The 82,415-nt window shown below is 47.7% G+C and carries 87 protein-coding genes, 8 tRNA genes, 1 riboswitch and 1 other annotated feature; of the genes, 11 read left to right on the top strand and 84 right to left on the bottom strand.

From position 1 onward, the window contains the following. Positions 1-139: 139 nt before the first annotated feature. Positions 140-1,204 (bottom strand): LCP family protein, encoded by a 1,065-nt coding sequence (locus EKM73_RS08750; protein WP_125701548.1) that lies wholly within the window; start codon positions 1,202-1,204, stop codon positions 140-142. Positions 1,205-1,404: 200 nt separating this feature from the next. After that, complete coding sequence (locus tag EKM73_RS08745) at positions 1,405-2,823, bottom strand: amino acid permease (protein ID WP_125701544.1); 1,419 nt, start codon at positions 2,821-2,823, stop codon at positions 1,405-1,407. Between the two features lie 656 nt (positions 2,824-3,479). Further along, positions 3,480-3,730: a binding site (T-box leader), on the top strand. A 64-nt stretch (positions 3,731-3,794) separates the two neighbouring features. Between EKM73_RS08745 and asnA the strand changes: the two genes are divergently transcribed. Further along, a complete protein-coding gene (gene asnA, locus EKM73_RS08740) occupies positions 3,795-4,802 on the top strand; it encodes an aspartate--ammonia ligase (protein WP_125701543.1) in 1,008 nt (335 codons plus the stop codon). Positions 4,803-4,891: 89 nt separating this feature from the next. Here asnA and EKM73_RS08735 read toward each other — a convergent pair whose 3' ends face one another. The 45 genes from EKM73_RS08735 to rpsL all read right to left on the bottom strand — a co-directional run bounded on the left by EKM73_RS08735 (position 4,892) and on the right by rpsL (position 35,158). After that, a complete protein-coding gene (locus EKM73_RS08735) occupies positions 4,892-5,371 on the bottom strand; it encodes a type II toxin-antitoxin system antitoxin SocA domain-containing protein (protein ID WP_125701542.1) in 480 nt (159 codons plus the stop codon). 584 nt (positions 5,372-5,955) lie between these two features. Beyond that, a complete protein-coding gene (locus EKM73_RS08730) occupies positions 5,956-6,414 on the bottom strand; it encodes a Panacea domain-containing protein (protein WP_125701541.1) in 459 nt (152 codons plus the stop codon). Positions 6,415-6,563: 149 nt separating this feature from the next. Beyond that, on the bottom strand, positions 6,564-7,082 hold the full coding sequence (locus EKM73_RS08725; RefSeq protein WP_125701540.1) for a Panacea domain-containing protein: 519 nt from the start codon (positions 7,080-7,082) through the stop codon (positions 6,564-6,566). Between the two features lie 253 nt (positions 7,083-7,335). Further along, entirely contained in the window at positions 7,336-7,998 is a 663-nt protein-coding gene (locus EKM73_RS08720; RefSeq protein WP_020090115.1) for a potassium channel family protein, read from the bottom strand. 12 nt (positions 7,999-8,010) lie between these two features. Beyond that, a complete protein-coding gene (locus EKM73_RS08715) occupies positions 8,011-9,372 on the bottom strand; it encodes a TrkH family potassium uptake protein (RefSeq protein WP_125701539.1) in 1,362 nt (453 codons plus the stop codon). Positions 9,373-10,061: 689 nt separating this feature from the next. Beyond that, the gene (locus EKM73_RS08710; protein ID WP_125701538.1) at positions 10,062-11,072 is read right to left on the bottom strand and encodes an acyltransferase family protein; all 1,011 of its coding nucleotides are present in this window, start codon (positions 11,070-11,072) and stop codon (positions 10,062-10,064) included. Between the two features lie 177 nt (positions 11,073-11,249). After that, positions 11,250-11,642 (bottom strand): 30S ribosomal protein S9, encoded by a 393-nt coding sequence (gene rpsI, locus EKM73_RS08705; protein WP_011668466.1) that lies wholly within the window; start codon positions 11,640-11,642, stop codon positions 11,250-11,252. Positions 11,643-11,655: 13 nt separating this feature from the next. Beyond that, positions 11,656-12,099 (bottom strand): 50S ribosomal protein L13, encoded by a 444-nt coding sequence (rplM, locus tag EKM73_RS08700; protein ID WP_125701537.1) that lies wholly within the window; start codon positions 12,097-12,099, stop codon positions 11,656-11,658. A 140-nt stretch (positions 12,100-12,239) separates the two neighbouring features. Beyond that, positions 12,240-13,037 carry a tRNA pseudouridine(38-40) synthase TruA gene (truA, locus tag EKM73_RS08695; RefSeq protein ID WP_125701536.1) on the bottom strand — a complete coding sequence of 266 codons (798 nt, stop codon included), beginning with the start codon at positions 13,035-13,037 and terminating at the stop codon, positions 12,240-12,242. A gap of 8 nt (positions 13,038-13,045) precedes the next feature. Further along, on the bottom strand, positions 13,046-13,846 hold the full coding sequence (locus EKM73_RS08690) for an energy-coupling factor transporter transmembrane component T family protein (RefSeq protein ID WP_125701535.1): 801 nt from the start codon (positions 13,844-13,846) through the stop codon (positions 13,046-13,048). Continuing rightward, positions 13,839-14,711, bottom strand: coding sequence for an energy-coupling factor ABC transporter ATP-binding protein (locus EKM73_RS08685; RefSeq protein ID WP_125701534.1), 873 nt, complete (start codon positions 14,709-14,711; stop codon positions 13,839-13,841). Before EKM73_RS08685 ends, EKM73_RS08690 begins: the two co-directional genes overlap by 8 nt. Continuing rightward, the gene (locus tag EKM73_RS08680; protein ID WP_125701533.1) at positions 14,687-15,526 is read right to left on the bottom strand and encodes an energy-coupling factor ABC transporter ATP-binding protein; all 840 of its coding nucleotides are present in this window, start codon (positions 15,524-15,526) and stop codon (positions 14,687-14,689) included. Before EKM73_RS08680 ends, EKM73_RS08685 begins: the two co-directional genes overlap by 25 nt. Positions 15,527-15,884: 358 nt before the next feature. Then, positions 15,885-16,268: a 50S ribosomal protein L17 gene (rplQ, locus tag EKM73_RS08675; RefSeq protein WP_020090123.1), complete on the bottom strand. Its 384-nt coding sequence runs from the start codon at positions 16,266-16,268 to the stop codon at positions 15,885-15,887. A gap of 30 nt (positions 16,269-16,298) precedes the next feature. Continuing rightward, the gene (locus EKM73_RS08670) at positions 16,299-17,249 is read right to left on the bottom strand and encodes a DNA-directed RNA polymerase subunit alpha (protein ID WP_020090124.1); all 951 of its coding nucleotides are present in this window, start codon (positions 17,247-17,249) and stop codon (positions 16,299-16,301) included. Between the two features lie 87 nt (positions 17,250-17,336). Next, positions 17,337-17,726, bottom strand: a complete 390-nt coding sequence (gene rpsK / locus EKM73_RS08665; RefSeq protein ID WP_020090125.1) for a 30S ribosomal protein S11 — start codon at positions 17,724-17,726, stop codon at positions 17,337-17,339. A 17-nt stretch (positions 17,727-17,743) separates the two neighbouring features. Then, positions 17,744-18,109, bottom strand: a complete 366-nt coding sequence (gene rpsM / locus EKM73_RS08660) for a 30S ribosomal protein S13 (protein WP_020090126.1) — start codon at positions 18,107-18,109, stop codon at positions 17,744-17,746. A gap of 26 nt (positions 18,110-18,135) precedes the next feature. Next, positions 18,136-18,255, bottom strand: coding sequence for a 50S ribosomal protein L36 (gene rpmJ, locus EKM73_RS08655; RefSeq protein WP_011668476.1), 120 nt, complete (start codon positions 18,253-18,255; stop codon positions 18,136-18,138). A gap of 29 nt (positions 18,256-18,284) precedes the next feature. Beyond that, positions 18,285-18,503, bottom strand: coding sequence for a translation initiation factor IF-1 (gene infA / locus EKM73_RS08650; RefSeq protein ID WP_011668477.1), 219 nt, complete (start codon positions 18,501-18,503; stop codon positions 18,285-18,287). A gap of 163 nt (positions 18,504-18,666) precedes the next feature. Beyond that, the gene (locus EKM73_RS08645) at positions 18,667-19,317 is read right to left on the bottom strand and encodes an adenylate kinase (RefSeq protein WP_318531133.1); all 651 of its coding nucleotides are present in this window, start codon (positions 19,315-19,317) and stop codon (positions 18,667-18,669) included. 93 nt (positions 19,318-19,410) lie between these two features. Continuing rightward, a complete protein-coding gene (gene secY / locus EKM73_RS08640; RefSeq protein WP_020090128.1) occupies positions 19,411-20,742 on the bottom strand; it encodes a preprotein translocase subunit SecY in 1,332 nt (443 codons plus the stop codon). After that, the gene (rplO, locus tag EKM73_RS08635) at positions 20,742-21,176 is read right to left on the bottom strand and encodes a 50S ribosomal protein L15 (RefSeq protein WP_020090129.1); all 435 of its coding nucleotides are present in this window, start codon (positions 21,174-21,176) and stop codon (positions 20,742-20,744) included. The genes secY and rplO overlap by 1 nt, the downstream gene beginning before the upstream one ends. Before the next feature lie 35 nt (positions 21,177-21,211). Further along, positions 21,212-21,394, bottom strand: coding sequence for a 50S ribosomal protein L30 (gene rpmD / locus EKM73_RS08630; protein WP_125701531.1), 183 nt, complete (start codon positions 21,392-21,394; stop codon positions 21,212-21,214). A gap of 14 nt (positions 21,395-21,408) precedes the next feature. Next, positions 21,409-21,912: a 30S ribosomal protein S5 gene (rpsE, locus tag EKM73_RS08625; RefSeq protein ID WP_020090131.1), complete on the bottom strand. Its 504-nt coding sequence runs from the start codon at positions 21,910-21,912 to the stop codon at positions 21,409-21,411. 22 nt (positions 21,913-21,934) lie between these two features. Next, positions 21,935-22,300 (bottom strand): 50S ribosomal protein L18, encoded by a 366-nt coding sequence (rplR, locus tag EKM73_RS08620; protein ID WP_027826031.1) that lies wholly within the window; start codon positions 22,298-22,300, stop codon positions 21,935-21,937. Between the two features lie 38 nt (positions 22,301-22,338). Next, positions 22,339-22,875 (bottom strand): 50S ribosomal protein L6, encoded by a 537-nt coding sequence (rplF, locus tag EKM73_RS08615; RefSeq protein WP_020090133.1) that lies wholly within the window; start codon positions 22,873-22,875, stop codon positions 22,339-22,341. A gap of 30 nt (positions 22,876-22,905) precedes the next feature. Continuing rightward, on the bottom strand, positions 22,906-23,304 hold the full coding sequence (gene rpsH, locus EKM73_RS08610; protein ID WP_020090134.1) for a 30S ribosomal protein S8: 399 nt from the start codon (positions 23,302-23,304) through the stop codon (positions 22,906-22,908). Positions 23,305-23,337: 33 nt separating this feature from the next. Beyond that, positions 23,338-23,523, bottom strand: coding sequence for a type Z 30S ribosomal protein S14 (locus EKM73_RS08605; protein ID WP_081624603.1), 186 nt, complete (start codon positions 23,521-23,523; stop codon positions 23,338-23,340). Between the two features lie 18 nt (positions 23,524-23,541). Further along, positions 23,542-24,084, bottom strand: a complete 543-nt coding sequence (gene rplE / locus EKM73_RS08600) for a 50S ribosomal protein L5 (RefSeq protein WP_020090135.1) — start codon at positions 24,082-24,084, stop codon at positions 23,542-23,544. Between the two features lie 25 nt (positions 24,085-24,109). After that, on the bottom strand, positions 24,110-24,421 hold the full coding sequence (gene rplX, locus EKM73_RS08595; RefSeq protein WP_125701530.1) for a 50S ribosomal protein L24: 312 nt from the start codon (positions 24,419-24,421) through the stop codon (positions 24,110-24,112). A 36-nt stretch (positions 24,422-24,457) separates the two neighbouring features. Further along, positions 24,458-24,826: a 50S ribosomal protein L14 gene (gene rplN, locus EKM73_RS08590; RefSeq protein ID WP_020090137.1), complete on the bottom strand. Its 369-nt coding sequence runs from the start codon at positions 24,824-24,826 to the stop codon at positions 24,458-24,460. 50 nt (positions 24,827-24,876) lie between these two features. Next, the gene (gene rpsQ, locus EKM73_RS08585; protein ID WP_020090138.1) at positions 24,877-25,143 is read right to left on the bottom strand and encodes a 30S ribosomal protein S17; all 267 of its coding nucleotides are present in this window, start codon (positions 25,141-25,143) and stop codon (positions 24,877-24,879) included. Between the two features lie 28 nt (positions 25,144-25,171). Next, positions 25,172-25,366, bottom strand: a complete 195-nt coding sequence (rpmC, locus tag EKM73_RS08580; protein WP_020090139.1) for a 50S ribosomal protein L29 — start codon at positions 25,364-25,366, stop codon at positions 25,172-25,174. Then, complete coding sequence (rplP, locus tag EKM73_RS08575) at positions 25,356-25,790, bottom strand: 50S ribosomal protein L16 (protein ID WP_125701529.1); 435 nt, start codon at positions 25,788-25,790, stop codon at positions 25,356-25,358. The genes rpmC and rplP overlap by 11 nt, the downstream gene beginning before the upstream one ends. 1 nt (position 25,791) lies before the next feature. After that, positions 25,792-26,451, bottom strand: coding sequence for a 30S ribosomal protein S3 (gene rpsC / locus EKM73_RS08570; RefSeq protein WP_125701528.1), 660 nt, complete (start codon positions 26,449-26,451; stop codon positions 25,792-25,794). A 3-nt stretch (positions 26,452-26,454) separates the two neighbouring features. Continuing rightward, positions 26,455-26,811 (bottom strand): 50S ribosomal protein L22, encoded by a 357-nt coding sequence (rplV, locus tag EKM73_RS08565; RefSeq protein ID WP_020090142.1) that lies wholly within the window; start codon positions 26,809-26,811, stop codon positions 26,455-26,457. 16 nt (positions 26,812-26,827) lie between these two features. Then, positions 26,828-27,103 carry a 30S ribosomal protein S19 gene (rpsS, locus tag EKM73_RS08560; RefSeq protein ID WP_020090143.1) on the bottom strand — a complete coding sequence of 92 codons (276 nt, stop codon included), beginning with the start codon at positions 27,101-27,103 and terminating at the stop codon, positions 26,828-26,830. 78 nt (positions 27,104-27,181) lie between these two features. Further along, a complete protein-coding gene (gene rplB, locus EKM73_RS08555; RefSeq protein WP_020090144.1) occupies positions 27,182-28,030 on the bottom strand; it encodes a 50S ribosomal protein L2 in 849 nt (282 codons plus the stop codon). Between the two features lie 26 nt (positions 28,031-28,056). Continuing rightward, positions 28,057-28,344 carry a 50S ribosomal protein L23 gene (gene rplW / locus EKM73_RS08550; protein ID WP_020090145.1) on the bottom strand — a complete coding sequence of 96 codons (288 nt, stop codon included), beginning with the start codon at positions 28,342-28,344 and terminating at the stop codon, positions 28,057-28,059. Further along, complete coding sequence (gene rplD / locus EKM73_RS08545; protein WP_020090146.1) at positions 28,344-28,967, bottom strand: 50S ribosomal protein L4; 624 nt, start codon at positions 28,965-28,967, stop codon at positions 28,344-28,346. The genes rplW and rplD overlap by 1 nt, the downstream gene beginning before the upstream one ends. 21 nt (positions 28,968-28,988) lie before the next feature. Further along, the gene (gene rplC / locus EKM73_RS08540) at positions 28,989-29,639 is read right to left on the bottom strand and encodes a 50S ribosomal protein L3 (RefSeq protein WP_020090147.1); all 651 of its coding nucleotides are present in this window, start codon (positions 29,637-29,639) and stop codon (positions 28,989-28,991) included. A gap of 38 nt (positions 29,640-29,677) precedes the next feature. Then, positions 29,678-29,986, bottom strand: a complete 309-nt coding sequence (rpsJ, locus tag EKM73_RS08535; RefSeq protein WP_003638059.1) for a 30S ribosomal protein S10 — start codon at positions 29,984-29,986, stop codon at positions 29,678-29,680. Between the two features lie 398 nt (positions 29,987-30,384). Further along, entirely contained in the window at positions 30,385-31,713 is a 1,329-nt protein-coding gene (locus tag EKM73_RS08530; protein WP_125701527.1) for an MATE family efflux transporter, read from the bottom strand. Between the two features lie 198 nt (positions 31,714-31,911). Then, complete coding sequence (fusA, locus tag EKM73_RS08525) at positions 31,912-34,011, bottom strand: elongation factor G (protein ID WP_125701526.1); 2,100 nt, start codon at positions 34,009-34,011, stop codon at positions 31,912-31,914. Between the two features lie 190 nt (positions 34,012-34,201). Beyond that, positions 34,202-34,672, bottom strand: coding sequence for a 30S ribosomal protein S7 (gene rpsG, locus EKM73_RS08520; protein WP_020090150.1), 471 nt, complete (start codon positions 34,670-34,672; stop codon positions 34,202-34,204). 72 nt (positions 34,673-34,744) lie between these two features. After that, on the bottom strand, positions 34,745-35,158 hold the full coding sequence (gene rpsL, locus EKM73_RS08515; protein WP_020090151.1) for a 30S ribosomal protein S12: 414 nt from the start codon (positions 35,156-35,158) through the stop codon (positions 34,745-34,747). 274 nt (positions 35,159-35,432) lie between these two features. Between rpsL and EKM73_RS08510 the strand changes: the two genes are divergently transcribed. The 3 genes from EKM73_RS08510 to EKM73_RS08500 are packed head-to-tail and all read left to right on the top strand — an operon-like array spanning position 35,433 to position 36,857. Further along, on the top strand, positions 35,433-36,083 hold the full coding sequence (locus tag EKM73_RS08510) for a prepilin peptidase (RefSeq protein WP_125701525.1): 651 nt from the start codon (positions 35,433-35,435) through the stop codon (positions 36,081-36,083). Then, a complete protein-coding gene (locus EKM73_RS08505; protein WP_125701524.1) occupies positions 36,080-36,685 on the top strand; it encodes an MPN domain-containing protein in 606 nt (201 codons plus the stop codon). Before EKM73_RS08510 ends, EKM73_RS08505 begins: the two co-directional genes overlap by 4 nt. Beyond that, positions 36,672-36,857 carry a hypothetical protein gene (locus EKM73_RS08500; RefSeq protein WP_125701523.1) on the top strand — a complete coding sequence of 62 codons (186 nt, stop codon included), beginning with the start codon at positions 36,672-36,674 and terminating at the stop codon, positions 36,855-36,857. The genes EKM73_RS08505 and EKM73_RS08500 overlap by 14 nt, the downstream gene beginning before the upstream one ends. Positions 36,858-37,490: 633 nt before the next feature. Here EKM73_RS08500 and rpoC read toward each other — a convergent pair. From rpoC to EKM73_RS08410, 17 genes are all read right to left on the bottom strand, one after another. Then, positions 37,491-41,138, bottom strand: coding sequence for a DNA-directed RNA polymerase subunit beta' (rpoC, locus tag EKM73_RS08495; RefSeq protein WP_125701522.1), 3,648 nt, complete (start codon positions 41,136-41,138; stop codon positions 37,491-37,493). Between the two features lie 21 nt (positions 41,139-41,159). Next, positions 41,160-44,774 carry a DNA-directed RNA polymerase subunit beta gene (gene rpoB / locus EKM73_RS08490; RefSeq protein WP_125701521.1) on the bottom strand — a complete coding sequence of 1,205 codons (3,615 nt, stop codon included), beginning with the start codon at positions 44,772-44,774 and terminating at the stop codon, positions 41,160-41,162. 240 nt (positions 44,775-45,014) lie between these two features. Next, positions 45,015-45,614: a TetR/AcrR family transcriptional regulator gene (locus EKM73_RS08485; RefSeq protein ID WP_125701520.1), complete on the bottom strand. Its 600-nt coding sequence runs from the start codon at positions 45,612-45,614 to the stop codon at positions 45,015-45,017. A gap of 333 nt (positions 45,615-45,947) precedes the next feature. Then, entirely contained in the window at positions 45,948-48,437 is a 2,490-nt protein-coding gene (locus tag EKM73_RS08480; RefSeq protein ID WP_125701519.1) for an ATP-dependent Clp protease ATP-binding subunit, read from the bottom strand. A gap of 17 nt (positions 48,438-48,454) precedes the next feature. After that, entirely contained in the window at positions 48,455-48,922 is a 468-nt protein-coding gene (locus EKM73_RS08475; RefSeq protein ID WP_125701518.1) for a CtsR family transcriptional regulator, read from the bottom strand. 337 nt (positions 48,923-49,259) lie between these two features. Next, positions 49,260-49,333, bottom strand: a tRNA-Pro gene (locus tag EKM73_RS08470). 38 nt (positions 49,334-49,371) lie between these two features. Beyond that, positions 49,372-49,445: transfer RNA gene (locus EKM73_RS08465), tRNA-Pro, on the bottom strand. A 34-nt stretch (positions 49,446-49,479) separates the two neighbouring features. Further along, positions 49,480-49,553, bottom strand: a tRNA-Arg gene (locus EKM73_RS08460). Between the two features lie 20 nt (positions 49,554-49,573). Then, a tRNA-Leu gene (locus EKM73_RS08455) sits at positions 49,574-49,659 on the bottom strand. Positions 49,660-49,670: 11 nt separating this feature from the next. Then, positions 49,671-49,742, bottom strand: a tRNA-Gly gene (locus EKM73_RS08450). A 27-nt stretch (positions 49,743-49,769) separates the two neighbouring features. After that, a tRNA-Thr gene (locus EKM73_RS08445) sits at positions 49,770-49,842 on the bottom strand. Between the two features lie 37 nt (positions 49,843-49,879). After that, positions 49,880-49,961: transfer RNA gene (locus EKM73_RS08440), tRNA-Leu, on the bottom strand. Positions 49,962-50,000: 39 nt separating this feature from the next. Next, a tRNA-Val gene (locus EKM73_RS08435) sits at positions 50,001-50,073 on the bottom strand. 560 nt (positions 50,074-50,633) lie between these two features. Then, positions 50,634-51,905, bottom strand: coding sequence for a serine--tRNA ligase (serS, locus tag EKM73_RS08430; RefSeq protein ID WP_125701517.1), 1,272 nt, complete (start codon positions 51,903-51,905; stop codon positions 50,634-50,636). 1,081 nt (positions 51,906-52,986) lie between these two features. Next, entirely contained in the window at positions 52,987-53,619 is a 633-nt protein-coding gene (locus EKM73_RS08420) for a deoxynucleoside kinase (RefSeq protein WP_125701516.1), read from the bottom strand. Between the two features lie 240 nt (positions 53,620-53,859). Next, a complete protein-coding gene (locus tag EKM73_RS08415) occupies positions 53,860-55,374 on the bottom strand; it encodes an amino acid permease (protein ID WP_191988626.1) in 1,515 nt (504 codons plus the stop codon). 118 nt (positions 55,375-55,492) lie between these two features. Continuing rightward, a riboswitch (Lysine riboswitch) is annotated at positions 55,493-55,675 on the bottom strand. Positions 55,676-55,731: 56 nt separating this feature from the next. Next, positions 55,732-56,280: a GNAT family N-acetyltransferase gene (locus EKM73_RS08410; protein ID WP_164508902.1), complete on the bottom strand. Its 549-nt coding sequence runs from the start codon at positions 56,278-56,280 to the stop codon at positions 55,732-55,734. A 125-nt stretch (positions 56,281-56,405) separates the two neighbouring features. Here EKM73_RS08410 and EKM73_RS08405 point away from each other — a divergent pair, with 125 nt between their 5' ends. Beyond that, positions 56,406-57,194: an alpha/beta hydrolase gene (locus tag EKM73_RS08405; RefSeq protein WP_125701514.1), complete on the top strand. Its 789-nt coding sequence runs from the start codon at positions 56,406-56,408 to the stop codon at positions 57,192-57,194. A 119-nt stretch (positions 57,195-57,313) separates the two neighbouring features. Here EKM73_RS08405 and EKM73_RS08400 read toward each other — a convergent pair whose 3' ends face one another. From EKM73_RS08400 to EKM73_RS08370, 6 genes are all read right to left on the bottom strand, one after another. Then, a complete protein-coding gene (locus EKM73_RS08400) occupies positions 57,314-57,982 on the bottom strand; it encodes a phosphatase PAP2 family protein (protein ID WP_125701546.1) in 669 nt (222 codons plus the stop codon). 109 nt (positions 57,983-58,091) lie between these two features. Further along, positions 58,092-58,541: a threonine/serine exporter family protein gene (locus tag EKM73_RS08395; RefSeq protein ID WP_125701513.1), complete on the bottom strand. Its 450-nt coding sequence runs from the start codon at positions 58,539-58,541 to the stop codon at positions 58,092-58,094. Between the two features lie 12 nt (positions 58,542-58,553). Then, positions 58,554-59,309: a threonine/serine exporter family protein gene (locus tag EKM73_RS08390; RefSeq protein ID WP_125701512.1), complete on the bottom strand. Its 756-nt coding sequence runs from the start codon at positions 59,307-59,309 to the stop codon at positions 58,554-58,556. 674 nt (positions 59,310-59,983) lie between these two features. After that, a complete protein-coding gene (locus EKM73_RS08380; protein ID WP_125701511.1) occupies positions 59,984-60,631 on the bottom strand; it encodes a metal-dependent transcriptional regulator in 648 nt (215 codons plus the stop codon). A 54-nt stretch (positions 60,632-60,685) separates the two neighbouring features. Continuing rightward, positions 60,686-61,585 carry a cation diffusion facilitator family transporter gene (locus EKM73_RS08375; RefSeq protein ID WP_125701510.1) on the bottom strand — a complete coding sequence of 300 codons (900 nt, stop codon included), beginning with the start codon at positions 61,583-61,585 and terminating at the stop codon, positions 60,686-60,688. 174 nt (positions 61,586-61,759) lie between these two features. Continuing rightward, complete coding sequence (locus EKM73_RS08370; protein WP_125701509.1) at positions 61,760-62,323, bottom strand: GNAT family N-acetyltransferase; 564 nt, start codon at positions 62,321-62,323, stop codon at positions 61,760-61,762. Positions 62,324-62,997: 674 nt separating this feature from the next. On the opposite strand from EKM73_RS08370, the gene EKM73_RS12780 reads away from it, so the two are divergent. Then, entirely contained in the window at positions 62,998-63,165 is a 168-nt protein-coding gene (locus tag EKM73_RS12780) for a hypothetical protein (RefSeq protein WP_164508901.1), read from the top strand. 194 nt (positions 63,166-63,359) lie between these two features. Here the strand turns inward: EKM73_RS12780 and EKM73_RS08365 are convergent, their stop codons facing one another. Beyond that, the gene (locus EKM73_RS08365; protein ID WP_125701508.1) at positions 63,360-63,803 is read right to left on the bottom strand and encodes a MerR family transcriptional regulator; all 444 of its coding nucleotides are present in this window, start codon (positions 63,801-63,803) and stop codon (positions 63,360-63,362) included. A gap of 220 nt (positions 63,804-64,023) precedes the next feature. On the opposite strand from EKM73_RS08365, the gene EKM73_RS08360 reads away from it, so the two are divergent. Then, complete coding sequence (locus EKM73_RS08360; protein ID WP_125701507.1) at positions 64,024-65,514, top strand: MDR family MFS transporter; 1,491 nt, start codon at positions 64,024-64,026, stop codon at positions 65,512-65,514. Continuing rightward, positions 65,511-66,236, top strand: coding sequence for a DUF4811 domain-containing protein (locus EKM73_RS08355; RefSeq protein ID WP_125701506.1), 726 nt, complete (start codon positions 65,511-65,513; stop codon positions 66,234-66,236). The genes EKM73_RS08360 and EKM73_RS08355 overlap by 4 nt, the downstream gene beginning before the upstream one ends. Before the next feature lie 133 nt (positions 66,237-66,369). On the opposite strand, the gene EKM73_RS08350 is transcribed toward EKM73_RS08355, so the two are convergent. After that, on the bottom strand, positions 66,370-66,636 hold the full coding sequence (locus EKM73_RS08350; protein WP_225421356.1) for a MerR family transcriptional regulator: 267 nt from the start codon (positions 66,634-66,636) through the stop codon (positions 66,370-66,372). Positions 66,637-67,000: 364 nt separating this feature from the next. Here EKM73_RS08350 and EKM73_RS08345 point away from each other — a divergent pair, with 364 nt between their 5' ends. Continuing rightward, positions 67,001-67,705: an AzlC family ABC transporter permease gene (locus EKM73_RS08345; RefSeq protein ID WP_125701505.1), complete on the top strand. Its 705-nt coding sequence runs from the start codon at positions 67,001-67,003 to the stop codon at positions 67,703-67,705. Beyond that, positions 67,696-68,031 (top strand): AzlD domain-containing protein, encoded by a 336-nt coding sequence (locus EKM73_RS08340; protein WP_125701504.1) that lies wholly within the window; start codon positions 67,696-67,698, stop codon positions 68,029-68,031. Before EKM73_RS08345 ends, EKM73_RS08340 begins: the two co-directional genes overlap by 10 nt. 83 nt (positions 68,032-68,114) lie before the next feature. On the opposite strand, the gene EKM73_RS08335 is transcribed toward EKM73_RS08340, so the two are convergent. From EKM73_RS08335 to EKM73_RS08305, 6 genes are all read right to left on the bottom strand, one after another. Further along, a complete protein-coding gene (locus EKM73_RS08335) occupies positions 68,115-69,386 on the bottom strand; it encodes a uracil-xanthine permease family protein (protein WP_125701503.1) in 1,272 nt (423 codons plus the stop codon). 221 nt (positions 69,387-69,607) lie between these two features. Then, positions 69,608-70,018, bottom strand: coding sequence for a hypothetical protein (locus EKM73_RS08330; RefSeq protein WP_125701502.1), 411 nt, complete (start codon positions 70,016-70,018; stop codon positions 69,608-69,610). A 483-nt stretch (positions 70,019-70,501) separates the two neighbouring features. Continuing rightward, on the bottom strand, positions 70,502-71,089 hold the full coding sequence (locus EKM73_RS08320; RefSeq protein WP_125701501.1) for a GNAT family N-acetyltransferase: 588 nt from the start codon (positions 71,087-71,089) through the stop codon (positions 70,502-70,504). Between the two features lie 260 nt (positions 71,090-71,349). Next, a complete protein-coding gene (locus tag EKM73_RS08315) occupies positions 71,350-72,126 on the bottom strand; it encodes a DUF1003 domain-containing protein (RefSeq protein ID WP_125701500.1) in 777 nt (258 codons plus the stop codon). Then, a complete protein-coding gene (locus tag EKM73_RS08310; RefSeq protein WP_125701499.1) occupies positions 72,116-73,015 on the bottom strand; it encodes an RluA family pseudouridine synthase in 900 nt (299 codons plus the stop codon). The genes EKM73_RS08315 and EKM73_RS08310 overlap by 11 nt, the downstream gene beginning before the upstream one ends. 15 nt (positions 73,016-73,030) lie before the next feature. Then, the gene (locus EKM73_RS08305) at positions 73,031-73,348 is read right to left on the bottom strand and encodes a glycine cleavage system H protein (lipoate-binding) (RefSeq protein ID WP_125701498.1); all 318 of its coding nucleotides are present in this window, start codon (positions 73,346-73,348) and stop codon (positions 73,031-73,033) included. Positions 73,349-73,567: 219 nt separating this feature from the next. Between EKM73_RS08305 and EKM73_RS08300 the strand changes: the two genes are divergently transcribed. Then, positions 73,568-73,762 (top strand): hypothetical protein, encoded by a 195-nt coding sequence (locus EKM73_RS08300; protein ID WP_125701497.1) that lies wholly within the window; start codon positions 73,568-73,570, stop codon positions 73,760-73,762. 83 nt (positions 73,763-73,845) lie between these two features. Here EKM73_RS08300 and EKM73_RS08295 read toward each other — a convergent pair whose 3' ends face one another. The 6 genes from EKM73_RS08295 to EKM73_RS08270 all read right to left on the bottom strand — a co-directional run bounded on the left by EKM73_RS08295 (position 73,846) and on the right by EKM73_RS08270 (position 81,804). Beyond that, on the bottom strand, positions 73,846-75,255 hold the full coding sequence (locus EKM73_RS08295) for a sugar porter family MFS transporter (RefSeq protein ID WP_125701496.1): 1,410 nt from the start codon (positions 75,253-75,255) through the stop codon (positions 73,846-73,848). A 412-nt stretch (positions 75,256-75,667) separates the two neighbouring features. Further along, positions 75,668-76,231: a sugar O-acetyltransferase gene (locus EKM73_RS08290; RefSeq protein ID WP_125701495.1), complete on the bottom strand. Its 564-nt coding sequence runs from the start codon at positions 76,229-76,231 to the stop codon at positions 75,668-75,670. 303 nt (positions 76,232-76,534) lie between these two features. Then, a complete protein-coding gene (araA, locus tag EKM73_RS08285; protein WP_125701494.1) occupies positions 76,535-77,959 on the bottom strand; it encodes an L-arabinose isomerase in 1,425 nt (474 codons plus the stop codon). 57 nt (positions 77,960-78,016) lie between these two features. Further along, on the bottom strand, positions 78,017-78,745 hold the full coding sequence (locus EKM73_RS08280; protein ID WP_125701493.1) for an L-ribulose-5-phosphate 4-epimerase: 729 nt from the start codon (positions 78,743-78,745) through the stop codon (positions 78,017-78,019). A gap of 17 nt (positions 78,746-78,762) precedes the next feature. Further along, entirely contained in the window at positions 78,763-80,364 is a 1,602-nt protein-coding gene (locus EKM73_RS08275) for a xylulokinase (protein ID WP_125701492.1), read from the bottom strand. A gap of 36 nt (positions 80,365-80,400) precedes the next feature. After that, complete coding sequence (locus EKM73_RS08270) at positions 80,401-81,804, bottom strand: sugar porter family MFS transporter (RefSeq protein ID WP_125701491.1); 1,404 nt, start codon at positions 81,802-81,804, stop codon at positions 80,401-80,403. Positions 81,805-82,415: the final 611 nt, after the last annotated feature.

The following is an 82,415-nucleotide window of genomic DNA, read 5'->3' as shown; positions in this document are numbered from 1 at the left end:
ACTCAAAAAAATTGCCTAATCTCAATGGATTAGACAACTTTATAAATAGAATTACCAACAACAGTTGACATAGAACCAAAAAGACACCGCCCACAACCTGCTGCTGTGAAAAGTGCCTTCCTTGTCTCGTGATAGCTCTTTAATAGCCACTACCGGGTCCACCATTAGAACCACTGGCATCCCCATTACTTCCAGTCGTATCTGTGCTGGTTGTCGTGGTCGTTGCCGCGTCCATGTTGGCAATCGTCCCAGTCTTCTTATATTCAAGACTCAGCCCGTTGCGAATGTAATTTGTCACCCGTTGAAGTTCGGTTTTTGAGGCCACTTCCATACTCTGGCTGTTAATGGTCTCACTCGTCCCTTGCAGGTGGGTCGTCTTGATGTGCTTGGTCGCTGACAGATAGTTCGTGGCTAAGGCGGTCAAATCGTTAAACGTCAGATCCGTCTGGGTTTGCTTCGTCAGTGAACTAATAAACTTCTCGTTAAGCAAGGTGCTAACGGAGCCAGACTTCTTCAGCAAGGCCATGATGACCTTCCGCTGCCGCGTCTGCCGACCGTAGTCCCCCTTCGGATCGTCATCACGCATCCGCGAGTAAGCCAAGGCTTTCTTCCCGTTCATATGGGTCTTGACGCCCTTCTTGAAGGTATACCCGCCATAACTAAAGCTCAGCGTTGACGTCAATGTCACCCCGCCGACCTCGTTGATGATCTTTTCCATCCCGCCCATGTTGATGATGGCATAGAAGTCAATTGGGATATTCAGCATCTGTTGCACGGTCGTGATGGCCGTCTTGGACTTGCCATAGGCGTACGCCGCATTAATCTTAGACACGCCGTAGTCCTCGTAACCGGGAATATTCACGGCTGTGTCCCGCGGGATACTGGTAATCGTCGTCTTATCCGTCTTAGGATTGATGGTCACGACCATCATGCTATCCGTCCGCCCGGCAAACGTCCGCCCCAAAGCCCCCGTATCGGTCCCCATCAGGAGAATCGAAATTGGCTTCTTCGCGGATAGTTGCGCATCGACATTCCGTAGCTTCTTCACCCCAGACGCCTTGTAGGAGCTCTTCACGGTGTTCTTTAAACTTTCATACTTATGCATCCCGTAGGCTGTTCCACCTGCTAATAACGCTAGAAGCAGGATAATAATGATGTTGCGAATGGGATGACGCTTTCTTCTTGGTCTCAGTCGCGGTTCCATGGTTGTGTTGACCACCCTTCCATCCACCCGTTAGCTTACCGGATGGGGTTAAATTATTCTCGTATTAACTGACCTGTCCATTATAGGGGCCTTTCCTTAACACTTCCTGAGTTCATAACATTCTTAATAAAAAACAAAGCCTTGCCGTCTCTGCAGCAAAGCTTCGATGTTTGAACTCAATTTTTGTTAGATTTACCCACTTAATCCGCAGACGTTTCACGCCGAACACGACTGTGATGGTAGCCGTAGCTCACGTAGACGATGAGACCGATCACGACCCAGATTCCAAAGGCTTCCCAGGTAAATGGTTGTAACTGCGTCATCAGATAGACGCAGGCCAAGAAGGAGGCAATCGGTAACACGGGATACCAGGGCACTTTAAACGACGTGTCCATATCCTTGAAGCGCTCGTCGTGTCGCAGAAAGACAATCCCGAGTGAGACCATCGCAAACGCCGACAACGTTCCAATGTTAACCAATTCAGCAATCTTATCAATGGGAATAAATGCCGCAAAAATGCTGGCAACGATCCCGAAAATCCAGGTATTGGCCACGGGAACGTGCGTCTTCGGATGTAATTTCTTCAGTGACGCTGGCAGTAAGCCATCGCGACTGATGGCAAACAACAGTCGTGTTCCCCCATAAGACATGACAATCAACACGGTCGTCATCCCCACGATGGCCCCAAAGGAAATCACCCCGGCCGCCCAGTCCTGATGAATCAGGTTGAGGGCAAAGGCCACAGGATCGGCCACGCCGAGCTTGGTGTAATGGACAACCCCCACTAGGACGGCAGACAGGCTGATGTAGAGCACCGCAGCAACCAGTAGTGACGAGATGATTCCGATAGGCATGTTGCGTTTAGGATTCTTAACTTCCTCACTGGCGGTCGACACGGCATCGAACCCGATGTAGGCGTAGAAGGCCACCGCGGCCCCCTTGAAGACCCCGTGCGTACCGAATGGTAAGAATGGTCGATAGTTTGAAGGCTTGACATAAAAAATAGCAATTGCAATAAATAAAAGAATAACCAAAATTTTAACGATAACCATGATGTTGTTGATACGAGCGGACTCTCGAATTCCCTTTGAGAGCAGTCCGGCTACCAGCATGGTAATCAGTAAGGCCACAATATCGATACCGCCACCTTTGACGCCAGCGGTCCCCGCTGCGGCTTGGAGGAACGCCGGTAATTTAATCCCGAAGCCCCCCATCAAGTTCTGGAAGTACGATGACCAACTGACAGCCACCGACGAGACAGCGAAGAGATACTCGGAGATCAACGCCCATCCCAGAATCCAGGCAACGAATTCACCAAACACGGCATAAACATAGGTGTAGGCACTCCCGGCTAAGGGAATCGTGGAGGAGAATTCGGAATAACACAGCGCAGCCATCGCACAGACGACCACGGCGATCACGTACGACAACATGACACTCGGCCCCGTGTAGTTGGCCGCAATCAGGCCGGGCGTGATGAAAATCCCGGAACCCACGATTGCACCGATGCCCATGGTGGTCAGACTAAAAGCCGTTAAGGTCTTCTCCAACCCCGTTTTCTTGTATAAGTCAGTCTGCACCTGCTTCTTGATAAATAGTTGTAGTGGCTGCTTTGCCATTGCGACTCCTCCTTCCACCCATATAATGAGAATTTAATAAGACTAATTATTATATTCTAATTTTGATTGGGTGGAATGTCAAGGTAAAACCGGCGTGAAAGCGTATTCTGGCGGGATTTATTTGATTTGTCACTGGCTAATTGGAAATAAGGAATGACTATTGTGGGTAACCAGGAGATTGGGTGAACGTTACTTGGCCTAGCTTGATTCAGTATTCCTAACTTGAGATTCGTTGTCTACAAGACTGAAGACGGCAAAGTTTTGATGATTGGCGTAATCTACTTGAATTGAGATTGCCAAGATTAGAGGTCAGCTATACCACAGTAATGCTTTCTCTGCCTTTCATAAGCAGTCTCGACAATTTTCATGTTTTCTTTTGTGGGCTTCACTCAGCCATCTTATGAAGGAACAGCTGACAATCGTCACGCAGGGAGACCGCCTACAGGGTTATAGGCCGCGGATTGGCATCACTCCCACTATAAGTCTTTCATCCCCCACGGCTACCGGTCAACTCACAAATTTCAAAAAAATTTCAGTCGCCAGGAATGCCGATTCTACCGCGGGTTTATCGGCCTCTTTCTGGCAAAGATTCTCGTCATATTTTAATTTTCTTGTTTACAAATCAAAAAAAGGTGCTAGGATTAATCCCATAAGATAAAAAGACGGAGGAAAGACGAGTACGTTTAGTCAGCCTGTCAGTGAGTTGGGACTTAGTGAAAACCCAATCAGTGCCTGATTACTCGGAATAACACTTTCTTAGTTGCTACCTGAATGACACAGTCACAGTAGGGTTAGCCGTTAACCGGTACGTTACCATCGGTAGAGTATGTTTGTACTCTAATTGAGCTGGCCCATTTCTAGAGTGGGCAACTTGGGTGGTACCGCGAAAAGTCTTTTCGTCCCTTGATTACACAAGGGATGGAAAAACTTTTTTTATTTTATCTCAACACAAACCCAAAGGAGAATCGCTTATGCATTTAATTATTCCAAAATCATACGATCCAAAATTATCCATCAAAGAAACTCAAGAGGCTATTCGCTACATCCGTGAAACTTTCCAAGATGAATTCGGGAAGCAACTCAACCTCTCTCGGCTGACGGCTCCAATGTTCGTTGAAAAATCCACTGGGTTGAACGATAACTTAAACGGTGTAGAAAAGCCGGTTTCCTTCACGATGGCTGACATGGGCGATTCTCAAATGGAAATTGTCCACTCCCTCGCCAAGTGGAAGCGGGTTGCCTTAAAGAAGAACAGCTTCCAAATGCATGAAGGCCTGTACACCAACATGAACGCCATCCGGAAAGACGAAGACTTGGATAACTTCCACTCCGCTTACGTCGACCAATGGGACTGGGAAAAGATTATCGCCAAGGACGAACGGACGATTGATACCTTGAAGTCCACGGTTCGTACCATCTTCAAAGTGATTAAGCACATGGAACACGAAGTTTGGTACAAGTTCCCACAAGCCGTTCACCACTTACCAGACGAAATCCACTTCATTACCACCCAAGAATTGGAAGATATGTACCCTGAAATGACCCCACGTGAACGTGAGAACGCCATCAGTAAGAAATGGGGCTGTGTCTTCTTAATGAAGATCGGTGGTGCCTTGAAGAGCGGCAAGCGTCACGACGGTCGGGCCCCTGACTACGACGACTGGGAATTAAACGGTGACATCATGTTCTGGTACGAACCTCTACAACAAGCCATTGAAATCTCCAGTATGGGTGTCCGGGTCGACGCTGCCTCCATGCAAAAGCAATTAAAGATTGCCCATGCAGAAGACCGTCTGAGCCTGCCATACCACAAGATGATCATGAACGAAGAACTCCCCTACACCATTGGTGGTGGGATCGGCCAATCCCGGTTATGCATGTTATTACTGGGTAAGGCGCACGTTGGTGAAGTTCAAACGTCCATCTGGCCACAAGCCATGATCGACCAGTGTGAAGCTGCCAACATTCATTTGTTATAAAACTAGATTAATATAGTAGGAAAGCGTCATTCGTTAGCCTGGGGGAAATCCTCGGTGCTAACGAATGACGCTTTTTTGTTACGGACTGTTTAATTGTCCGTTTTGATTTTAGCAATAACCTTATCTTTGAAGTAATCTTCCATCAGTTCTGTGGAAATGGCCTCCCCCGGAAGCGTTTCAGCCCACGGTTGCTCGTACTGCACCATTTCCATTAGGTCGATAGCTGACAGGTGCCCAAAGGTCTGCCAGACGCACTCTAAGATGGCCTGAAACTGTTGAATGGACGCTAAGTAGTCATAGTCGGCCTGATCCTCAGACGAAATGTAACCAACAATGCCAGTCTCACCAGCATATTGGCGTTCCACCGCGGGAATCATAACCCCGCGTTCGCCCGCAACCAGATCATCGGTAAACGCATTGATGCCGTAGACAACCACGCAGATGCCCTGTACGTAATACAGCAACTGTGAAACCTTCGCTCGACTCAATTCATCGGCATCCAATTCCTGCATCTGTTGGTTGCTCTTGACCCGAAACCAATTGACCATTTGATCGATATCGTTGTTCACTTCGGACCCTCCTTGGAAAGCCTTCCTGTCAACTCCGTCTACTCAATTCTGCCTTAGACTCATGATAACAAGGTCAGCCGCCAGACACAACCCCAATCGTACGTACCCTATGAGCTATATCACGGCTGGACAAACGATTGGGCAACTATTTATGTTCAATGTTGGTACGTACTAAAGCTTAGATCAAATGCCAGAATATAGAATGTCTCATTCAGAATCATACCGATAACCCGCCCCTTTGTATTTAGACGAAAATCCATAATCCCGTCAAACAAGCCTCAAACCTACCCGATTTGATAAAGTCCTGACTCATTGCAAAGTTAACCTGCGCTTGCGGTAATCGTTCCAATCCATGACGTTTATCCAGTAATAGAATCTGTTCAAATGGTGCTTGCGATAGCCGGGATAGATTCGTCAAAAAAGTGCTTTTGATATCTTTGCTAAATTGTCGAGATTCGAGCCCATATTTTCGATCATGTGTCAAAAAAGAAAAATTAAAAACAAGGCGTCGGTCCGACCTTCTAACTACGCTGATTCGAGATTCCTTGCGTGGTGGATTTTTTATCGTTATTTTCTTACTCACCTTAGCTGACAACCACTGTTTTAAAAAAGGCGCGCATCTTCTCGTTTGAGATTACTTGACCTATCTCAGTTTCCCGCCAAGGATTTTCTGCCTTGCTTTGGGCAACTAACTCTAGTGCAGATAGCGTCCCATATGCGTCCCAAACGGCGTGTAAAACATCAGCCAGGTTGTGATGATTCACTTCAATTTCTTCAAAATCGGCCGCAGCTTTTTTAGATATCTGACCAACAATACTAATCTTCCCAGCATACTTACCTTCAACCGACGCAATTGCCGGCCCCGATTGCCAAGCTAGAATCTGGTCATCAAAAGCACATTCTCCATACACTGCTAAATTTGTTCCTTGCACGTAATAAAGTAACTTCATCACTCGCATCAAGCTCAGTTCATCAGCGTCGTATAAGCGCATCTGCGCATGACTCTCCACTCGGAACCAGTTTACAATTTTAAAAACATCCATGAATCATCGCCTCTTTTCGTCTTATAATTGCTGTGTCCTAACTATAGCAAGCCACCCATTCAAACGCAATCGTAAACGTATTGACTAGCTAAAAAAGCGAGCCTGACCCTACGATCAAGCCCCGCTATCAAGTTATTTACTGGTGGTGCCTATGACACCGTCTCCATATGTACCGCATCCACTGCTGGATCATCCTGAATCTCCTCAGGAAGCGCCACAATATCCGTCTGAAAGTAGGCTGTCAGGGTATCTAGGTCAATGACCTGCCCCACCTGTGTCTCCTGGCAGGGACGCTCCTGTAGCATCTGCTGACGGAGCTCAATGGTCGACATGTCGCCATACGCCATCCAGACGGCGTGCAACACATCTAATAATTGCGGATGATGGTCCTCAATGTGATAATCATCCGCCCACGCCTTCTTTTTCAATTTGCCAACAATCCGAATCCGGTCTCCATACTTGTGACGTACAGCAGCAATGACCGGCCCATTCTTCTCAATCACAATGTCGTCTTTGAATGCCGGTACACCATAGAGCGCCAAATACGTCCCCTGAATATAATACAGTAGCGCCATCGCCTTCCATTGCGTCAGCTCTTCGGCACCGTACATCCCCATCTGCGTCTCACTCTGTACCCGCAACCAATTGACCATCCGTCTAACTTTCATGAGCTACCCCGTCCTCTTTTGTCAGTTAACTTCTAGTGATCTAACCATACCAAGCGCCCGGCAGAAATTCAATCACAATCGTACCCACCCTTTTAGTGGTCCAGCCACTGCACAAATAAGGCACCCATCAGTCCGATAGGTGCCCACTCTTAGGTTATTTTCATTTACAAATCCCGTCCTAATGGGATTTCAAAAACAAGCCGACTTAATCCTTGTGCATCCCCAAAACTCTGTTATAGTCAGGAGCTAACCCCTACTTCTTCAGTGCCTCGTCCAACGCCTCAACGTGTTCAATCGGACCGACCACCGTTAACACGTCATGCAGCATCACCATATCGGTCGGCTGCGGCGAAATGTTAATCTTCTGGTCGTGTTGAATTGCGATGATCGTCAGGTCAAAGCGCTTCCTCAAATTCAATTGAATCAAGTTCTGGTTCACAAATGTCGGATCGGTAATAACCACTTCTGCCAACGTATACTTATCACTCAGGTCAATAAAATTCAGGATGTGATTAGAGAGCAACTTACGCACAATACTGTGCCCCATATCGCGTTCAGGGAAGATTACCTGGTCGGCCCCAACACGCTTCAGGACTCGACCATGGTCGCTGGTTTCAGCCTTGGCAATCACCTTCTCGGCCCCCAACTCCTTTGCCAGCATGGTCGTTAGAATACTAGCTTCCATGTTGTTCCCGATACCCACAATCACGTAGTCGAAGGTATCGATGTTAAGCTCCCGCAGGACCTCTTCATCGCGGGTATCAGCCACCAACGTTTGCGTGGCAATTTCCGTCATTTCATTAACCGGTTGTTCCTGAACGTCGACTGCCAAGACGTCTTGATGGGTCTCCGCCAACGTTTCCACAACACTTTGTCCAAATCGGCCGAGGCCTAACACTGCAAAACTTTTTTTCATCGTTCAGACTCCTTAACCAATTAAAATATTTTCTTCAGGGTAACGAATCAGGTTCTTCTTGACCTGACGACGTGATAGCGTGTAGAGCGTCGTGAAGATACCGACCCGCCCGATAAACATCAATAACATGATCACGCATTTGCCGATCACCGTCAGATGCGGTGTCAGGCCCAAACTCAGCCCAACGGTCCCGAACGCCGACAAAACTTCAAACACGATGTATTCCAAGCCAAAGTTATGCGGAATCTTTTCCGTCTGTGTCAGTACCAGCGTGGCTAAAACAATCACTACGCTAGCCATAAAGATCAGGAGCAAGGCGCGACTCACGTTAGCTTGACTGAATCGCCGATGTGCGAACTCAGCATCGCGCTTCCCCCGCAACTGCGAGATACTCTGGATCATCAGGACCCCAAACGTCGTCGTCTTGATCCCACCGGCAGTTGACCCAGGCGTCCCACCAATAAACATTAGAATCATGATCAGAAAAATACTACCGGGATGTAAGTCAGCCGTCGGTAAGGACACCAGACCAGCCGTCCGTGGCGTCACACTCAAAAATAGTGTGTTCACCGTACGATTGAACCATGACGTTCCCTTGGGCAGCCAGCTCAAATCACGTTCAGTGACCAATAACATCAAGAATCCAATCACAAACAGTGATACGGTTGTGACCAGCGTCAGCTTCGAATTTAACGTCAGCCGCTTTCGCTCGTGGTAGAGCAAGAGATCGCGCCAGACCAGAAAGCCGAGGCCTCCAGCAACGATCAAGATCGTCGTCACTAGCAACATGTAAGAGTCGTTACGAAAACCCATCAGACTGTTCCCAAAGACATCGAACCCGGCGTTACAGAACGACATGACCGAATGAAATAATGATATGTAAATCCCCTGCGACCACCCAAAACGTGGCACAAAGTCAAAGGCGAAGAGAATCATGCCCACAAGCTGAAATAATGCGGACAAGCCAATGACGTAGCGGGTCACGCTCTTGGTGTCATGCAGGTGCTCCAGGTTCAGTGATTCCTTCACCATTAGTTGCGTCGATAGGTTTAGATGACGCCGCATGATGTTGAATAACAGGACGGTGAACGTCATGTAGCCCAACGCTCCAATTTCGGTCATCACCATGATAGCGACCTGACCAAACGGCGTCCACGTCTCAGCCGTGTTGACCACAGTCAGCCCGGTAATACAGGTTGCCGAGGTCGCTGTAAATAGTGCATTAATAAATGACACGGTGTGCCCATAAGTCGCCACCGGCAAACTCAACAAGAGCGTCCCCATCGCGATGATCAAGATAAACCCCATGACCATTTTCTTAGATAATGTATTTAAAAATAAATCATAAAATTTAGAATGTCGAATTTTTTCCATGTTTGTCCTGCCTCGTATCAGTATCCATTCCCCCAGTCTAAGACAACCACTGCGGGAAAACAACACCTAAATTACTGGTTGTTGAATCCTTTTTTCGTACATGTCAATCCCGTTCGCCCAGCGTGATTCAAGGTGGATTATGATAGAACTCGGGTAACACCTAACAACTGACCGTATTAAAATTCAAACTAAAAAGAAGACGACATTCTGGCTTTTTGAGGACACTATCTTCTTTCCATATCCTAAGCAAGCTTCATACTTAACGCGTCACGAACAATCGGTCGCTGTTTAAAATCCCATGATAAATAAGCTACCAAGTTTGACTCTTTTGCGAATGCTAGCAGTTGAGAAATATTTTCTAAAAGACAAATAATGTAGTCTCACGAATTGATACCATTTGCTTTAATCAACTCAATCATGGTCATTCAACTGTCTGTAGTTTTCGCCTCGACTGGGAACAACTGGTGTTGCTTCCAAGCCTCACATGGTATTCCAAAGTGAACGATGTTCTGTTTTTTGATAATAAAAACCTCACCAATTTTCTTGATGAGGTTCTCATATCGCGGATTGGCCGCCAATCATAGGCAATCAGTTATTAGTGCTTACTTTTATCTCAAAAGAGAGTCTATTTGATTAAGAGTCGAGCTATTTTTGACAAGTCGCCACTATATAAAAAATTATACTGAAACTTACCTTCCAAACATAATATTAGTCAATCTCATTTTTCGTAAAATGAAATATCCTATGTAACAACTTAATAACGAAATAAGTGTAATTACTACGATAATTCCCCACAAATTCGTCATGTGCATCAACTTTACAGCAAGTATTCGAGAACCGGCCAACGGTAATAAATGCATGACATATATTGCCATTGATTTCATTCCATTCCAATTAAGGAACAAAGTAATTTCATTATCTCGTCTGTCTATAACATGCGATATAATCATCACGAAACTAATTCCCAAGATAGACATCAATAACACATAGACATTCATAATTGCTGAATCTACACCATTCTTAATTAAGTACACATACAAGATGATAGCTACCAAAAACATGGCTGTAATTCCAAAAGATTTTTTCATTGTAAAAATAGTATTGTAATTAGATAATAAATATTTTGAAATCATACTTCCTAACATGAAAAATATCAAAAATTTTTGAAGCTTGGCGACTATCCAAAAGTTAAAGCCTAGTGGAACCAAGACATACATTAATACGGATAGAACAAGAAGGATTTTCTCCCCATTCTTGATAAAATGCACAAAAACATAATAGATCATATAAACAATAAATAAAACGTACAAAAACCAATATTCCGAAAAGGGTACCCACCAGGCTAATAAAACTTGTCGGAGTCCTAATCCATTATTCGTATATTTCTGAGCAAGTTGCATAAAGCTACCCACAATAACAGTCCAAATTATATATGGTACTACGAGTAGCTTTATCTTTTGCCATATAGCTTTTCCAGCGGGTCTCCGGCTCCAACTATGCACGAATAATCCGCTCACAAAGAAAAATAACGGCATATGAAACGTATATATGATCGAGCAAATTATGTATATAGAACTGTGAAGAGAATTCACAGTTATTCCCTCACTATCCCTCATGCCTTGTAATGCATGTCCAAACACAACTAAAAGTATTGCAATCCCCTTTGCAATATCAAATGTTCTAATCCTTTTCTTTCCCATAATCTAGCACCTTTCAACGCATATTAGGTAGGTGATGGTCATTTATTTTTACTAGCAATCCCTGACAATGCTTTACTTACAACTCCACAGTAGTTTTCCAACGTCACCCGGAGGGAACTCCTTAAAAAAACGCCCACCCAGCAAGCTGGATAGACGTTCGAACGTAATATCGAAATATTAACGCTTGGAGAATTGTGAAGCCTTACGTGCCTTCTTGAGACCTGGCTTCTTCCGTTCCTTCATACGAGCGTCACGAGTCAAAAGACCCGCACGCTTCAATGGACCACGGAAATCTGGATCTACTTCGAGCAATGCCCGAGCGATCCCGTGACGAGTTGCGCCGGCTTGACCGGAGAAACCACCACCGCGAACAGTAACTAATGCATCATAGTTACCGAGAGTTTCCGTAACGTTGAATGGTTGTAAAACAACTTCACGAATACTTGCGAATGGAATGTAATCTTCGATTGCCTTGTTGTTCATAACAATCTTACCTGAGCCGGGTACTAAACGTACACGTGCAGAGGAGTTTTTACGACGGCCAGTGCCGCGATATTGAACTTGTGCCAATTTGGTTTCCTCCTTAGATTAGGTTAGTAATGTCTAATACTTCTGGCTTTTGTGCTTCGTGCTTGTGGTCTTCACCAGCGTACACGTGAAGCTTCAATGCCATGTGGTGACCTAAGGAGTTCTTAGGGAGCATACCTTGAACAGAAGTTTCGATCAGTTTTTCTGGGTTTTGATCCCGGAAGTTACCAGCAGTCCGTGACTTCAAGCCACCAGCGAAACCAGTATGGTGGTAGTAAATCTTGTTGGTTGCCTTACGGCCGGTTAAAGCGACTTTTTCAGCGTTGATGACGATTACGTTATCACCAGTGTCCACGTTAGGGGTGAACGTTGGCTTGTTCTTACCACGTAATACAGAAGCAACGACTGAAGCAAGACGACCTAAGCTAACATCAGTTGCGTCAACGATGTACCATTTACGGTCAACATCGTTGGGTTTTGCCATATAAGTTGTACGCACGTTAAATTCCTCCATAAATCTGTGTTTGTCTGACACCAAGTAAACTTTCCGGGGCTTATCGTGGGGCAAACAATACCAACAACCATAATACAAAGTTTTCACCATAAAGTCAATGATTGTTTAGCCCCTTCGCCGAAATTTCACCGCTGATGTTGCGGTAATTTCGTCGGATGCGCCGGATCCTCTCCCTGATAGTAGACATGTTTCAAGTATAAACCCGCGGCTGGCACCGTTCTACGCGCCTGTCGACGGTCTTTAACTTCATAAAGTCGCAAAATATCGTGAACCGGTCGGGTGCCAGCACCAATTTCAATCAGTACCCCGACCATGATTCGAACCTGGTTATACATGAAGCCATTGCCATAGAATTCAAAGACCAATTCATCATTCGCCTCATCGATATGGCACGTGGCCTCGTAGATGGTCCGCACAAACGTCCGGGTCTGTGCCCCAGACGCCACGAAGCTGGTAAAATCGTGTTCTCCGACCAAGTCGCCTAGGGCCTGGTCAATCTTACCCAAATCCACTGGAAACTTCCAGTGGCCCGTATAATTGCGTTTAAATGGATTCCGGAATTCACCTAGATCCATTCGATACAAGTAGCGTTTCCCAGACACATCATACCGCGCATGGAAAGTTTCCGCCACCTCTTCGACCTTTAAAACCTCCATATCCATCGGTAACATGCTGTTTAAGCCCTTGCGCATGTTTTCCGCAGGAATGATGAAGGGAAAGTCGAAATGGGCTACTTGGGCCAATGCGTGGACCCCTGCATCGGTCCGTCCAGAGCCATAGATCACAATTGCTGGCGTCGGATTCTTAGCCATCTTATTGACGACCTTAGTCAGGACGCTTTCAACTGTTCGTTTGTGAGGCTGCCGCTGAAAACCAGCGAAATCAGTCCCGTCATACATAAAAGTTACCTTGTAACGTTGCATGTTTCCTCCTACCAACGACGAGTAGCTAGAATGGCGGCAAATGCCACCACAAAAATAATCCACGTAATCGTATCTCGTCGTTGCCAAGTTAAAATACGATACTGACTGCGATGCTCACTGTCCTGATACCCGCGGGCCTCCATGGCCGTCGATAAGTCTTCGGCTCGGTTAAAGGCACTCATGAATAGTGGCACCATCAAGGGAATCAGGGATTTGGCCTGCTTCAACAAGCCCCCCTCACCAAAATCCACGCCACGGGCGCGCTGGGCATTCATGATTTTATTAGCCTCATCCATCAGCGTGGGCACGAAACGCAGCGCAATCGACAACATCATCGCTAACGTGTCGACCGGAACGCGCACCCAACGTAAGGGCTTCATCAGCGAGGCCAGGCCAGTCGCAATGTCCAATGGTTGCGTCGACAGCGTCAACAGTGTAGACATCATGATGATCAACAAAAACCGGATGAAAATATACCCGGAATTGACGAGTCCAAACTGCGTGATATTGATGAACGCCCAGTGAAAATAAACGTGACCGCCGGCGGGACTGAATAAGAGCTGCAGGACTACCGTGAAGACAATCAACCAGATCAGTGGCCGAATTCCTTTCAGAAAGAAGCCCAGGCTAATCTTCGAGGCCAGAATTGACCCCAAGGTGAACGCGATGATAATCAGGTAACTCACGGGATTGTTGGCCATAAAGACCAGCACGATGTAGCAGAAGCTCAGCAGGAGCTTTGCCCGGGGGTCCAGACGATGGACTACCGAGTTGAGCGGCAGATAACGCCCAAAAATAAAGTTAGACATGCGCGCCCCCCTCTCGTGGCCACCGCGCGGCGAGTTGATCCGCCAATTGGTCAGCCGTTAAGGGTAGCGAGTCCCACGTCAGGCCGCGATTGGCTAACCGTTGGGCAACCTGGGCCGCTTGGGGCATATCCAATTGATTCTCTCGTAACCAAGATTCACTGCTGAAGACCTCCGCGGGCGTGCCAAATTTGACCAGCTTCCCATCACGCATCACAGCGACTTGCTCGGCATACTGCACCACGTCTTCCATCTGATGGGTCACGAGGACGATCGCCAAGCCCTGTTCACGGTGAAGCCGCTCAAACAACGACATCATTTCCTGACGTCCTTGGGGATCTAACCCCGCCGTCGGTTCATCGAGGACTAAGACCTTGGGACGCATTGCCAAGACACCGGCAATCGCGACCCGCCGCATCTGACCGCCGGAGAGTTCAAATGGGGACCGCTCAGCGTAGCTACTGTCCAGGCCGACCGTCTGCAGCATGGCATCGGCCAGCTTATTGGCATCGGTCTCACCCATACCAAAGTTTTTAGGGCCAAACGCGATGTCTTGCCGCACAGTTTCCTCGAACAATTGGCTCTCAGGAAACTGAAAGACCATGCCGACGTGTCGCCGTAAGGGTTTCAAAGCTGTGTTAGTGGTCTTAGGCGTAATTGTAAAATCATCCACGGTAATCTCACCAGCCGTAGGTTTAAGTAAAGCATTGAGTTGTTGGATCAGCGTGGACTTACCACTCCCGGTATGCCCAATAATCGCCAAATAGCCATGATCGGGCACCGTAAAGGAGACATCGCTAACCGCGGAGGTAGCCATGGGCGTTCCCGCCTGATACGTATAGCTTACGTGTTCGAAAGAGATTGCCACAGCCATTCCTCCATTTCCACGGCACTCTGATAATTGGCTGGGGGTTCGATGCCCCGTTGCCGCAACGCCGCTTTTAATTTTTCCGTAAAGGGCAGGTCCAGGCCAAGTTCGACGAGCCGCTCGCCCTGCGCAAAGATAGTGGCTGGGGTGGCCTCGTCGATCAACTGGCCATCATCGATCACCAGTACGCGGTCAGCAATAGCCGCCTCATCGATATCATGGGTGATTGAAATGACGGTGAGATGCTGCGTCTGCCGTAACTCACGGACCAAAGCCAGCATCTCACGCCGGCCCTGGGGATCTAACATACTGGTCGCTTCATCGAGAATCAAGACGTCAGGCGCAATCGCCACGATACCTGCTAAGGCAACCCGCTGCTTCTGTCCCCCGGATAGGGAACTCGGTTCACGCTGGGCAAAGTCACTCATACCCACCCGCGCAATGGCGTCCTTAACACGTGGCAACATCTCTGTACGCGGCATCTGCCGGTTTTCCAGGCCAAAGGCAACATCATCCTCAACAGTTGCCCCGACAAATTGATTGTCAGGGTTCTGGAAGATCATACCGATCTTCTCACGGACTTGCCACACCGTCTCCGGCGTCAATTGAATGCCACCAACAGTGACTTCACCAGTCGTGAACGGCAACAAGCCATCCAATGACTTGGCTAACGTGGATTTCCCGCTCCCGTTATGACCAACGATTGCAAGCCACTCGCCTGCATGCACATTAAAGCTGACGTCATTTAACGCCGGCCGCGGATCGTCTTCTTGATAACGGTAGGTCAGATGTTTAACTTCAATTATATTTTCCATCTGCGCTATTGATTCTCCTTACGAAAAAAGTCACCGCTAATTATACCAAATATTAAGACGATACCGAAGAGTTGTGCCTAAGCTTTTGGAATTTATTAGGCTTCCCTACCTGTGATGCTGACAGCGATGTTTTCCCGTTCCACAATGAATAGGACCTGTCGCCCCAGATAAAAAAGTGTATAAAAAAATCACTAACAAACCAGCGGCGCTGAGGCGTTTGCCCCCATTCAAGCTAGACTCGGAAAGATTTCCCCATCATCGTAGCGCTCTATACCACATGGTTCTAGTGATTAATTTAAAACATATCGGTATCACGTTTATGGACGTGATCACTCCATGAATCGCAGTCTAGCAAAGACTAGTCAACGAATTCCAAGATAGCCATAGCGGCACCATCACCGCGACGAGGCATCGTCTTTAAGATACGCGTGTAACCACCGTTACGGTCGGCGTACTTAGGTGCTAATTCGCTGAATACCTTTTGCAATGCGCTGGTAACGACAACATCATCGCCGTCTTCCTTAACATCTGCAACCACGTTACGAATGAACGCAGCAGCTTGGCGACGTGCGTGCAAGTCGCCTTGCTTACCTAAGGTAATCATTTGGTCAGCCGTCTTCCGAACTTCTTTAGCGCGTGCTTCAGTCGTTTCGATGCGGCCGTTTAAAATTAAACTGGTAGTCAAATCGCGTAATAATGCACGACGTTGAGAACTAGTCCGTTGTAATTTACGGTAACTCATAACCAGAAACCCTCCTTTGAGTGTCTAAAATTAGTCTTCCTTCCGAAGTGACAAACCTAAGTCAGCTAACTTAGCCTTAACTTCTTCAAGGGACTTGCGACCCAAGTTACGAACCTTCATCATGTCTGCTTCAGTCTTGTTAGTCAATTCTTGGACCGTGTTGATACCAGCACGCTTCAAGCAGTTGTAAGAACGAACGGATAAGTCGAGCTCTTCGATGGTCATCTCAAGCATCTTTTCCTTATGCGTTTCTTCTTTTTCAACCATGATTTCCGCATTCTTAGCTTCGTCGGTCAAGTCGACAAACATAGCCAGATGTTCGGTTAAGATCTTAGCAGCCAATGCAATGGCTTCGCTTGGATTAATTGAACCGTTTGTCCAAACATCCAGGGTCAATTTATCGTAGTCAGCCCGTTGGCCAACCCGTGCATTCTCTACTTGGTAGTTAACCCGTTCGATTGGGGTGTAAATGGAATCAACAGCTAAGACACCAATTGGCATTTCTGTGTTCTGAGCTTTGTGCTCGTCAGCAGAAACATAGCCACGGCCCTTATCCGCAGTCATCCGCATATGGAACGTTGCCCCATCGGCAACCGTAGCAATGTACAGATCTGGGTTTAAGACATCAACGTCAGCACCCGCAACAATATCACCGGCAGTGATTTGTGCTGGACCCTTAACGTTAATTTCCATGGTTTCCTCTTGATCATCGGAACCGTTGAGCTTCAACGCAATCTTCTTAACATTTAAGATGATCTGCGTGACGTCTTCAACCACACCTTCAACCGTCGAAAATTCATGCAAAACCCCGTCGATTTGAATGCTGGTAACAGCTGCACCAGGTAATGATGAAAGCAAGATCCGCCGTAATGAGTTGCCAAGCGTTGTCCCGTAACCACGTTCTAACGGTTCAACAACAAACTTACCGTAGTTGCTACTTTCGTCAATTTTATGAATGTTAGGCTTTTCAAATTCAATCATTCTTATCGTTTACCCCTTTCAAACCGCGTTGAGCTCCTATAAGTCAATCCCATCATGAAGGTTGCCCTCATTAATGAAACGCTCACGTTAAACCCGACGGCGCTTTGGAGGACGAGTCCCATTATGAGGCACTGGCGTAACATCGCGAATAGCGGTGACTTCGATACCAGCAGCTTGGATGGCCCGGATAGCAGCTTCACGTCCTGAACCAGGACCCTTAACAGCAACTTCAACGGACTTAATACCATGTTCTTGTGATGCTTTAGCAGCGGCTTCAGCAGCCATTTGAGCAGCAAATGGTGTTGATTTCCGACTACCCTTGAATCCTAAGGCACCAGCAGATGACCAGGCAATGGCGTTCCCTTGAACGTCAGTGATCATAACTAATGTGTTGTTAAACGTAGCATGAATGTGTGCAACACCGGCTTCAATATTCTTCTTGACCCGACGCTTGCGACTAGTTTTTCTAGTAGCCATAAAGTGTTAACCCTCCTTTACTTCTTCTTACCTGCAACGGAAACGGCTTTACCCTTCCGAGTGCGGGCGTTGTTCTTGGTGTGTTGGCCGCGAACAGGTAAACCGCGACGGTGACGCATACCACGGTAAGAACCGATTTCTTGCAAGTTCTTGATGTTCAGGCTAACTTCACGACGTAAGTCACCTTCGACCTTGTACTTGTCAACTTCGGCACGAACCTTGTCTTCTTGATCAGGTGTCAAATCGCGAACCCGAACGTCTTCTGCGACACCAGCATCCGCAACAATCTTGTGTGCGGTGTTGATACCAATACCAAAAATGTAAGTCAAACCATAAGCGATTTTCTTATCACGTGGTAAATCCACTCCAGCAATACGTGGCATTAAATGTGCACCTCCTATAAATTGAATTACTTACCCTGGCGTTGTTTGTGCTTAGGGTTGGCTGAGCAAATAACCATTACTCGACCCTTACGCTTGATAACCTTGCAGTGTTCGCACATTGGCTTAACTGATGGTCTTACTTTCATGAATATCCCTCCTACATCTGTCCAGGCGGTTACTTGAAACGATAAGTAATCCGGCCTTTAGACAAGTCATACGGTGACATTTCAACAGTTACTCGGTCACCGGGCAGAATACGGATGTAATGCATCCGAATCTTACCGGAGACATGAGCGAGAATCTCATGACCGTTTTCTAATTCGACCCGAAACATTGCGTTAGGCAATGTTTCGGTAACTTTACCTTCGACTTCGATGACATCGCTTTTCGCCACGAAAGTACCTCCCTTATAATTGCGTGTAAAATACACGTAAAAGCAGCAGGAGCAAGGATGTTGCTCCCGCCTAGCACCTGTGAATTGCGACAGCGCGCCATTTACAGGCTAAACCTGAATAAGTCTACCATAATTCCTGCAACTTAGCAAGAACTTAGTAAAACTACAGGTTCTTCAAGATCTTTTCAATGTCGACGTAGACATCATCGATAGCCCGGTCACCATCAACTGTAAAGAGCAAGTCCTTCTTGGTGTAGTAATCAACTAATGGCGTGTTAGCCTTAAGGTTAACAGCCAAGCGATTCTTCACCGTTTCAGGTTTGTCATCTTCACGTTGGTAGAAATCATGGCCACCACAAACATCACAAGTGCCTTCAACCTTAGGGTTGTTGTACAGTTTATGATAAGTGGCACCACAAGTCCGGCAGATGTACCGGCCAGAAAGGCGTTCTACCAAGACATCTGGTTCGACGTGAATATTGATCACGGCGTTGATGGCCCGATCAAGTTCAGGACCAAAGCTGTCTAAAGCTTCGGCTTGAACGATGGAACGGGGGAACCCATCCAACATGAACCCTGCCTTGGTATCGTCTTGAGCTAAGCGATCCCGAACGATGCCATTCGTGACTTCATCCGGTACCAATTCACCTTTGTCGATGAACTTCTTAGCTGCCAAGCCCATTTCGGTTTCGTTCTTCATCGCTTCACGGAAGATATCTCCCGTAGAAATATGCGGTAAGTGGAACTCATCGATAATCTTTTGAGCTTGAGTCCCTTTACCGGCACCCGGTAAGCCCATGAGGATTAAATTCATTGCTGTCATGTTCGTTCTCCTTATTTCAAAATTATTAGCCTGAAATACACAAGCAGGTGTGCCAATTAGATCAACACACCCGCTGGAAACTCATTAAGCTGGTTCTGGACCTTGAGGGCCATTTGACGACCCTTGAATAAAGCCGACGTATTCGCGCTTCATCATCAATCCGTCTACCTGACGCATGGTTTCGATAGCAACACCAACGACGATTAAGAGGCTGGTACCACCTAAACCAATAGACTCATCTAAGTCCCAAAGATTTTGGGCTAACAACGGAATTAAGGAAATGAATCCAAGGAAGAGTGACCCAACAGTGCTGAGTCGCATCAACAAACTGGAAACGTATGACTGCGTTTCGTGACCAGGCCAAACACCAGGAATGTAGCTCCCCTGCTTTTGCAGGTTCTCAGACAACTTTTCTGGGTTAACTTGAACGAACGCATAGAAGAACGTGAACACAATGATCAGAACGGTGTACAAAATGGCACCATCGAAGGTTTGCATGTTGAAAAGGTTCGTCATGGTTTGGTACCAAGCATCTTGCGAGTGCGTGTTTTGGAATGCCATCAAAATAGTTTGAGGCGTTGCAATAAACGAACTTGCGAAGATAACTGGGATAACCCCAGCCACGTTAACCTTTAATGGAAGATAACTGGAATCTGGTGAACCAGAAACCCGACGCGTGTATTGCATTGGAACCCGCCGTTCGGCCTGTTGAACCCACGTCGTAAACGTGATGATCAACAATACCAGAACAACTAAGCCTAACACGAAGAGCACGCTCTTCCACATGTCACCAGTCGCAATGTCAACGAAGTAATCTTTGTAGAGTTTGTAGACGGCAGTTGGAGTCCGAGCAATGATACCTGCAAAGATAATCATTGAAATCCCGTTTCCTAACCCCCGGTCGGTAATCATATCACCCATCCAAGTGGTCAACATCGTCCCACCAGTCAGGATTAACCCGATTGAGAGGTATGTTGCGACACTAGGATTTTGCACCAGTTTCATTGAGCTAAGCGCACTGAAACCAGCAGTGATCCCGATCGACTGAACGAAAGCCAAGGCAATCGCTAAGTAGCGAGTGGCTTGGTTTAACTTCCGCCGTCCAACGTCCCCTTGCTTACTCCATTCAACGAAGCGCGGAACGATGTCCATTTGTAGCAATTGAATAACGATTTGTGCAGTGATGTAAGGTGAAACCCCCATCGCGAAGATGGAATAGTTTGTTAACCCACCACCACTGAAGGTATCTAAAATACTAACTAACCCAGAAGACGCAACGCTTTGAAGTGCCTTTGCGTTAATGCCGGGGACAGTAATATAGGTACCCAACCGAAAGACAATCAAAACCAGAAGAGTAAAGAGAATCTTTTTACGAATATCTTTAATCTTAAAAGCGTTTTTTAAGCTTGTGAGCATTAAATCACCTCAGTCTTACCACCAGCAGCTTCGATAGCTTCGGCAGCTGACTTGGAGAACTTAGCGGCCTTGACCGTCAACTTCTTCGTTACTTCACCGTTGCCTAAGATCTTAATACCGGCTTTTTCGTTCTTCACGATGCCAGCTTCAACCAAGGCAGCTGGAGTAACTTCAGCACCATCATCAAAGACGTTCAAAGCGGATAAGTTTACGACAGCAAATTCCTTACGGTTAATGTTGGTAAACCCACGCTTTGGAATACGACGGTACAGTGGCATTTGGCCACCTTCAAAACCCAAACGGGTCTTGCTACGAGCCTTTTGACCCTTTTGGCCACGACCAGCAGTCTTACCGTTACCAGATGAATCACCACGACCAACCCGGTTACGAACCTTCCGTGAGCCTTCAGCAGGTTTTAATTCGTTCAACTTCATGCTATTGCGCACCTCCTTATAAAATGAAATGAGTACTACTTAACTTCTTCAACTTTAATTAAATGTGCGATTTGGAAAAGCGCACCACGCGTTGCTTCGTTGTCTGGTTGAAGAACAGTGCTGTTCACACGGTTCAAGCCAAGAGCAGCCACGATCTTCCGCTGTTTAGGGAGGCGGTGTGCAACACTATGAATTAAAGTAACTTTTAATTGAGCCATTTTAATACCCCTCCTTATTCAGCTAAGTGTTGAAGAGAGACACCACGGAGAGCGGCAACTTCTTCAGCACGCTTTAACTCAGCAAGGCCAGCAAAAGTGGCACGAACTGCGTTAACTGGCGTGTTAGAGCCAAGACGCTTTGAAGTAACATCAGCAACACCGGCTAATTCCATGACGGAACGAACGGCACCACCGGCAGTAACTCCAGAACCTTCAGCAGCGGGCTTGAGTAAGATCTTACCCCCACCATAAAGACCGAGTGCTTCGTGAGGAATGGTAGTTCCCACGATTGGAACTTCGATCAAGTTCTTACGAGCGGCTTCAACAGCCTTACGGATAGCTTCTGGGACTTCTTGTGCTTTACCAGTACCAAAGCCAACGTGACCGTTCTTATCGCCGACAATTACAAGTGCTGAGAACCGAAGACGACGGCCACCTTTAACAACTTTGGTGATCCGGTTGATAGCAACAACGTTGTCTTCAAGTTCTAACTTGTCGGGATCAATAAATTTTGCCATGTGTGGTTATTCCTCCTTACTGTTAAAATTCCAGCCCGTTTTCACGAGCAGCTTCTGCCAATGCTTGAACACGGCCATGGTACAAGTACCCACCACGATCAAACACGACGTTGCCAATCTTCTTTTCGACAGCGCGCTTAGCAACTAAAACACCAACAGCCTTAGCTTGGTCAGTCTTGTTGTCGCCAGACACTTCGCTATCTAACGTTGAGGCACTAACAAGCGTGACACCCGCTACGTCATCAATGACTTGAGCGTAGATGTTTTTGTTAGAGCGGAAAACGTTTAAGCGTGGGCGTTCTGCAGTTCCAGAAATTTTGTTCCGGACACGCGTATGACGCTTTTGACGTGTCTTGTTCTTATCTGGTTTTGTAATCAAAATAGTCACCTCTTTGTAGAATTATCAGCAATTAAGCTGCGTTACTGTTACTTACCGGTCTTACCTTCACGAATCCGAACGTATTCGTTTTCGTAACGGATACCCTTACCCTTGTAAGGTTCTGGTGAACGAACGGCACGGATTTCGGCGGCAAAGTCACCGACTTCTTGCTTACTGATACCAGAAATGTTGATGGTAGTGTTGTCAGGAACCTTAACTTCCAAGGTTTCTGGAATTGCCATTTCAACAGGGTTGGAGTAACCAACGCTCAATACCAAAGTCTTACCCTTAGCTTGAACACGGTAACCAACACCGACCAGCTTCAAAGTCTTAGCGAAACCATTAACAACACCTTGAACCATGTTGTTTAAGTTAGCACGCTGAGTACCGTGAAGTGCACGGGTCTTGTTGTTGTTGTCTGGACGGTCAAAATCAACCGCACCGTCACTAATTTTCATGGTGATGATGTCAGAGAAAGTCCGGGTTAAAGAACCTTTAGGACCTTTGACAGTCACTTGATCACCATCGCGTTTTACGTCAACGCCGGCTGGGACGTCGACAGTTTTATAACCAATACGACTCACTGTAAGGCACCTCCTATCTTCTTAAAAGTTTTACCAAATGTAGGCGAGAACTTCGCCACCGATTTTCTTGGCACGCGCTTCTTTATCAGTAACGACCCCTTCTGAGGTTGAGATGATAGCGATACCTAAACCGTTTAATACCTTTGGTACATCGTCGGCCTTAACGTATGAACGTAAGCCGGGCTTGGAAATACGCTTCAAACCACTGATAACACGTTGGTTATCCTTACCGTACTTGAGGAATACGCGGATGATACCTTGTTTGTCATCATCGATGTATTCAACATTACGGATGAAACCTTCGCGCTTCAGGATTTCAGCGATGTCGCGTTTAATTTTAGATGCAGGTACTTCGAGTGATTCGTGACGCACCATGTTGGCGTTACGGATCCGCGTCAAGAAGTCTGCAATAGGATCAGTCATGGACATTAACGTTTACCCTCCCTTTGTTTAAAATTCGTTTTACCAGCTAGCCTTCTTCATACCAGGAATTTGACCCTTGTGGGCAAGTTCGCGTAGGCAGATACGGCAAAGGTGGAACTTTTGATAAACAGAGTGTGGACGTCCACAACGTTCGCAACGAGTATATTCTTGTGTAGAGAACTTCGCAGGACGCTTGTTCTTAGCAATTTGTGATTTCTTAGCCAATTGTGTGAACCTCCTTAATTAGTGTGAGAACGGCATACCGAATTGAGTCAGCAATTCGCGTGACTCTTCATCAGTGTTAGCCGTTGTAACGATAACAATGTCCAAACCACGAACACGGTTAACGTTATCAAAGTTGATTTCTGGGAAGATCAATTGTTCCTTGATCCCCAAAGTGTAGTTACCACGGCCATCAAAGGCACGGGAGCTAACACCATGGAAGTCACGAACACGTGGCAATGACACGTTGATCAACTTATCCAGGAATTCGTACATCCGGTCGCCACGAAGGGTAACCTTAGCACCGATTGACATACCTTCACGAAGACGGAAGGTTGCGATTGATTTCTTGGCCTTAGTAACCAATGGCTTTTGACCAGAAATCAAACCAAGTTCTTCAACGGCTTCGTCGAGGTTCTTAGCGTTGGTAACAGCGTCACCAACACCCATGTTCAATACGATCTTTTCGATCTTCGGCGTTTGCATAACAGAGCTGTAGCTGAATTTTTCCACCAATGATGGGGTAATTTCATTTACAAACTTTTCTTTTAAACGAGCTGACATGAAATTATGTTCCTCCTTTCAGTGATTATTTGTCGATGGTTTCGCCGGACTTCTTAGAGAACCGGACTTTGTGACCATCTTCAACACGAACGCCAAGCCGGGTTGGTTCGTTGTTCGAAGGATCAATAAGCATAACGTTGGATGCGTGAATTGGTGCTTCAATATCAATAATTCCGCCTTGGGGATTAGTTTGAGAAGCTTTTTGGTGCTTCTTAATCATATTGACGCCTTTAACGATCACGCGGTTCTTGGCATTAAAGATCTTGGAAACAGTACCTTCCTTGCCTTTATCCTTGCCAGCGATCACGCGGACCTTGTCACCAGTTTTAATAAGCATTCCTGTGGGCACCTCCTTGTTTAACATGATTCTTGATTACAGTACTTCGGGTGCTAATGAGATAATCTTCATGAAGTCGTTGTCACGTAATTCACGTGCAACTGGTCCAAAGATCCGAGTCCCTTGTGGGCTCTTGTCGTCTTTAATCAGCACAGCAGCATTTTCATCAAAACCGATGTAAGAACCGTCATTACGACGTACACGAGACTTCGTACGAACAACAACAGCCTTGACTACATCACCTTTTTTGACAACGCCACCTGGTGTTGCTTGTTTGACAGTAGCAACGATGACATCACCGATTCCGGCATAGCGACGTTTTGAGCCACCCAGAACCTTGATAGTCAGGATTTCCCGGGCGCCGGAATTGTCGGCGACCTTTAAGCGACTTTCTTGTTGGATCACAGCTAGTGTCCTCCCTTCAGATCTAGTTCAGAATACGATAAAAACGACACCTAAATGATTACTGCTTTTTCAACAATGTCGACTAAGCGGAACCGCTTGGTAGCAGATAATGGACGAGTTTCCATGATTTCAACAATGTCGCCGGTTTGGGCTTCGTTGTTTTCGTCATGTGCCTTGTACTTCTTGGAGTACTTGACACGCTTGCCATATCTTGCATCCGTCTTCGTCGTTTCTACAACGACAGTGATCGTCTTGTCCATTTTGTCGGACACGACACGACCACGGTAAACCTTGCGGTTATTACGTGCATCACTCATGTATTAGTGACCTCCTTCTTATCGTATTCTACTTGTTCAGTTCTTGTTGGCGAAGAGCGGTCTTAATCCGCGCAATGTTCTTGCGAACCTGCTTCAACCGTGCGGTGTTTTCCAATTGACCAGTAGCTAATTGGAAACGCAAGTTGAATAATTCGTCCTTGTAGCTCTTTTCTTTATCGAGCATTTCAGCAGTGGTTAATTCGTTGATTTCTTTAGTCTTCATTAGATTCGCCACCTACTTCCTCTCGAGATAAAACCTTAGTACGAACGGGAAGCTTCATGGCTGCAAGACGTAATGCTTCGCGAGCAGTTTCTTCAGAAACGCCACCCACTTCAAACATAACCTTGCCACGCTTAACTGGGGCTACCCAGCCATCAGGCGTACCTTTACCATTACCCATCCGGACCCCAACACCTTTAGCAGTGTAGGATTTGTGAGGGAAAATCTTAATCCAAACTCTCCCACCACGCTTCATGTAACGCGTAATTGCAACACGGGCAGCTTCGATTTGACGGTTGGTAATCCACTTGGAATCCAACGCTTGCAAACCGTAGTCACCGAAAGCAACGCTCTTGCCACCCTTGGCTTCGCCACGTAGCTTACCACGGTGGACACGACGGAACTTTACTCGCTTAGGTACCAGCATGTTATTTCCCTCCTTGTCCGTTAGATTGTTTCTTTTCAGGCAAAACTTCACCACGGTAGATCCAGGTCTTAACACCCAAAGAACCGTAAGTAGTGTGAGCTTCTACCCAAGCGTAATCAATATCAGCACGTAACGTGTGCAGAGGAACCGTACCTTCAGCATAGCTTTCGACACGGGACATGTCAGCACCGTTTAAACGACCTGATACTTGCGTCTTGATACCCTTGGCACCAGAACGCATGGTCCGTTGCATCGTTCCACGCATAGCGCGACGGAATGCAACACGGCCTTCCAATTGACGGGCGATGTTTTCGCCGACCAATTTGGCATCCAGATCTGGCTTCTTGATTTCCACGATGTTGATGTGGACACGTTTGCCAGTTAAGTCGTTCAATTCCTTACGGAGATTTTCGACTTCTGAACCACCCTTACCAATAACCATACCTGGCTTGGCAGTGTGAATTGAGATATTGACGCGGTTTGCAGCCCGTTCAATCTCAACAGTTGAAACAGATGCGTCAACAAGACGCTTTTCAATAAACTTACGGATTTGAAGGTCTTCCTTCAGGTAAGCAGCGAAATCCTTTTCAGCATACCACTTTGCTTCCCAATCGCGAATGATACCGACCCGTAATCCAGTTGGATTTACTTTTTGACCCACGCGTTATCCCTCCTTTTTTTCAGATACAACAACCGTAATGTGACTCGTACGCTTGTTGATTGGTGAAGCAGAGCCTTTGGCACGAGGACGGAACCGCTTAAGGGTTGCGCCTTCGTTCACGTAGGCTTCGCTAACAACTAAATCTTGACGATCTAAGTCAAAATTATTTTCTGCATTAGCAATTGCTGAGTTCAAAACCTTTGCCACAACCGGTGATGCTCCACGCGGTGTGAACTTTAAAATAGCGATCGCTTCAGCGACGCTCTTGCCGCGGATAAGATCGATGACAAGGCGGACTTTGCGAGCAGCAATCCGAACCGTCTTAGCAGTCGCTTGCGCTGATGTAACTTGTTCAGCCATTAGTTAATCCTCCTTATCAACGAGTTGTTTTGTCGTCGCTACCATGACCACGGAATGTCCGGGTTGGAACGAATTCGCCAAGCTTGTGGCCAACCATATCTTCTTGAATGTAAACTGGGACATGCTTCCGTCCATCGTATACAGCAATGGTTAAACCAATAAAGCTAGGGAAAATAGTAGACCGGCGGGACCAGGTCTTAATGACGGCCTTCTTGTCTTGATCCTTCTGCGCATCAACTTTCTTTAATAAGTGCGCATCGGCGAAAGGTCCTTTTTTCAAACTACGACCCATTATGAAACCTCCTCTACTTGTGGCGCATCGCTAAACGCGATGATCACCAGGTCTCTCGACATCCGAATAATCGGATGATTACATCTTAGAACCTTTACGACGACGAACGATGAACTTGTTGCTCTTGTTCTTCTTAGAACGCGTCTTCTTACCAACAGTCTTCTTACCCCATGGAGAAAGAGGAGATGGTAAACCAACAGGTGCTTTACCTTCACCACCACCATGTGGGTGATCGTTAGGGTTCATAACTGAACCACGAACGTGAGGACGTTGACCAGCCCAACGAGTACGGCCGGCTTTACCAACGTTAACCAGTTCATGTTCTTCGTTACCTACGGCACCGATAGTAGCACGATTAACCTTCAGAACCATCCGAACTTCACCGGATGATAACCGAACTAACACGTACTTGTCATCGTTAGCTTTACCTAACAATTGTGCTGAAGTCCCAGCAGAACGGACCAATTGGCCACCCTTACCTGGCTTCAATTCGATGTTGTGAATAACAGTACCGAATGGAATGTTAGCTAATGGCAAAGCGTTACCAGTCTTGATATCAGCTTCTGGACCAGATTGAACCTTGTCGCCAACCTTTAAGCCCTTAGGAGCAATGATGTATGACTTGATACCGTCAGCATATACTAATAAGGCAATGTTAGCAGTCCGGTTAGGATCGTATTCGATAGCCTTAACAGTTGCAGGAACATCATCCTTAATACGCTTGAAGTCGATGATCCGGTATTGACGCTTGTTACCACCGCCACGATGACGGACAGTCATCTTACCAGCGTTGTTACGGCCGGCAGTATGGCTTTGTGAATCAAGCAATGACTTTTCAGGAGTCGTCTTAGTGATGACGTCTTTGTAAACCAAGCTCGTCATGTTACGACGACCATTGCTTGTTGGTTTGTATTTCTTAATCGCCACGTTATTTCCCTCCTATATCTGAGATTTTATTCTTCGTTGAATAACTTGATTTCTTTTGAGTCGGCAGATAAGCTGACAATTGCCTTACGACGCTTCTTAGTGTAGCCTTCGTAACGACCTTGACGCTTCTTCTTACCTTTCAAGTTCATGATGTTGACTTTAACAACCTTAACGTCAAAGATGTCTTCAATAGCATGCTTGACTTGAGTCTTAGTTGCTCGTACATCAACGTCGAACGTGTAACGCTTGTCATCCATAGTTGCCATTGAGGCTTCAGTAACAACTGGACGTAAAATAATGTCACGTGCTTCCATTATGCGAGCACCTCCTCTACTTGAGAAAGAGCTGGTTGCGTGATCACTAACTTATCAGCATCAGCAATGTCGAGGACATTCAAGCTCTTGGCAGGAATAACCTTAACGTTGGCTAAGTTGCGGGCTGCTAAAGCAGCAGTAACGTTGTCGTCTTCAAGAACAACTAACGTCTTAGTCGTGACATTCAAACCAGCAAGCACAGAAGCAAATTCTTTCGTCTTAGGAGCATCAAATGCTAACCCGTCAACTACGACGAAGCTATCATCGAGAACCTTTTGTGAAAGAACAGACTTCAATGCTAAACGGCCGACCTTCTTAGGAAGGTGGTAACTGTAAGAACGAGGGGTAGGGCCAAAGACCACACCACCGCCAACCCATTGTGGTGAACGGATTGAACCTTGACGTGCCCGACCAGTACCCTTTTGACGCCATGGCTTCTTCCCACCACCACGAACGGCACTCCGGTTTTTAACGGCGTGAGTTCCTTGGCGAAGAGATGCCCGTTGCATCAAAATTGTGTCGAATACGACGCTTTCGTTAGGTTCAACACCGAAGATATCGGCATTCAAGGTAACGTCGCCGTTTTGGCTACCATCTTGTTTGTATAATGCTACGCTTGTCATTTAATTATCCTCCCTTCCTAATTAGTTTTCAGAATGCTTTGGGCGTGGTGGGCGAACAGCACTCTTAACAGTAACGAGTGACTTGTTGGCACCAGGCACATTGCCCTTAATCAACAGAACGTTGTTATCAACGTCAGCCTTAACGATCACAAGGTTTTGGATAGTAACTTGCTTGTTACCCATCCGACCTGGAAGCTTCATGCCAGGGAAAACCCGGTTGATGATAGCACCCAGAGAACCTGGACGACGGTGGTAACGAGAACCATGGGCCATAGGGCCACGGCTTTGACCATCTTTATGAATGTTACCTTGGTATCCATGACCTTTAGTGACACCAGTGACATCAACGATGTCTCCTGCTTGGAAGGTATCAACTTTAACTTCGTCTGCTACCTTGTAATCTCCCAGCTCAACATCTCTGAATTCACGAATGAAGCGCTTAGGAGTCGTGTTTGCTTTTGCTACATGACCTTGTTCGGGCTTGTTGCTGAGTACTTCACGCTTGTCTTGGTAACCAAGTTGAATGGCATCGTAACCGTCGTTTTCCATCGTCTTAACTTGCAACACTACGTTTGGGGTTGCTTCGACAACAGTAACGGGGATTAATTCGCCAGCATCAGTGAAGACTTGCGTCATCCCGACCTTTTTCCCTAAGATTCCTTTTGTGGTCATGAGTACACCTCCGATTATATTGTATTTATTTTGAAAAATTATAACTTGATTTCGATGTCAACACCGCTAGGCAAGTCGAGCTTCATTAATGAGTCAACTGTCTTTGGCGTTGGGTTAACGATATCAATCAAACGCTTGTGCGTCCGCATTTCGAATTGTTCACGTGAGTCCTTAAACTTATGTGGTGAACGTAATACGGTGTAGATCGTCCGTTCAGTTGGTAATGGAATTGGACCAGAGATAGTGGCACCAGTTCTCTTAGCTGTTTCAACGATCTTGTCCGCTGATTGGTCGAGGATACGATGTTCGTAAGCCTTCAACCGAATCCGAATTTTTTGTTTTGCCATTGTGTTCCCTCCTTCGTCTATTTTAAAAATAAGACTAACTCCGTGGAAATTCCCGCCACACCCTCATGGCAAAGCGGCCGGGTGTGTCGCAATCTCCCACATCATCGCTTAAACTTTGAGCTCTCCCCCGGGGGTAGTAAAATACCCTCGGATTTACAGCACTTGACTATCATACTAAATAAAACGCCGTCTGACAAGGGTTTTAACAGAATTAGTCAATCTTTTTTGTGAAATCGCTGACCAATTTGACACAGATCAATTCAGCATAAATATATTTATCCCAAATCAGACTTAATTTTAACAGTATCTGGCTAGGCTGACCTGTTCAATCCGTGAGCCGACTCAATAACCGCTCACTGCACTGGTCACAGTCTCTCACGACCACTACAGTCACATAATTAAGCCGACTTCTTCCTATTAAATAGCAATCTTGCCAGTAACCAACCAATCAAGCACGTCAGTACATCAGCAGCCGGCTGTGCCCAGATGATCCCGTGGTACCCCAGAAAGTGGGCACCCAGCACAATCATCAGATAGAACACAACCCCTTGCCGCGCAATCGACATGATAAAGGCCCCACTAGCCTTTCCAGTACTTTGAAAGACCGTTGTGTAGACGAGAACGGCCCCCACAAACGGCGTCGTTACCAGGAAGACGCGTAGCATATACGTCCCAGCACTGATGACCGCTGGATTATGTAGGAATAGTCCAATAATCTGTGGCGCAAATATCATAAGGATTACCGCAAAAACCAGTGCATAGACGACCTCCACCATCAAGTCAAAGCGGAGAATCTTCTTGAAGCGCTTCTGGTTCTTCGCACCAAACGTATAGCCAATCAGCGGCTGTGCCCCAAAGGCAAAGCCCACCATCACTAGCATGATGATCATATAGACCTTTAGGACAATTCCCATCGCCGCCACCCTGGTTGCACCGTAGTCAACCAGGTAACGATTCAAGACTGCCGTCCCAAACGCCTGCATGAGATTCGTAATTGACCCCGGAATCCCAATGAACAGGACCTGACGGATCAACTGACTGTCAATCCTACTGAGCTTGACATCGATTGAAATCACCTGGCAATAACGCTTTGTCAGGTACACCAGGAGTCCAGCCGAGACTGTATAACCAATCACCGTGGCTAGAGCCGCACCAGCAGCGCCTAACCCCATCGGAAAGATCAGTAACGGATCTAAGATGATTGTGATCACGGTTCCCACCATGGTACCGACCATCGACTGCGTGGCAAACCCCTCGGTCCGAATCAGATTACCCGGAACAATCGAGACAATGATTGGCATTGCCCCAATCGCCATGATGCGGTAGAACTGTTCAGCGTAGGGATAGGTTGCCGCTGTCGCTCCCAGCAGGTGTAAGATCGGCCGACTAAATCCCAGAAGGACGACTGTCGTCACCAGTCCGAGAACAACTGCCCCATACAGGCAGAAGCTACTGACGCGACTCCCAGTGGCATAAGCTTTCTCCCCTAGCAATCGTGAAATCAGTGAGCTACCACCAAGACCAAAGATATCCCCAATCGCAATCAGGAAAGAAAACAACGGCGTACACAGCGCGACCCCCGCCACTAAATTCGTGTTCTGCGTCTGGGAAACGAAGAAGGTATCAGCCAGATTGTAAATCATGCTGGCCACCATGCTTAACACAACGGGCAATGCGAGCTTAAAGTAAGCTCGCGGAATCGACGCCCGCTCAAACAACTCTTCCATAACTCACTCTCCTACTTAGCTTCAAACGCACAGAGATTATTATAACGCAAAGCACCACATTCTGTCAGGTCGGCCTTTTGAGCAGGCTCTAAGTCCTGCTGGTCTCCCATGCCAGTGCCCCATCAAGGAAGGTAATTGCGTAAAAAAAAGCGTCTCACCATAACGGCGAGACGCTTCATTTTAGAGAACAACCAGACTCTAGTCTTCGACTGGAGTACCGCCATTCTTCTTGATAATATCAGCTTGAACACTCTTTGGCGTTGGTTCGTAGTGATCAAACGTCATGGTAAAGGTACCACGACCTTGTGATGCAGAACGTAACGTCGTAGCGTACCCGAACATTTCGGATAACGGAACGTAAGAGTGAATCATTTGTGCGTTCCCACGAGCTTCCATACCATCAACCTTACCACGACGTGCGGTAACTTGACCCATGATATCACCCATGTAGTCTTCTGGTACCAAGATATCAACCTTCATGATTGGTTCAAGGATAACAGGACCAGCACTTTGGACGGCCTTACGTAAAGCCAATGATGCAGCAACCTTGAAGGCTGCTTCACTAGAATCGACTTCATGGTAACTACCATCGTATAACTTGGCCTTAACATCAACCAATGGGTAACCGGCTAACACACCGTTTGCCATGGCTTCTTGCAGACCTTGGTCAACTGAAGGGATAAATTCACGAGGAACAACCCCACCAACGATAGCGTCTTCGAATTCGTAACCCTTACCACGTTCGTTAGGGGTGAATTCGATCCAAACGTCACCATATTGACCTTTACCACCAGATTGACGAACGAACTTACCTTGGACCTTAGTTGACTTCGTGAAGGCTTCACGGTAGGCAACTTGAGGGGCACCAATGTTAGCTTCAACCTTGAATTCACGCTTCATCCGGTCGATGATGATATCCAAGTGAAGTTCACCCATCCCAGCAATCAGAGTTTCACCAGTTTCAGGGTTAGTTTCAGCCTTGAAAGTTGGGTCTTCTTCAGAAAGTTTTTGTAAGGCGTTGTTCATCTTATCTTGGTCAGCCTTCGTCTTTGGTTCAACGGCAACCTGGATCACAGGATCTGGGAAGTTCATTGATTCCAAATGTAATGGGTGATCAGGGTCAGTCAAAGAGTCACCAGTAGTGGTGTTCTTCAAACCAATGGCCCCGGCAATATCACCGGAGAAGACTTCTGGAATTTCTTGACGGTGATTTGAATGCATTTGCAGCAAACGACCAACACGTTCACGCTTGTCCTTCGTAGCGTTAAGTACGTAAGAACCAGATTCCAGAGTACCGGAGTAAACCCGGATGTAAGTCAAACGACCAACGAATGGGTCGGTAGCAACCTTGAATGCCAAGGCAGCGAATGGATCGTCATCGTTAGCACGTAAAGTAACGGCTTCGTCAGTGTCAGGAACAGTGGCGTTGTAAGGCTTAACATCCAATGGAGATGGTAAGTAGTCCACAACGGCATCCATCAACATCTGAACACCCTTATCTTTGAAGGCAGAACCAGCAAAGACAGGGAACATGTCCAAACGTAAAGTGGCACGACGGATAGCAGCCTTTAATTCCTCTTTGGTGATTTCTTCACCTTCGAGGTACTTTTCCATGATTTCATCATCAACGTCAGCGACGCTTTCGATGATGCCTTCATGACGCTTCTTTGCTTCTTCAAGCATGTCGGCAGGAATGTCAACAGTGTCCCATGAGGAACCCAATTCATCCTTGTCGTAAACGTAGGCTTTCATTTCGATTAAGTCAACAACACCACTGAAGTCATCTTCAGCACCGATAGCCATTTGCAAAGCAACGGCGTTGGCTTGAAGACGGTCGTGGATAGAGTTTACTGAGAAGTCGAAGTCGGCACCCAGCTTATCCATCTTGTTAACGAAAACGATACGGGGAACATCGAAGTCTGAGGCTTGACGCCAAACAGTTTCAGTTTGAGGTTCAACCCCGGCTTGACCATCTAAGACGGTAACGGCACCATCAAGCACACGCAGGGAACGTTCAACTTCAACAGTGAAGTCCACGTGTCCTGGGGTGTCAATGATGTTGATCCGGTGTTCTTTCCATTCCGCAGTCGTAGCGGCGGAAGTAATCGTAATACCCCGTTCTTGTTCTTGTTCCATCCAGTCCATTTGTGAAGCCCCATCATGGGTTTCACCAATCTTGTGGATTTTACCAGTATAATACAGGATACGCTCAGTAGTCGTCGTCTTACCGGCATCAATATGAGCCATGATACCAATGTTACGAGTCTTCTCAAGCGGAAATTCACGAGTATTAGCCATGATTAATGTGTAACTCCTCTCAATTTGATCATAGGTTGATTGTGCCAAAAGGTGGCTACTATCATCACACTGATTAAGTAGCCACCTCTCGATTAAGGGAAGATCCCTTAAGCTAGAGACGAAGGTGCTATGCAACACTCCGCTCTAACATTTTATCACACTGCTGGCAATGCAGCGCAATAGCTGCTTTTTACCAACGGTAGTGTGCGAAGGCACGGTTGGCATCAGCCATACGGTGCGTATCTTCACGCTTCTTAACAGCTGCACCCGTGTTGTTAGCAGCGTCCATGATTTCACGCGCTAAGCGTTCAACCATGGTGTGTTCGCCACGTAAACGGGAGTATTGAACCATCCAACGCAGACCTAAAGTGGTCCGACGATCTGGACGAACTTCGATTGGAACTTGGTAGTTTGACCCACCAACACGCCGAGCCTTAACTTCCAAGACTGGCATAACGTTCTTCATTGCTTCTTCAAAGACTTCAACTGGATCGTTACCAGTTTCGTTCTTAATGATGTCGAAGGCACCATAAATAATTTTTGTGGAAGTCCCACGTTTCCCATCCATCATCGTGTGGTTAATCAAACGAGTAACCAACTTTGAGTTGTAAATTGGATCAGGAAGGACTTCACGCTTTTGTACGTTTCCTTTTCTAGGCATTGTTAATATCCTCCTCGAATGTTGTTTCAGACTGCTTGACGGCAACCGTGCAAGTCAGTCTAATAAGTCATCTTAGTCCTTAGGCTTCTTAGTACCGTACTTGGACCGACTTTGACGACGGTCAGTAACACCGGCAGTATCGAGCGCACCACGGATAATGTGGTAACGAACCCCAGGTAAATCCTTTACCCGGCCACCACGGATCAAAACAACACTATGTTCTTGAAGGTTATGACCGATACCAGGAATGTAAGCAGTCACTTCAATTAAGTTTGATAACCGTACACGTGCATATTTCCGTAAAGCTGAGTTAGGCTTCTTTGGTGTCATGGTACCGACACGAGTAGCAACCCCACGCTTTTGTGGAGCTGGATTCTTAACTTGAGCTTTTTTGAAACTGTTATACCCGAAGTTTAAAGCTGGGGCATCTGATTTAGAACTTTTAGATTTACGACCTTTACGCACCAATTGGTTAATAGTAGGCATCTAAATAGTCCTCCTTTCCTATTCTTGAGTTTAGTCCACACATCCAGGTGGTTCATTTTCCCTTAAAGAAAAAAGCCACTCGGACGCGGGTTCAATTGAAGTGTCTCTCCCGCCGTCAGTCAGCATGTCCGGTAATGATTACCCGAGACCTGTCTGCGAAAAGCACCTTTAATAGAATACCACGCCAGAAAACACATGTCAATGAAGGTTTCTGGCTTTCCCCACAAATATTTCGCCTTCTTTTACGTAGTTATAGAGTATAGGGGTGAAAATAATGCTGATAATTATTCTATTTATATATGGTAGCTGTACAGGATCTCTACTGGTTGCCATGGCTAGTCGCTATGTCACCGGCGACTCCTACCTGTTCCCTGCTTCACACTGTGATACCTGTCAGACACCCCTCACCTATTGGCAACTGGTGCCAGTTCTAAGCTACACCTTACTTCGGGGGAAATGTCAGACCTGTGGTGGAACGATTCCAGCGGTTACCCTCATCGTGGAAGTTACTGCCGGGTTATTAGCGACCACCGTAACTGATTGGACCAGCTTTCTAATTGTTCTATGGCTTGCCCTCTGGGGATTCGCCGCCCTATGCGATTGGCAAACGCAAACCTTTCCCGGCTGGGTGAGTTGGCTGGCGACTGGTTTCTCACTTTGGCACCACTCCCCTCTTGTCTGGCTGCTTGGCTGCGCCTGCTTGTTAGCCATTCATCTACTCTGGCCACGCTGGCGCCACCCAGTCATTGGTGACGGCGACCTGGAAATGATGGTCAGCTATGGTTTACTGCGGGGCGTGACCGCAACTGCCCATTGGCTGGTGGTGGCGTGCTTGCTAGGGCTTTGGCGAGCACGTGTTGGTGGAAGGATTGCTTTTCTGCCTGATTTGGTGGTCAGCGCGGTTGGGTGGTGGCTGGTGGCGTGAAGGAGGAAAGTTACTTAGCTGCTGAAACAACAAAAGTATCAAGTATATCTACTCACAACAGTTTCACTATCAACCGCCAGTTAGTAAACGCAAAGGGTTACCATGATAAGTTTCGACACATTTCTCTGCCTAGGCCTGTTCAAGAAGCGCTCTATCAGTCATCTATGAAAATTCTGGAACATCGAAACGCCACACAATTGGAAGACCTTTATGCTATAGATGCTCGGACCGGTATCGTCATTACTCAAAATTGCGACCAGGTTACACCATTTCACACTGGATTTAACAGTATACAATACCAAAACATTCTCGATCACGGAAGCAAAATTATTTTACTCCATAACCATCCAAGCAGCACGCGTCCTTCTATTACTGACATAAATACTCTCGCCAATGAGCCAACAATCGCATGCAGTATTGTCATCGGGCACGATGCCTCTGTCCAAGTCATTTCAATTCCCGTTCGAGGGCCTAAGGTAGATACTATATTCAACTTTTGGTATACTGCCGGTAAAGCCGCTGGTTGGCCGAACCAAGAAGCCAAGTTACGTGCCACCGATTACGTTTATGCAAAAGGAGCCGTGTGCTATGAAAAATACTGAAGATGATCAGAAACTCGTCCTAGTTATTGATGAACCCGAAGCACGTGCCTTAACAACGGTTGAAAAGGAACAAATGGCCCGAAGAGATCAGGACCCGGCCTTTCAACAATGGTTGGCTGCTAAGGAACGTGAAGCAGATTCTCTTTTTAACTTACCCATTACAAAGGAATAATATTGTCTTAGAATTTTTGGCTTCAATAAGAAACTAGTAGTTATCCTTCATTGGATGGCTACTGGTTTCTTGTTCAGTACATTTGACTTGCTCTCGCCATATTATCCCAATACTGGCGACCTCCGAAACGTGTTCCCTCGGGCAGTCCCCTCCGCTTAACCCCAATAAGTGCCGGCTCGGCTCCGCCGAACTGGCACTTATTGACGTTAATGCTCAAGGACTAACCGCCCTCACTTACACTCTAGTCGAAACGCGTTCCGTAAGGCAGGTTCCTGCGCTTAACAAAAATAAGCTCCCCGGCCGGCAGGAATTTTACTAGCCATATTTGTTCAGTACACCTGATTTGCTCTCGCCTGATTATCCCGATTCTGGCAAGTTCCAAAACGCGTTCCGCTAGCCAGATTCTTCCGCTTAACAAAAATAAGGCTCCTAGCCGGCAGCTGCCGACTGACTACATTTGCTCAGTACATCTGACTTGCTCTCGCCATACTATCCCAATACTGGCAACTTCCGAAACGCGTTCCGTAAGGCAGGTTCCTGTGCTTAACAAAAATAAGCTCCCCGGCCGGCAGCTGCCGACCAGAGAGCTTATTCTCGTTAATGCTCAGAACCTAAGCGCCTTACTGCACGCTCTTAAGCCTGTGAATCCTCTTGCATTTGCTTTTCCAAATCGCTGATTGAGTAGACGCCTTCGGTTGACGAACCGCCAACTTCCTTGGGCTTGATCTGACGGTAATCTGGCATCCCAGTCCCGGCAGGAATGATCTTCCCAATAATAACGTTTTCCTTCAAACCAACTAATGGATCGTTCTTGCCACGAATAGCAGCGTCGGTCAAGACACGCGTCGTTTCCTGGAAGGATGCGGCTGATAAGAAACTGTTCGTTTCCAAAGCAGCCTTGGTGATCCCCAAGATAACTGGACGCGCCGTAGCGGCGATACCACCAGAGATTAACGTCTGGTAGTTAGCGCGACGGAAGTCTTGAATATCCATCAAAGTACCAGGCAAGACATCGGTATCGCCCGGATCCATGATCCGAACTTTACGTAACATCTGCCGAACCATGATTTCAACGTGCTTATCACTGATAGCAACACCTTGCATCCGGTAAACACGTTGCACTTCACCTAAGATGTAAGTTTCAGTAGACAAGACATCGCGAACCCGCAGCATTTCCTTAGGATCAACAGACCCATAGTTCAATGCTGAACCACGGTGAATGAAGTCGCCTTCGCTGACCCGCATACGAGCAGTGATCGGTAACGTGTAACTCCGCGTATCGGCTTCACCCTTAATGGTGATTTCCTTGGTCCGTTCTGCTGGGTTTTCTTCGATTGATTCAACCGTCCCAGTAACTTCAGTAATTTCAGCTTTACCTTTAGGGTTCCGAGATTCAAATAATTCTTGAACACGAGGAAGCCCTTGGGTAATATCTTCGTTCCCGGCAACACCACCGGTATGGAAGTTACGCATGGTCAGCTGAGTACCTGGTTCACCGATAGATTGCGCGGCAACAGTACCAACGGCTTCACCAACTTCAACTTCGTCACCAGTAGCCATGTTACGGCCATAACAATGTTCACAAACACCATGTTCAGTGTTGCAAGTGAAGGCGGAACGAATCGTCACTTCTTCAACACCAGCATCAACAATCTTTTGTGCCGTGTCTTCGACGATCATTTGGTTCTTAGGAACAATAACGTCCCCAGTCTTTGGATCGTAGACGGTCTTTTGGGTGTAACGCCCTAAGATCCGGTCATACAATGGTTCGATCATTTCGTTACCATCAGTGATGGCACGAATCTTCAAACCACGGTCAGTCCCACAATCCTTTTCCCGAATGATAACGTCTTGCGCAACATCGACCAGACGCCGAGTCAGGTAACCTGAGTTGGCAGTCTTGAGGGCCGTATCGGTCATCCCTTTACGGGCCCCATGGGTCGAAATGAACATTTCCATAACCGTCAGGCCTTCACGGAAGTTAGACGTGATAGGCAGCTCCATGATGTCACCACTAGGAGCGGCCATCAAGCCACGCATACCAGCCAACTGGGTAAAGTTAGAAATGTTACCACGAGCACCAGAATCACTCATCATAAAGATAGGGTTCTGTTGGTCGAAACTGTGAATCAGAGCGTTTTGAATGTCATCCTTGGCATCGTTCCAGATCCCAATAACTCGTTCGTAACGTTCGTGGTCGGTGATCAACCCACGACGGAATTGCTTCGTTACCGTAGCAACCTGTTTGTGGGCTGCGTCGATAATTTCTGGCTTTTCCTTCAAGTCGGTAACGTCGACCATCCCAACCGTTAACCCAGACTTCGTGGATTCGTCGTAACCCAAATCCTTGATCCGGTCCAACAACTTAGAGGTTTCAGTAACCTTGTATTGTTGGTAAACGGCAGCGATAATGTCAGACAAGAAGCCCTTCTTGAATGGGCCAACTAATTCAGCATTTTGCAGGTAATCGTGAATGTCTTCGCCCGGTGCCAAGAAGTACTTGTCAGGGACGTAGCCGTTCAGGTTCGTGCTGGTTGGTTCGTTCAAGTATGGGAATGACTTAGGCAGGATGTTATTGAAGATCAACTTCCCAACGGTCGTTACCATAATCTTACTGCGTTGTTCGTCAGTAAATGGCTTGTCAGTCATGCCGGAGACTTGGACCCCGACACGGCTGTGCCAGTGAACCAAACCGTTACGGTAAGCCAAGACGGCTTCGTTGAGGTCGGTAAAGATCATACCTTCCCCTTCACGGTTATCTTCTTCCATGGTCAGGTAGTAGTTCCCGATAACCATATCTTGAGAAGGCGCAACAACTGGCTTACCACTGGCAGGAGCCAGGATATGGTGAGCAGCTAGCATCAGCAAACGTGCTTCAGCTTGTGCTTCGTCAGATAATGGCACGTGAATGGCCATTTGGTCCCCATCGAAATCGGCATTGTAAGCTTCACAAGCCAATGGGTGAAGACGCATAGCTTTACCACTAACCAAGACTGGTTCGAACGCTTGAATCCCCAAACGGTGAAGCGTAGGTGCCCGGTTCAACAGAACAGGGTGTTCCTTGATAACATCTTCAAGAACATTGAAGACATCGTCATCTTCACGGTCGATCTGGCGCTTGGCATTCTTAATGTTAGAAGCCAAACCACGCGCAACCAATTCCTTCATGATGAATGGCCGGAATAATTCCAGAGCCATTGGAACTGGCAGACCCATTTGGTTGAACTTGAGGGAAGGACCAACGTCAATAACGGAACGACCAGAGTAGTCAACCCGCTTCCCTAACAAGTTTTGACGGAAACGTCCTTGCTTCCCTTTCAACATGTGTGAAAGAGACTTCAGTGGACGGTTACCAGGACCAGCAACTGGACGGCCACGACGACCGTTATCGATCAAAGCATCAACGGCTTCTTGAAGCATCCGCTTTTCGTTTTGAACGATGATCCCAGGTGCGTTTAAGTCCAGTAAACGCTTCAACCGGCTGTTCCGGTTGATAACCCGCCGGTACAAGTCATTCAGGTCGGACGTTGCGAAACGACCACCTTCGAGTTGTACCATTGGACGAAGATCAGGTGGGATTACCGGAATGGCATCCATTACCATCCATTCAGGACGGTTACCTGAAGTCACGAAGGCTTCCAAGATGTCCAAACGACGAACGGCACGCGTCCGCTTTTGACCAGTGGCTTCCTTCAATTCTTCTTTTAATTCCTTAACTTCTTTATCCAGGTCTACGGCCATCAATAGCTTCTTGATGGCTTCGGCACCCATTTCAGCCTTGAAGGCCTTGCTACCGTATTCTACAAGTTTGTCACGGTAATCCCGTTCGGAAAGGAGTTGCTTCTTTTCCAATGGGGTGTTACCTGGATCTAAGACAACGTAGGATGCAAAGTAGATGATTTCTTCCAGGGCACGAGGACTCATGTCGAGGACCAAGCCCATCCGACTTGGGATCCCCTTGAAGTACCAGATGTGGGTTACAGGAGCAGCCAATTCGATATGGCCCATCCGTTCACGACGAACCTTAGAACGGGTAACTTCAACACCACAACGGTCACAAACGACACCCTTGTAACGGATCCGCTTGTATTTCCCACAGGCACATTCCCAGTCCTTGGTAGGACCGAAAATCCGCTCGTCGAACAGCCCATCTTTTTCAGGCTTTAACGTCCGGTAGTTGATGGTTTCAGGCTTCTTGACTTCCCCGTAAGACCAGCTACGGATCTTATCAGGTGAAGCCAGCCCGATCTGCATGCTTTCGAACTTATTGACATCGACCAAAGAAGCGACCTCCCTTATTAATTAGTCTTGTGTGTTCGGTTGACTTTCATTTTTCGTTGATTCTGGTGTGGTCTTGGCACTGTCGGCCTGAGCTTGCGCTTTGCGTTGCTCTTCTTGCTGTTGGGCGTACTTGCTCAAAGCATCAACGTTCACAACATCATCGTCATCGTCGTCCATATCGCGGAGTTCGATTTCTTCGTTGTTCCCGTTTAAGACCTTCATGTCCAACCCTAAGGATTGTAATTCCTTAACCAGAACACGGAATGATTCAGGGACACCAGGCTTTGGAATTGGATCGCCCTTAACGATGGCTTCGTAGGTCTTAACCCGACCAACAACGTCATCAGACTTGTACGTCAAGATTTCTTGCAACGTATAAGCGGCACCGTAAGCTTCCAAGGCCCAAACTTCCATTTCACCAAACCGTTGGCCACCAAATTGTGCTTTCCCACCAAGGGGTTGTTGGGTAACCAATGAGTAAGGTCCAATGGAACGGGCGTGCATCTTGTCGTCGACCATGTGAGCCAACTTCAGGTAGTTCATGACACCAACGGCAACCCGCTTATCGAACGGTTCACCAGTCCGACCATCGTATAAGACAGTCTTGGCATCAGCAGCCATACCGGCTTCCTTCAAAGCGTCCGCGATATCAGTATCTTGGGCACCATCGAAGACTGGCGTAGCCACGTGAATCCCTAACTTACGAGCAGCCATCCCTAAATGCAATTCGAGCACTTGCCCGATGTTCATCCGGGAAGGCACACCCATTGGACTCAGCATGATGTCGATTGGCGTCCCATCTGGCATGTATGGCATATCTTCTTGAGGGATAACGACAGAAACCGTCCCCTTGTTACCATGACGACCAGACATCTTGTCACCAACTTGGATCTTACGCTTTTGTGCGATGTAGACCCGAACCATCATGTTGACACCAGGTGATAATTCATCCCCGTTTTCACGAGTAAAGATCTTAACATCCTGGATGATCCCGCCACCACCATGTGGAACCTTAAGGGAAGTATCCCGCACTTCACGGGCCTTTTCACCAAAGATAGCATGGAGTAAACGTTCTTCGGCTGATAATTCAGTCACACCCTTAGGCGTCACTTTACCAACTAAGATGTCACCGTCTTGAACTTCGGCACCGACACGGATAATCCCGTCTTCGTCCAAGTTCTTCAAGGCATCTTCACCGACGTTAGGAATTTCACGCGTCATTTCTTCAGGTCCAAGCTTCGTGTCACGTGCTTCTGATTCGTATTCTTCAATATGAATCGACGTGTAAACGTCATCGCGAACCAACCGTTCGTTGATCCCGATGGCATCTTCGAAGTTGTACCCTTGCCAAGTCATGAAGGCAACTAATGGGTTTTGCCCTAAAGCAAGTTCCCCATTTTCCATTGAAGGACCATCAGCCAAGATTTCGTCGTTGTCGACGCGATCGCCAACCTTAACGATTGGACGTTGGTTGTAGTTCTTACCACCGTTTGACCGGCGGAACTTCATGAGCTTGTAAGTGTCAAGCGCATCGTCGTCGCGACGAACACGGATTTCACGTGCATCGACGTATTCAACAGTTCCTTCGTGTTGGCTAATTAAAGCAACCCCGGAGTCATGCGCAGCTTTATATTCAATACCAGTCCCAACCAGTGGTGCATGAGGGTCAAGCAATGGCACAGCTTGCCGTTGCATGTTGGCACCCATCAAGGCACGGTTGGAGTCATCGTTTTCCAAGAAAGGAATACATGCAGTGGCCACGGCAACAACTTGCTTAGGCGAAACGTCCATGTAGTCAATCTTGTCAGCACTGGTTTCGATGTTGTTATCTTCGTCACGGGCCATGATGGTATCCGTAGCAAATGAACCGTCATCGTTTAAAGGCGTGTTGGCTTGGGCAACGACGTAGTTATCTTCTTCATCAGCAGTCAAGTAATCGATCTTGTCGGTAACCATGTGCGTGTCCCATGACACACGACGGTATGGCGTTTCAATAAACCCATACTTGTTAACCCGTGCGTAACTGGACAGACTGTTGATCAACCCAATGTTAGGACCTTCAGGCGTTTCAATTGGGCACATCCGACCATAGTGGGTGTAGTGAACATCCCGGACTTCATATCCGGCACGGTCACGCGTCAAACCACCAGGTCCAAGGGCAGACAGACGACGCTTATGGGTTAATTCACCCAAAGGGTTGGTCTGGTCCATGAATTGTGACAATTGAGATGAACCGAAGAATTCCTTAATGGAAGCAACCACTGGACGAATGTTAATCAATTGTTGTGGCGTTACGGTTGCGGCGTCTTGAATAGACATCCGTTCACGAACGACCCGTTCCATCCGGGATAACCCGATCCGGAATTGGTTTTGCAACAATTCACCAACGGAACGAATCCGCCGGTTACCCAAGTGGTCAATATCATCGGTGTTGCCAATCCCAATTTGCAGATCGAAGAAGTAGTTCATGGAAGCAATGATGTCGGCTGGGCGAATGTGCTTCAGCTTGATGTCAATGTTCCCATTCCCAATAACGGGAACTTCTTGTTCTGGGTCATCTGGAGATTGCACCTTGATGATTTGTAACTTCAGAGGTTCAGTAACAACCGCTTCGTCTGAAGGTTGGAAAGTAACCATCTTGAAATCATCTTGATCCAAGAATGGTGCCAACGTCTTCATGACGTCCTTGTCAACGACCGTCCCCTTTTGCGCGATAACTTCACCAGTATCTGGGTCAGCTAACGTTTCAGCTAAGGTCAAGCCGAGCAAACGCGTCTTCAGGCTGAGCTTCTTATTGGTCTTGTAACGACCAACGGGAGCCATGTCGTAACGCTTAGGGTCAAAGAACCGTGCCGTCAGCAAGCTCCGTGAAGAGTCAGCCGTCTTTGGTTCACCTGGACGTAGCCGTTCGTAGATATCCTTCAAAGATTCTTCAACACGGGAATCGTCGGTATTCTTGTGAATATCCTTTTCCAACGTGTTAGACAAACTTTCATTGTCGCCTAAGATATCTAAGATTTCATCATCGGAACCGAAACCTAATGCCCGAACTAATTCGGTCATTGGAATCTTCCGCGTCCGGTCGATCCGAACGTAAGAAATATTCTTAGCGTCGGTTTCGAATTCAAGCCAAGCACCACGGTTAGGAATAACCGTTGCGCCAAACACAGTCCGGCCGTTCTTGTCAGTATCTTCATTGAAGTAAACGCCTGGTGAGCGGACTAATTGAGAAACAATAACCCGTTCTGCCCCGTTAATGATAAAGGTCCCTTGGGCCGTCATTAATGGGAAGTCACCGAAGAAGACGTCTTGCGATTTAATTTCGCCCGTTTCATGGTTGGTTAAGCGTAAGGTCACGTGCAGTGGTGCTGAGAAATTGGCATCGTGTTCCCGTGCTTCATCGACCGTATATTTGGGTTCCAGTAATTGATAATCAACAAACTCTAACGAAAGGTTTCCTTGAAAATCTTCGATTGGCATGATGTCGTCGAACATATCCCGTAAACCTTCATCGAGGAACCAGTTGTAAGAATTCGTCTGAATCTCGATTAAGTTAGGGAGATCAAGGACTTCCTTGATCCGCGAATAGCTACGGCGAGTACGGTGTTTCCCGTATTTCACTAAGTGTCCTGCCAAGTTGTTCACCTCTCCTATTTATTCTGTAAATTGGTCAAAATCCCTAATGTTACATTTTGATTACATTTGCATAATCAGCCGGATTTTTGGCAAAAAAAATCCAAAAACAAACCCACAGTTTGCTTTTGGCTTCTTATAACGGACGCTACCGGACAATATATCGGTGCATCCAATTTCAATTCACAGTTGCATACAAATGATATAGTACTAGATTCTAGGGTAAATGTCAATAGAGAAGCTCTACTTCTTAACGGCAACCCCAAATAAAATCAACCGCACCAGTGCTAGTGTCTGATCGTGCTGTGAGGCATCCGCAGGTCCGACGTGGTGGAACGTATTGAACAGTGGACTCAGGCTGGTCAGATAAAAGGAAGCCGCGTCCTGGGCCTTAACCCCATCTTGCAAGCTGACCACACCGGTCTCAAAGAAGCTGGTCAGGGGCATCAGGTAATCTTGCATGAAAACCATCCCCAGTTGTCGCTTGTTCTCCGGTTTCAGGAACTTGAAGCTCCCATGAATCACGGTGAAGACATCCCGTGGGTGAGCGCTAGTAAGCACTTCAGTGACTGTCGTTAAAGCTTCCACGGGGTCCGCATCTGCTGGCATCTGCGCTACCGCGTCAGTGATACCGGTTTTGATCTCTCCCCCAACGGTCTTGATGACCTCCAGGAAGATGACCTCCTTATCGCTAAAATGGTGATACAGGGCAGGCTGGGTAATTCCCACTTGTTTCGCAATATCGCGGGTCGACGTCGCCTGGTAACCCTGTGCCAAGAATTGTTCCCGCGCTGCAGCTAAGATAGCGGCGTGGGTGTGGGTCAATTGTTCTTCTCTCTTCATGAGCAGGCCGGCTTCCTTTCTAAATGTGATTTGTTTTTTCATATTATATATAGGTTGTTAAAACTGTCATCTACGACCGCCAGAAATTTCACGATTGACGATCCTAAATAGGGACCTAATCAGCCAGTAAAGTGTGACCAATCAACCTTCCTAATATACCATATTATCAATTTAAGTGTACCACATTCATTTATCACCAGCTAGGTCAATGCCTGTGGTTTACCATCTGCTGAGGGACTAGCTCCAACTCACCTTTAAGGCCTACCTGTGTCTAAAAATAGTGGTGTCTCCCCCATCCAGAGGAAACACCACTATCGTTCATTTATCGTAAATTTAGTGACTCGCCACTGCAGTTGGCTTAGCCTTGCTTGGTGCCTTCACGTTTACCGTGATTTCACCACGCGTCGCCCCAACCGTGACCTGGTCGTTAGCTTTAACTTCGCCATTCAGCAAAGCCTCACTCAACTTATCTTCAACCTGCGTCTGCAGAGCCCGACGAATTGGCCGTGCCCCGTATTCGGGATCAAAGCCCGCCTTGGCGACCACTTCAATGGCAGCCGGTGTGATCTTCAGCTTGATGTTTTGTTCAGCGACCCGGTCCACGATGTGCTTAGCCATCAACTTCACGATTTCGTGGAGTTCATCCTTCTTCAAGGAGTGGAAGATGACCGTTTCATCGATCCGGTTCAGAAATTCTGGCCGGAACGACTGCTTCAACGTTTCGCGAATGGTCTGAGACATTGCCCGGTAACTGTTGGCCATGTCCTCGGCACCAAACCCAACGGTCTTTTCATCCCGCAGCTTCGTTGCCCCCAAGTTAGACGTCATGATCAAGATAGTATTCCGGAAGTCGACCTTACGCCCCTTAGAATCGGTCAGGTACCCGTCATCTAAGACCTGCAAGAGAATGTTGAAGACGTCCGGATGAGCCTTTTCAACTTCATCGAAGAGGACCACGGAGTACGGCTTCTGCCGAACCTTTTCCGTTAATTGGCCACCCTCGTCGTAACCGACGTAGCCGGGAGCCGACCCGATTAAACGACTGGTTGAGTACTTCTCCATGTATTCGCTCATGTCGACACGAATCATGTTGTCTTCGGAACCAAACATGGCTTCGGCCAGTGCCTTAGCTAATTCGGTCTTCCCAACACCGGTGGGTCCTAGGAACATGAATGACCCGATTGGCCGGTTAGGGTCCTTCAACCCTGACCGTGCCCGCCGAATGGCCCGAGAAACGGCTGAAACGGCTTCCTCCTGGCCAATAACCCGCTTATGCAGGATTGACTCCAGGTTAACCAAACGATCGGCGTCCGTCTGCTTCAGCTGCGTTACGGGAACCCCCGTCCACTCAGCCACGACATCGGCAACGTCTTCGCCGGTAACATCGATCGCGTATTGCCGGTCTGGTGTCACCGCGGCAGCAGCCTTAGCCGCACGGGCCTCAACCTTTTGCCGGAGGGCCATTTCTTCCGTCCGCAACTTAGCGGCTTGTTCGAAGTCCTGGCGTTCGATGGCAGCTTCCTTGGCTGCAGCAAGGTCGGTTAATGCCTTTGCTTGCTTGCTAGCCGGCGTTGGCTTATCCATCTGATCGATACGGACCTTTGCGGAAGCTTCATCCATCAGGTCAATGGCCTTATCCGGTAAGAAACGATCGCTGATGTAGCGCGTCGATAATTTAACGGCTTGGTCCAAGGCATCATCCGTAATGTTGACGTGATGGTGATCTTCGTAGCGTGACCGCAAGCCCTTCAAGATTTCTAAGGCTTCCGCACTCGTTGGTTCGTTGACCTGAACCGTCGCAAACCGCCGTTCCAGAGCAGCATCGGATTCGATGTACTTCTGGTACTCATCCAAAGTAGTTGCCCCAATGGTTTGGAGTTCACCACGAGCCAGTGCTGGCTTCAAGATGTTGGAGGCATCAATGGCCCCTTCAGCACCACCGGCACCGATCAGCGTGTGGAGTTCATCAATAAATAGGATGACTTGACCATCGTTGTAGATTTCTTCAATGACCTTCTTCAGCCGATCCTCAAATTCCCCACGGTACTTGGTCCCAGCTACTAATGAGCCCATGTCGAGCATCATCAGCCGCTTGTTCTGCATATCCTCGGGAACATCGCCGGCCACGATCCGTTGGGCTAAGCCCTCGGCAATGGCGGTCTTCCCGACACCGGGTTCGCCAATTAAGACGGGGTTATTCTTCGTCCGCCGACTCAGAATCTGGATGACCCGTTTGACTTCCTTTTCCCGACCAACAGTTGGGTCCATGCGGCCTTCTTTAGCGGATTCAGTTAGGTTCCGTGCCAAAGAATCCAAGGTTGGTGTCCCACCCTGTGGTGCGCGACGACTACGGTTATCGTTGCGCCGCTTAGGGGTATCCGTGATACCAAGTTTACGTAAGACGACCTTGTGGGCATCGGGTAAGGCTACGTTGAGGTTCTTCAAGATACGAGAGGACAGGATCGTCTCGTCACTCAGTAAAGCCAGTAACAAGTGTTCCGTCCCAATCTTGGTTGCGCCTAATCGCTTAGCTTCGTCACCAGCCAAGGCCAACATGGATTTGGCCTTTGGTGAGTACGGCAAGTAACTATCCTTGTCTGTGTTTGCTAAAGTGCCATAGCCGGTAAAGCGTTCAATCTCTTCGCGAACGTCATCGTCGGTCACAGAAAATTGCTGTAAGACTTTGTTAGCAATGCCATTTTTTTCAATGGTGAGGGCCAGTAGTAAGTGTTCCGTCCCCACCGCTTGGTGCTTGAAGTATTTTGCTTGTTCCTGTGCCAAGACGAGGACACTCTTAGCGCTTGGTGTAAATAAATTATCCATTGCAGCTCCTCACTTTCTTAACTCTCATATCGTAGGTGATTCAAAATTGAAATTAAAATCTGAGCGCGAATCTGCTCATCCGCCTGTCGGTCACCCGTGTTAATGGCGTCCTTATTGATGGCTGCCAAGATGATATTGGCTTCGCTACGGTTGATGGCCCCAGCTTCGAACAGACTCCGCACGACGGATAGACTGTCATGCCGAGAAATCTGATCACCAACGGCCGTGACTAACGAGTCGATAAAGTCGAGGTTATCTAACAACTTGACCTTTTCGATGCGAATATAACCGCCACCGCCCCGTTTACTCTGAACCACGTAGCCGTCCTGAATCGTGAAACGCGTCTTGATGACGTAATTGATTTGGGACGGCACAACGTTAAACTGATTGGCAATTTCCGCTCTGCGGATCTCCACCTGCTGGGATTCAGCCAAAATCTGCTTCAGGTAAGATTCAATAATATCCGAAATATTCTGATTCTCCATTATCGTCCCCCCTTCAGTCCAGTGTTCTTGACTAATGTTGACTAATATTATACGAAACTACAGTGAAATTGCAACGGATTAGACTGCTTATCGCTGAGAAGTTTTATTTTCTTACCAACAACTGGCAATCAGGTTGCCACCCACAACCCAGGAATTGCTGCTTCACGGGACCTACAGGTATACCTCACGTCATTCCATACAATGATAGTAATCCAATTTCTTCAGATTAGCAGCCAACAGCACTTAGTAATCTATGGTAACAAAAAAACGGCCAGCCTCCAAACAATCTGTATGGAAACCGCCGTTACGCTTATTATATGTATTCGGGATAAAAAAATCGGGAAGACAAGATTTGAACTTGCGACCCCCACGTCCCGAACGTGGTGCTCTACCAAGCTGAGCTACTTCCCGAGAAAAAGCTCACTGACCCACAAATCTTGTCAGTCAAATCGGGAAGACAGGATTCGAACCTGCGACCCCCTGGTCCCAAACCAGGTGCTCTACCAAGCTGAGCTACTTCCCGAAAATTGCTTACAATTGCTTATAAGCAACAAAAATGCACCCAGTAGGAGTCGAACCTACAACCTTCTGATTCGTAGTCAGACACTCTATCCAATTGCGCTATGGGTGCATAATTATTATTCAATTAAATGCCGAGGACCGGGATCGAACCGGTACGGTCATCACTGACCGCAGGATTTTAAGTCCTGTGCGTCTGCCAATTCCGCCACCCCGGCAAAAGGGCAAAAGCGGAAGACGGGATTCGAACCCGCGACCCCCACCATGGCAAGGTGATGTTCTACCACTGAACTACTTCCGCAAATTGGCTATTATATTAATGGTGCCATGCCGACTAGAGGATTCGAACCTCCGACCTCCTCATTACTAGTGAGATGCTCTGCCAACTGAGCTAAGTCGGCAAAATATTTTTTAAGATATTTTGCAATATTCGGTTAATGCAGGTGAAGGGACTCGAACCCCCACGTCATAAGACACTAGAACCTAAATCTAGCGCGTCTGCCAGTTCCGCCACACCTGCAACGCTGGCGAACTAACGCCGAGGAACCTGAGTTCCCGATGGAGGATACAGGGCTCGAACCTGTGACCCTCTGCTTGTAAGGCAGACGCTCTCCCAACTGAGCTAATCCTCCATGGACTTCCGAAGCAAGAAGTATATCTCGTTCGAAACAACTATTATAATTTACCATGTTCAGCGAAGCTTGTCAACAACCTTTTTGAAATATTTTGAATAAATATTCGTTAGCTGAATAACTACTCGCTTAACAACAAGTAATATTTTAGCGTACCTGAGAAGAAAAAGCTAGTCTTTTTTGCATTTTCTTGCAAAAAACTTGAATCGCTTATTTCTTGTAGTTGCGGTCAACACACTGCCTTGCGCCTTCAGCGCGACGGGAGCTAATTAACCAACAGAAACTATTTTATACGAACTCCCTACCCTACGTCAATAAGAAATTGCAAAAATAATCAAAATAATTATTCATTTCATAATTAGGGCGCATAGCACTCTCGCCAAAGCCCTACATGACACTGTTCTCCGCTACTTTAGCCGACCATTCAAAAAAGGCACTTAACGGTTATATTCACCGTTAAGTGCTCCATTCAGTGCCGACTTGCACTGACTACTTATTCATATTGATGCATGTAAGTTGCATTTAACACAATCATCACGCGACCTGTAAATAGCTAAAGGTTACTTCGTGATCCGCGTTACGCCACCCATGTAAGGGACCAAGACATCGGGAACCGTGATAGAACCGTCAGCGTTTTGGTAGTTTTCCATGATTGCAGCGACTGCCCGACCAACGGCCAAGCCAGAACCATTCAAGGCGTGGACATATTGGAGCTTGCCATTGTCATCACGGTATTGGATGTGTGCCCGACGTGCTTGGAAGTCCGTCGTGTTAGAACAGCTGGAGATTTCCCGGTACGTATTTTGTTCTGGGAACCAGACTTCCAAATCATGAGTCATAGCAGCCGTGAAGCTCATGTCGCTCGTCGTCAGCGTAATCACATGGTAAGCCAAGCCCAGCTTCTGTAAGAGGCTCTCAGCATGCTTCGTTAAGGCTTCCAGTTCATCCCATGAGTTCTCTGGCTTACAGAACTTCACCATTTCAACCTTGTTAAATTGGTGGAGACGGATCAAGCCACGGGTATCGCGACCGGCACTCCCGGCTTCGGAACGGAAGGCTGGGGTCAAGGCAGTGAACCAAACTGGCAGGTCCTCTTCAGGGATTACTTCGTCACGGTAGTAGTTGACCAAAGGCACTTCGGCCGTAGGAATCAAGGTCATGTCCTCGTCTCGCAATTGATAAACGTCTTCCTTAAACTTAGGGAATTGGCCAGTCCCGTACATGGAATCATCGTTCACGATGTATGGGGGTAAGACTTCCTTGAAGCCAGCTTTGGTGTTTTCATCAAGGAAGAAGTTGTAAACGGCTCTCTCTAGACGTGCGCCTAAGCCCAAGTAGTAGAGGTAACGACTTCCGGAGACCTTGGCCCCTGCTTCAAAGTCCAAGATACCCAAGTCCTCACCCAATTCGTAGTGGGCCTTTGGCTTGAAGTCCAAGTTAGGCTTTTCGCCCCACTTATGAATTTCGACACTGCCGTCTTCCGTCAAGCCAACAGGCACGTTGTCATTAGGAATGTTTGGTAAGTGAGCAGCCGCGTCGTGGACTTGGGCCTTCAACGTATCGAGGTCAGCATCGATCTTCTTGATGTCCGCACTAACCTGACGCATTTCGGTAATCTTGTCGTTAGCGTCTTCCTTGTTGCGCTTCAGTTGTGAAATTTCATCGGACACCGTGTTACGTTGGGCCTTCATGGTTTCACTCTTAACGATCAATTCCCGGCGTTGGGCATCTAAGCCCAATAGGTCATCGATATCAGCGGGATCAACACCCCGGGTTGCTAACTTCTCTTTAATGAAGTCTGGTTCTTGGCGAATCAATTTTAAATCTAGCATCTACTTACTCCCTTCAATTTTCCGGATGGTACAAAAAAAGCCTCCGTCACATGGGACGAAGACCTTCGCGGTACCACCCAAGTTCATGACTGCAATCTTCAGTCATACCCTTGAACATGATAACGGTCTGCACCGTGCGGCATTACCCGCCCACTTTAGTTAGTGCTGGAATGTTCGACGTTGCGGTTTGCAGCTTTCCCCGCTTCTCTGGCCGTCTACTGGATAGGCACCTCGTGTTTTTGATTACGCTTATCATACCGCATTTCGGCCGTGATGACAATCGGGAATTTTTCCGGCTACTGTATTAGTACAGCTATCGTCTGCGGCTGCCAGAGATTCCGCCTGCTACTTACCTGCAGATTGCGTAAAAGCGCCGCCTGCGGCTGTCAGAATTCCGCCTGCTGTGGGGACCGGTCCAAGCCTGAGAAGCGGTCTTGGACCTCGACTTGAAGCCGCAAGGACCAGCGTCTCCAAGCTCGTCCCATGACCTAACCTGACAAAAATCGTCAGCTAAGGTCATCGTCACGGCTGGCTACATTCTGACCTCCTCCGGCTAAGCTTGTTACTCACCCGGATACTTGCTGATGACAATACCGCAAGAAATACAAAATTTCCGCCAAATTGTTATATGACGCGCGAAATCCATTAGCTATGGCAGCTCTTCGATAAGAACTGACAGCAGACAAAAAACGGATCTATGCGAAAATTCACTATTCTTCTCAATCGTAAGAGAACTCTAGTGTGTCTACACTTGGGGTTCCCAACCAGTTCAATGCATACTGTCAAACGTTGCCTTAGCCGAAGGCAGCCAGGGTGTAGCCAGCTGTGACAGCGGTGTTAGACCGGTGACCTTCCCGGCCGTACAGCGCGGGACGCGTTGGGAAACTCGCACGAATTTCGCGAGGTTTCAAACCGAGACGAAAGCTCGCACTCTGGCTGCAGGCGGTCCCCATAGCAGGTGGAACCCTGGCTGCCGCAGGCGACACCCGCAACATTTGTCAGATGTATTTCGCTGTAAAGAAAAGAGCACTAACCGTGGTCAGTACTCTCAAACGCCTAATAGCGTTTAGTCAAATTAAACTTAAAGTGACGCAATCTTTTCATCGATCAAGTGGAGAACTTCTTGACGTGCGGCTGGGTCTTCCACGAAGTCCAGCTTGTCACCATCGATTTGCATCTTGGGTGACTTGTCGTAGCTGTTGTACCAGTTCACGTAACGTTGGTCGAGTTGTTTGTAGTATTCAAACAAGCTAGGATCGTGATCGATCTGTTCGTAAGAACGGCCACGTTTCTTGATCCGTTCCAACATCGTTTCAAAGGAAATATTGATGTGAATCAACAGATCAGGGTTCTTCTTGTGAACGGCGTCTGGTAATTCTTGCATCATGTTGGCCAGTAAGGAGTCGTAGATGTCAACTTCTGTGCTGGTTGCCCGACCGAGGTCAGCGTTTAAGTGAAAGAGCAAGGAATCTTCAAAGATTGAACGATCCAAGACACTTTCATTGTCAGCGTTGGCAGCCTTAATGCTGTCCAACCGCTTGTTTAAAAAGTAGATTTGCAATAAGAAAGCATACTTTTGCGGGTTCTGGTAAAACAGTGGCAGAATCTTATTATCGTCCACCGATTCATAAAAAGCTGGTTTCTGTAAGTGTTCGGCTAATAAGTTCGTTAAACTCGTCTTGCCGGCCCCAATTGTTCCTGATAGTACAAGCATGCTATCTCTCCTTTGATTTACGCGCATACCGGAAATCGTTTTCATCCGGTCTAAATTTCAACACTACATATTGTACCAACCCTACCGGCAAAAGACAATATATCGTGGAAAATTCCTCTTCAGCGGTTGACGGGTTCTGTCCCCTTGTCAGACACAAAACGGCGACTGGTCGGGATTCACCCGAACCAATCGTCGTTAAAATTTTTTTATTTAAGTGAAAATTGCCCACACAATTTCAGATTAATCGTTTGATGCTTCACGTGCTGCAGCGTCTTCCTTTAACGTCCCATCACGATGGACTGGGGAAACGTCGACATCCTTCAATGGAATCAACTTCGTGTGCTTCTTGATCTTGTAGCCAACGTAGAGCACTAAGACCAGTGGCACACTCATGTAAGTAACCAGTACTTGTTCCCAGTTACCCGTGAAGAAGGATTGTGGATCTTGACCTACGATAACAGCGATACATAATACCAAGGCCAGGATTGGTCCTAATGGGAACCACTTTGCATGGTACTTGAGTTCAGACAGCTTGTGACCTTGTAAGGTGAAAGCCCGACGGAACCGTAAGTGAGATAAAGCAATCCCGAACCAAGCAATGAATCCAGTCAACCCACTAGCAGCAACTAACCACATGTAGATTTGAGGACCGGCAATACTACTGATAAAGGTCAGCGCAGCGATGATGGTCGTGGCAAACAATGCAGGATAAGGAATCCCATTCTTACCAGTCTTTTCGAACAACTTAGGTGCATAACCTTCCTTAGAAAGGGAGAACAGCATCCGCGTTGAAGCGTACATCCCGGAGTTGGCGGCTGAGATAACGGCCGTCAAGATAACCGCGTTCATCACACTAGCAGCGGCGGCCAAACCGGCACGCCGGAAGACCAACGTAAATGGACTGATTGCAATATCACTTGCAGAAGAACCTAACAGATCATGACTCGTGTATGGTAAGACAGCGGCAATGACAAAGATAGCTAAAATATAGAATAAAATAATCCGCCAGAACACTGAGTTAATCGCCTTAGGCACACTGTGTGAAGGGTCTTCAGATTCACCGGCCGTGATACCAACTAATTCAGTACCTTGGAAGGAGAACCCGGCAACAACGAACACACTCAGAATGGCTGGGAAACCGCCAACGAATGGTGCCTTCTTGTAAGTGAAGTTTTCCAAGCCAGTTGCGTGACCACCCATGATACCAACGATGGTCATTAACCCAACGGCCAGGAAGACAAAGATCGTGACAACCTTGATCAGAGACATCCAGAATTCCGTTTCACCAAAGGCTTGCACGGAGAATGCGTTGATTGTGAAGACCAGAAGCAAGGCAACGGCACTCCAGATCCAGCCGGGAACGCCGGGTAACCAGAACTTCATAACCAAAGCGGCAGTAGAAATGTCAACGGCAACCGTAATGGCCCAGTTGAACCAGTAGTTCCAGCCCATGGCAAATCCTAAAGCTGGATCAACATACTTGGCAGAATAAGCGGCGAACGAACCAGAAATTGGCATGTTCGTGGCCATTTCGCCCAAACTAGTCATCAGGAAGTAAACCATCAGACCCATGGCAACATAGGCAACTAGCGCACCACCAGGCCCGGCGGTTGAGATAGCTGAACCACTTGCGACGAATAACCCTGTCCCGATACAGCCACCTAACGCGATCATTGATACGTGTCGCGTCTTGAGTCCCCGCTTAACTTGATCAGAAGCCTCGCTGGTTGTTGCGTTTGTCATGCTTTGTTCCATAATGTTTCCTCCTTCTTATTTTAGAAGGACTTCCTCGAAACGACCCAGTGAACGAAAAAATCTCCTTCGCAATAAAAGCCCGCGAAAGAGATTGGAAAGTTCATAATTCCAAGTCAATATCGTTGAAAGCGCCCCGCAGCCTAATATTTGACTGCGACAGTCCCTGATCTGTTAAACCAGGACCCAATCCTCACGCTAGGTAGTCACGTGGGAATTTCGGCAATCGCCCCTTTTGCTTCCCCTCATCGGTGATACCCACCTGAGGGAAGCGACTCATGTTGATTGCGCCTCTTCTATTCGATACATTGAAGTATACTCATGAATTCTGAAAATTGCAAGATTAAATTTAGATTAGTGTCAATTATTTTGCGAATCATCCAGGCTTAGTCGAAACAAAGCTTGACGTTGCAACGTTTGTCCACCACCGGTCACGCCCATCAATTGGTCACCAATTGTTTGGAAACATAATTTTTCTAATAATTGGCAGGAGCGTTCGTTGCTGACCAGGCAGTTGGCCCAGACTAATTTAACCGACGATTCTGCCTGGCTCAAATCCCTAAAACATGCTGTTAAAGCCTCAGGCATGAGGCCTCGTCCCCAATATTCAGGGTCCAAGAAGTACCCCAATTCTAGACTCGTTTCATCGGGAAGGCCGTTATCTGCGAACCAATCGTAAAAGATGACCGCGCCAATAAATTGATTGGTCTGGTGAAGAACGACTGCGTAAGACTGCACACTGTTTCGATCCGCGCGGTACCACCGCCGAACCTGCTGGTCATCCGGTTGTGGTGAGAAACCCACGGGCTGTGCAATCACTGGATTGGTCACTAAGCGCTTATAGGCCGGATAATCGCTGTCCGTCAGGGGCCGTAAGTCCAGCCGTTGCGTCTTTAAAATTGCTGTCAATCGCACAACTCCCTCTCGTTATTTTTTGATAAAGTGCGTTACAATTAGATATAATGTCTGCATAACTTTTAGTATCTATACTAACATGATCTTAACATGATTCACTAATTCAAGGAGGATTTGCAATGAAGATTATTACCCAGTCACTGGCCACCGACTCCGCGGCTTACTTACAAGGTTACCTGCGTGAGGACGGCAATGCGACCGCTCCCGCCATAATCATCGTGCCCGGTGGGTCTTACACGCACATCCCCGAGCAACAGGCTGAGGATTTAGCCTTGGCTTGGTCCGCCCGGGGCTTTCAGGCCTTCTTCCTTCGCTACAGCTTTACAGGAGAGAAGCATCCCCTGTTGCCTGCACCAATCGTTGAGTTGGCCCAAAGTGTCGCCACCATCCGGCAACACGCTGAGGAATGGCGCATTGATTCCGATCGTATCACTATCGCCGGCTTCTCCGTGGGTGGCCACATCGTTGCCCTCTTCAATGACCTCTGGCACGATGCCAAAATCAACACCCTCGCTGGCACCCAGCCGGAACAGGTCAAGCCAAACGCCGTGATTCTGGGCTACCCGGTTATTTCGCCCAAGCTAGGCTTTCCGACTGACGCACAAGTGTTGGCAAGTTGGACGGATGATGTCGACAGTATTGCCGCCGATGAACTGGTCAATGACCAAAACGTTCCCACCTTCATCTGGGGTACGGCCGCCGATCCACTGGTACCGGTTCAAAACGCAATGAGCTACGCCCAGGCTTCCCTGGCTCATCATGTAGACACTGACCTTCACATCTTCCATCACGGTCCCCATGGCTTGGCACTTGCGAACCACGTGACGGCGTGGAAACCGGGAACCGATCTGCCCCACGTTGCCCACTGGATGGATCTGGCGAACGAATGGCTGAACGAGCTAAATTAACTTAAAGTCATTTAAAGAATTATTGACAAAAAGGTAGTTGCGTCAATTCCAAATGGAATCGATGCAGCTACCTTTTGATTTTTGCTAAGAATATTATCCTCAGCTTCACTTTCATACCCTTAAATTTCGGACTTCTTGAGTAGTGGCCAGTTCTGCATCATCGGCGCAACCCGAATGTAGAGGCCCTCTGCCACTTGTAACCACAAGTAAGCCAATAAGATTGCCCCAATGGTATCCGTTGGGAAGTGCGCGTTTAAGTAGACTCGAGAAACCATAACCAACACCATCCAGATAATTAGGACGATTCGAAGCACCCAGGCCTTCCACGCATGCGAAATCATTGGTAGGAGCACGACCCAGATCATCGCAATAATCAGAAATGTCCCGAAGACGTGCCCACTGGGAAAGCTAAAGCCGTCGTCAATGGCCAAATGGGTCGATGGCCGGGGACGCGCAATGACCTTCTTCACCAAAGCGGCGATAACATCCCCACCGGCTAAGGTTGCTAAGCACCAGAGCGCTGGAATCTTGAATTTGAAGCCCCACAATAAGAAGGCGAGGATCAAGACCCATATAATAGCTAATTTTGGTTCTGCTAGGCTAGTCACTCCCCTGTATAGTAACGTTTTCCAGCCTGGCTGGTTCTTCTGGACCACGTCAATGATTGATGAATCCAAGAAGTCCACGTAGGCGTTCTGGGCCTTCACAAAGTAAGCCACCACCAGGAAAAGTACCGTGGTCAATGTAAACTTCCACGGCCGATCCCGATCTCGATTAAATAACATCATGATTAAAATTCCTTTCGTCATACCCGATTCTGGGAAACCCCTAGCAATGAGTATACCACCCCACCGCTAGATTTCTAGAGTTGCCTTAAATTATCAAACTTCCTTAAGGTTATCGCCGATGCCGCCAGACCCGTTGCTGGACCCGGTTGACCAATTCTGATAGCAGAAAACCAAAGGCAATCGCTCCGGAGATCATGACGACCTGAATTAGGAAGACAAACGCCGTGGAGTTCTCTCCCAGCGCAAAATACTTGATCATCTGGTAGGCCTGACCCCCAGGTACCAGGGGCACCAACGCGGGGATATTAAAGAGAATCATCGGCATCTTCTTGATCCGGGCAGCCTGCAGCGAGGCCACCCCAATGAGGACCGCCCCCATCATGTTACCGACGACGTAGCCGCCACCCCAGATCACGATAAATTTATATACAAAGTAACCCATGACCCCAATCCAGCCCGCATAGTTCAGCGCGCGCCGAGGGATGTTCAGCAGGATACCAAAGCCGATGGTCGCCACGTAATTACCCGCGACCTCAATCAAAAATTCAGTCAAAGACATTTGGTACCCTCCCTAAAGAAATTGTAAGACCATGGCAATGCCAAAGCCGATTGCAGCCGCACTGACCAAAGCCTCCACACCCCGTGCCGGGCCACTGACTAGGTTACCGGCCAGAATGTCGCGCACGGAATTGGTGATTGGCACCCCAGGCACTAGGGGCATGACGCTCCCAATGATAATATCATCCACGCTATTCCCCAGTCCCAGGTGAACAGACCAGATAGCTAGCACCCCAATCGTGGCTGCTGCTGCAAATTCCGACAGGAAACGGATCTGAATAAATTTGTTGAGTAGGTAGAAGACTAACCAGCCCAGAGCCCCTACCACACAGGTGATCCAGAAATCAGGGAGGTTATGCCGGAAGACGACCTCCAAGGGTCCACTGACCATGGCGGCCGACAGGAGCTGGAGCCAAAACGGAAAATACTTGGTCGACTTGTCCAAGTGACCCAATCGATTAGAAAATTCCTGTAGCGTGATCTTGTGCACCGCAAATTGCCGCGACAAATCGTTCACCACAGAGATCTTCTCCAAGTCAAACGTCCGGCGCTTGACCGGTTCGATCTGAGCGCCAACCTCACCATTGATGGCCATCAGAATCCCCGTGATCATCACGAAAAGCTGGCTGGTTTTCGCCCCCGCGTTGTGGGCAATACGTTCCATAGTATCTTCGACCCGCTCGACTTCCGATCCATTTTCAATCATGATTCGACCAGCGGTTAATGCCGTATGTAAAATTAATTGATCCCGTTTCTTCTGGCTACTCATCTCTGTCCCTCCCGCCGGTTTTCACTTATTATACGACAGTCGCTACGGGTCTGACACCACTAACTTACCGGATAACGCAAATACTTTAGAATTTGGCTGGTTGGTCTACGAAGTGTCGCCTGCGGCTGTCAGGGATACTGCCGCGGTCACAGCCGGCGCCATCCCTAGCCTCCATCGACTAGGCTGGCTTTGATTGCAAATGTTGCTTTTATCCCTAAAAAGTTTTTATCTTAAAACGAAATTCCTATGTATTCTGGAAAAAGTGAGACTGATTTCCAGATTTTTACATTAGTAATAAGTATAGGGGAAACCCAACCATTCTGGCCGATAACGCGTCATAAATAAAAGGAGCAACCAGTAGCTACCGATTGTTCCCGTCAATTACATTATATTTAATATTTGCAGTTCAAAGCGTAGCATTATCACTTCAAAATCATTAAATGTTGCCGGCTAAACATTTATCTAGACGGAGGCTGTCAGGGGTGGCGCCAGCCGTGTCGACGGTGTAAGTCCGGGCGGTTGCTTTTGCCCGGACTTACAGCGTGGGACGTGTTTGGAAACTCGCACGCTTTTAGCGAGGTTTCAAGCCGAGACGGAAGCCCGCCTTTTGGCTGCAGTCGTTCCCCACAGCGGCAGAACCCCTGGCAGCCGCAGGCGACAATGTTCAGCCAAATTTACTTAATGAAGATGTAGTGGGACGCCTTATAGCTCACAATCAATTCCGCATCATCCGTTAAGTTCTGAACGGTCACGGGGCCTTCAAATGGATCGTGCTTGATGATCCGCAGTTGATCACCGATATCCAACTTCAAATCACCCAGATACGTCAATAAGTCCCGGTTGTCGATAAACCGGTCCACGGTCACGACCGAGCCGTCCTTAGCATCATTCAAGACCACATGACTGTCTTCATGGTAGTGGCCAAACCGATCCGGAATGACCCCACCGTGGGGACAATGCGTGGGGTGACCCAGCATGTCATCCAGTGAATTGACTAATTTAGGACTTGTCACGTGTTCCAGCACTTCGGCCTCCGCGTGAACGTCGGGCAGATCATAGTCCAATTTTTCCACGAGAAAGACTTCCCAGATTCGGTGCTTACGAACCAAATCCTCGGCCAGCCGGATACCCCGGTTAGTCAGGGAAATTCCCGCGTAGGGCGTGTGCTCGGCCAAACCCTCTGCCGTCATCTTATTGACCATTTCGGTCACGGACCCGGCAGCAATATTCAAGCTGATAGCAATCTGTTTGTTGGAAACTTTCTTTTGCTTACCACCCAGCTCGAAAATAATTTTTAAATAATCCTCCTTCATCGGAGTCATCACTGTTCACCTCATCTAGATTATGTTCCTAATACAACAACATCAGCCGCACAGTTACTCGTGTCGCCAATCATTTTGATCATAAAATAATGCTTCGTGCTCTCCCCGATGGCACTCCGCCTGAATCGTCACGTGATTCACATTATACTTCCGACACAGCAAGGTTTCAATCTGCCGATAAATTGGTTCGATCTCTGCCAAAGGTAAATCATCCATATTGACGTGCACCGAAAAGACAATATTATTCTCGTCAATCTGCCACGCATGAAGATGATGAACCCCTTCAACCTCCGGCAACTGCTCAATATCGGCAGCAATCGCTTCATAGTCGAGATTGGGTGAAGCTTCCATCAGAATGCCCAACGTCTGCTTCACAATCGGCCAAGATTCGATAGCAATATAAATCCCCACCAGAATCGTAATCACCGGGTCAACCCAGTTCACGTGCCACACGGTGATCATCACGGCCCCAACAATCACACCAACCGAAGCCAGTGCATCACTCAATAAATGCAGATACGTCGCACGCACATTCAAATTGTGCTTAGCCCCCCGATTCAGGAGCACCGTGGACAGAAGATTCGCCACGAAACTCACGATTGCGACCAGGAGCATGACCGTCCCCTGCACGTGCTCGGGATGAAAGAGCCGCCGAACGGCTTCGACCGCCAGAATGACGCAGACAACCACCAATACTAAAGCGTTCAACAACGCCGCCAAAATTTCTGCACGTCGATAGCCATACGTGTTGGTGCGTGTCTGCTGGCGGCCACCAATCTTATGGGCTGCATAACTCAACACTATGGAGAGTGCGTCGCCAAAGTTGTGAAAGGCGTCTGAGAGCAGTGACAGACTGCCCGATAACAGACCACCAATGAATTCAAATATCGTAATCACAACGTTTAACACGGTAACCAGAAAGAACCGGCCACCCGATAAGCTACTCTTCTCCAACGTGCACCACCCCTATGGTTGACTACTCCCTATTATCGCAGAGTTTAGAGCGAATGAAAAGGTGGTTTTCGGCAAACCTGACTTTGACGCAAAAATAGGATCAATTCCCGATGAAAGCGGAACCAATCCTACTATTGTATACATCTTTATTTAACGGAACTGCACGTCACAAAATTATTTGGTCGTCACTGAGTGCAGCATGTGTTCTGGCTTAACGTTAGCGGTAACCCGTTCGTAGGCAAAATCCTTCGTGCCAGGCATATCAACGGCGGCAAGATCAATCATCCCAGTTTCAGTGAAACCGTTCTTCTTGATCACGTGTTGCATTGCCATATTTTGAGGGTGCGTATCAATGCGGATACTTTCGATGTCCGCCGCGTGGTCAATCTGTTCAAAGAGCCGACTGAACAATTCACCGGCAAGTCCCCGACCATGATGGTGGCTGGATACTGCTACACGATGAATCGCCAAGTAAGGCGCCTGTTTGGTCAGCCACTGACCTTCAATCTGTTTGTACGTTGGGTCTTCTCCCGGAATAATTGCGGCAGTTCCCAAGATTTCGTTGTTCTCTTCCAACACGACCGTCCACCCTTGGTGAATGTCGTCAACTAAGACCGCAGTGTTGGGGTAGGCTCCCTGCCATTGATCAATTGCTTGGGCCGCCAATAATTCACGACCATCACGAATGATTGATTCAATTTGTGGTAAGTCCGCCATAGTAGCTTGTCGTAACAGCATGTATAACACCATCCTTCATGTTTTTGGTTTAAAGCGATTTTGTTATATTAACACGCTGACGACGAAATACAACCATCTTGACCAACTTTTTTCTTCTGTGCAAAATGGCACAAATGAAAACGCCCATCTGATGGCTTTCATATAAAAATTTTCTTTTCATTTTTCTTTCATTTTCTCACAGATTTCTCACAGACGAGATCAGTCTCTATAATAGCGATTATTGCCTAAGATATTGAAGAATCTGTCAGCTCAACTCATCGTTACTGATTTTTTCATGGCATAAGTCTAAACCAGTGATGACACATTTCGACCATCGTTTGGGCCAGAACCGGAGGCAATTAGGAACGGAACCCCGTGACGGTGCAGTTAGACCGGGTACCCTTCTCGATCCGTAGTTACCCATATCTACCTACTAAGCACAATTCAGGCCAATGCCGCTTATTACTGCCAGCGCATACTTGGCAACACACAAGTATTAGCCGGAGGGCGGTCAACTATCGGCTCAGCCGGCGGAATTCTCTTGGCGGTGGTTTTAACCGCTTAGAGAATTGGTGTCCTTGAGACGCGACTCACAGCGTCTCAAGGACAAGTTGGAAGACCGCTCCTTGGCTTCCGACGTCCGCCGCCAGCGTTCCGGCCGATAGTTGACCGCCCGGGAGGCGACGTTAACGGCCGTGTCCAAGGAAAAATGGCAACAAAAAAAGCGGCTGGTCAAGAACTTTCTAAACTTGACCGACCGCCAACGGAAGCCGTTCCGGGCGAGCGAAAAATCAAAATCAGTTTCAATTTTCCAAAAAACACGTCGTTTAGGTTTCACGATTGCTTACGTCAACTTTGGTTAACGTAGTCCATGCGCGAGATGAACGCGCTATTACTCATGGTTATTAGCCTGGTTTCACAACACGTCAACAACATGATTGACCACCAATCCAGCCAGAAGATCGATTGGTATCGAAAGTTTTTTCTGCCCGGGACATGTAGAATCTCCCGTACCTTCAGATTACCATTGTTACAGGTGATTAACAATGAAATCGCCCTATTTAACCGCGGGAATCAGCTTAAAGTGCCACTGACCGTTAGTACGATCTGCAACCAGCTCCTGAGTTGGCTCTGGATCGAACCGACCAAGGTTGATTTGAATGTCTCCGTCATCAGTCATACTAATATGGGAGAATCGCCCATCCATAAAGGATCTGAGCGCATCAAAAAAATCTTTGCGATGCTGTGCCTGCTTCACCGCAGCCACTAATGTGAGCCCCTGATCCAGAAGCATTTTGATTTGCTGCACTTGGATCAACGTTTTATAGCTAAATTTGCGATTTTTACCATCGCCGACCTCTTGGCTATGAATATAGCCTTTGCGTTCCCAGTAACGTAACTGGCTCTGCGAGACGCCGGTTGCTTCGGCTACATTTCCAATGCCCAGCACGATATGCTCCATCGAAAACTTTTTAATTAAATTTGTTTCGTCTTCATTCATGAGAAGGATCACCTGCTTTCTGAAAAAATTTCAATTTTTATAAATGCCCGTCTAAGTGCAATGAAAGCGGTCATCAATTTTGATAGGTAATTTAAAAAGGTTGTTCACTTTTCTCCAACCAGTATATATATTTTAAAAAGGTTGTCAAGCTAGTTGACAAAGTAGTTCATTCTACGTATAGTGGTTTCAGAATTAATTTTAGGAAAAAGAGGGAATTATTTTGGGAAATGCAGCATCGCTTGATACAAACGGCAAACCCTACAACCGGAACCTCCTGGTTGTGCTCCTATTAATTGGGACGTTTTGTACCGTTTTAAACCAAACCATTTTAAGTACGGCCTTTCCAACCTTAATGAAGGCCTTTGATGTCTCAACGTCAACCGTGCAATGGTTGACCACGGGATTTCTATTAGTCAACGGGATCATGATCCCAATCAGTGCCTGGTTGCTGAACACCATCAGCTCCAAGGTTTTATACATCAGTGCCATGACGACTTTCTTAGTCGGAACCATCACGTGTTGGGCAGCCGTTAACTTCCCAATGTTATTGGCCGGTCGGTTGATCCAAGCCGTTGGTGTGGGGGTCTCCATGCCATTACTGCAGACCATGATGCTGACAATCTTCCCCGCTAACAAGCGTGGGACTGCCATGGGTCTTGCTGGGATCGTTATCGGTCTGGCACCTGCCATTGGCCCGACCCTTTCAGGGTGGGTCATCGACAACTGGACTTGGCGTGACCTCTTCGGCATGATTATTCCTATCGTTGCCGTTGTCATCTTAGCCAGCTTCTGGCTCATGCGTAGCGTTCTCGAAACGCACAAGGAACCATTAGACGTCCTGTCCGCAATTCTCTCTACTATTGGATTCGGAAGTATGCTGTATGGCTTCTCCTCCGTCGGTGACGATGGTTGGGGTAGCGTCAAAGTGCTCTCTACCTTGATCATCGGGTTCATCTTCGTTGGTCTGTTCATCTGGCGTCAACTCGTCATGGACGACCCATTCTTGAACTTCCGGGTTTACAAGTCTAAGCAATTTACAGTTGCTGCTATCTTAAGTTCCGTGGTCAACATGGCCATGGTCGGTGTTGAAATGGTCATTCCCCTTTACCTTCAAATGGTTAAAGGGATGTCGGCCTTCCATTCTGGATTAACGCTGTTAGCTGGGGCCCTCATGATGGGGATCATGAGTCCCATCACTGGGCGGGCATTTGACCGCTTTGGGGCTAAGCGTTTAGCCACGATGGGGATGTTCCTCCTGACGGTTGGGACCTTACCATTCGTCTGGATCACCAAGGACACCTCAACACTTTACATCGTGATGCTCTACGCCATTCGGATGTTCGGGATTGCCATGGTCATGATGCCTGCAACCACCGCCGGAATGAACGCTTTACCAATGAACATGCTGTCTCATGGGACTGCCGTCAACAACACCCAGCGGCAAGTGGCCAGTTCTGTTGGAACGGCCATCATGGTCAGTGTCTTGACCAACGTGACCAAGAACAGTATGCCAGCTAAGCACGTCTTAACGACGGACCCTCTGAGTTACGCCTCACGTGCCATTAACGCCACTTTGAACGGTTACCATGCTGCCTTCTGGATTGCCATCGGGTTCAGCGTCATTGCCCTGTTCGTGGCCTTCCAATTAAAGGGCTCCCACTCTGTTCATATGGCGGATGAAGATTCTATTAAAGGAGGTGCCGCAAAGTGATTCTCATTACATTAGCTCTCTGTGCGGTTCTCGCTTTCGTGTTTTACGTCTACATGTCTAATCGGGTTCTCGCCAATACGTTAACTACGATCGCAATTATCGGGATGCTGACCAGCATCTTCTTCCTGGTCAAGAACGATCATGACCACTATGGCCTGCACAACGTCACCACGACGTCGACTCAAAAGATTTACTCGGCTTCACCTTCCAAGCAGCTCCCAATGATGATCTACCAATCCATCGGGACAGCTAATAAGCATCAGGTCTACGTTTACAAGACCAGTGCAACCGCCAAGAAGACTAGCCATACCAAGGCTAAAGTCACGACGAAGAACGTGGTTAAACGGACGACAGGTACCAATCGCATCGTCACCAAGAAGGTTTACCGCGAATACAAGAGTGATATGGACAGCTTCTGGTTTGGTCTCACCGGTAACGGTCACAAGTATGTGAAGGAAACCAACACCATTTACATCAACAAGAACTGGACGGTGCTGAGTGCTACGCAAGCCAAGAAGTTACAAAAGCTTGCCAGTTCAAAGGCCTTCCAAGCCAAACAGAAGACGGCGGCTACGGCCTACGTCAAGCAACAAGTCATGGCAGCGATGACCAAGAACCCATCGCTATCAGCGGCAGAACAGAAGAAAGTTACCAAGCAAGCTGCGGCCGCTTACCAAGCCCAAGCCATGCAACAGCTGATCAAACAAGTTAAAGCTGAATAATCGGTAACATCAAAGACGGTCATCCCCTATTGCGGGAATGACCGCCTTTTTTCGTTGTTAATTAACCGCAAAAAAATAACGCCTGCGGCTAAACCGCACGGCGCTACTTGGAACTATATTTACACTATCGTTACTAAACTTGCATGAGTCGAGATTGGCCTTTCCGGCATCGTGGTAACAATCCGGATAAGTCATCTAAAGACGTCCCGTTATCCTGAAAACACTGAATCATGTCGATCCAGTAGAGATCCGAATCGTCGAATTCCGTCGCAGAGTGGTCTGCCCCTAGCAAGCCATGCTTAACGTATTCATCGATCCGACCAGCATCAACATTAGCTGCCTTTGCCAGTTCAGTTAAGTTCATCTTCATCATCTTTACCCCGCTTTCTTCGTTCGTCAATGAGAGTATCATACAACCGCCATCAGTAAAAAGCAACCCTTTTACACGAAGTATTTTTCACAGGAATTTTACATTTTTGTTGCAGAGTGGCCTAGGCCAAAGGTAAGCCCCATAAACCGCGGCACATCAACCTCTGGTTCAGATTGATTGGGACTAATTTGAGTTAATTTTTAGGGTCTAATAACTTTTAACGCATCTCTTATTTCACTGCTTTAGTGTACCACCTTTGCTACCCGCAATTATCTCTGTTTGCCTCCTCTTCACAAATTGGGATAAATAGTTCAGATTGCCGGTTTACCTTCACCGACGATAGCGATAAACTGGTACTTAACTTGATTAATTTTCAATGAGAGGAAGTCTGTCTATGGGTCCTTCACTAACCTTCAGGACCGGCGTCCGCGATGTGTTACCGACTGTTTTTGGCTACATTGGAGTTGGATTAGCATTTGGTATCGTCGCGCACACTAGTCACCTGAGTCTACTGGTCGTGGCCGGTATGTCCTTTATCGTTTACGCGGGTTCCGCACAATTTATCATCACGAGCATGCTCCTGCTACACGATCCCCTGTCCGCCATCTTCATCTCGACCTTTCTGGTCAACTCACGGATGATTCTGATGAGTACCAGTCTGGCCCAATATTTCCGGCACGAATCCCTGTTCAAGAATCTTTTGATTGGGACTCTTGTGACCGATGAGACCTTCGCGCTGGCAATGAACAAGCAGAACAAGACCAACGGCAAGTTGAGCTTTGCCTGGCAATCTGCGGCTAACTTGGTGGCCTACCTGGTCTGGGGCGTGGCAACCATTGTCGGCGCCCTACTGGGAGGCATGATTGCCGACCCAACCCGTTTTGGTTTTGACTTCGCCCTAACAGCCATGTTCATTGGGCTAGTCTACCTCCAGCTGATTAGCGACCGGCGTTTGGGCTTATCCCTGCAACTCATGGTCATGATCTTTGTTGCCATTATTTATTACTTCATGATTGGCCTGATGAGTCAGAACTTTGCCTTACTCGTCGCTACGGTAGCTGGCTGTCTCTTTGGAATGGAGATGAAGAAATGTCGATGAGTTTAACCGAACTGTGGGTGATTCTCGGGTGCGGCGTGATTACCGTCGCTTCACGGGTACTCCCCTTTGCCTTCGTGAAGCAGGTCAGCATGCCGGCTTGGCTGATTGACTTTCTCACGTTTGTTCCCATTACGATCATGACAGCCCTCTGCTGCCAGAGCCTGTTCGTCGCCAATCCTGGCCACCTCGCCACGCTTAACGTGGCTAACTGTCTGGCTGCCATCCCCGCCACGATTGCTGGGGTGCTGACCAAGAGCCTCCTGATGGTCGTCGTTGTCGGCATCATGGCAATGGCCGTCCTGCGCTACTTCTCAATCGGTGGCTAGTTCACCACAAACTCTCTCAGAAATGATAAAGCATCGCTGACGCAAAGGTTGTCAGCGATGCTTTCATTTTATCTCGACTTATTTTAGACATCCTTTGGCAGAATCAGGTTCAGTGTAATCCCCAACACGGCCGCCACCGCTAACCCGGAGAATTCGTACTGACCGAGCTTCAGGTAGGCATTCCCAATCCCGATAACCAGGATCGACGAGGCAATCATCAGGTTGCGCCGTTTGTTGAAGTCGACGTGCTTTTCAATCAGAATGCGCATCCCACTGGAGGCAATCACCCCGAATAATAGGAAGCTGATTCCCCCAATGACCGGGTTGGGAATACTCTCAATCAAGGCGCTCAGCTTGCCGACAAAACTGAAGATGACCGCGAAGACTGCCGCCCCAATCAAGACGTAGACACTGTGAACCCGCGTGATGGCCAGCACCCCGACGTTTTCACCGTAGGAGGTCACGGGCGGTCCACCGACCAGACTAGCCACGATTGAAGCCAGCCCATCCCCAGCTAAAGTATGGTGAAGTCCTGGGTCATCGAAAAAGTTACGGTGCGTCAGTTCGTTTAATACCGTGATGTGGCCGATATGTTCGGTCATCGTCACGAATGCGATGGGTGCGAGGCTCAACACGGCGCCCCAGTAGAAATGTAGCGGATAGCTCACACCCGGGAATTCAAACTTTGGGAGCTGGAACCAGGCCGCTTCCAATACCGGCTTAAAGTCGACTAATCCCGCAATCGCGCCAACCAAGTAACCCACCACGATTCCCAGTAAGATGGGAATCAGCGCGAGGAAGCCCTTTAAGTACAGGTTAAAGGCTACCGTCAGGAGCAACGTGATCATCGCCACCAGGAAGAACTGCCAGTGATAGGTGCCATTGCTGTCCACGGTCGCCTTCTGCGCGGCACTACCGGCCAACGACAACCCGATGACCATGATCATTGGGCCAACGACAATGGGTGGCAGGACCTGATTGATCCATTCCGAGCCAGCTAGCGCAACGATAACAGCCACAATCAGGTAGACCAGTCCCACGGCCATCGTCCCCTGCGCGATTCCCGGATAACCAGTCGTCTTCATCAGGGCCACCATCGGCACGATGAATGAGAAACTCGATCCCATGTATGCTGGAATCTTCCCGCGCGTAATCAGAATGTACATCAGAGTGCCCACCCCAGAGCTAAAGAGCGCAATCCCTGGGTTCAACCCAACCAAAATCGGGACTAAGACGGTGGACCCAAACATGGAGAATAAATGCTGAAGCGATAACCCAAACCACTGTCCCAGACTCGGTCGTTCCCAAATATCGATCAACGCATCTGGATTACGATAACGCGATGGTTCTTTCATCCCACATGACCTCCAGTTCAAAATTGGTTTAAAAAAAGGCGTGCCCGTCCCGTAAGGAAGCGTGCTCGCCCAGTTTACCCAGCTATCGCCGGAAGTCGAACCCTTCACCGCCTCACGGGACGATGTTAAAGGAACTAAATTTTTACTAGTATACGGTCTGTGACAGACCCCTGTCAAGAACAATCGTACCCAGGGGGTCAGGGACTAAACAATCAAATTGTTTAGTCGTTGACCATCCGCCAGTCACCCTGATCAGCCTTGGAGATGTCGTTCAAGAACTTCAAAACCCGCTTGGCCCGGTTGGGTTGTTGCTCATTTAACAGGTTCAGCCCGGCTCCGGTCACCATTGGTTGGCTCAATCGGAAGTCGCCATCGGCCGTCTCCCCAGTCGCAAACGCCATCACGGTCTCGCCGGATTCGATCTGCGTGGTCAGGAAGAACATGGTAAAATCATCGTCTTCCTGCATGTAAGCTGGCATTGCCCAGATGTCGGGCGCAATCTCCTGCATTTCGCCAGTCTCGGTCCCATCAAGGAATTTGAATTCTTTGTGGTTAGCCTGCGTGACGGGTTCTTTCAGAACCAGCATCATTTGGGCAAACTCATCGTCACCCATTTGAATATTGTCTTTCATGTGATTATTCCTCCTAAATATCGTTGAGATTGAACACTGTCGCCTGCGGCTGCCAGGGGTTCTGCCGCTGTGTGGGGATCGCTTGCAGCCAAAGAGCGGGCTTCCAGCTCGGTTCGAAACCTCGCTAGGATCATGCGAGTTTCCAAACGCGTCCCGCGCTGTAAGGCCGGGAAAAATCACCCGGTCTAACACCACTATCACGGCCGGTGCCACCCCTGGCCTCCTCCGGCTACGCTAGTCTTTAATCTGTATACGCTCTTCTGCAGTCACAAATAATAAACACAACACGTTTTTTAATCGCAATAATCGACCCTCACCATACCAATATTTACAGGTACTGTTCGGGCCATGGTTGTCATACTCGCTTACCGGCAATCAGTATTATACCAATATTTACGGCCAAATAAAATTTCATTTATGCCCACAGCATTTTCTAAAAGAGAGGCCAGGACAATTATCCCGGCCTCTCACGTCACTATCTAGTTAGTTCGCAACCCGGGCACGCTGCCCAATCTCTAGTTGCATGTGATAATAGTGGTGATCACCAATCATCTGTTCACCGGAAACTTCGTACCCCATACGCTTATACAAACGCATAGCGGCCGGATTCTCCAGGTCCACATTCAGACCGATCACAGCTTGATTGTCCCGTCGCGCGTAATGTGGCAGCGCCCGCAGTAGCTGGTGGCCAATCCCCTTCCCTTGATGGTCGGGCGACACAGCCAGTGAATCCAGGTACCACTCACCCTTAGCCGTTTCCGACTGGGTTTCAAACGGAACGTCAAACGCAGCACTCTTGGCAGTGATTTGCGTAAAGACATCGTCCACAGTTTCTTCTCGTTCTCCGGGGTAGCCAAAGGCCATCCCCACGACTTGGCCATCGGCCTCGGCCACCACTGTGGTTGCCGGTCCAGACAAGTATGTCCGGGTCCGGTACGCCGCCGTAATGGCCTTCAATAAGTCGGGTTCGGGAACGTCTTCCAAATCTGTCAGTTCCATCTCATCGTAGATCAAGTTCATCAACGGCGCTATCTGAGGAGCGTCCGTTGGTTGAGCCTCGCGAATTATCACAAAAAATCCTCCATTTCTAGTTCTCTCACTAGCCTAATGGAGGATGCAGTGTTTGTCAAAGATTTTGCCAAACTGAGCGGAAAGCTTGCCACTCACTTATGTAGCGGTCATGACGTTTGGCTGGTCGCCTAATCCGAACTATAGCGTCGGAATTGACGTCACCAAACCCAGCTTAATTTTCGCTGACAAGCCGTTTAAGACTACTTGCCTTACGATCAGCGGCCCGCTTGCCAAATATCAGTCCAACGGCAAATAAGGCGCTAGCTGTTATCCATGTTCTCATGGGGGGACTCCCTTCGTTTTGCCGAATCTGAACTTCCGGCGTCGTGCGCCCGTAATTCGGCTAGTTCTTGGCGAATTTCGCCTAAAATTTCAAGTTGAAAACGTGCGATCTCCATTGTATGGGGGACCTGATTCTGTGCGAGGTGATCGACCTTAGCGTGAAGCAAACGAAGCTCGTGCTCCGACTTCAGATTGACATGGTAGTCGTTTTCAGCCATCATGCGATCACGATCGGCGGAACGATTCTGGCTCATCATGATGATGGGTGCCTGAATTGCCGCCACGCAACTTAGTACTAAATTTAACAGAATGAAGGGGTAGTTGTCAAAGTTGACCCCAAATAAATGCAGACCATTGACGATCATCCAGCCAATCAAGACGAACATGAAAACAAAGATAAAGCCCCAGGAACCACCGAAACGAGCCACATCATCGGATACCTTCTGCCCAAATGTCAGACTCTCTGACAAGCTATCATTCACGTCAATAATATCGTAGTCATCGCTCTGCAGGGCCTTCGTCAGCTTCTGATTGATCTTCTTAGTCTGCTTCATATCGGCATTGATTAGGGCGTCCACGTGCTCCAGACGGTACTTTAAGAGGTGATGGCCACAGATATAGTCAGTCGGCTTACTCTGCGGATAATCCCGCTTAATTCGATTTCTCAGCCCAGCGTCTAATTCTGCCAATCGCAGGCTGCCCTCTAAAGAAACAGGGTCACCATCGACCAAACAGTGAAATTGTTCATCTGCCATTCATGTCACTCCTTAATTGCTTAACGAGCTGCTGCCAATCCGCAGGTACCTCGCTGATAAAAGACCGACCCTCTTGGGTAAAGGGGTCGGTAAAACTCAAAGTATGCGCATGCAAGGCCTGCCGTGTCATCCCGCCCATTTCGGGACCATCATAGAGGTGATCGCCAATCAGGGGATGATCTAAATAAGCAAAGTGGGCGCGAATCTGATGGGTCCGTCCCGTGTGTAGCTTAACTTCCACCATCGTGGCCTGGGCAAAGCGTTCCTTGACCCAGTACTCGGTTTGCGCCGGCTTGCCAGCCGGTGAGACCATCTGATTGTAGCCAGTTGGATCACTCGCCAATGGCTCATCGATCATGCCGTGGTCCTGCGACAATCGACCGCTAACGATGGCCAGGTACCGCTTATCCACCTGATGTTGGGCCTGCAACTGACTCGCAAGACTATTAGCCAGACGGTGCCGGGCAACCCAGACCACCCCACTGGTGAACCGGTCCAACCGCGTTAAGATATGGGGCACCCGATTCTCAGCCTGCGTTTGCGCCCAGTGACCCTTGATCCGATTGACCAGGGTATCCGTCCGGTTAGCAGGCCCAGGCACCACGTTGAGACCGGCTGGCTTGTCGATCACCAACCAGTCCCGATTTTCAAACAAAACGGTGATGGGGACTGTGCTCGTCGCCACGTCGGGATCATCTGCTTCAGCAGGTAGCGTAACCGCCACTACATCCCCCACCTTCAGGGTTACTGCGGGAGTGACGACCGTGTCATTAACCCGAATCGTCCCATTTTCTTTCAAGTCACTAAAAACGCGGTGACTAACACCCTGCTGGTTCAAGAACCGTTTGAGACTCGTCACTGGATTTGTTACCTGCCACGTTAATTCCATGCCATAATTTCCCTTCTATTCAATCGCGAGGTCGACCATCCAATCAAGGTCGTCGTTGCGGTCGTTCAGCCATTCCGGGTGAGCGGCTAATGCTTCATTGATCTGCGCGATTCGCCCAGCAAACGGGAAATGCAACGTTAATTCTTCGTTCGCGCCACTGACAATAAGAAATGGCGTCCCTAAGTGGACCCGCCCCTCTGTAACCTGCCACGTAATCTTCTGAACGGGACCTAACAGTTCTCGCCCGTCATCGGCGAATCCGATGCGGATGATACCTTGTTCCAATGGTGTCAGCCACAGAGCACTGGCACTTACTTCTGGCTTGTCGATCATTCTCGTCACCCCTTATGTGCTGTTAGTTCTGATTACAAATTGACACTCGTTAATTGCTTATTTGATAACCCGACTGCAACTGCAGTAGGCGTGGGTAAAATTCTTCTAATCACGATACATTTTAACATAGGCATAGAAGTGGCGGGAATTATTTCACCCTTTTCTGGCATTAGTCTGGCCGAGTCGTTATAATAAAACCAGTTAAAGGGGGAGAAAATTATGATGATGTCGCACAATATCTTAACGGGGACACTAATACTATTAGCGGGAATTGCGTTGCTGATTTTTATCATCTTTAAGTTATTTCCACAAACAAACCACAAGGCCGATGCCGACACGAGGACCTTACTGATTATCTTTACAGTCGTTGGAATTGGATTGTTGGGCATGGGTAGCTGGGTCTGCTTCATCTAGAGTTCAGTAATCAACTGCTAAAAAGTCACAGGGACTTGCGAACTAAATCGCAGGTACTTGTGACTTTTTTGTCGTCTATTAAATTACTCCGTGTAGTCCTCAGAGGCAGCCAAGGTTTCGGTTTCCTTAGCATGCGTCCCCTGTTGTTCGATTTCTTCCAGCGTCCGTCCCTTAGTTTCTGGAACACAGAACCGGACGAAAACCACACCCAGCAAGCAGATTACCCCAAAGATGGCGAAAACAGCTTCTTGAGACATGGCAGCGGTCATGACTGGGAATAACAGACCTACGGCGAATGACCCGATCCAGTTAAAGGATGAAGCCAAGCCGGAAGCCCGACCACGGACGGCCAATGGGAAGACTTCCCCAATCAGCACCCAGGTCAGCGGCGCCCACGTGAAGGAGTAGAACGCCACGTAGATGGACAGGAAGACCACAATCAACATGGGGTTACTGTTGAGGTGCGTCACATTCAGGAAGGCTGGCAATAGGAAGGACAGACCCATGACGGCCCCGCCCAAGATCAACAGTGCCCGCCGATTGAATTTATCGGCGATCCACAGGAAGACTAAGGACCCAACAACGAGAATAATACCTTGAATAATTGGCCACATCAGAGCATTGCTAGCAGCGCTCCCGGTAGCCTGTTGCACGATCAGTGGAATGTAGTAGAAAATAGCATTGGCACCTTGGAATTGCTGGAAAGCCGCGACACCGACCCCAGCAATCACTAGGTAACGGTATTTACCGGAGAATAACGTTGCCCAAGAGGTATTCTTAGCAGCAACACTTTCCGTTTTAGCCGTGCTTTGAATCGTCGCAATCTCGTCTTCAATTTCATCAGCCGGACGAATGTAGCTCAAGACCGTTCGAGCGGCGTCTAATTGCCCATTTTTAATTAAGAAACGTGGTGATTCTGGTAACCGGAGCACCCCAGCAAATAAAATAATTGCGGGAATTGCAGCGGAGCCAAGCATCAGTCGCCAAGCGAAGGCTTCTGGCAACCCTTTCAGAAGAAAGTCGACAACGTAGGAAATCAACATCCCGGAGACAATCATCGTCTGGTTGATCCCCGTTAACCGGCCTCGTAACCGTGCTGGAGACATTTCGGACATGTAGGCTGGCACTAGCGCTGAAGCAGCCCCTACGGCCAAACCAAGGAAGATTCGGACGCCAATCAGGTAGTATTCGCCCAGGTTAGGCACCATGGCGGACATCAAGGACCCCAGCGCAAAAATCAAGGCTGAAAGCAGAATCATCTTCCGCCGCCCAAGCTTATCTGACAGTTGACCAGAAAGCGCGCCACCAAAGATAGCCCCAAACATAACGGCTGAAGTGATCCAGCCAATTAGTGTTGCGTTGGACAAGCTCCAGTCCGTCTCGAGGAATGGTAATGCCCCCGTCATGACCCCGATGTCATAACCGAATAAAATCCCCCCGAAGGAGCCAAAGAAATAGATGTAACCGCTTGAAATTTTCTTGTTGCCTTTCACTTTAAAAATACCTCCCAATGTCTCTGCGTGTTCTCTCTGTGCCAAATCGGGCTAAAGGTAAATTGGTCCGATAAATCATAGTTATCGTTTCAACGTCAGGAAAACCGGTGTTTACCAGAATTTAGGTAAAACGTTTTCACAAACGCAATACAAGTATTTTAGAACAGTTATACGGATAAATCAATAGTGTTTTTGATTGTGCGGATGATTTTTCAAAGCGCTTTCTTTAACAAATCCCGGTATGAAAGCAACCGCTTGCTCTAAAAGTTTTTTCGCAAATTGACTTTTTATCACAAAAAAAGTGACTCATCAGAACCCCTCACCCATAAGGATGGAAGCGTTCTGATGAGTCACTTAATAATGGATTACCGTTCAAAGGTATCTTTCACCCTTTGAACCTGGTATAGTCGGTCTAATCTAAGTGCTTAACGACCCGGGCTGGATTACCTGCAACAACCACGTTGTCTCCAAAAGACTTCGTGACCACGCTACCAGCACCAACGATCACGTTATTCCCTAACGTTACGCCAGGGCAGATAATGGCACCACCACCGACCCAGACATCATCGCCCAGGGTCACAGGCTTACCGATACCCATGGCACCGTTACGTCGCAACTTAGGATCTGCCGGATGGTTCACGGAATAGATCTGTACCTTGGGCCCTAATAAGCAATGTTTCCCGATTCGAATAGGGGCAACATCGAGCATCACACAATCATAGTTGGCAAAGAAATCCTCATCCACGTAGATGTTATAGCCGTAATCACACTTGAAGCTCGCATGAACACTAACGTCCTTACCCGTGGAACCAAAGAGCTTCTTAACGAGCTTTTCACTCTGTTCGGGATCGCTTTCCCCTAAAGCATTGATGGCTTCGACTTGCTTACGAGCGGCACCCCGTTCGGCAACCAATTCGTCGTTATAAACGTCGAACAACTCACCGGTGATCATTTTCTCTTTTTCTGATTTTCCCATATTCTCTTCCTCCTTGCACGTTCCTGTTGAAGCCACGATCCGATCTGACAACACACAATAGCTAACAAGCACAGCTAGAACCGGTCACCACAGCCTCGCAACGAGTTCAATCGTCTCTCAGTGCGCAATCAACGCCTCAAGACGTTGCTGAGAACGACGACTCAACATCTAGAACCTACCTGACCACATTTTCACTGTCTCACTTACCCATTCCACGTCACAATCGTCGGCCGCTTGACTGGTTAAACAAAAATGGCCGGAGCTGCTCTCGGCAACCCCAACCATTTTTTCAGTCATTAATGACTATTTGATGAATGCCTTGTTCATGTTAACCATAGTAGCAAAGTCTTCCATTTGTTCTTCAGTCAGAGCGAATGAGAGCATAGTGTGGTGACCACCACCGGCTTGCATCCAAGCTAAGGCACCCTTTTCAAGGCCAACCTTTGGCGTCCAGAGTTGCTTAGCAACTGGCAACTTAGGAGTCTCAGCTTCTGGCTTGTGGGCAGCTACGGCGTAACTGATCATCTTGAAGCCGTCACGGAAGTCAGAGACAGTAACGTCAATGGCGTCACCTTCTGAACCAGTGAAGACAAGACGTGCAGGGTCAGCCTTACCACCAATGTCCAATGGGTGAACTTCAACACGAGGCTTGTCGGAAGCGATAGTTGGGTCAACTTCCAGCATGTGAGAACCAAGGATAGCCTTGTGACCCTCACGTAAGTCAAGTGTGTAGTCTTCCATGAAGGCAGTCTTCTTACCGTGGGACATGATCTTCATGACACGGCCAAGAGCAGCGGTCTTCCAGTCACCTTCGGCACCGAAGCCATAACCGTCACGAATTAACAATTGTGCGGCTAAACCAGGTAATTGTTCCATACCCCAGAGGTCTTCGAAGTTCGTGGTGAAGGCAGTGTAGCCACCCTTTTCCAAGAAGCTCTTGATTCCAAGGTATTGCTTCAATTGAACACGTACTGAATGCTTGTACTTGTCAGCATCGTTGTCGCCTTGAACCATGGTGTACTTGCTTTCCAAGTCAGTGTATTCCTTGTCGATGTCAGCATCCTTAACCTTGTTGATTTCTTCAACTAAGTCACCGATACCGTAGTAGTCAACAGTCCAGCCCATTTGGATTTGTGCTTGTACTTTGTCACCTTCAGTAACGGCAACGTTACGCATGGTGTCTCCGAAACGAGCAACCTTAACCTTGAAGCTTTCGTTGTAAGCTACAGCAACATCTTCCCAAGAAGCAATCTTGTCTTGGACTTCTTCGTCACCCCAGTAGCCGTAAACGATCTTGTTGTTCTTTTGTAAACGAGCATTGATGTAAGCATATTCACGGTCACCATGCGCACTTTGGTTCAAGTTCATGTAATCAAAGTCAATGTCAGCGTATGGAATCTTGTTTAAGTATTGCGTAGCCAAGTGAAGTAATGGCTTTTGCAACAATTCAGTCCCACGGATCCAGTTCTTGGCTGGAGAGAACGTGTGCATCCAGGTAATAACCCCGGCAACTTTATCGTTGTAGTTAACTTCCTTCATGAAGTTAGTGATGCTTTCGGCAGTCGTCATAACATCCTTGAAGACAACCTTGTAAGGTAACTTGCCGCTTGCGTTTAACTTGTCGGCAATGTCTTGAGCATCCTTGGCAACAGACTTCAATTGTTCTTCACCATAGAGATGTTGACTACCGGTAACAAACCAAAATTCATAATCAGGAACTGATAACATAATTTAAGCACTCCTTCTATATAATTGATTGTTATTCATGAAGCAATTGATACCAGATTATTCACGCGCCGCATGACTCTGCGACTTGGCATTGTTTTGCCCATAATAAGCGTTCTTACCGTGCTTACGGTAATAGTGCTTATCCAACAGATATTGTGGCAATTCCAGGTTCTTATGGGTTAATTGCATGGAGTGATAATCTTCTTCAGCAACCACTTCCAAAACTTTGGCATTGTACACGGCCTTAGCTGGAGTAGGACCCCAAGCGAATGGCCCATGTTGACTAACCAGAGCGGCTGGAATAGCTTCGTAATCCAAACCACGTTCCTTGAAGGTCTTGACAATGGTTTTACCCGTATTGCCTTCGTAGTCTTCTTCGATTTCTTCCTTGGTCAATGCATCGGCCGCTGGAACATCACCGTAGAACGTGTCGGCGTGCGTCGTGTTCATTGCTGGAACGTCTAAGTTGGCGCCAGCATAGGATACGGCCCATGGAGAGTGCGTGTGCACAATCCCACCAATGTTTGGAAATGCGTTGTAAAGTACCGTATGCGTTGGTGTGTCGCTGGATGGGTTCATGTCCCCTTCAACAACTTCACCTTGCAAGTTTACGACGACCAAGTCGCTAGGCTTCAGCTTGTCGTAATCAACCCCTGAAGGCTTGATGACGAACAGACCCTTTTCCCGGTCGATCCCGGAAACGTTACCCCAAGTAAAGGTAACCAGGCCAAGCTTTGGCAATTGCATGTTGGCTTCGTAAACCTCTTGCTTTAATTCCTCTAACATTCAATTAACTTCCTCTCTTAGTCGCTAATTGCATCGCCAGCGGCAGCTTCCACCGGCAAGCCACCTTGATACTTTTCGATGAACTTCTGGTATCCAGCAACCCCTTCAGGTTCTGGACTCAAAGTCATGGATTCTGGGTTCGTGAACACTTCTTGATCCAAGAAGTCTTCCAATGATTCATCGGTATCGCGCTTAGCATATACAGCTAAGACCGCCATCCCCCATGGACCACCTTCGCCGGCAGTACTCATAACAGTGATTGGCACGTTCAACGCATTGGCCAAAACTTGTTGACCAATAACAGGTGTCCGGAATAAACCACCTTGGGCAATCATAACATCAGTATGAACATGTTCTTGATTGATCAAGATGTCCATCCCAATCTTCAATGGTGCAAAGGCAGCGTATAACTGAGTTTGCATGAAGTTTGGTAAGCTAAACTTGCTGTTTGGTGTCCGGACGAATAATGGACGACCAGCCTTGATCTTGGTGATATTTTCACCAGATTGATAGCTGTAGTTGACCAATCCACCAGCATCTGGGTCTGCCTTAGCTGCTTCTAAGAAGAGCGTTTCGTACAGACGGTCTGGCTTCAATTCAACACCCAAACGGGCAGCAAATTCGTTGAAGACACTAGCCCAAGCATTAATATCTGAAGAACAGTTGTTAATGTGGACCATGGCTACTGGTGAGCCATCTGGGGTCATCACGATATCAATATCGCGGTAAACCTTAGTCAATGGCTTGTCCAAGACGTTCATGGAGAAGGATGAGGTCCCAACGGAGATATTCCCAGTCCGCTTCCGCACACTGTTCGTACCAACCATCCCGGTACCAGCATCCCCTTCAGGTGGTGCCATCACACTACCGGCTTCCAAGTTGCCATTAGCATCCAGGAGACTAGCCCCTTCAGCGGTCAAGTGACCGGCAACCTTACCAGCTGGTAAGATATCAGGCAAGATGTCTTCGATGTCCCAAGGGTATTGCTTAACGTTGTCGAGGTTGCTGAATTTCTCCAACATCTTCTTGTCGTAAGAACCCGTCTTGTCATCGATTGGGAAGACACCAGAAGCATCCCCAACACCTAAGACCTTTTCGCCAGATAATTTCCAAGTTACGTAGCCGGCTAAACTGGTAATGAAGTTCACGTTGCGAACGTGGTCTTCACCATTCAGGATAGCTTGGTACAGATGAGCAATACTCCAACGTTGTGGAATGTTGAAATCGAACAACTTGGTCAATTCATCAGCGGATTGTTCCGTGATGTTGTTCCGCCAAGTCCGGAATGGTACCAACAATTTGCCACTCTTATCGAATGCCAAGTAACCATGCATCATGGCACTGACCCCGACGGCACTGATCTTAGTCAAAGCACTGTGATACTTGCTTTGTACATCGGCTGCCATTTGCGTGTAGCTTTGTTGAATTCCAGTCCAAACTTCGTCGATAGGATATGTCCAGACACCGTCTTCAAAGCGGTTTTCCCAAACATAACTGCCTGAGGCGATAGTATTGAAGTCATCAGTGACCAATACCGCTTTAATCCGGGTTGAACCTAACTCAATCCCTAAGGAAACCTCACCGGCTTCGATAGCGCGAGTCGTTTCAACTAAGTTCATTTAACTTACCTCCCAATAATTTTAAATCGAGAATTACTAGTCGTTGTTCGTAGCTTCTTTGCTCTTACCATGGTTAGTCCCACGAGCTTCGATTTCTTCAAGTGAGTGACCACGAGTTTCTGGAACGCAGAAACGAATGAACAGAACACCGAATACACAGATGATACCGAAGATAGCGAACACAGCTTCTTGTGACATTGCAGCAGTCAAGATAGGGAAGATCAAACCAACAGCCCATGAACCGATCCAGTTAAATGATGAAGCTAAACCAGATGCACGGCCCCGAACAGCTAATGGGAAGATTTCACCAACGAGGACCCAGGTAAGTGGTGCCCAAGTGAATGAGTAGAATGCAACGTAGATTGACAAGAAGACAACGATCATCATTGGACTTGCGTTAGGAACTAACTTGTTGATGATAGCTGGTAACAGGAATGACAGAGCCATAACCGTACCACCCATAGTCAACAACGTCCGACGGTTGAACTTTTCAGCGATCACGATGTAGAGTAATGAACCAAGAACTAACAGAACACCTTGAATGATTGGCCACATCAGAGCAGAACTTGCGGCGTTACCAGTAGCCTTTTCAACGATCAGTGGAATGTAGTAGAAGATCGCGTTGGCACCTTGGAATTGTTGGAAAGTCGCAACCCCAACACCGGCAATAACTAAGTAACGATACTTGCTGTTGAATAAGGTAGCCCATGAAGTCTTTTGTAAGTTACTCTTTTCAGTTTCAGCAGTCTTTTGAATTGATTCAACTTCTGGGTCAATTTCTTCTGGCTTACGTACGTATGAAAGAACGGTACGTGCTTCGTCGAGTTTACCAGTCTTGATTAAGAAACGTGGTGATTCTGGTAATTTCAGAACCCCGAAGAAGAGGATGAAGGCAGGCACTGAAGCCAAGCCTAACATTAAGCGCCATGACATATTGCCAGGCATGTCTTTTAAGAGAAAGTCGACAACGTAGGAAATTAACATCCCAGAAACAATCATGGTCTGGTTCATCCCAGAAAGGTTACCACGCAAACGCGCTGGTGCCATTTCTGACATGTAGGCTGGGACCAAGGCTGAGGCAGCACCAACGGCTAACCCCAAGAAGATCCGCATCCCGATTAAGTAGTAAGTCCCACCGTTAGGAGCAAACCCACAAAGGATTGATCCAACAGCGAAGATTAAGGATGACAACAAGATCATCCGCCGACGACCTAACTTATCGGCAAGTTGACCAGCAATTGCGGCACCGAAGATGGCACCGAACATAACTGATGAAGTAACCCAACCGATTAATGAAGCGTTAGTCAATGCCCAGTCGGTCTTCAAGAATGGTAAGGCACCGGTCATAACACCGATATCGTAACCGAACAGAATTCCACCGAACGATCCAAAGAAGAATATGAATTTACTTGAAACTTTCTTTTCCGCTTTCGCTTCCAAATTTCGTTCCTCCTAAGTTTAAAGGGGTCAAAGATAAAAACTAAATAATGGCTTTTCCCGCTTAACTATTGATAGAAATGAAGCAGTTCCACCTGGTGTTAATCACCCTTCTAGACTGGCCGGCCAGCCCTAAAATTCCGGTTAACTTTGTGAAGCGTTTTCATTTCTGAACAAACTTAGTGTATTATATTTATACGCATAAATCAACACCTATTTTTTATATGCGGATTAATATCTCGTGAAAACCCTTGCTATAACACGGGTTTGCGGAATTTTATTTTTTTGAAAGCGTTTCCGAATCCCGTCAAGTTAAGCCTTTTACTTCGACCGAACCCTTTCAATCAATTCGCGGTACAGACCAGTTTATTGGGAAATGTTTTTTTAATCGGACAAGTTCCGTCTCCACATTTCCGATCCATTCAGTTGGTTGGTTAGTTATCGGGCGATTGCCACAATCCCCACAATTGGGTGCCCACTCCCCCCTCAGTTAGTCGATTAACCCCACGTGCAAGTTCATTGATTGACAGCGGCACAAATAAAAACCACCCGTTGAACGGGTGGTTTTCTCGAGGGCTATAAGCCCTGGGTTACTGGCCAGCGTCTCAAGGCGC

The sequence above is a fragment of the Levilactobacillus fuyuanensis genome, assembly GCF_003946395.1.
GTDB classification, from domain to species: domain Bacteria; phylum Bacillota; class Bacilli; order Lactobacillales; family Lactobacillaceae; genus Levilactobacillus; species Levilactobacillus fuyuanensis.
This window is presented reverse-complemented; position numbering and strand designations above follow the sequence as displayed.

Excerpts from the sequence above, each read along its gene's own strand:
- EKM73_RS08750 (WP_125701548.1), bottom strand. The coding sequence starts at position 1,204 with ATGGAACCGCGACTGAGACCAAGAAGAAAGCGTCATCCCATTCGCAAC.
- EKM73_RS08745 (WP_125701544.1), bottom strand. The coding sequence starts at position 2,823 with ATGGCAAAGCAGCCACTACAACTATTTATCAAGAAGCAGGTGCAGACT.
- asnA (WP_125701543.1), top strand. The coding sequence starts at position 3,795 with ATGCATTTAATTATTCCAAAATCATACGATCCAAAATTATCCATCAAA.
- EKM73_RS08730 (WP_125701541.1), bottom strand. The coding sequence starts at position 6,414 with ATGGATGTTTTTAAAATTGTAAACTGGTTCCGAGTGGAGAGTCATGCG.
- EKM73_RS08725 (WP_125701540.1), bottom strand. The coding sequence starts at position 7,082 with ATGAAAGTTAGACGGATGGTCAATTGGTTGCGGGTACAGAGTGAGACG.
- EKM73_RS08720 (WP_020090115.1), bottom strand. The coding sequence starts at position 7,998 with ATGAAAAAAAGTTTTGCAGTGTTAGGCCTCGGCCGATTTGGACAAAGT.
- EKM73_RS08715 (WP_125701539.1), bottom strand. The coding sequence starts at position 9,372 with ATGGAAAAAATTCGACATTCTAAATTTTATGATTTATTTTTAAATACA.
- EKM73_RS08710 (WP_125701538.1), bottom strand. The coding sequence starts at position 11,072 with ATGGGAAAGAAAAGGATTAGAACATTTGATATTGCAAAGGGGATTGCA.
- truA (WP_125701536.1), bottom strand. The coding sequence starts at position 13,037 with ATGCAACGTTACAAGGTAACTTTTATGTATGACGGGACTGATTTCGCT.
- EKM73_RS08690 (WP_125701535.1), bottom strand. The coding sequence starts at position 13,846 with ATGTCTAACTTTATTTTTGGGCGTTATCTGCCGCTCAACTCGGTAGTC.
- EKM73_RS08680 (WP_125701533.1), bottom strand. The coding sequence starts at position 15,526 with ATGGAAAATATAATTGAAGTTAAACATCTGACCTACCGTTATCAAGAA.
- rplQ (WP_020090123.1), bottom strand. The coding sequence starts at position 16,268 with ATGAGTTACCGTAAATTACAACGGACTAGTTCTCAACGTCGTGCATTA.
- EKM73_RS08670 (WP_020090124.1), bottom strand. The coding sequence starts at position 17,249 with ATGATTGAATTTGAAAAGCCTAACATTCATAAAATTGACGAAAGTAGC.
- rpsK (WP_020090125.1), bottom strand. The coding sequence starts at position 17,726 with ATGGCTACTAGAAAAACTAGTCGCAAGCGTCGGGTCAAGAAGAATATT.
- rpsM (WP_020090126.1), bottom strand. The coding sequence starts at position 18,109 with ATGCCACGTATTGCTGGAGTGGATTTACCACGTGATAAGAAAATCGCT.
- rpmJ (WP_011668476.1), bottom strand. The coding sequence starts at position 18,255 with ATGAAAGTAAGACCATCAGTTAAGCCAATGTGCGAACACTGCAAGGTT.
- EKM73_RS08645 (WP_318531133.1), bottom strand. The coding sequence starts at position 19,317 with ATGAATTTAATCCTCATGGGCTTACCGGGTGCCGGTAAAGGGACTCAA.
- secY (WP_020090128.1), bottom strand. The coding sequence starts at position 20,742 with ATGCTCACAAGCTTAAAAAACGCTTTTAAGATTAAAGATATTCGTAAA.
- rplO (WP_020090129.1), bottom strand. The coding sequence starts at position 21,176 with ATGAAGTTGAACGAATTAAAACCTGCTGAAGGCTCACGGAAGGTTCGT.
- rpmD (WP_125701531.1), bottom strand. The coding sequence starts at position 21,394 with ATGGCTCAATTAAAAGTTACTTTAATTCATAGTGTTGCACACCGCCTC.
- rpsE (WP_020090131.1), bottom strand. The coding sequence starts at position 21,912 with ATGGCAAAATTTATTGATCCCGACAAGTTAGAACTTGAAGACAACGTT.
- rpsH (WP_020090134.1), bottom strand. The coding sequence starts at position 23,304 with ATGTCCATGACTGATCCTATTGCAGACTTCTTGACGCGGATCCGTAAC.
- rplE (WP_020090135.1), bottom strand. The coding sequence starts at position 24,084 with ATGTCAGCTCGTTTAAAAGAAAAGTTTGTAAATGAAATTACCCCATCA.
- rplX (WP_125701530.1), bottom strand. The coding sequence starts at position 24,421 with ATGCTTATTAAAACTGGTGACAAGGTCCGCGTGATCGCTGGCAAGGAT.
- rpsQ (WP_020090138.1), bottom strand. The coding sequence starts at position 25,143 with ATGAGTGATGCACGTAATAACCGCAAGGTTTACCGTGGTCGTGTCGTG.
- rpmC (WP_020090139.1), bottom strand. The coding sequence starts at position 25,366 with ATGAAGACTAAAGAAATCAACGAATTAACCACTGCTGAAATGCTCGAT.
- rplP (WP_125701529.1), bottom strand. The coding sequence starts at position 25,790 with ATGCTGGTACCTAAGCGAGTAAAGTTCCGTCGTGTCCACCGTGGTAAG.
- rplV (WP_020090142.1), bottom strand. The coding sequence starts at position 26,811 with ATGGCTGAACAAGTTACATCAGCGCAAGCGACTGCTAAGACGGTTCGG.
- rpsS (WP_020090143.1), bottom strand. The coding sequence starts at position 27,103 with ATGGGTCGTAGTTTGAAAAAAGGACCTTTCGCCGATGCGCACTTATTA.
- rplW (WP_020090145.1), bottom strand. The coding sequence starts at position 28,344 with ATGGAAGCACGTGACATTATTTTACGTCCAGTTGTTACTGAAGCCTCA.
- rplD (WP_020090146.1), bottom strand. The coding sequence starts at position 28,967 with ATGACAAGCGTAGCATTATACAAACAAGATGGTAGCCAAAACGGCGAC.
- rplC (WP_020090147.1), bottom strand. The coding sequence starts at position 29,639 with ATGACCACAAAAGGAATCTTAGGGAAAAAGGTCGGGATGACGCAAGTC.
- rpsJ (WP_003638059.1), bottom strand. The coding sequence starts at position 29,986 with ATGGCAAAACAAAAAATTCGGATTCGGTTGAAGGCTTACGAACATCGT.
- EKM73_RS08530 (WP_125701527.1), bottom strand. The coding sequence starts at position 31,713 with ATGGAAGAGTTGTTTGAGCGGGCGTCGATTCCGCGAGCTTACTTTAAG.
- fusA (WP_125701526.1), bottom strand. The coding sequence starts at position 34,011 with ATGGCTAATACTCGTGAATTTCCGCTTGAGAAGACTCGTAACATTGGT.
- rpsG (WP_020090150.1), bottom strand. The coding sequence starts at position 34,672 with ATGCCTAGAAAAGGAAACGTACAAAAGCGTGAAGTCCTTCCTGATCCA.
- rpsL (WP_020090151.1), bottom strand. The coding sequence starts at position 35,158 with ATGCCTACTATTAACCAATTGGTGCGTAAAGGTCGTAAATCTAAAAGT.
- EKM73_RS08510 (WP_125701525.1), top strand. The coding sequence starts at position 35,433 with ATGCTGATAATTATTCTATTTATATATGGTAGCTGTACAGGATCTCTA.
- EKM73_RS08500 (WP_125701523.1), top strand. The coding sequence starts at position 36,672 with ATGAAAAATACTGAAGATGATCAGAAACTCGTCCTAGTTATTGATGAA.
- EKM73_RS08485 (WP_125701520.1), bottom strand. The coding sequence starts at position 45,614 with ATGAAGAGAGAAGAACAATTGACCCACACCCACGCCGCTATCTTAGCT.
- EKM73_RS08480 (WP_125701519.1), bottom strand. The coding sequence starts at position 48,437 with ATGGATAATTTATTTACACCAAGCGCTAAGAGTGTCCTCGTCTTGGCA.
- EKM73_RS08475 (WP_125701518.1), bottom strand. The coding sequence starts at position 48,922 with ATGGAGAATCAGAATATTTCGGATATTATTGAATCTTACCTGAAGCAG.
- serS (WP_125701517.1), bottom strand. The coding sequence starts at position 51,905 with ATGCTAGATTTAAAATTGATTCGCCAAGAACCAGACTTCATTAAAGAG.
- EKM73_RS08420 (WP_125701516.1), bottom strand. The coding sequence starts at position 53,619 with ATGCTTGTACTATCAGGAACAATTGGGGCCGGCAAGACGAGTTTAACG.
- EKM73_RS08415 (WP_191988626.1), bottom strand. The coding sequence starts at position 55,374 with ATGGAACAAAGCATGACAAACGCAACAACCAGCGAGGCTTCTGATCAA.
- EKM73_RS08405 (WP_125701514.1), top strand. The coding sequence starts at position 56,406 with ATGAAGATTATTACCCAGTCACTGGCCACCGACTCCGCGGCTTACTTA.
- EKM73_RS08400 (WP_125701546.1), bottom strand. The coding sequence starts at position 57,982 with ATGATGTTATTTAATCGAGATCGGGATCGGCCGTGGAAGTTTACATTG.
- EKM73_RS08395 (WP_125701513.1), bottom strand. The coding sequence starts at position 58,541 with ATGTCTTTGACTGAATTTTTGATTGAGGTCGCGGGTAATTACGTGGCG.
- EKM73_RS08390 (WP_125701512.1), bottom strand. The coding sequence starts at position 59,309 with ATGAGTAGCCAGAAGAAACGGGATCAATTAATTTTACATACGGCATTA.
- EKM73_RS08380 (WP_125701511.1), bottom strand. The coding sequence starts at position 60,631 with ATGACTCCGATGAAGGAGGATTATTTAAAAATTATTTTCGAGCTGGGT.
- EKM73_RS08370 (WP_125701509.1), bottom strand. The coding sequence starts at position 62,323 with ATGCTGTTACGACAAGCTACTATGGCGGACTTACCACAAATTGAATCA.
- EKM73_RS08365 (WP_125701508.1), bottom strand. The coding sequence starts at position 63,803 with ATGAATGAAGACGAAACAAATTTAATTAAAAAGTTTTCGATGGAGCAT.
- EKM73_RS08345 (WP_125701505.1), top strand. The coding sequence starts at position 67,001 with ATGGGTCCTTCACTAACCTTCAGGACCGGCGTCCGCGATGTGTTACCG.
- EKM73_RS08340 (WP_125701504.1), top strand. The coding sequence starts at position 67,696 with ATGTCGATGAGTTTAACCGAACTGTGGGTGATTCTCGGGTGCGGCGTG.
- EKM73_RS08335 (WP_125701503.1), bottom strand. The coding sequence starts at position 69,386 with ATGAAAGAACCATCGCGTTATCGTAATCCAGATGCGTTGATCGATATT.
- EKM73_RS08330 (WP_125701502.1), bottom strand. The coding sequence starts at position 70,018 with ATGAAAGACAATATTCAAATGGGTGACGATGAGTTTGCCCAAATGATG.
- EKM73_RS08315 (WP_125701500.1), bottom strand. The coding sequence starts at position 72,126 with ATGGCAGATGAACAATTTCACTGTTTGGTCGATGGTGACCCTGTTTCT.
- EKM73_RS08310 (WP_125701499.1), bottom strand. The coding sequence starts at position 73,015 with ATGGAATTAACGTGGCAGGTAACAAATCCAGTGACGAGTCTCAAACGG.
- EKM73_RS08305 (WP_125701498.1), bottom strand. The coding sequence starts at position 73,348 with ATGATCGACAAGCCAGAAGTAAGTGCCAGTGCTCTGTGGCTGACACCA.
- EKM73_RS08300 (WP_125701497.1), top strand. The coding sequence starts at position 73,568 with ATGATGATGTCGCACAATATCTTAACGGGGACACTAATACTATTAGCG.
- EKM73_RS08290 (WP_125701495.1), bottom strand. The coding sequence starts at position 76,231 with ATGGGAAAATCAGAAAAAGAGAAAATGATCACCGGTGAGTTGTTCGAC.
- araA (WP_125701494.1), bottom strand. The coding sequence starts at position 77,959 with ATGTTATCAGTTCCTGATTATGAATTTTGGTTTGTTACCGGTAGTCAA.
- EKM73_RS08280 (WP_125701493.1), bottom strand. The coding sequence starts at position 78,745 with ATGTTAGAGGAATTAAAGCAAGAGGTTTACGAAGCCAACATGCAATTG.
- EKM73_RS08275 (WP_125701492.1), bottom strand. The coding sequence starts at position 80,364 with ATGAACTTAGTTGAAACGACTCGCGCTATCGAAGCCGGTGAGGTTTCC.